80 protein-coding genes and 1 riboswitch are annotated in these 101390 nt (G+C 44.1%); of the genes, 36 read left to right on the plus strand and 44 right to left on the minus strand.

Translation table 11 applies throughout. The features are described 5' to 3' along the window. The first annotated feature begins 234 nt into the window (after positions 1 to 234). Entirely contained in the window at positions 235 to 1440 is a 1206-nt protein-coding gene (locus L1070_RS14825; RefSeq protein ID WP_083330614.1) for an aromatic amino acid transport family protein, read from the plus strand. Between the two features lie 24 nt (positions 1441 to 1464). Here L1070_RS14825 and L1070_RS14830 read toward each other — a convergent pair whose 3' ends face one another. Further along, positions 1465 to 2406 carry a flagellar motor protein MotB gene (locus L1070_RS14830; RefSeq protein ID WP_070987374.1) on the minus strand — a complete coding sequence of 314 codons (942 nt, stop codon included), beginning with the start codon at positions 2404 to 2406 and terminating at the stop codon, positions 1465 to 1467. Positions 2407 to 2411: 5 nt separating this feature from the next. Further along, complete coding sequence (gene pomA / locus L1070_RS14835; protein ID WP_237126125.1) at positions 2412 to 3179, minus strand: flagellar motor protein PomA; 768 nt, start codon at positions 3177 to 3179, stop codon at positions 2412 to 2414. Positions 3180 to 3504: 325 nt separating this feature from the next. On the opposite strand from pomA, the gene L1070_RS14840 reads away from it, so the two are divergent. From L1070_RS14840 to L1070_RS14855, 4 genes are all read left to right on the plus strand, one after another. Continuing rightward, the gene (locus tag L1070_RS14840) at positions 3505 to 3747 is read left to right on the plus strand and encodes an exodeoxyribonuclease VII small subunit (RefSeq protein ID WP_070987378.1); all 243 of its coding nucleotides are present in this window, start codon (positions 3505 to 3507) and stop codon (positions 3745 to 3747) included. A 3-nt stretch (positions 3748 to 3750) separates the two neighbouring features. Beyond that, entirely contained in the window at positions 3751 to 4638 is an 888-nt protein-coding gene (gene ispA / locus L1070_RS14845) for a (2E,6E)-farnesyl diphosphate synthase (protein WP_237126126.1), read from the plus strand. A gap of 122 nt (positions 4639 to 4760) precedes the next feature. Further along, a complete protein-coding gene (gene dxs / locus L1070_RS14850; protein WP_237126127.1) occupies positions 4761 to 6620 on the plus strand; it encodes a 1-deoxy-D-xylulose-5-phosphate synthase in 1860 nt (619 codons plus the stop codon). Positions 6621 to 6664: 44 nt separating this feature from the next. Continuing rightward, complete coding sequence (locus tag L1070_RS14855; RefSeq protein ID WP_070987384.1) at positions 6665 to 6964, plus strand: DUF962 domain-containing protein; 300 nt, start codon at positions 6665 to 6667, stop codon at positions 6962 to 6964. On the opposite strand, the gene L1070_RS14860 is transcribed toward L1070_RS14855, so the two are convergent. The 14 genes from L1070_RS14860 to L1070_RS14925 all read right to left on the minus strand — a co-directional run bounded on the left by L1070_RS14860 (position 6961) and on the right by L1070_RS14925 (position 22929). Beyond that, positions 6961 to 10053: a ligand-binding sensor domain-containing diguanylate cyclase gene (locus tag L1070_RS14860; RefSeq protein WP_237126179.1), complete on the minus strand. Its 3093-nt coding sequence runs from the start codon at positions 10051 to 10053 to the stop codon at positions 6961 to 6963. The genes L1070_RS14855 and L1070_RS14860 overlap by 4 nt on opposite strands. Positions 10054 to 10087: 34 nt before the next feature. After that, a complete protein-coding gene (locus tag L1070_RS14865; RefSeq protein ID WP_070987386.1) occupies positions 10088 to 10573 on the minus strand; it encodes a phosphatidylglycerophosphatase A in 486 nt (161 codons plus the stop codon). A gap of 8 nt (positions 10574 to 10581) precedes the next feature. Next, positions 10582 to 11544: a thiamine-phosphate kinase gene (gene thiL / locus L1070_RS14870; protein ID WP_237126128.1), complete on the minus strand. Its 963-nt coding sequence runs from the start codon at positions 11542 to 11544 to the stop codon at positions 10582 to 10584. A 42-nt stretch (positions 11545 to 11586) separates the two neighbouring features. Next, positions 11587 to 11997 carry a transcription antitermination factor NusB gene (gene nusB, locus L1070_RS14875; protein WP_070987390.1) on the minus strand — a complete coding sequence of 137 codons (411 nt, stop codon included), beginning with the start codon at positions 11995 to 11997 and terminating at the stop codon, positions 11587 to 11589. Positions 11998 to 12008: 11 nt separating this feature from the next. Further along, positions 12009 to 12473 (minus strand): 6,7-dimethyl-8-ribityllumazine synthase, encoded by a 465-nt coding sequence (gene ribE / locus L1070_RS14880; protein ID WP_070987392.1) that lies wholly within the window; start codon positions 12471 to 12473, stop codon positions 12009 to 12011. A 159-nt stretch (positions 12474 to 12632) separates the two neighbouring features. After that, the gene (ribBA, locus tag L1070_RS14885; protein WP_070987395.1) at positions 12633 to 13745 is read right to left on the minus strand and encodes a bifunctional 3,4-dihydroxy-2-butanone-4-phosphate synthase/GTP cyclohydrolase II; all 1113 of its coding nucleotides are present in this window, start codon (positions 13743 to 13745) and stop codon (positions 12633 to 12635) included. A gap of 28 nt (positions 13746 to 13773) precedes the next feature. Beyond that, entirely contained in the window at positions 13774 to 14430 is a 657-nt protein-coding gene (locus tag L1070_RS14890) for a riboflavin synthase (protein ID WP_237126129.1), read from the minus strand. 12 nt (positions 14431 to 14442) lie between these two features. Next, positions 14443 to 15549, minus strand: a complete 1107-nt coding sequence (gene ribD / locus L1070_RS14895) for a bifunctional diaminohydroxyphosphoribosylaminopyrimidine deaminase/5-amino-6-(5-phosphoribosylamino)uracil reductase RibD (RefSeq protein ID WP_070987399.1) — start codon at positions 15547 to 15549, stop codon at positions 14443 to 14445. Positions 15550 to 15551: 2 nt separating this feature from the next. Beyond that, entirely contained in the window at positions 15552 to 16001 is a 450-nt protein-coding gene (nrdR, locus tag L1070_RS14900) for a transcriptional regulator NrdR (protein ID WP_070987400.1), read from the minus strand. An 82-nt stretch (positions 16002 to 16083) separates the two neighbouring features. Then, positions 16084 to 17340, minus strand: a complete 1257-nt coding sequence (gene glyA / locus L1070_RS14905) for a serine hydroxymethyltransferase (RefSeq protein ID WP_070987402.1) — start codon at positions 17338 to 17340, stop codon at positions 16084 to 16086. Between the two features lie 241 nt (positions 17341 to 17581). Then, positions 17582 to 18865, minus strand: a complete 1284-nt coding sequence (thrC, locus tag L1070_RS14910) for a threonine synthase (protein WP_237126130.1) — start codon at positions 18863 to 18865, stop codon at positions 17582 to 17584. A gap of 1 nt (position 18866) precedes the next feature. Beyond that, positions 18867 to 19808, minus strand: a complete 942-nt coding sequence (gene thrB, locus L1070_RS14915; protein WP_237126131.1) for a homoserine kinase — start codon at positions 19806 to 19808, stop codon at positions 18867 to 18869. Between the two features lie 15 nt (positions 19809 to 19823). Next, positions 19824 to 22235, minus strand: a complete 2412-nt coding sequence (gene thrA, locus L1070_RS14920) for a bifunctional aspartate kinase/homoserine dehydrogenase I (RefSeq protein ID WP_237126132.1) — start codon at positions 22233 to 22235, stop codon at positions 19824 to 19826. A 325-nt stretch (positions 22236 to 22560) separates the two neighbouring features. Continuing rightward, positions 22561 to 22929, minus strand: coding sequence for a response regulator (locus tag L1070_RS14925; RefSeq protein ID WP_070987410.1), 369 nt, complete (start codon positions 22927 to 22929; stop codon positions 22561 to 22563). A gap of 201 nt (positions 22930 to 23130) precedes the next feature. Between L1070_RS14925 and L1070_RS14930 the strand changes: the two genes are divergently transcribed. Then, positions 23131 to 24891 carry a HAMP domain-containing sensor histidine kinase gene (locus L1070_RS14930; protein WP_237126133.1) on the plus strand — a complete coding sequence of 587 codons (1761 nt, stop codon included), beginning with the start codon at positions 23131 to 23133 and terminating at the stop codon, positions 24889 to 24891. 101 nt (positions 24892 to 24992) lie between these two features. Further along, positions 24993 to 25901 (plus strand): recombination-associated protein RdgC, encoded by a 909-nt coding sequence (gene rdgC, locus L1070_RS14935; protein WP_070987414.1) that lies wholly within the window; start codon positions 24993 to 24995, stop codon positions 25899 to 25901. A 46-nt stretch (positions 25902 to 25947) separates the two neighbouring features. On the opposite strand, the gene L1070_RS14940 is transcribed toward rdgC, so the two are convergent. Then, a complete protein-coding gene (locus tag L1070_RS14940) occupies positions 25948 to 26787 on the minus strand; it encodes an HDOD domain-containing protein (RefSeq protein ID WP_237126134.1) in 840 nt (279 codons plus the stop codon). Positions 26788 to 27009: 222 nt separating this feature from the next. Here L1070_RS14940 and L1070_RS14945 point away from each other — a divergent pair, with 222 nt between their 5' ends. Then, entirely contained in the window at positions 27010 to 28695 is a 1686-nt protein-coding gene (locus tag L1070_RS14945) for a Zn-dependent hydrolase (RefSeq protein WP_237126135.1), read from the plus strand. A gap of 173 nt (positions 28696 to 28868) precedes the next feature. Continuing rightward, positions 28869 to 31073 carry a DPP IV N-terminal domain-containing protein gene (locus tag L1070_RS14950; protein WP_237126180.1) on the plus strand — a complete coding sequence of 735 codons (2205 nt, stop codon included), beginning with the start codon at positions 28869 to 28871 and terminating at the stop codon, positions 31071 to 31073. Positions 31074 to 31113: 40 nt separating this feature from the next. Here L1070_RS14950 and L1070_RS14955 read toward each other — a convergent pair whose 3' ends face one another. The 3 genes from L1070_RS14955 to dinB all read right to left on the minus strand — a co-directional run bounded on the left by L1070_RS14955 (position 31114) and on the right by dinB (position 35540). Continuing rightward, entirely contained in the window at positions 31114 to 32646 is a 1533-nt protein-coding gene (locus L1070_RS14955) for a leucyl aminopeptidase family protein (RefSeq protein WP_237126136.1), read from the minus strand. 72 nt (positions 32647 to 32718) lie between these two features. Then, positions 32719 to 34404 carry a carbon starvation protein A gene (locus L1070_RS14960; RefSeq protein ID WP_237126137.1) on the minus strand — a complete coding sequence of 562 codons (1686 nt, stop codon included), beginning with the start codon at positions 34402 to 34404 and terminating at the stop codon, positions 32719 to 32721. 74 nt (positions 34405 to 34478) lie between these two features. Further along, on the minus strand, positions 34479 to 35540 hold the full coding sequence (gene dinB / locus L1070_RS14965) for a DNA polymerase IV (RefSeq protein ID WP_237126138.1): 1062 nt from the start codon (positions 35538 to 35540) through the stop codon (positions 34479 to 34481). A 140-nt stretch (positions 35541 to 35680) separates the two neighbouring features. On the opposite strand from dinB, the gene L1070_RS14970 reads away from it, so the two are divergent. The 3 genes from L1070_RS14970 (at position 35681) to L1070_RS14980 (ending at position 38253) form a co-directional block, all read left to right on the plus strand. After that, positions 35681 to 36733 (plus strand): aldo/keto reductase, encoded by a 1053-nt coding sequence (locus L1070_RS14970; RefSeq protein WP_237126139.1) that lies wholly within the window; start codon positions 35681 to 35683, stop codon positions 36731 to 36733. Between the two features lie 122 nt (positions 36734 to 36855). Next, entirely contained in the window at positions 36856 to 37374 is a 519-nt protein-coding gene (locus L1070_RS14975; RefSeq protein WP_237126181.1) for an NUDIX domain-containing protein, read from the plus strand. Between the two features lie 114 nt (positions 37375 to 37488). Continuing rightward, the gene (locus tag L1070_RS14980) at positions 37489 to 38253 is read left to right on the plus strand and encodes a transporter substrate-binding domain-containing protein (RefSeq protein ID WP_237126140.1); all 765 of its coding nucleotides are present in this window, start codon (positions 37489 to 37491) and stop codon (positions 38251 to 38253) included. Here the strand turns inward: L1070_RS14980 and L1070_RS14985 are convergent. Then, positions 38238 to 38951, minus strand: a complete 714-nt coding sequence (locus L1070_RS14985; RefSeq protein WP_070985622.1) for an SIMPL domain-containing protein — start codon at positions 38949 to 38951, stop codon at positions 38238 to 38240. The genes L1070_RS14980 and L1070_RS14985 overlap by 16 nt on opposite strands. 208 nt (positions 38952 to 39159) lie before the next feature. Here L1070_RS14985 and L1070_RS14990 point away from each other — a divergent pair, with 208 nt between their 5' ends. Together L1070_RS14990 and L1070_RS14995 are read left to right on the plus strand one after the other, a co-directional pair. Next, the gene (locus tag L1070_RS14990; RefSeq protein ID WP_237126141.1) at positions 39160 to 41829 is read left to right on the plus strand and encodes a bifunctional acetate--CoA ligase family protein/GNAT family N-acetyltransferase; all 2670 of its coding nucleotides are present in this window, start codon (positions 39160 to 39162) and stop codon (positions 41827 to 41829) included. Between the two features lie 2 nt (positions 41830 to 41831). After that, on the plus strand, positions 41832 to 42779 hold the full coding sequence (locus L1070_RS14995; protein ID WP_237126142.1) for an ion transporter: 948 nt from the start codon (positions 41832 to 41834) through the stop codon (positions 42777 to 42779). Positions 42780 to 42828: 49 nt separating this feature from the next. Here L1070_RS14995 and L1070_RS15000 read toward each other — a convergent pair whose 3' ends face one another. From L1070_RS15000 to zntR, 7 genes are all read right to left on the minus strand, one after another. Then, a complete protein-coding gene (locus L1070_RS15000) occupies positions 42829 to 47244 on the minus strand; it encodes an EAL domain-containing protein (RefSeq protein ID WP_237126143.1) in 4416 nt (1471 codons plus the stop codon). Between the two features lie 99 nt (positions 47245 to 47343). After that, positions 47344 to 47745, minus strand: coding sequence for a GNAT family N-acetyltransferase (locus L1070_RS15005; protein WP_237126144.1), 402 nt, complete (start codon positions 47743 to 47745; stop codon positions 47344 to 47346). A gap of 1 nt (position 47746) precedes the next feature. Then, positions 47747 to 47953 (minus strand): DUF3283 family protein, encoded by a 207-nt coding sequence (locus L1070_RS15010; RefSeq protein WP_237126145.1) that lies wholly within the window; start codon positions 47951 to 47953, stop codon positions 47747 to 47749. Between the two features lie 75 nt (positions 47954 to 48028). Next, positions 48029 to 48277 (minus strand): DUF1289 domain-containing protein, encoded by a 249-nt coding sequence (locus tag L1070_RS15015; protein ID WP_070985627.1) that lies wholly within the window; start codon positions 48275 to 48277, stop codon positions 48029 to 48031. A 118-nt stretch (positions 48278 to 48395) separates the two neighbouring features. Further along, complete coding sequence (locus L1070_RS15020) at positions 48396 to 49493, minus strand: 1-acyl-sn-glycerol-3-phosphate acyltransferase (protein ID WP_237126146.1); 1098 nt, start codon at positions 49491 to 49493, stop codon at positions 48396 to 48398. 113 nt (positions 49494 to 49606) lie between these two features. Beyond that, the gene (locus L1070_RS15025; protein WP_237126147.1) at positions 49607 to 50788 is read right to left on the minus strand and encodes an SO_0444 family Cu/Zn efflux transporter; all 1182 of its coding nucleotides are present in this window, start codon (positions 50786 to 50788) and stop codon (positions 49607 to 49609) included. Beyond that, complete coding sequence (gene zntR, locus L1070_RS15030) at positions 50772 to 51185, minus strand: Zn(2+)-responsive transcriptional regulator (protein WP_070985629.1); 414 nt, start codon at positions 51183 to 51185, stop codon at positions 50772 to 50774. Before zntR ends, L1070_RS15025 begins: the two co-directional genes overlap by 17 nt. A 73-nt stretch (positions 51186 to 51258) precedes the next feature. Between zntR and L1070_RS15035 the strand changes: the two genes are divergently transcribed. Continuing rightward, complete coding sequence (locus tag L1070_RS15035) at positions 51259 to 52206, plus strand: D-2-hydroxyacid dehydrogenase (protein WP_237126148.1); 948 nt, start codon at positions 51259 to 51261, stop codon at positions 52204 to 52206. Positions 52207 to 52360: 154 nt separating this feature from the next. Continuing rightward, complete coding sequence (locus L1070_RS15040) at positions 52361 to 52732, plus strand: DUF3192 domain-containing protein (protein WP_070985631.1); 372 nt, start codon at positions 52361 to 52363, stop codon at positions 52730 to 52732. A 24-nt stretch (positions 52733 to 52756) separates the two neighbouring features. On the opposite strand, the gene L1070_RS15045 is transcribed toward L1070_RS15040, so the two are convergent. The 3 genes from L1070_RS15045 to L1070_RS15055 all read right to left on the minus strand — a co-directional run bounded on the left by L1070_RS15045 (position 52757) and on the right by L1070_RS15055 (position 58899). Next, a complete protein-coding gene (locus L1070_RS15045; RefSeq protein ID WP_237126149.1) occupies positions 52757 to 53659 on the minus strand; it encodes a diguanylate cyclase in 903 nt (300 codons plus the stop codon). Next, positions 53660 to 57379, minus strand: coding sequence for an ATP-binding protein (locus tag L1070_RS15050; protein WP_237126150.1), 3720 nt, complete (start codon positions 57377 to 57379; stop codon positions 53660 to 53662). Between the two features lie 113 nt (positions 57380 to 57492). Continuing rightward, entirely contained in the window at positions 57493 to 58899 is a 1407-nt protein-coding gene (locus L1070_RS15055; protein ID WP_237126151.1) for a PhoH family protein, read from the minus strand. 277 nt (positions 58900 to 59176) lie between these two features. On the opposite strand from L1070_RS15055, the gene rapA reads away from it, so the two are divergent. Together rapA and rluA are read left to right on the plus strand one after the other, a co-directional pair. Next, complete coding sequence (gene rapA, locus L1070_RS15060) at positions 59177 to 62074, plus strand: RNA polymerase-associated protein RapA (RefSeq protein WP_237126152.1); 2898 nt, start codon at positions 59177 to 59179, stop codon at positions 62072 to 62074. A 130-nt stretch (positions 62075 to 62204) separates the two neighbouring features. Further along, positions 62205 to 62858: a bifunctional tRNA pseudouridine(32) synthase/23S rRNA pseudouridine(746) synthase RluA gene (gene rluA / locus L1070_RS15065; RefSeq protein WP_237126153.1), complete on the plus strand. Its 654-nt coding sequence runs from the start codon at positions 62205 to 62207 to the stop codon at positions 62856 to 62858. Here the strand turns inward: rluA and L1070_RS15070 are convergent. Then, positions 62855 to 64165, minus strand: coding sequence for an amidohydrolase (locus L1070_RS15070; RefSeq protein ID WP_237126154.1), 1311 nt, complete (start codon positions 64163 to 64165; stop codon positions 62855 to 62857). The two genes, rluA and L1070_RS15070, sit on opposite strands and share 4 nt — an antisense overlap. Positions 64166 to 64640: 475 nt before the next feature. On the opposite strand from L1070_RS15070, the gene L1070_RS15075 reads away from it, so the two are divergent. Continuing rightward, positions 64641 to 65786, plus strand: a complete 1146-nt coding sequence (locus L1070_RS15075; RefSeq protein ID WP_237126155.1) for a S8 family serine peptidase — start codon at positions 64641 to 64643, stop codon at positions 65784 to 65786. A 44-nt stretch (positions 65787 to 65830) separates the two neighbouring features. On the opposite strand, the gene L1070_RS15080 is transcribed toward L1070_RS15075, so the two are convergent. Continuing rightward, entirely contained in the window at positions 65831 to 66556 is a 726-nt protein-coding gene (locus tag L1070_RS15080; protein ID WP_237126156.1) for an XRE family transcriptional regulator, read from the minus strand. 259 nt (positions 66557 to 66815) lie between these two features. On the opposite strand from L1070_RS15080, the gene L1070_RS15085 reads away from it, so the two are divergent. The 5 genes from L1070_RS15085 to L1070_RS15105 all read left to right on the plus strand — a co-directional run bounded on the left by L1070_RS15085 (position 66816) and on the right by L1070_RS15105 (position 72326). Then, positions 66816 to 67067 carry a helix-turn-helix domain-containing protein gene (locus L1070_RS15085; protein ID WP_070985640.1) on the plus strand — a complete coding sequence of 84 codons (252 nt, stop codon included), beginning with the start codon at positions 66816 to 66818 and terminating at the stop codon, positions 67065 to 67067. 29 nt (positions 67068 to 67096) lie between these two features. Continuing rightward, positions 67097 to 67711 (plus strand): 1-acyl-sn-glycerol-3-phosphate acyltransferase, encoded by a 615-nt coding sequence (locus L1070_RS15090; RefSeq protein WP_237126157.1) that lies wholly within the window; start codon positions 67097 to 67099, stop codon positions 67709 to 67711. Positions 67712 to 67806: 95 nt separating this feature from the next. Further along, entirely contained in the window at positions 67807 to 69075 is a 1269-nt protein-coding gene (locus L1070_RS15095; protein WP_237126158.1) for an amidohydrolase family protein, read from the plus strand. 182 nt (positions 69076 to 69257) lie between these two features. Further along, on the plus strand, positions 69258 to 70445 hold the full coding sequence (locus L1070_RS15100; protein ID WP_237126159.1) for a heparan-alpha-glucosaminide N-acetyltransferase domain-containing protein: 1188 nt from the start codon (positions 69258 to 69260) through the stop codon (positions 70443 to 70445). Positions 70446 to 70634: 189 nt separating this feature from the next. Further along, positions 70635 to 72326 carry a hemolysin D gene (locus L1070_RS15105; RefSeq protein ID WP_237126160.1) on the plus strand — a complete coding sequence of 564 codons (1692 nt, stop codon included), beginning with the start codon at positions 70635 to 70637 and terminating at the stop codon, positions 72324 to 72326. Between the two features lie 81 nt (positions 72327 to 72407). On the opposite strand, the gene L1070_RS15110 is transcribed toward L1070_RS15105, so the two are convergent. After that, entirely contained in the window at positions 72408 to 74657 is a 2250-nt protein-coding gene (locus L1070_RS15110) for a cytochrome c peroxidase (protein ID WP_237126161.1), read from the minus strand. Between the two features lie 354 nt (positions 74658 to 75011). Here L1070_RS15110 and L1070_RS15115 point away from each other — a divergent pair, with 354 nt between their 5' ends. Beyond that, positions 75012 to 75368 carry a RidA family protein gene (locus L1070_RS15115; RefSeq protein ID WP_237126162.1) on the plus strand — a complete coding sequence of 119 codons (357 nt, stop codon included), beginning with the start codon at positions 75012 to 75014 and terminating at the stop codon, positions 75366 to 75368. A gap of 96 nt (positions 75369 to 75464) precedes the next feature. Here the strand turns inward: L1070_RS15115 and L1070_RS15120 are convergent, their stop codons facing one another. Next, entirely contained in the window at positions 75465 to 77123 is a 1659-nt protein-coding gene (locus L1070_RS15120) for a tetratricopeptide repeat protein (RefSeq protein WP_237126163.1), read from the minus strand. A 231-nt stretch (positions 77124 to 77354) separates the two neighbouring features. Here L1070_RS15120 and L1070_RS15125 point away from each other — a divergent pair, with 231 nt between their 5' ends. After that, the gene (locus L1070_RS15125) at positions 77355 to 78095 is read left to right on the plus strand and encodes a transporter substrate-binding domain-containing protein (RefSeq protein ID WP_237126164.1); all 741 of its coding nucleotides are present in this window, start codon (positions 77355 to 77357) and stop codon (positions 78093 to 78095) included. Between the two features lie 6 nt (positions 78096 to 78101). On the opposite strand, the gene L1070_RS15130 is transcribed toward L1070_RS15125, so the two are convergent. Beyond that, entirely contained in the window at positions 78102 to 78794 is a 693-nt protein-coding gene (locus tag L1070_RS15130) for a hypothetical protein (protein WP_237126165.1), read from the minus strand. Between the two features lie 144 nt (positions 78795 to 78938). Here L1070_RS15130 and L1070_RS15135 point away from each other — a divergent pair, with 144 nt between their 5' ends. From L1070_RS15135 to L1070_RS15155, 3 genes are all read left to right on the plus strand, one after another. Beyond that, the gene (locus L1070_RS15135) at positions 78939 to 80090 is read left to right on the plus strand and encodes an AraC family transcriptional regulator (protein WP_237126166.1); all 1152 of its coding nucleotides are present in this window, start codon (positions 78939 to 78941) and stop codon (positions 80088 to 80090) included. An 84-nt stretch (positions 80091 to 80174) separates the two neighbouring features. After that, positions 80175 to 82484 (plus strand): TonB-dependent receptor, encoded by a 2310-nt coding sequence (locus tag L1070_RS20360; RefSeq protein WP_275423289.1) that lies wholly within the window; start codon positions 80175 to 80177, stop codon positions 82482 to 82484. Positions 82485 to 82587: 103 nt separating this feature from the next. Continuing rightward, complete coding sequence (locus tag L1070_RS15155; RefSeq protein ID WP_237126183.1) at positions 82588 to 83550, plus strand: bile acid:sodium symporter; 963 nt, start codon at positions 82588 to 82590, stop codon at positions 83548 to 83550. Positions 83551 to 83621: 71 nt separating this feature from the next. On the opposite strand, the gene L1070_RS15160 is transcribed toward L1070_RS15155, so the two are convergent. After that, positions 83622 to 84071 (minus strand): Hsp20 family protein, encoded by a 450-nt coding sequence (locus tag L1070_RS15160; RefSeq protein ID WP_237126167.1) that lies wholly within the window; start codon positions 84069 to 84071, stop codon positions 83622 to 83624. Between the two features lie 416 nt (positions 84072 to 84487). On the opposite strand from L1070_RS15160, the gene L1070_RS15165 reads away from it, so the two are divergent. Next, on the plus strand, positions 84488 to 86587 hold the full coding sequence (locus L1070_RS15165; protein WP_237126168.1) for a PocR ligand-binding domain-containing protein: 2100 nt from the start codon (positions 84488 to 84490) through the stop codon (positions 86585 to 86587). Between the two features lie 32 nt (positions 86588 to 86619). Here the strand turns inward: L1070_RS15165 and L1070_RS15170 are convergent, their stop codons facing one another. The 3 genes from L1070_RS15170 to L1070_RS15180 form a co-directional block, all read right to left on the minus strand. Continuing rightward, positions 86620 to 87000 (minus strand): MmcQ/YjbR family DNA-binding protein, encoded by a 381-nt coding sequence (locus L1070_RS15170; protein ID WP_237126169.1) that lies wholly within the window; start codon positions 86998 to 87000, stop codon positions 86620 to 86622. A gap of 34 nt (positions 87001 to 87034) precedes the next feature. After that, positions 87035 to 87670, minus strand: coding sequence for a nicotinamide riboside transporter PnuC (gene pnuC, locus L1070_RS15175; RefSeq protein ID WP_070985653.1), 636 nt, complete (start codon positions 87668 to 87670; stop codon positions 87035 to 87037). A 284-nt stretch (positions 87671 to 87954) separates the two neighbouring features. After that, entirely contained in the window at positions 87955 to 88134 is a 180-nt protein-coding gene (locus L1070_RS15180; protein WP_070985654.1) for a ribosome alternative rescue factor ArfA, read from the minus strand. 266 nt (positions 88135 to 88400) lie between these two features. Here L1070_RS15180 and L1070_RS15185 point away from each other — a divergent pair, with 266 nt between their 5' ends. Further along, complete coding sequence (locus L1070_RS15185) at positions 88401 to 89348, plus strand: alpha/beta hydrolase (protein WP_237126170.1); 948 nt, start codon at positions 88401 to 88403, stop codon at positions 89346 to 89348. Positions 89349 to 89376: 28 nt separating this feature from the next. Here L1070_RS15185 and L1070_RS15190 read toward each other — a convergent pair whose 3' ends face one another. Continuing rightward, a complete protein-coding gene (locus tag L1070_RS15190; protein ID WP_237126184.1) occupies positions 89377 to 90054 on the minus strand; it encodes an alpha/beta hydrolase in 678 nt (225 codons plus the stop codon). Positions 90055 to 90362: 308 nt separating this feature from the next. On the opposite strand from L1070_RS15190, the gene L1070_RS15195 reads away from it, so the two are divergent. The 4 genes from L1070_RS15195 (at position 90363) to L1070_RS15210 (ending at position 96890) form a co-directional block, all read left to right on the plus strand. Continuing rightward, positions 90363 to 91214, plus strand: a complete 852-nt coding sequence (locus tag L1070_RS15195) for a GNAT family N-acetyltransferase (RefSeq protein WP_237126171.1) — start codon at positions 90363 to 90365, stop codon at positions 91212 to 91214. A gap of 104 nt (positions 91215 to 91318) precedes the next feature. Continuing rightward, a complete protein-coding gene (locus L1070_RS15200; RefSeq protein WP_237126172.1) occupies positions 91319 to 92662 on the plus strand; it encodes a S41 family peptidase in 1344 nt (447 codons plus the stop codon). 294 nt (positions 92663 to 92956) lie between these two features. Beyond that, positions 92957 to 95230, plus strand: a complete 2274-nt coding sequence (gene katG / locus L1070_RS15205; RefSeq protein ID WP_237126173.1) for a catalase/peroxidase HPI — start codon at positions 92957 to 92959, stop codon at positions 95228 to 95230. Between the two features lie 160 nt (positions 95231 to 95390). Then, positions 95391 to 96890 (plus strand): calcium-binding protein, encoded by a 1500-nt coding sequence (locus L1070_RS15210; protein ID WP_237126174.1) that lies wholly within the window; start codon positions 95391 to 95393, stop codon positions 96888 to 96890. Positions 96891 to 96927: 37 nt separating this feature from the next. Here L1070_RS15210 and L1070_RS15215 read toward each other — a convergent pair whose 3' ends face one another. Then, on the minus strand, positions 96928 to 97773 hold the full coding sequence (locus L1070_RS15215; protein WP_237126175.1) for a carboxylate/amino acid/amine transporter: 846 nt from the start codon (positions 97771 to 97773) through the stop codon (positions 96928 to 96930). A 73-nt stretch (positions 97774 to 97846) separates the two neighbouring features. Then, positions 97847 to 98149 carry a hypothetical protein gene (locus L1070_RS15220; RefSeq protein WP_237126176.1) on the minus strand — a complete coding sequence of 101 codons (303 nt, stop codon included), beginning with the start codon at positions 98147 to 98149 and terminating at the stop codon, positions 97847 to 97849. A 333-nt stretch (positions 98150 to 98482) separates the two neighbouring features. Next, positions 98483 to 98570: riboswitch (cyclic di-GMP riboswitch) on the plus strand. Positions 98571 to 98639: 69 nt separating this feature from the next. Between L1070_RS15220 and L1070_RS15225 the strand changes: the two genes are divergently transcribed. Then, the gene (locus L1070_RS15225) at positions 98640 to 100736 is read left to right on the plus strand and encodes a M12 family metallo-peptidase (RefSeq protein ID WP_237126177.1); all 2097 of its coding nucleotides are present in this window, start codon (positions 98640 to 98642) and stop codon (positions 100734 to 100736) included. A 116-nt stretch (positions 100737 to 100852) separates the two neighbouring features. Here L1070_RS15225 and L1070_RS15230 read toward each other — a convergent pair. Continuing rightward, a partial coding sequence (locus tag L1070_RS15230) for a hypothetical protein (protein WP_237126178.1) occupies positions 100853 to 101390 on the minus strand: 538 nt, incomplete at its 5' end.

Here is a 101390-nt window from a genome sequence, read left to right on the forward strand (position 1 = left end):
GAAGTGAAATAACAATCAGATTATTTATATAAGCGCCTTATGGGCGCTTTTTTTTGCCAATTCCCATCGTGGTAAGACCATTTTCAGCGAGCTAGTTTGCTACATTCTGTTCCTAAATTACCAGCTCGTAAAACATAGATTACAACCGTTAACATTGATTTATGGCAAAACTATTTCAATTTTTAACACAGCAGTATATCTTGCTGGACTCTCTCACACACAAAGGGGCAATTTGTGCTTAAAAATAAAACACTGGGGAGTATGCTGATCGTCGCAGGTACAACGATAGGCGCAGGTATGCTAGCGCTTCCGATTGCATCTGCTGGATTAGGATTTACAACAGCATTAGTCTTAATTGTGCTGTCTTGGTTACTGATGACCTATACCGCGTTACTAATGCTAGAACTTCACCAATACGCCAGTGCCGATGCAACGCTTAATACCCTTGCAAAGTCTATCTTAGGTAAACGCGGCCAATATGTTGCCAACTTTTCCATGGTCTTTTTATTTTATGCGCTGTGTGCAGCCTATATCGCAGGGGGCGGCGCCCAATTACAAGAAAAAATTAACAACTTGTTAGGCATGCAAGTTGCACCACAAGTCGGTTCCGTGATTTTAGCCATTATCGTAGCCACGGTCGTGACCGCAGGCACCAGCACAGTAGACAAACTCAACAAAGTCCTGTTTAGCGTTAAAATCGTGGTGTTAGCTAGCCTGTTTTTTGTGTTGACTCCCTATGTGCATGGGCAACATCTGTTAGATATGCCTATTGAACAAGGACTGGTGATCTCAGCGATTCCTGTCGTGTTTACCTCTTTTGGTTTTCATGGCTCTATCCCTTCTGTTGTAAAATATGTGGGATTAGACATTAAAACACTGCGTCGCGTTATGATGTTCGGTGCGGCACTACCACTGACTATTTATGTTTTCTGGCAGCTGCTAAGCCAAGGCGTGATGAGCCAGCAAAGCTTAATGCAAAGCGAGGGGTTAACTGGGTTTGTCAGCAATATCTCTAACATTGCCCACAATCCCCACATTACTACGTTTGTCACTATTTTTGCGGATTTAGCGCTTGCCACATCATTTTTAGGTGTGAGTTTAGGGTTGTTTGATTTCTTTGCGGATGCATTTAAAAAGGGCAATGGCAACTTGGAGCGAAGCAAAACAGCCTTAATCACCTTTTTACCGCCATTAGGGTTTGCATTATTTTACCCACAAGGGTTTATCATGGCCTTAGGTTATGCGGCTATTGCACTGGTCGTTCTTGCGGTATTTTTACCCGTAGCGATGGTATGGTCACAGCGCCGTCAAGGTGCCCATGTCGCAGGCTATCAGGTTCGAGGAGGCACATTAGGTCTTGCAATGGCCGCACTATGTGGCGTCGTAATCATTGCCGCTCAGGGCTTACAAATGACGGGAGTTATTCCTTCTCTTGGATAACAACATATCACAAGGCAACTAAAATTAGTTGCCTTGTGGATTCTGTCTGACTTCGATTGGGTCTGATTCTTTTGGCTTACCTTGTAAGATTGAAATCTCAACGCGACGGTTGCGTCGTCTGTCGGCATTGCTCTCATTAGGTACCAAAGGTCTCGTGTCAGCATGACCTACTACCACCAAACGATTCTTATCAAAGCCAGGAGCTTTAACCATTTCACTGGCCACTGCTACCGCCCTTGTGGCCGACAAATCCCAGTTGTTGCTGTACAACTCATTACTCACCTGAAAGTCGTCGGTATGCCCAGAGACTGTAATTTCTCCTGGCACATCTTTTAGTAACTCTGCAATCTCTCTTATCACCGGTGTAAACTTTGGTTGTAAAAATGCACTCCCCGATGGAAACGCGCCATTTTCTTGTATTCGTATGATTATTTGTTGGCCCAGAGATTCAAGCTCTATTGCTCCATCCATGATTTGCTTTTCCATCTGCTGAGCAATTTTTTTAACGAGTTCATTGACCTGCTCTTGCTCTGCCGCCGCGATCGCTTGTGTCATAGCCTGTTCTTGCGACGTGCTCTGCGACTCACCACCGCGTTTGTTACCGCGCTGCTCCTGACGTCCCCCAGCCGAGCTTTCTTCACCGGCTTGGAACTCTAGCATTTGTTGGGTCATCTCAACGGTTTGCTGTTGAATTGTTTCGATTGGTGTTGGTTCGGGTTTGCCTGGGGTAAACTCCATGGCGATCACACTGGTCCCCTTTGGAATATCTTTAACTTCAATTTTATTTTGTACACCAAATGCGAACTTCATTGAGCCTGCAATTTGCTTGAACTTCAATACATCCATTTCTGAAAAAGCCAGCAATAGCACGAAAAAGCACATGAGTAGCGACATTAGATCGGCAAATGTTCCCATCCACGCAGGCAAACCTGGGGGCGGACATTTACACTCTTTCTCGTCAGACATAGTCGCTATTCCTCTTTCTCATGAAGACGTTTTGACTCTGGCAAGTAGTTTTTCAGAATTCCTTCAATAACTTTAGGGTTTTGACCGTCTTGAATGCCCAAGATCGCATCTAGAATTAATCTTTGATTTAGCTCTTCTTCGTCTTTACGCAGCTCTAATTTTGATTGAATAGGAATGGCCACAACGTTGGCCAAAAATGCGCCATAAAGTGTTGTTAAAAGTGCCACCGCCATCGCAGGGCCGATGGCTTTAGGGTCATCCATATTAGATAACATGGCAACCAAACCAATGAGTGTACCTATCATCCCCATCGCCGGTGCGATATCACCGAGCTTTTTAAATAGTTGTGCACCAGATTCGTGACGGTCAGAAGTTAGCGAGATGTCTTTTTGTAATGTCGCTCTGACCACATCCGCATCGTGGCCATCCACTAACATATCGACCCCTTTGCGCATAAACGAATTGGGTATATCTGCCTCTTCTAACGCTAAGAACCCGCCTTTACGTGCTGAGTCAGCTAACTCGACCGCTTTTTCAATTAACTCCTCAGGGGTTTCTATTTTGAACATGAACGCTTTGCCAACAACTTTGCCGATGGCAAAAAACTTAGACATAGAAAAGTTTGCTAATACGATAAATAATGAACCACCAAACACGATGACGCCCGACGCAGCGTCAGCAAACATGACTATCTCACCGTCACTACTCATGAACATGGACATAATAATCAGGCCTATTGCGCCCAGGATCCCAATAACGGTTGCTAAATCCACATACCCTCCAGAGAGTCTTATCTATTCTAAATTATTGCTAAGATGTCCAATGTCAAAATACATTCAAAACATATGCCATTTTTTATTGTAAAGAGTGCAATGCTTTTACTAAGCTCTTGTTTATCGGCAAGCTACTGAATATCTTAAGTCAATTATATTAAAAAGCACCGAAATTGCGAATCACTCTTTGGTACAAAAACCGATAACTTAAGTGTCACTGTATCGCAAAATAGTCCTGCAAACTTTGACCTCGCACCACAATGGCCCTAGAATTGGGCTCTTAAATTCATTTAGTCTTAAATTGGTTAGGAAACGAGACATCATCATGGCAACAAAAAAACCAGAAAATCTGAGTTTTGAAGAAGCAATGGCCGAATTAGAGGGAATTGTTCACTCTATGGAACAAGGTTCACTCACTCTTGAACAATCACTAAAACAGTTTGAGCGTGGTATTGCTTTGGCTAACTCTTCGACCAACAAGCTGCAACAAGCCGAACAAAAAGTCTCAATTCTTATGGCCAATGATACGCACAGTGAAACCGTACCATTTCAAGGTGACGTGGAATAGACCGTGCAATTACAAGAACAACTACAAGATACCCAATCGCGTCTAGCGGCATTTATCGCCAATTACTTTGCTCAACCGCTAGATACTGATGAGACCGTTAAAGCTGCGACTTACTACAGCATTAATAATGGTGGTAAAAGGCTTAGGCCTTTTTTAGTTTACGCAACAGGTAAAATGTTTGGCGCAGCGCTGGAAGATTTAGACGTAGCCGCCGCCGCGCTGGAGTGCATTCACAGCTATTCGTTGGTACACGATGATTTACCCGCCATGGATGATGACGACCTGCGTCGAGGTAAACCGACCTGCCACATCGCCTTTGATGAAGCACAAGCGATCCTTGCAGGTGACGCGTTGCAAACCACCGCCTTCGAACTACTCAGCGAGCACCGCTTTAAAGTCGCTTGTGAGCAACAAATTAAAATGATCAATGCGCTGGCGAAAGCCGCAGGACTACAAGGTATGATCGGTGGTCAGGCGCTCGATTTAGCGGGAACAGACAACGCTATATCACTTGCAGATCTGGAGCGTATTCACCGCCTAAAGACCGGCGCCTTGCTCGGTGCGGCCATTGAGCTTGGCGCATTATGCTCGCCCAATGTCAGCGACAAGGCCCTTAGTGCGTTGCGTTTGTATGCAAAAAATATTGGGTTAGCATTTCAGGTGCAAGACGATATCCTTGATATTGAAGGGGATACTGAGTCTTTAGGTAAGCCTAAAGGTTCTGATATTGAGAACAAAAAGTCTACCTACCCTGCATTACTGGGATTGGATGGTGCCAAGCAAAAAGCCCACAGCTTAATTCAGCAAGCGCTAAGCGCTTTAGAAGAGGTAGAACAAGATACCGAAGTTCTGGCAAGCTTAGCTCACTATATTATTGAGCGGAAATATTAAAAGTCGCTCACTTAGTCTAAATTCATGACAAATTAATGGCTAATTTGCATAAAATAAATAAAATTAACCGCAGCCTTTGTATATAATTGTGCGAAGTTTGCGTAGGACAAATAATCGATACGATGAAATTGGATAGTAGCAAGTACCCCTTATTAACTTTGGTTGATGAACCAAAGCAACTGCGACAGTTACCGCAGCACAAACTTAGCACGCTCAGTGATGAGCTGAGAGATTACTTATTAAACTCAGTATCACAAAGCAGTGGTCATTTTGCTTCAGGGTTAGGCACGGTTGAGCTCACAGTGGCTTTACATTACGTCTATAACACCCCTGAGGATCGTTTGATTTGGGATGTTGGGCACCAAGCTTATCCACATAAAATTTTAACGGGTCGTCGCAGCAAAATTCACACGATCCGTCAAAAAGATGGTTTACACCCATTTCCTTATAGAGAAGAAAGTGAGTACGACACATTCAGTGTTGGCCACTCAAGTACCTCTATTTCTGCTGCGTTAGGCATGTCCATCGCTGCGCAAAAAGAAGGCAAAGGTCGAAAAACCGTTGCAGTAATAGGTGATGGCGCCATCACCGCAGGTATGGCATTTGAAGCAATGAATCATGCTGGTGATATTAAATCAGATATGCTGATAGTGCTGAATGATAATGAAATGTCTATCTCTGAAAATGTCGGCGCGCTAAACAACCATTTTGCACGAATTTTATCGGGTAGTTTCTATACCAATATTCGTGAAGGCAGTAAAAAGCTACTATCAGGCGTACCACCAGTCAAAGAGCTCGCCAGCCGCATGGAAGAGCACTTAAAAGGCATGGTTATACCGGGCACTTTCTTCGAGGAGCTAGGGCTCAATTACATCGGCCCAATTGACGGTCACGATGTTAACATGTTGGTTGATACGCTGCGCAATATGCGTAATTTGAAAGGTCCTCAGCTGCTGCATATCAAAACCCAAAAAGGTAAAGGTTATAAACCTGCTGAAGCCGATCCGATTGGCTATCATGCGGTGCCAAAATTCGATCCTAGTGTTCATAGTTTGCCAAAATCGAAACCTGGCGCGCCAACATTCTCTAAGGTTTTTGGCGAATGGCTATGTGATCAAGCCGCTGATGATAAAAGGCTAATGGCTATCACGCCTGCTATGCGTGAAGGCTCTGGTATGGTGCGCTTCTCAAAAGAGTACCCCGAGCAATATTTTGATGTTGCTATCGCTGAACAGCACGCTGTAACACTGGCTGCGGGTTTTGCCTGTGAGGGGTTAAAACCAGTTGTAGCTATCTATTCAAGTTTCTTACAACGAGCCTACGATCAATTGATCCACGATGTCGCATTACAGAACTTACCTGTGCTGTTTGCTATCGACCGTGCAGGTGTAGTTGGTGCTGATGGTGAAACACACCAAGGCGCATACGATTTAAGCTTTATGCGCTGTATCCCTAATATGGTTATCATGACGCCCAGTGATACTAACGAGTGTCGTCAGATGCTTCATACCGGCTATAACTATAACGGCCCAGCCGCAGTGCGTTACCCAAGAGGTAGCGCCGGAGACGCTAACGTGCAACAGGACATGCAAAAGCTACCCATTGGCAAAGCAAACCTGTTAAGAAGCGCTCAGAAGATTGCCATACTTAACTTTGGCACTTTGCTACACAATGCAAAACTTGCCGCTGAGCAATGCGATACCACGCTCGTTGATATGCGCTTTGTAAAGCCTCTGGATACCGAGTTATTGAGTGAACTTGCCAAAACACATGAGCACTTTGTCACCCTTGAGGACAATGCCATCGCAGGTGGCGCAGGCAGCGCTGTGAGCGAGTTTTTTGCAAGTATCGGAGTGACACCTAAAATCACTCACTTAGGTTTGCCCGATGAGTTTATCAAGCATGGGACACAGGATGAAATGCATGCACAGATGCACCTTGATGAACAAAGCATTTTGCAAAAAGTGCAAAAACTAGTATAAAAAAAGGAGCGTTGGCTCCTTTTTTTTATCTCTAGGGTTTATTCATGGACAAGCGATTTAAGTCATTTCAAGCGTTTTACCCATTCTATCTTGAACAGCATCAAAATCCATGGTGTCGAGCCTGTCACTACTTGGGTAGTACTTTGGTCATCATCACCTGCTTGGCGGCACTTTACTGGCAAAATCCCCTGTATTTACTCCTAGCCCCCTGCGCAGGATACGGATTTGCTTGGGTTGGTCACTTTGTGTTTGAACAAAACCGACCTGCGACCTTTACACATCCGTTTTATTCATTACTTGCTGATTGGCTGATGTATTGGCGATGGATAACCAGACAAGATTAGCGCATCCAAACTTTTACTTCTGCTAGACCATTACTTTGCAGTACTTCAAGTTGCGATTCGACATTACTGCTTTGCTCAAACTCAAAAGCGTCTAGTTGATCATCAAATATAATCGTTGCGGCACCATCACCACCGCGTTGTTTTACTTGGTGCAGTGCGATGTCAGCTAGGTTGACCGATGCCTCCCAACCAATCACTTGTCCTCCCAATAAAGGTAGTGGATACAATGACCACCCCATTGAGATACTCATAGACATTGACTTACCATTGGGCAGCATGAAATCAAAATCTGCGACGGCTTTGCATAGCTCCCTAGCATAGTTGTCCACATCATCACGTTTGAAGTCACGAAGAAGCAGTAAGAACTCATCACCACTCCAGCGCGCTACATAGTCTGAGCCCTGCGTTCTTGAGTTCAGTAAGGCTGCCATCTGCTGCAGACAGCTATCACCACCAATAGGCCCATAGGCGTCATTTACTTTACTGAACTTATCGATATTCAGTATCATCAACACCAGACTCTTGTTTTGCTGCTGTAACGACTGAGCATTACGCTGAAAGTGCTCGACATCTTTGGGGAGCTGATCGAATAAGAAACGACGACTACGCAGCCCTGTTAACTCATCGGTATGGCTTACCAGTTTTAATTGCGTATTAACCTGATTAAGCTTTTCATTGGCTTTTCTAAGTTCCGTAGTACGTTCGGCTACTAAATCCTCAAGCGCTTGATGCTTGCGTCTCTCCTGTGCTCTAAAAACCCAGAATATCAAATAGAATAAGAAGGCAAAGCCACAGGTGATCAACAGTCTAAAATACATGGTTTCATCAAACCGTCTAGGGATCGCTATCTCTACCTGTTTGGAAGTTGCCGCTTGCCAGTCTTGCCCTCGTCTTTTCGCCTGTAACTCAAATACATATGAGCCTGGTGATAAGTTGGTGTAAATAGCATCTTGACGGTTTGGGGTTTCACGCCAATCCCCACTTGTGATGCCATTGCTCAGCAGTCGATATCTAAATTCAATGCTTTGTGGCGCGTAAAAATCAATCGCGGTGTATTGCACTGTCAAGTCACGTTCCGAGGTATCAAGAAAAACCTTGTCTTTTAACGCATCACCAGCGATTCGACGTTCTGGTGTAAAAACAGCTTCCAATTTTAGCCGTAATTCATCAGAGCCAAATAGCTGCATGTTTTTGGGGATTTTAACCACACCTTGAGAGCTTGGATACCAGATAGCATCCGCTGTCTCCATAACCGCATCATGGCCAAACCCTGAGCAGCAACGGCTAGCTTTACCATCTAGCTGCCTGTCAAACTGGCTAATAACCTGATCAACCTTAAGGTTTGTGATTGGCCCTTTGAACTGAGCCACAGGCATACGATATACGCCTTTTTTTGTACCAACCCATACTTGACGAAGCTGCTTATCAAAATAGAGTGAGGTGATAGAGCCATATGGCAAACCATTTGATGCATCTAACTGATACCACTGGCCAGCAGCTGTGCGGTAAAACAGTCCGTCACTCCAAGATCCGATTAACGTCGCGACATCTTGAATATGAAAGATACTAGTAATATAAGCGGTTTCTAGTGATGTTTGACCACCCAGTTTTTCAATACCACGCTCGTTGTAGCGATACGCACCTTTATTCGTGCCGATAAAGCCAAACGTAGGAAAGTCCACTACAAAAGTCACGAATTGACTGCCTAGGAAGGTATTGTAATTAAATGGTGCTAACTCTGAATACTCCAATCGATACAGGCCGCGCCCCGTACCAAACCACAAACCGCCTTCATTGGAAGGGCTAATTGAAAACACCGGGTTTTGTCTTAACTCTCGATGTGGAAGGCTGCGAAGCTCCCCCCGCTCGTAGGTTAAAACTCCCCTGTCAGTGCCCATCAACAAAGCGTCTCCTTGAAACTCAAGGTCATTGACCGTAAGACGCTGTAAGCGATTCATATCAATCACTTGCTGATACTCATTGTTATCGTCTAAAACGCCTACGCCATAGCGATTTGCTACCCAGATTTGGCCATTGGGCGCGCGAGTAATGGCCGTGATCCCTTGATTGACGTCATCGCCAACCGAGTAACGCTCCACTTTTCCTGCATGTGCAAACCACAACCCCTCGTTGAGGCTTGCCAACCAAATGTTATTTTCTTTATCTTTAAAAATGTCAGAGAACCATACACTTTGCTCCGAAAGTACGGGGCGCACAGACTGCCACTCGCCTCGGCCTTCTCTAAACATCAAGTTATTAGAGGTCGATACCCAGACTCCACCTTCGCCATCACTCATAAACTTGTACACTGCGGTGTTGCCAATTTCATCATAGCGGCGCAGCACTTCGTCAATATCAAGAAAATATGCGCCCAACTCAGTTGCCAAGAACAAGCGTCCATCTATCCAAGCCAAGTCGTGGAGAATGGTTTGAGCCAGTTGTTGTGGAAGCGAAAGGCGGCTGGATAGCTCTAGCCTAAATGCATTTTCAGTAGATGAACTAGACTGTTTAATTTTCAGCAGATGGCGTTCATTGACAAGCCAGATCCCATCCGACGCCAATGCCATTTTGGTCACTGCCCCAACAATCTGATTAATCCGAACCGCAGAGAGTTTGCGAGGCTGGAACGATGGTCTATTGGCAACAGACTGGCTAGCATAAGAAATGTAATGCAATCCATTTGCCGCAACCCAAATGCTGCCCTGCTGGTCTTCCAATAAATCTCTAACTGGACCTTGTATATCCAGTGACTCCACTTCCAGTGTTTGTGGGTCTAAACGATGCACACCACGACGCGTGCCTATCCATAGCATCCCATCTCTGCCAACCAGTAGCTTATGAATTGCATTAGAGCGCAGAAAGTCGGTATTTTGTGTGGTGAGATTAGTAAATTTTTGACCATCAAAGCGACTTAAACCAAACTGAGTCGCCAGCCAAATATAGCCCTGTTTATCTTGTGTGATGCTTTTAATAGACTGAGAAGGCAGACCGTTTTGTAAGTTCCATTGCTTGACCACATAATCGTTAATTGAAGCCTGTGCAAAGTGCGCCATCAAGCCCACTGCTAAAACAAATACTAACCTTAACATTCTGTCCATAGTTGACACTATTTTCTGCCTAATATCAGCCCGTTAAAACACCAGTTTTAAACAAAGCCTGTACACAAATCAATGAAAAAATACCAGCGAGTACATCATCGACCATAATTCCAAAGCCGCCATGTAATCTTTTATCAAGCATTTTTATCGGTCCAGGTTTTACAATATCAAAAAATCGAAACAATAAAAAACCTACAATCAGAGATTGCCAGCTTAATGCAGCTCCCAGCATAGTAATATAGAAGCCTGCGACTTCATCCCAAACAATAGCTGGATGATCATGCACTTGTACATCTCTTGCTGTTTGACCACACACCCACAGGCCAAACACGCTGATGACAACGGCAAATACTACCTGCAACCACAGTGGGTAGTTTGCGGTAATAAAAATAAGTGGTAATGCCCCTAACGTACCAAAGGTACCAGGTGCAATTGGAGACAATCCCAGACCAAAGCCTAAACCAAAAAATTGATGGGGGCGTTTAAGATCAAATTTATACTGCTTAGCCAAAGCAACTCCTAGCTAAAATGTTCAAAGCCAATATCGGGAAGTGGCCATGTCTGGTTGTGATAAAGCAATTCTAACTTACCATCGTTATTAATAATTTGCCCGATGCATACTGGCTCAACGCCATACTGCTGCAGTCTAGTTTCAAGCAAATTCTTATTGTCGTCACTAACTGTATATAGCAATTCGTAGTCATCGCCGTAGGCAAGCGCTAGTTTTAGACGAACGTCATCATTATCTAAACTGTTTAACGCGTCCGATGTAGGCACTTTATCAGCGTGAATAACGGCCCCGACACCTGATTGTCGAAGAATATGAGACAAATCTGCCAATAAACCATCGGAAATATCTATCGCTGAGGTTGCAATACCTCTAAGGACTTGGCCTGCAGCCACTCTGGGCGAAGGAAAATTAAAGCGCTCAGTAGCACTTTTTAGATGTTCAGGTGCAACATCCCAACCCTGTTTACGCGCTTCAATGGCAAGGCCTGAATCGCCTAATGGACCAGTAACGTAGACCCAATCGCCATTTTTAGCACCTGAGCGGGTCAGTGCTTTACCTTTCGGTATAATCCCTTTTGCACATACCGTAATGGTTAACGGCCCTTGGGTCGTATCACCACCGATGATCTGCACATTATAATACTCAGCAATGTCGTGCATACCTTCAGTGAACTCTTCCAACCATTGCTGATCAACATCAGACAATGTTAGGCCAATCGATACCCAAGCGGGCTCCGCGCCCATAGCCGCAAGATCACTTAAATTAACCGCTAAAATGCGATGGCCCAAAGCACGTGGAGGAATATCAGCAAAGAAATGTACACCTTCTACCAAGGTATCGGTTGTCACTGCTAATTGGCAGTTTTCTGGCACACTGATCAGCGCACAGTCATCGCCAATCCCTAAATCAACGTCACGGCGAGTAATACCTCTTCCCGTGAAGTAGCGATTGATGAGTTCAAATTCCTTCATATACAAAAAAGCCGGCCAACGCCGGCTCTCCTTTATTTGGCCTTACTTGCGAATATCTTTTACGGCTTTATCTAAGACACCATTAACAAATTTATGGCTGTCTTCCGCACCAAACATTTTCGCCAGCTCAATACCTTCGTTGATAGCAACTTTATACGGTACGTCATCTCTGAACTTAAGTTCATAGGCGCTCACTCTTAGTACTGCTCTTTCAACTTCGTCTAAATCATCGAAAGGGCGTGACAAATGTGGCTTTACAATTTCATCAAGCTGCTTATGATTTACCGCTACACCGCGCGCCAAATCTTTGAAATATTCAACGTCTACTTTTGATACATCGTTCTCGATCAACATTTGTTGTTCGATATCGGCGATAGGGTTACCACTCAATTGCCAAGAATAAACGGCTTGCAAAGCCAATATGCGTGCTTTACGTCTTGCTGCTGGTTTCACAGAGGATCCTCTTAAATTTGCTCTAGCACGTTAACCATTTCTAAAGCGCCAAGTGCAGCTTCGCCACCCTTATTGCCCATTTTGGTGCCCGCACGTTCAATGGCTTGCTCAATGCTTTCAGTGGTTAGTACGCCAAATGCAACTGGAATATCGTAGTCCAGTGATACATTTGCCAGACCTTTATTTGACTCATTCGCAACTAAATCGAAATGCGGTGTACCACCACGGATGATTACACCCAATGCAATAATTGCATCGAACTGCTTTTTCATCGCAATACGCTTAGCTGCAAGAGGTAACTCAACGGCACCTGGTACGTAAACAACCGTGATATCTTCATCACTTACGCCACCTGTACGCTTCAACTCATCTACGGCACCTTCAAGTAGGCTTTTACCGATAAAGTCGTTAAAACGAGAAATAACAATGGCAAATTTCTTGCCCGGTGCATATTTGTTACCTTCAATAATGTTCATTAGATGATCCTAATCTTATAAATACCAATGCTGAAGCATGTACCGAAATTTCGGTCCAGCAATTGCCAAATTGGGCCGCATGATAGCACAATTTTAACTATCCCCAAACAACTTAAAACGGGCCTGTATTGGGCCCGCTGTCGTATCAGTGTTACGGCCTTATTTAGGCTCTACGTAATCGACCACTTCTAGATGGAAACCTGATAAGGCGTGATACTTTTTCGGCATACTCATCAGGCGCATTTTCTGAATACCTAAATCAGCCAAAATTTGCGAACCCACACCTACAGTACGAGATGTCCCTTGAAACTTGCGCACGTTTACCTGCTCACCCTGATCTTGCTGAGCAAACGCTTTAACCATAGCTTCAATTTCTGAACTTTGCTCTTGTTTACCCAGCACCACTAAAACCCCACTGTTTTCGCTGATGTATTGCATGGCACTGTGTAGGCTCCAACTTCTTTCTGCGCCACGATCTGAGAGCAGAATGTCATTAAAGGTGCTCTGTAAATGCACACGGACTAAGGTGGTATCGCCTGGCTTTACTTCACCTTTAACCAAGGCGTAATGTAGTTGATTGTCGATAGTATCTTTGTAGGTCACTAAATCAAATTCACCATATTCAGTAGGTAACTTACACTGAGCCACTTTCTCAATGGTGGTTTCATTAAGGTTTCTGTACTCGATTAAGTCAGCGATTGTGCCTATTTTTATGCCATGTTCTTTGGCGAATACTTCTAACTGTGGACGACGCGCCATTGTCCCATCAGGATTTAAGATTTCCACAATCACAGAGGCGGGCTCCAGCCCTGCTAAACGAGCTAAGTCACAGCCAGCTTCTGTATGTCCTGCACGTGTCAACACTCCACCAGGTTGAGCCATGATTGGAAAGATGTGACCCGGTTGTACGATGTCTTCAGGCAATGCACCTTTTGCAACAGCAGCCTGAACAGTACGTGCTCTATCTGCCGCGGAAATGCCAGTTGTAACCCCTTTTGCAGCTTCAATAGACAAAGTGAAGTTTGTCGAGAACTGCGCGCCGTTATTGCGTACCATCAGTGGTAAATCTAGTTGTCTACAGCGCTCTTGCGTCATCGTTAAACAAATTAAGCCACGGCCATAGGTGGCCATAAAGTTGATCGCATCTGCTGAAATATGTTCGGCGGCAATGATCAAATCACCTTCATTCTCGCGGTCTTCATCGTCCATTAAGATGACCATTTTACCGGCTTTAATGTCATCGATAATTTCTTGTGCGCTGTTTAAATTCATAATCTACCTATCTGATTCAGGTTTGGGGTTATTTTATAAAGCCCGCTTTGGCTAACAAACTGGCTGTGAGAGTAGACTCGTTAGCCTGGGGTTGCGCTCCTAGCACCAAACGTTCTAAATAACGGGCTATTTGATCGACTTCTAAATTGACCTTGCTACCCACTTTAAAGTCAGCAATGGTCGTCTCTTGTGCTGTATGAGGCACAATTGTAAGTTTAAACTGATTACCTTTAACTTCATTGACGGTTAAGCTTATTCCGTCAATTGCAACAGACCCCTTGTGAGGAATGTACTTCATCAAGTCTGCTGGCGCTTCTAGCCAATACTCTGTCGCTCGCGCGTTACTCTCTATTGCCCTCACCACCGCAATGCCATCAACATGACCTGACACTAAGTGGCCGCCTAACCGAGAAATCGGCTGCAAAGCTTTTTCTAAGTTAACCTTTTGCCCTGTTTTATAGTGGGCAAACTGAGTTAAATGAATGGTTTCGTTTGAAAGGTCAGCGCGGAATCCGTCTGTGAACTTTTCGACTACGGTTAAACATACGCCGTTAGTTGCAATGCTGTCGCCTAGGTTTACATCACTCATATCCAAGTTAGCGCTGCTAACACGAACGATTAAATCACCCTGTGCAGCTCTCAACTCACTTAGTGTACCTGTTGCTTCGATAATACCTGTAAACATATTGCCTCTTAATTAGCAGGTTTTAGCCGTAACACGAATGTCATCGCCAATTTGGGTCACATCGGTGAACTCTAATTGGTTCACATTTTCCATCATGGTTATTTCTGGTAAATTAAATAAACTCTTGCCTTGGTGCCCGATCAATTTGGGCGCTAAATATACCACATATTCGTCTATGAGTTGCTGCTGCGCAAATACGCCTGCCAGAGTTGCCCCCGACTCTAACCACACAGTGTTTATTCCGCGATTTGCCAGCTCTTTCAGTGCTGCCCGACAAGACACTTTTGTCTGCTCTGTGGGTAACTCGATTTGCTCTACAAAATGAGGCCATTGATGATTATTATCAAGGTGTGTGCGGAAAATTATTATTGGCGCTTGTATTTGAAATAATGCAAGGTCAGGTGTTAAGCGGTTTTGCGAGTCGATGATAACTCTGACAGGTTGCCGTAAGGTGTGCCCTTGTGGTAGTTCAATATCACACTCATCCGAGCGCACATTGAGCTTTGCATCGTCTACAATCACGGTATCTGCACCCGTTAAAATCGCGCAACTTTGTGCTCTAAACTGCTGTACATCACGACGCGCCAGCGGACCTGTTATCCATTTACTCTGGCCATTATTTAGTGCGGTTTTTCCATCTAAGCTGGCGGCAAGCTTGCAAGTTACATAGGGCAAACCTTGCTCCATACGCTTTAAGAACCCACGATTTAACGCCCGCGCTTCATCTTCGAGTAAACCATATGCAGTTTCGATACCCGCTTGCTGTAACATAGCAAGCCCTTTGCCCGCGACTTTAGGGTTGGGATCAACCATAGCGGCAACCACACGTTGTACGCCTGCATTAATCAACCCCTGTGCACAAGGGGGTGTGCGTCCATGGTGGCTACAAGGTTCTAACGTGACGTATGCCGTAGCTCCTTGGGCGTTATCAGCTGCTTGTCGCAATGCATAAACTTCCGCATGCGCATCACCAGCGAGCTGATGGTAACCTCGACCAACAATTTCATTGTCTTTGACAATCACACATCCAACATTAGGGTTTGGGGTGGTAGTAAAGCGACCTTTCTTAGCCAATTCAATGGCGATATTCATGTAATGATGATCCAGCTCAGTGAACATACTTAATCACCCAGCCTTGCGATTTCCTCACCGAATTCTCTTATATCTTCAAATGAACGATAAACAGAAGCAAAACGCACGTAAGCCACTTTATCGAGCTTTTTGAGTGCTTCCATAATACATTCGCCAATGAGATGGCTAGATACTTCTCGTTCTCCCGTGGCGCGAATTTTTGATTTTATCTCATGGATAACTTCATCAATCTGCTCTGTACTGACAGGGCGCTTTTCCAGTGCTCGAGCAAGTCCATTGACCAACTTATCTTCATTAAATGGCTCTCGTGAGCCATCTTGTTTGATCACTCTGGGCATAACGAGCTCTGCACCTTCAAAGGTGGTAAAACGTTCATGGCACTCGATACACTCTCGACGTCTTCGAACCTGATGGCCTGAGCTGACTAAACGAGAATCGATTACTTTGGTATCTTTGGCAGTACAAAAAGGACAGTGCATATTGGTTCACTTTAGAAATCTTACGAAAAAGGCCGCTATAGCGGCCTTTATAATAACAAAAAATGCTGTTCTGTGCGTAAAATTATGCGTAAACAGGCAATTTTGCACAAATTGCTTTTACTTTCTCTTTTACTTGCGCTTGTACAGACTCATCATTGATGTTGTCTAATACATCACAAATCCAACCAGCTAGCTCTTTTGATTCCGCTTCTTTGAAACCACGACGTGTAATAGCAGGAGAACCAATACGTAAACCTGACGTCACAAATGGAGAGCGAGGATCATTTGGTACTGAGTTTTTATTTACCGTAATGTTCGCACGCCCTAGTGCTGCATCTGCATCTTTACCTGTGATATCTTTGTCGATCAAATCAAGTAAGAACAGGTGGTTGTCAGTTTTACCTGAAACAACTTTGTAGCCACGCTCTTGTAATACAGCCACCATAGCTTGCGCGTTTTTAACAACTTGCTGCTGGTATTCTTTAAATTCAGGCTGTAATGCTTCTTTGAAAGCAACCGCTTTAGCTGCAATCACGTGACACAGAGGACCGCCTTGACCACCTGGGAATACAGCGCTGTTTAGTTTTTTATAGATAGCTTCGTCGTTACACGCAGAAATAATCAAGCCACCACGAGGACCCGCTAGTGTTTTGTGTGTTGTCGTAGTGACAACGTGCGCATGTGGTACTGGGCTCGGGTAAACACCCGCAGCAACCAAACCTGCTACGTGAGCCATATCTACAAGCAAATAAGCGCCTACTTTGTCAGCGATTTCACGGAACTTAGCCCAGTCAACAATACCTGAGTAAGCAGAGAAACCACCAATGATCATTTTAGGCTTGTGCTCAAGCGCTAACGCTTCTACTTGTGCATAGTCAATCTCGCCAGTCTCTTCGTTCAAGCCATATTGGATTGCGTTATATGTTTTACCTGAAAAATTAACGTGTGAGCCGTGTGTTAAGTGACCACCATGCGCTAGGCTCATACCTAGTACTGTATCGTGTGGCTCAAGTAATGCTTGGAATACTGCAGCATTTGCCTGTGAACCTGCATGAGGCTGCACGTTTGCGTAGTTTGAACCAAACAACTCATTGGCACGATCTATTGCCAGTTGCTCAACCACATCAACATGTTCACAACCGCCGTAGTAACGCTTACCAGGATAACCTTCCGCGTATTTGTTAGTTAACTGAGACCCCTGTGCCTCTAATACGCGTGGGCTACAGTAGTTTTCAGAGGCGATAAGCTCAATGTGCTCTTCTTGGCGTGTTGTTTCAAGCGCAATCGCTTTTGCTAATTCAGGGTCAAAATCTGCAATGTTCATGTTACGTTCTAACATGGGGTCTCCTAGGTGCACGTAAGGTTTTAAAAGCCATATTGTACGCTCTAATGCGTATCATGCCTATGATCTTGGCATGAGCATATTTAAACAGGGATTGAATTTATTTCACAGTGTTAAAGTAATGATATTTTTTTATTTTAACATTTATTTTATTTATGAACTTAAAGTGTGGAATTAACTTTTTTAATGTTTAAGTCAGGTGAGAACCTTCAAGCTCACCACCTGACTTTACTTACTGCTAAAGCAGTTTGGCAAAAATAGCCGATTTGAGCTGCTCGTAATCTGCTGTCATAGGTTGTGCTAGACATGCTTTGTCTAACGCATTCTGTAACACTTCTGGCATATCAATCTGCTGCGCCAGCACTTGTTCTACCGACTCTTTGAATTTTGCTGGATGAGCAGTTGCTAAAAATATGCCGGTGCTTTTTACGTCTTTATCTTGAGTCAAGCCTTCATAGGCTATCGCCGTATGGGGCTCGGCAATATAGCCATTTGCAGCCATTTCTCTCATCACTTCTTGTGTACGTTGCTCACTCACACAACGTGAATAAAAATCATGTTTATCAAATTCACCGCTATCTAGCATACTTTGAACACGAGGCCAGTTATTAGGTTTACTCACATCCATTGCATTGGATAATGACTCAACGGTTGCATTCGGCGACCATTCACCGGATGCAATATAACGAGGCACAGTGTCATTTTGGTTGGTTGTTGCAGAGAGTTTATCCACTGGTAAACCGATAACCGAGCCAATCATTGCCGCACATACGTTACCAAAATTACCACTGGGCACCGATACATGAACCAACGCACGCTCTTCTTTTGGTAGTTGCGCCAAAGCTTCAAAGTAATAACATACTTGAGCAAGTAAGCGGCTAATATTAATGGAGTTAGCTGAGTTTAAGCCCAGCTTTGCTTTCACTTCATCATCTAAAAACGCTTGTTTAACCAATGCTTGACAATCATCAAAGCTTCCAGTGACTGCATAACAGTGAATATTGCCACCTAAAGTGGTAAACAACTTTTGTTGAGCGAGTGAGATCTTACCCTCTGGATATAAAATAACCACATCAACGTTTGGCTTGTTATAAAATGCATGTGCCACTGCCGCGCCTGTATCACCACTGGTTGCGGTTAGAATCGTCACCCGCTCCCCTTGGTTAAACAAACCAATACACTCCGCCATAAAACGACCACCAAAGTCTTTAAACGCCAACGTAGGGCCGTGGAACAACTCTAAACAGTAATTTTTTTCATCTACCTTCACTAACTCAACGGGAAAGTTGAACGCGCGTTTAACCATGTCTGCCAAGGTATCCTTAGGCAGTTCATCGCCTATCAGGTGTGACAATATCTGTGTGCTTCGCTCAACAAAAGGTAACTCAAGCAATGCGTCTATATCATCCATAGGCTTTAAGTCTGTTGGGAAAAACACCCCTTGATTGCGACCTAGCCCCGTTTTTACCGCCTCTGTAAACGACACTTTTTGATTATCATCTTTTAAATTAACCAATTGCATTTTATTTAGCTCCTTGAGAAACGGCACGAGTACCTAAGTTATCGAGTTTACAGATGTGGCTAAAGCCATGTTCATTTATATAGTTTTGTGTAAGCCATTGTTGGCACTGCTTTGCATCATCTAGCGACTTACAAATCGCAAATAAAGTGGGCCCCGCCCCTGAAACACTGACCAATTCAGCCCCAAGCTCCGGTAGCGCTTGCTTTGCTTCAGCAAAACCTGAAATCAGAGACTGACGGTGAGGCTCAGCTAAATCATCCTGCATCAACACTAAAGCCTCATCAAAGCGACCTGCTTGCATCAATAGGCAAAAACTAGACAACCGTTGGGCGAACTCTACGGCGCTGTGCATTGACAATTGCTTAGGCAGTACACCGCGCGCTTTGGCTGTATTTAAAGCAAAGCCTGGATACGCGGCGACATAGTACCAGCGCTCGTCAACAGGTAATGATAGTGCTTTATTAGGCACGATATCCGCTGTTAACTGTAATCCACCCAAATAGCAGGGGGTGATGTTGTCATAGTGACGACCACCACTGACCTTCTCCTCAAAGTCAGCCATCAACTCAATCATCGCTTCTTGTGATAATTGCGTACCTGCGAATTGGTCCAATGCGACAAATGTTGCCGCTACTGAACATGCACTGGAACCCAGCCCCGAACCAATTGGTAAACGTTTTTCAAGCGTTAAGGCCGCAGCTGGCATTGCCGGAGCAATATGTTCCCTAAAATGAAGTAGGCATTGATATGACAAATTTTCATGAGCATCACCGGGTAGCTTATCGGCATAAAGGCCAGTGCAAGTAAAGCGGTCTTGCTCCGAATGCTCAATATGAACAACATCCCCTAACAGCGAGCCATCTACAGGTGCTAAAGCCGCCCCTAATGAATCAAAGCCAACACAAAAATTACCGACAGAGGCTGGCGCATAAATAGAGATCATTACTACTTCCTCACCCTATAAAGTTTTTAAAATATCAGCAAATACGCCTGCTGATGTCACTTCAGCACCCGCACCATAGCCACGGATCACAAATGGACGTGGTTGATAATACTGGCTCAAAATTGCTAACGCATTTTCCCCGTCACGAATATCGTAAAGCGCATGGGCTTTATCGACCGCTTCAATACCTACGCGGCAGCGACCGTTTTCGATGCTGCCCACATAACGGAGAACCTTTCCTTCATTGGCTGCGCTTTGAATTTTGTCAGCAAAACTTGCATCAAGTTCTGGCAAACGGGCCATGAACTCGTCCACAGAGGTGCCAGTTGCAAAGTCTGTAGGTACTACAGACTCAACTTCAATATCGCTAAGCTCTAACTGTAATCCAGATTCACGCGCGATGATCAGTAGCTTTCTTGCGACGTCGGTGCCCGACAAATCATCTCTTGGGTCTGGTTCTGTAAAGCCATTGCTTTTAGCTTTTGCCGTTGCCTCAGAAAGGCTCAGACCATCTTGCAATGCACCAAACATGTAAGAAAGCGATCCAGATAAAATGCCGTTGAATGATAACAGCTCATCGCCTGCACCAAATAGCAACTGTAAGTTGTCTAAAACAGGCAAACCCGCACCAACGTTTGTCTCATATAAGAATTTTCGCTGTTTGCGCTGCGAGGCCAAAGTAAGCGCCTGGTAGTAGTCATAACTACCTGTGTTTGCCTTTTTATTGGCAGCCACGACATGAAAGCCCGCATTTAAAAAATCAACGTATTGATCTGCCAGATACTGTGATGAAGAGCAATCTACTAATACAGGGTTAATCAAATGATTAGCTTTAACGAATTCTTCCACACGCTGCAAGGTAAATGCTTGCTGTTGACTTGCCAGCTCTGCCTGCCATGAATCAAACGGCACGCCATCCGCATTTAGGTATAACTGTTTAGAATTGGCAACCCCATAGAGGTTTAGTTTTATATTACGCGCTTCAAGCCAAGCCTGTTGCTTTTCAAGCTGTTTGATCAGCTCCTGACCCACTAAGCCACATCCAAGTAAAAACACATCAATTGAAGGCACATGTGTAAAAAAGTTCTCGTGACACACTTTAACGGCATCGTTACAACGTGTCCCATCTATCACCGCTGAAATAGCGCTTTCTGTCGAATCCTGCGCAATAGCAACGATATTTAGCTGCGCTTGGGCAAGTGATGCAAAGAACTTCGCTGCGAGTCCCTTGTGGGCCTTCATGTTATCCCCCACCAACGTCACAATAGCCAGCTCACGTTGGACTTGGACTGGTTCAATTAAGCCTGCCTGCGCCTCAAGCTCAAACGCTTGCTCAAGCGCATTCAATGCTAAATCTAAATCCGACTCATGTACGCAAAAACTGATACTAAACTCGCAAGATGACTGCGTAATTAAAACGATGGATACATTGTCATTGGCCAACGCACCAAATACACGTGCAGCCATGCCAACTTTGCCTTTCATGCCAGGCCCTGAGACCGTCAGCATGGCGAGGTCTTCTAAACTTGATAAGGCTTTTACCGCTTCGTCGCCGCGTCGCTCATTGCTGATTACCGACCCCGCAACATCGGGATTATGGGTATTTTTGATCTCACACGGAACAGAGAACTTAGCACAAGGAAGAATTGTTTTTGGATGCAGAACCTTAGCACCAAAATACGATAGTTCCATCGCTTCTTTATAGGATAACCAGTCGATTTTACTGGCTTTTTTAATGAAACGCGGATCAGCGTTGTATACTCCATCCACATCGGTCCAAATTTGGCAGACTTCAGCGCGTAAACACGCAGCAGCAACAGCGGCTGAATAGTCAGAGCCGTTTCGGCCAAGCGTTGTAAGTTCACCGCGAGTGTTGCTGGCTGTAAAACCCGGCATGATGTAGTACTTGCTCGGGTTTGCGTTCATCGCCGAGACAAACTTCTGCTGACTCAGCTGCAAATCTACTTCTGCATCCAAATAGCCACCGTGACTGACGATACAATCACAGGCTTCGAGGTATGCAGCCTGAGACGCACCGAGCATGGTCTGCATCAGGGCGACGCTGATGCGCTCACCAAAGCTGATAACGTAAGCTCGCACTGGGTCTGGGCAATGCTGTAACATTTTTACCCCAGCTAACTTTTCAGCAAGGCTCGACAAAGCAGGCCAATGAACCACCTCGCCGTAAAGTTTTTGTACTTGCTCAAGCAAACCCAATGCACGATTTTCAAGTCGCAACCACTGCTCACTGTAATCTTGCCCCTGCTCAGCCTGCTCAACCAGCTCCACCAGTTGATCAGTCATGCCTCCTGGGGCTGATAACACAACTAAAGCCTCTTCGCCCGCTTGATTAAGGATCAAGCTATGAACTTGCTTAAGACATTCAAAATCAGCCAGTGACGAGCCACCGAATTTTAAAACACGCATTGTTATTTTCCTCATTCCTAAAACGAAAAAAGGCCTGTGTTCGTAGTGAACACAGGCCTTTTTCAATTACGCACCGACCTATGCCACTATCCAGAATGGATGGTGGTTGTAATAATGGTCGTGGTGTTAAAATTTGTTTTCATGTTTTTTAGCTTGCCCGAAATGTAGCCACTCTGTCAACCACTTAATATGACAATTAATATGCAATTTACTCATACACAAGCACTATGGAAGGTTACTTTATGCATTTTCTGTACTTAAGCGTGTATTTTTCGGAGTGAAAATAGGGAAAGTGGTTAAAGTAAAAAAAGTGTAAATTGATGATTTAACGTATACCATAGCGATTTAAAAGCGCAATGAGCCGGTCTGTATCCACTGGCTTTTCAATGAAATCTAGCGCGCCCAATTGCATGACTCTTTGCTTCATTTCAGGTTGAATATCAGCAGATATGACCACAACAAAGGTCTCAATGCTGGCGTGTGCTCTCATCTGCTCTAACACACCGATGCCATCCAATGTTGGCATAGTAAGATCTAGACACAACAAATCTACCGTGTGTTGTTTGAGAATGTTTAACGCCTCGACACCATCTTTAGCTTGTAATACGTTCACCTCAAGCGCGCTGGACAGACAACGGATAACTTGTTTTCTAGCAACTGTCGAATCATCACAGACTAATATTGAGTAAGCCATTACTAATTTTACTATTATTTGATATACCTCGTTCTTATAACACAATATTCTGACAGCTGTAAGTATTGCAAGCTGCAATTAAACCAAACCAGAATTTAACTGTGAAAATCAGAGATATTTATTTATTTTTAAACCTTTATTAGCTAAGTTTATGATTAGCCATACTGCACAAACTCTAATTTTGGGAGCCAAAGTTCATTCATGCTGCAAAAAAGTCTATCTAAAAAGCTACTCACGAATGTGCTATCGGTTTACTTCCTACTTACGTTCGTAGTGACCTGTGGTCAGGTTGTCGCTGAATATGTGAATACCAAAGACTACATTCGTAATGAGCTGACTATGCTGCAAAAAACATTCAGTCGTAGTCTGACACGCGCAATCTGGGAATTAAACACCAAGCAAACCGTAACCACCGCTGAGGGGCTACTGGCGATCCCAATGATTGAAGGAATTATCGTCCGTGATGATAGCGGTGAAATCATCTCTCAGTTGGGCCGCTCTTTGGATATTCATGAACTGTATAGTCAGCAACTGGTTCAAGAAGAAGCCATTATAGAAGACACGCCATCGGGATTGTTTGGTTACACCTTCCCACTTATTTTTGAGTTTTCAGGCAGAGCGACGCAGGTTGGCGATGTCACACTGTTCTCATCTCGAGATGTCGTATTCAGTCGTATCATGATATCGATTTACTTTTTGATCGGTAATGCCATGATCAAAACAACTTTTCTTATCATTTTATTTTTAATTGCCTTTCGCCGCTTACTCACAGAGCCGCTTACCGATCTAACCGACCAAATTGAAGAAATTGAATTAGATGATATTGATGGCAGAAAGATTGATATTGGCACCACTGAACGCAATGAACTTAAGGTAATGGAAGAAGCGTTCAACAAACTCATTGATAAAGTTTCTGAATATCGCAAACAACTCGATCAAACACAAAAAGAGTTGTTAATAAGTAACGAAAAACTCGACCAACACAACTTGCAGCTGGAGCAGGAAGTCGCCCGTAAAACATCCAACCTCAGCCAAGCGATGATGGACCTGCAGCAGCAAAAGTATGAGCTGGAAAAACAAAAACTCACGCTCACCGAAGAAGTGGATCTGCGCAGTCAAACCGAACAAGAATTGCTCACCAAGCAAAAAGAACTTGAACGGTATGTTGATGAGCTCAACATGGCGCAAGAGCGGTTGGTTGGCTCTGAAAAAATGGCCGCACTCGGAGGACTTGTAGCAGGTATTACTCATGACATTAACACCCCAGTTGGCATTGGTGTCACGGCAACGTCTTTCTTGCAAGAACGTTTGAATAAACTCGAAGCCGCTTACAAAGACAAAACCCTCTCACCAAAAGCCTTAGAGGAATTTATTAACGAGGCAAAACAAAGCACCAGTCTTCTGACCACTAACCTCGACAGGGCATCGGAGTTGGTTGCCAGCTTTAAACAAATTGCCGTTGATCAGGCCAGTGAAGCCGTTAGAAAAATAAACTTCAAAGAGTACTTGGCCGAAGTTGTACGCTCACTGCACCCTAAGATCAAAAAAACCAAGCATGTTATCAACATTGATTGTCCGGAAGACTTGATCCTCAATTTACCCGCAGGTGCAATCAGCCAGATATTTACCAATTTGATCATGAACTCTTTGATCCATGGTTTTGATGGTGTTGATAAAGGCGAAATAGACATCACTATTACCGACGATCATGACGATGTTAAAATCGTTTATAAAGACAATGGCCGGGGCGTGACAAAAGCACAATTGGAGAAGCTTTTTGACCCATTCTTCACCACCAAACGCGATCAAGGCGGTAGTGGTTTAGGCACGCATATCACCCTGAATTTAGTCAAACAAACCCTTAATGGAGATATAGAAGTGACTAGCGAAGAAGGCAAAGGACTCACATACTACATTCAATTCCCAAAAGATATGCAAGCCCCTATGACCATGTTCAACTAAGTCAGTTTGGACTACGCGTAAAGTTTTGCGTGTAGTCCTCCCCTTTACGATAAAATTCTTGCTATCATGAGTGCCTATTTTTAAGCACGGATACTCATAATATGTGGTTTAGTAACCTGATCTGTTATCGTTTTAAGCAAGATGTCTCATACAATCAAGAAGAGTTTGAAAAGGCACTAGAACAAGACGTTTTTAGGCCTTGTGGTAGCCAAGACATGAGCACTTTTGGTTGGACTAAAGCATTTGGTAAACATGGCAATAGCTTGTCACATTTCTCACAAGACAGCATTTTGTTATGTGCTAAACGAGAAGAGAAAGTACTCCCTGCATCGGTGATAAACGACATGGTTGCTGAGAAAGTCGAACTCATCGAACGCGAAGAGAATCGCCCGGTTAAGAAAAAAGAAAAAGACGAGTTAAAAGAGAATATTCTCAGCGCACTACTACCTCAGGCATTTAAAAAATCCAGCCTTCAGTTTGCTTTCATTGACCAAAAGAGTGGTTGGGTAATAGTGAACAGTGCCAGCTTTAACAAAGCGGAAGAATTGTTAGCATTATTGAGAAAGTCGTTAGGTACTTTACCGGTTGTGCCAGCCTTTGCAAATTATGACCTAGATGTATTTTTAACTGATTGGTTAACTAAATTCGAAGCGCCCGAAGGGTTCGCAATTGGTACTGATGCAGAATTACAAGAACCCGATGACAACGGTGCTCAAGTTAAGTTAAAGCAACATGACCTATCTTCTGATGAAATAAAAAGCCATTTAGACAATGGTAAACGCGTGACAAAACTGGCATTTGACTGGCGTGAACGTGTGAAGTTTATTTTGCAAAATGATGGCTCAATTAAACGCTTAAGTTATGCCGATGCACTAAAAGAACAAAATGCGGACATTCCAAAAGAGGACATGGCCGTAAAACTTGATGCTGATTTTATTTTGGTCAGTGAAGAGATAAAAGAATTGCTTGAAGAGTTGACCCAAAGCCTTGGCGACAGCGCTGATATGTAACTTATTTGGGCGATAAGTGCGTTGCCCTTATCGCCTTGCTATTTCCCTATGCGAACATGGCTTTTACATCTTCCAGCACATGTAAATAATCATCACTATTAAATATTTCCACAGATTCAATTACGCCTTTATCCGCATAGACTTGTAATGACGCTGTTTTGTCGGAAACCTGTAGAATTCCCTCCAATATTGCACCCACACGTATAAAATCTACGTAGCAGTCCTGCTGTGGCTTGTAATTTGGATTTGACCAATTTTCCGCCGCATCAATAAATTCCTCCGTAAAACCCCATTCACGCATAATTGCCCCGCCAATTCTACCTGCCAACTTTTGAATGGCATGTGCTAAAAAGCTTGGGTTTGCGAATACCTCTGGGTGCCTTTCAGCTTCGGTCAAAATAGGCAAAACACCAATATTAAACACAAGCGAAGCCAGCGTAATCGTGTCTCTGTTTAGTGAGGTATGCTTGTGAGCTTTCAGGTAAAAATCCATGGTCGTAATCGCTTGGCAGGCAACTTTAAGGGTTTTTTGCCATGCTTTATCCATATAGGTTTTAATCAACTTGTTGTTAGAGACAAACAACTGCTCCATCGCCATCGCTGTAGCGATATTTTTAATTTGTCTGAGGCCGATACGCGTGACCGCTTGATTAAGCGTATTCACTTTCACAGACCGACCAAGAAACGCGCTGTTAGCGACTTTTATCATTCGTGCAGATAACGCCGGATCATGGGATATCACATCCGCCATTTGAATTAAATTTACATCTGGGTCGTCCGCAGCTTTACGCACACGCACGGCAGCATCAGGCAAAGTCGGCAGCACCAAGGTGTCGCTATTAATTCTATCTATAAGAATGGTAAGTAAGGCATTCTCTGTTGACATGAGCTAAATTCCAAAACTAATTAAGTAGCGCTAAAACGCCCGTGTTTTAGCTTTTAGTATTGTCGAACATCTTTATAAAGTTAAGAAATCAGTATAAAAATTTTAGCCAATAGCCATGGTGAAACAATTTTTCAAAAATGCACCGCAGCAGTGAGGCATAATTACCTTGGATCATGTAAAGTAGTTGCTCAGTTTTATTTCCAATAACAAAAAGAGAGCAGCATGAGACTTTCAAAAATTAGTCAGGCACTGATTATTGCCAGCACTTTGGCACTGGGTGCATGTTCAGAACCCACAACCAACACATCGACTGCAGCAAACACACAACAAGCAAAAGCACCAAGCTACGAGCTAGTCAACACAAATCCGTCACGTTTAGACATATACACACAGGTGACGCTTAACACCGATTTGTCACACCTAAGCGACAACCAAAAGCAAATGGTTGCGAAGTTGATTGATGCCTCTAAGCTGATGGATGACCTATTTTGGAAGCAAAGTTTTGGTATGGATAAAGATACCTTTTTAAGCCGTATCGAAGATGAGAAAGTGCGTACCTTCGCCGACATTAACTATGGCCCATGGGATAGACTCGATGGCGACAAAGTATTTCTTAGCGGCTTTGAAGAAAAAGCACTTGGTGCCGAATTCTATCCTCACGATATGAGCAAAGAAGAACTCAACAATTCTGATATCAAAGACAAACAGGGTTTATACTCAATCATCAAACGTGATGAACAAGGCAAACTATATAGCGCACCTTATTCTGAAATTTACGGTAAAGAGCTTAAGCAAGCAGCTAATCTGTTATTAGAAGCCAGCTCGCTTGCCGATGATAAAGAGTTTGCCAACTACCTGAAGTTGCGTGCTGATGCTCTACTAAATAATAGCTATCAAACATCTGACTTCGCTTGGATGGATATGAAAAACAATCCTATCGATGTGGTGATTGGTCCTATTGAAACATATGAAGATCAACTATTTGGCTACAGAGCGGGGTTTGAGTCTTATGTACTAGTAAAAGACTTAGCTTGGAGCGAGCGTTTAGCAAAATTTGCCGCATTCTTACCTGAGCTACAAACAGGCTTACCTGTCGATGAAAAATACAAGCAGGAAGTCCCAGGATCGGATGCTGATTTGAACGCCTACGATGTTATTTATTATGCTGGCCACTCAAACGCGGGTAGTAAAACTATCGCGATTAACCTGCCAAACGATGAGCAAGTGCAACTTGAAAAAGGCACTCGTCGTCTACAGCTTAAAAACGCTATGCGCGCCAAGTTTGACAAGATATTGCTACCCATTGCCGATCAGTTGATTGTGCCAGAGCAGCGTAAGCACATTACCTTTGACGCTTTCTTTGCTAACACGATGTTCCATGAAGTGGCTCACGGGTTAGGCATTAAAAACACTATCAATGGCAAAGGTACGGTACGTCAATCATTACAAGAGCACGCCAGTGCACTTGAAGAAGGTAAAGCCGATATCCTTGGTCTGTACATGGTTGAGCAATTGCTGAATAAAGGTGAGATCACAGAAGGTACTATCGAAGATTACTATATTACCTTTATGGCTGGTATCTTCCGTTCAGTACGTTTTGGTGCCTCTAGTGCACATGGTAAAGCCAACATGATCCGTTTCAATTTCTTTAAAGAACAAGGCGCATTTTCTAAAAATGAGCAAGGTTTATACAAAGTAAACATGGATAAAATGGCAACCGCGATGAAGAATCTTTCTAATTTGATTCTTACCCTACAAGGTGACGGCGATTACCAAAAAGTTGACCAGTTAATTGCCACTCACGGCGATATTAAAGCTGAGCTTAAAGCCGACCTTGAAAAGTTAGCACAAGCTAATATCCCAGTAGATGTTACCTTTAAGCAAGGTAAATCTGTACTTGGCCTATAAGCTGCCATAAAAATCACATACAAGGCGCCACTGAGCGCCTTTATTTTTTGTGGCCTTTTATTGCATATTCCAAACACTCCATCCCAATTAATTGTCATCTGCCTAGGTTGTCGCTACCATCACATCACTTTTATTCATAGTTAAGGTGCACTGTGCGAGTTACATTTTCTTCTATGGCATGTGGTTTATCTTTGGCGCTTGTGGCCAATGTCACCGCTCAACCACTTACGCTTGAGCGTATTTTCGATGACCCAAGCCTTGCGGGCAAAGCGCCCGTAAAACTAAAGTTTTCACCTGACGGTAGTCGTGTCACATATCTACAAGGTAAACAGCAAGACTACAATCGCTACGATTTATGGGAATACAACCTTAAAGACAATAAAAATCGCCTATTGGTGGACTCTCAAGCCTTGTTTTCTGGCCCTGAGACCCTCTCCGACGAAGAAAAAGCACGCCGTGAGAGACAGCGTATTTTTGGCCGTGGAATATTAGAGTATACCTGGTCTGACGATGGTAAAGCCTTGCTATTCCCACTCAATGGTGATTTGTATTACTATCAACTCGAGTCAGGTAAAAGCCGAAAGCTAACCAATACAGAAGCGTTTGAAACAGATGCTAAGTTCTCACCAAAAGGCAATTATGTATCTTTCATTCGTGAGCAAAACCTGTATGCACTGGAGCTGAAAACGGGCAAAGAAATAGCGCTGAGTAAAGACGGCGGTGGCGTCATAAAAAATGGCATGGCGGAGTTTGTCGCACAAGAAGAAATGAGCCGAATGACAGGTTACTGGTGGGCCAAAGATGAGTCAAAAATCGCTTTTACACGTATTGATGAAAGCCCTGTTCAACAAGCTATTCGCAATGAAATATATGCCGATGAAGTGAAGTTATTTAATCAGCGCTATCCGTTCACTGGTACAGCAAATGTGACCATTGAGCTGGGCGTGGTCTCTGTCAATGACCAGAAGATAGATTGGATTGACTTAGGCAAAGATAAAGATATTTATATTGCTCGGGCAAAATGGCTCAATGACAGTAAAACGCTATCTTATCAGTGGCAAAACCGTGCTCAACAGCAGCTTGAGTTGCGCTTTTATGATACGGAAAAGCAGCTGCAACGTGTTGCTTTAACAGAGCACAGCGATACATGGATTAACCTGCACTTTGATCTGCACTTCTTAAAAGACAACAAACATTTTATTTGGGCGTCTGAGCGCGACGGATTCAAACACTTATATTTGTATCGTAACAATGGTCAACTGGTACGCCAAGTTACCCATGGTGAGTGGGTGGTAGATGCACTCAAAGGTGTAGACGAAAAAACAGGTACAGTGTACTTTGCAGCGCGTAAAGACACACCGCTTGAGAGCCACCTGTACAGCACATCCATGTTTAAAGAGTCAGCTATTAAACGCATCACAAACCTCGGCACCTATCACGATGTGGTACTGGCAAAAGATACTAAAACCTTTATCGACAACAGCTCTGCGGTGAATCAGCCCAATTCAGTTGCACTACGTAAAATGAGTGGTGAGTTTGTTACTTGGTTGGAGCAAAACGCGCTCAATGAGCATCACCCGCTCACGCCATACCTAAGCGACTTGGCAAAACCCGAGTACGGTACGCTCACAGCAGAAGATGGCCAAACACTACATTACCGCTTGTTTAAACCCGCCAAGTTGGAAAAGGGCAAGCAGTACCCTGTGATTGTCAATGTATATGGTGGTCCGCATGCACAACGTGTGGTCAATAACTGGCGTAGCAAAAACCTTTATTTCCAGTACATGGCACAACAAGGTTATGTTATCTTTCAACTAGATAACCGTGGTTCATACAATCGCGGTAAACGCTTTGAAGATCCAATCTACAAAAAACTAGGCGTGGTTGAAGTTGCCGATCAAATCCGTGGCGTAGAATTTTTGCGCACCCTTGATTATGTGGACCCACAACGCATCGGCGTTTATGGTCACAGTTATGGCGGATATATGGCGCTGATGACCATGTTTAAAGCCCCCGAGTATTTCCAAGCGGGGGTATCTGGTGCGCCAGTGACCGATTGGACGCTCTACGACACCCACTATACTGAGCGCTACCTTGGACACCCAAAAGACAACGCGCAAGGCTATCAGCAAAGTGCTGTATTTGATTATGCTGATGGTTTGCAGGGGCCACTGATGATTTATCACGGCATGGCGGATGACAACGTACTGTTTACCCATGCGACAAAGCTATTCAAACAGCTACAAGACAATATGCAGCCTTTTGAAATGATGACCTACCCTGGCTCAAAACACAGCCTCAGAGGTAAAAAAGTACAAACGCACTTACATCAAACTATCACTCACTTTTTTGATAGGCACTTCAAAACCCACCAATAAACAAAAAAGGCACGCTAGGTGCCCTTTTTTACGCTTTAATTTACAAGCAGTATCTTGCGAACAAGCTACTGACGGTTGCTGCGGTTGGTTTACCGTGCTGCCAATCGCCACCTTCAACTCCACTTCCTGCGATGTCCATATGCACATAAGGTAATGGCAACTGGGAGTCACAGCCATGTTTATCCAAACCACCCACTATGGCCAAAAATGCCATGGGGAACTGATGGCCACGCGCCGTTATCGCTGAGGGGGCATTGTTGCTCGAAAGCACATCGTCAGCCAAAGTACGAGGCTTAACAAAATCATAATCTTCACGACGGCTACGTGATAACTCTGCGCCATCAGCCCATAAATCACCAAAGTCGGCAAGTTGACGAGAAACCTTCGCTTCGCGTGCAGGACCATTTTCAACGTAGGCACTATAAGGCCCCACAGCGCGTGCTGCGTGCCCCGTTAATGTTGCAACGGTGAATAAGGTTGGGTTAACTTCACTCTTCGCCATGTCTTTCATTTCGCTCAACAGGTCGCCCATCGCCAAGCGTCCTTCTGCATCAGTGTTACCAATGCGTACCTTCAAGCCTTCACGGCAGGTAATAATTTCATCTGGCACAAAGCAATCAGAGCCAATTGAATTACGTACCACTGCAAGATAAGCAATCACTTTCACACCGCTTGGCTGATAGTCCGCAACCGCTTTCATAAAGCCTGCAACAGAGGCTGCACCACCTTTATCTCGGCTCATACCTGCCATAAAGCCACCAACTTTTAAATCGGCACCACCGGTGTCATAGACTAAGCCCTTACCGACAAACATCAGCGTACGAGTTACCTCATCGCTGGGTGTATAAACCAGTTTTACTACGCGAGGGTGATGACGCTCAACTGCGTAAGATGCACGTGCTACAGTGCCTAGCATTGGGTATTGCTGCTCAATCGTGTTGATGTCCGATACCACCTCAACCGACACACTTGTGCCTTTAAACAATTCAACACAGTAATCTGCAAATCTAGGGGGCGCCATACGCTCGGGCTCTGTACCACATAAGTCACGCGCAGCATATTGGCCCGCAGCCAACGCATTCAGCTGCTTACATTGCGCTTCAGTCGCACCTAATAAACTGATTTGTTTAACAGGCTCAGTGCTTTCACCACGGTATTCACGCGCTTCTAGAGGCTGCCACAGCGCTTGGCAAGCACCTAAATATGCAACCTCTAATGCATTTTGATAACGTGCATCTTCAGGCATACCACACACCACAAGGGTTGGTGCTTGACTGCCTGAAGCTTTCGCTTCGTTAATGGCTGCTTTAGCGGCATCAAACACACGACGCACGTCATCATAGTCACGGTTTAAAGGTCCTGTTGGCGATACGATAAGGCGCTTACCAGGAAACTCTTGTGCAAGTACCAAAGTAGCCTTGTTAGCTATTCTGGCATCAACTGCCAAGTATGGCGCAAGCGCCTTATTCAGACGTTCATCGTGCAAGTTATGCACATCAGCAGCAATAACAATGACGGCATCTGCGTGTTGATTAAAAAGATCATTACATGGTAACGCGAGAGGAAAAGACATAAAAAGGCCCTTAGTTACGATAATAAGGGCCCGATTATGGGTTATTTGATAATGCTTTACCAGTAAAGTCGGTTACTGAGGGGGTGTGCTTTGTGTTTGATTACGACGATGCTTAGCCATCACCGACCATGCTTCTAGCATCACCAACACGCTGACCACCAACACGATTACATCTAGTACCACCAGCAGCCAATTACCTTGTTGATAGTACTCCTGCAACTTAATGAGTCCTGCAAAAAATGCCATCAGCAATACAAAACTCATAGGAATTAGAGTGTACTTAGCAGGGCGGCCTAGCTTGATAAGGTAAACCGAGATCACCAACAAAGTTAGACTGGCAAGGATTTGGTTGGTAGAGCCAAACAAAGGCCAAATGATCATACCGCCGCTGCCTGAGGCACCACCTGCCCCAAAGGCAAGCAACAAACAACAGCCAACCGCCAGCAAGGTTGCTACGATGCCATTCTTTAGCGCCTGTAATTGATAAATTTCACCCCATTCCTGAATAATATAACGCTGTAGACGCACCCCTGAGTCCATGGTCGTTCCCGCGAACAGTACCACCATGACGGCCAACAGGGTTGCTGCTATTTCTGTGGGGATACCCCAGCCACTGCTGATCAAGTTTGAGCCACCGGTAATAAAGGCCCCCACACTGCCCGCGCCTAAGTGACTATAGATTTCATGCCACTGCTCGGGTGACATAGCTAGCATCACGCCGCTCACAGCAACTAAGGTGATAAGCGCTAATGAACCTTCTCCAACGGCTCCTAAATAGCCCACGAAGCGACCATCTGTCTCTTTATTTAACTGCTTAGAGCTGGTGCCAGAGGATACAATGCCGTGAAAACCAGATACTGCACCACAGGCAATAGTAACGAACAACAGTGGAATAATACTGGGCGTTTGCTCAGCCATTTGTGTGTTAAAAGCCGGAGCGGTGATATCAGGCATCACCACAAACACTGCTCCATACAATAATATCAACCCCACCAGCAGCTGCATTCCGTTGATAAAGTCACGCGGTTGAAGCAGCATCCAAACCGGTAATAAAGAAGCTACCGCGGCGTAAATAAACAAGATCACAATCCAGTTTGCCTTGTCAGTCAGTCCAAACATTTCGGATGGCAGTGCCAAAGGCATACTTGAGCCCATGTAAATGGTGGCGTAGAGAATCGCGACCCCTATCACACACAAGGGAATAAGCGGCACTTGACGCTTTAACAGCTGGCCAATAACTAAGGCCACAACAATCGCCGCCCAAGCAGGAAATACAGCACTAGGGTTCGCCACAAACGAATTGGCTATTACCACGCCAAATACAGCGTTGACCATCAACAGCACCAAAAATACCACTATCATGAACAATGCGCGCGTACGCTTGCCGATAACGGTTTCTGAAAGCGCCCCCATGGATTTACCTTTATGCCGGGCACTTGCCCACAGCGCGCCCATGTCATGCACACCCGCAAAGAAAATAGTCCCAATTACAACCCACAGTACTGCTGGTACCCAGCCCCAGTACACAGCGATGGCAGGTCCAACAATGGGAGCGGCCCCTGCTACAGAAGTGAAATGGTGCCCCCATAGCACCACTTTATTGGTTGGCACAAAGTCAACGCCATCATTTAATTCATGAGCGGGTGTGACAAAGCTGTCATCCATTTTAAAGATTTTTTCCGCAATGAATTTGGAATACACAAACCATCCAAATAGCATTCCGATTACCCCAAACAGTACTATCATGATTGACTGCATTTTCAGGCTCCTGCACGTCTTATTATTATTGAGCCTTAAAAATTAACACAGTTATCACATTATGCACTTACCTTTTAGTCTGAATCGAAGAGTTTTAACTGCGGTTGGCGCACATTTTCATCCGCCAAAGAGATACTGATGCCGATAAGCCGCACAGGTTTATGTGGATAGCGTGACAACAGCTCACCTAAAAGTGTACATAGGATCTCAAGGTTTAGGCTTTCATGCTGACACTCTTTACTCACTACCTGAAAGTCAAAGAACTTTACTTTCACACCCAGTTTAGTCATGCCCCGTTGCGCCAAATGAGGTTGCGCACGCTTGGTCAGCTCAGGGAACAGAGATTCAGACAGTCGCTTAGTAAGCTCTACCAGATCGCTGGTGTCTTCATTAAAGGTAGTTTCAACGCCCACCGACTTTCTCACGCGATGTGTTTCTACTTCTCGCTCATCGATACCATGACACCTGCGCCACAATACCAAGCCAAACTTACCAAAGCGCTGATATAAAAAGTCTTCACTGCTGGCCTTTACATCACAGCCATATTGCAGCCCTAGAGCCAACAACTTTTGCTGCGTTACCTTACCAACCCCAGGTATTTTTTTCAGTGGCAATGCATCAATGAAGTCATCCACCCTATCAGGTGTGATCACAAACTGCCCGTTGGGCTTATTTTCGTCACTGGCGATTTTTGCCAGGAACTTGATAGGTGCAACCCCAGCGGAGGCTGTTAAGCGCGTTTCGCGTTCAATATCGGCGCGAATTTGCTGCGCAATTAAAGTGGCACTACCAGAGCAAGCCTTGCAATCGGTCACATCTAAATATGCCTCATCTAAAGATAAGGGTTCGACCAAACCAGTATACCGAGAAAAAATCGCTCTGATTTGCGTAGACACTTCTTTGTACACTGCCATTCTGCCAGGCACTATCACCAACTGAGGACACAGCTTTTTTGCCTGATAGTTGGACATCGCGGAGCGAACACCATACTCACGAGCAAGGTAGTTGGCTGTTGACAATACGCCTCGATGACTGTTGCCACCAATAGCCATCGGAACATTTGCAAGCTCAGGATTGTCACGCATCTCAACCGCGGCATAGAAACAATCCATATCAATATGTATGAATTTACGCATCACAAAAAACTGTATTTATATACAGTTTTATTATGTTCATAATTTTACCGCAGTTGCAACTTTTACTCACACTTTTAATACACTAAACTAAATCGCGTCGTGGCATTTATTGCCAAATAAAACTTCAACAAGGATTTAACATGCAATTCAGTCGACTAGGTAGTAGCACACTCGAAGTCTCACGAGTATGTTTAGGCAGTATGACTTGGGGGCTACAGAATAACCAGCATGATGCGGATGAACAAATAAACTATGCGCTCAGCCATGGCATCAACTTTATAGATACCGCTGAGCTATATGCCATGCCCCCCTCAGAAGATACCTATGGCGAAACCGAAAAAATCATCGGTAACTGGTTAGCCCGCCATCAAGAAAAGCGGCAGCAGGTCGTGCTTGCGAGCAAAATAGCAGGTGGAGGATTGCGCTGGATCAGAGGTGGCGCACCAATCAGCGCTAAGACCATTATCGAAGCCGTTGATGCGTCACTGCAGCGCTTAAATACAGACTACATTGATTTGTATCAGCTTCATTGGCCAAACCGTAACTCTCCACATTTTGCCAACCATTGGCCGGGAATGGTGAAGTTTTCAGACGTTGACCGTGAGCAACAGCTCAGTGAGATGCTAGAGATCCTGCAAGCACTACAGACGTGTATTGACAACGGTAAGATTCGCCATTGGGGCTTATCTGACGACACAACTTGGGGCATTAACACTTATTTGCGATTAGCCTCTGAACATAACCTTGCCAAGCCCGTTGCCATTCAAAATGAGTTTAACTTATTACATACCAAAGATTGGCCATATCTTATTGAAAATTGCATTCATGAAGATGTTGCCTACTTACCTTGGTCGCCATTGGGGGCCGGTGCATTGACTGGCAAATACATCGATGGCGCAAGGCCCGAGGGGTCACGTTGGACATATGTGCAACGCAATGGCTTATTCAGAGATACGCCACACTCCAATCAAGCAGTTAAAGCATATGTACAATTGGCTCAGCAATTTGGCATCACACCTGCGCAAATGGCACTTGCTTGGGTGAATCAAGTGGATGGCGTAACCTCAACCATCATCGGTGCCACCAGCATGGCGCAACTAAAAGAAAACCTACAAGCCTTTGAGCTGACATTAGATGATGCCCAACAAGCGGCAATTGGCGAGTTATTACAGCGTTTTCCTTCGCCCTTCTAAATCAAGTAACTCAGCCCTCCTCGCCAGAGGTTGGCTGAGTTTTACTTAATGTCATTTAAGTTTTGTTAATTTAATTGGTCACGTATAATCAGACCTATTTGCAAAATATGATTAACCGTGACATGTATAGTCTTAATCCAACCCCTGTTATCCCATTGCCCGGCACTTGCTTTACCCGCCATACCACCAGAGCCATTGTGCTAGAGGGCCAAAAAATTCTGTTACTATACACAGCAAGGTATAATGATTACTCACTACCTGGCGGTGGCGTCGATGAGCATGAGAGCATTGAGCAAGCACTATTTAGAGAGTTGCGCGAAGAAACAGGTGCCGAAAGTTTACTGAGTTACACTGAGTTTGGCCGCTATGAAGAATATCGCAGCTGGTATAAACACGATTATGATACGATTCATATCATCTCTGATTGCTATGTATGTGAGACATGCGGTCAATTTAGTCAGCCGCAAATGGAAGACTATGAGCACGCTAATGGTATGAAGCCTGTTTGGGTGAATATCGACGAAGCCATCTCTCACAACCAGAAAACGCTTGCCAATAGTGAAAAACAAGGCCAATCTTTGGTGCGTGAGTTGTTTTTATTACAACAAATAAAAGATAGGCTGATGCAAAATTCTATGTGATGGTTTCCTACAGCTTGAGGCCCAAGGTGATTTTTGGTTACTGTAAAGCACTCGGCTAACTGATGCACTTGTGTGATTAGATTATCCACAAGCTATAAAATTATCGGAGGTGACATGACAATAAAGCCCTTTTTTTGCACTCTGATAATCTTATTTGTGTCCGTTACTAGTCACGCCCAAACACTCACTTTTTATGCTGAAGACCTTCCGCCTTATCACTTTAAAAATGCCAGAGGTGAGGCATCAGGCGCTCTAATTGATTTAGCTCGCAGTGTGCTATCGCATGCGCAGCTTGAAGGCCAATTTGAAATTGTGCCTATGGCTCGAGCCTACAAAGAAATGCAAACTCAACCCAATGCCTTGATGTTATCTTTGCTGAAAACCCCTCAGCGCAGCGAACAGTTAGTGTGGATTGCACGAACCTACTTTGCTGATGCCTACTTGGTGAGCCTTGCTGACAGTCCCATAACTATTGATACCTTACAAAGCGCCAAACAATATCGCGTGAGCACTATCCGTGGCTACTCCAGTGAACGGTTTTTACGCGAGCAAGGGTTTAATGAAGAAGAAAACTTGGTATTAGTTAGTCACTATCATCAGCTTTGGCAGTTACTTTACAAACAGCGCACTGATTTGGTGCTAACCAATACGCTCACCTTAGAAAAAGAAATCGTCAGCACCGGCTTAGACCCTAGAGGTGTTGCTAAAAAACTACACCTAACTGATTTTCCATCCGAGCTTTGGCTAGCCGCTAACCCCAAATTGGACGCTGCGACCGTGCAAAAGTTGAGAGCCTCAGTTCAACACCTGAAACAAAGCGGTGGGTATCAGCAAATTCTTGCTCGCTGGAAGCTAGCAACGCCTCAATCTGACAAGTAATACTCAACGCTGGTTACCACGCGTACCGTTTTAATTTGCGGCGTATTACTATCTCTGTCACTAATGCTAAACTGCCCTTGGCGCGCCGACTTAATCTTACCAAGTTTAGAGTCGGAATCTTTCGCAAACTTAAGCGCCACTTCACGCGCTTTTTGAGTCGCCTCTTGTACCATGTGTGGTTTGATGTCATTCAATCCAGTAAACATATACTCTATACGATTTTGATAATCATCCTGAGTGATCGCAATACCTTGTTTGGCAAGCGTATTTAACTTGCCAAGTGCCTGTCTCACCTTATCAGGTTCATGACTAAAAACAGTGATGCCAGATTTGGCAATATAACGAAAGCCTCGTTCATTTTGGCCATATTCTTGCGCAAACTTGTCTACGATTGAGGGCGTCGCTTGACTCATTTCTTGCTCATCAAAACCGTGTAAAGTTAGAAATGCGCGAATTGCTGTATTTTTCTCTTCGACTCTGGCCACCAAAGCCTCTAAGTTGTTATCAGCATCTTTATAAAATACAGGCCAGATCACGGTATCCGCCATCACTTCCTGCTCGGCTAGGCCCTTAACTTGTACGGTACGCTCCATCGCTTTGATATCTTGTAAAGACCCAGTAATGAGCCAAGTACTCAATACAATGCCAATAGCCAAGACACCTGCAGCACCCAAGTGTTTGCTTAATGCTTCTTTCACGGTTTGTTACTCCAATAAATAGTTGTCAGATCAAAGTCAGGCAGAATATGTCTCGATCAATCGTCAAAAACTGATTACAGTGATAGCACAAATCATTGATTTCATCAGCCAAATTGCTAATTTTAAATTCGGGACCTGAACGACCCATGTACCGGTACGATTTGGCCTACACAAATGTCAGTAGACGAGATTTAACACAGGAAGGTAAATGAGCGTAAAACAAATAGGACAATTTTTTAATCCTCGCTCAGTGGCTGTGATTGGTGCTTCTAACACCAAAGGTCGCGCAGGCTACGTGGTGATGAGAAACCTGCTACAGGGCGGCTTTAATGGTCCCATCATGCCCGTTACGCCAAAACATAATGCCGTGCATGGTGTATTAGCTTATGCCAGCATTGCTGCGTTACCACACCCCCCTGAACTTGCAGTCATATGCACCAACAAAAACACGTTAGAGCCGCTGATTGAACAACTTGGCAATATTGGCTGCTACAATGTAGTTATCATTGCAGCAGGTTTGAGTAACACGCAAAAAGTAGCCTTAAAAAACATCGCACATAAGCATAATATTCAGTTGCTTGGTCCAAACTGTTTGGGGTTGCTTGTACCACATATTGGTCTTAATGCCAGCTTTTCACACACCGTTGCCGAGCCAGGTAAATTGGCATTCGTTTCACAATCAGCAGCGGTTTGCTCAACGATTTTGGACTGGGCCCAGAGTAAGCGAATTGGCTTTTCCTATTTTGTATCAGTAGGTGATTGCCTTGGCATTGATTTTGACGAGTTACTTGATTTTCTTGGTCGTGACGCAAAAACCAAAGCCATTTTGTTGTACATAGACAATATTGATGATGTTAGGCGCTTCATTTCAGCCGCTAGAGCCGCAGCGTTTAGCAAGCCAGTCATTGTCATCAAAACAGGCAAAACTCACGCAGGAGCCGAGGCCGCATACATTCATACTGGTGGGAGAACCTCTGATGACTCAGTTTATGATGCGATGTTTCAACGTGCAGGTATGCTCAGAGTAAGTGACCTAAGAGAGCTGTTTGCTGCAACCCAAACACTTGCCTTACACCCTAAATTACTTCAGGTAGAACAACTGACTATATTAACCAATGGCGGTGGCCCTGGGATCATGGCGGTTGATACCCTACTACAGCGCTCTGGCAAGTTAACGCAATTGGATGAGACGACTCGCGCAGCACTCAATGCCGTGATCCCACAATCGAATATGACCACAAACCCAATTGATTTGTTTGGTGACTCCTCGCCTATGCGCTACCAAAAAGCTTTGGAAATATTACTCAAAGCCCCTGAGGTAAAAAACTTACTGATCATTCACACCCCCTCAGCGCTAGCACCCAGCGAAGAGTACGCCAAAATCATTGCCAATACGTTGCAAACCATTCCTAAAATGGCCCGCCCGTTTGTGATGACTAACTTTATGGGAGAACGTGCGGCCTATGCAGCGCGAGACATTTGCGCCAACCATAGTATTGCGACCTATCGCACACCTGAGGGCGCTGTGGGCGCTTTTATGCACCTAGTCAGTTATCGGCGCAATCAAAAACACCTAACACAAACACCTGAATCTGGCAGTGACAATAGCCAAATTAATAGCAAAGCGGCGAGAAAAACCATTCAAATGCTGCTCAAAGAAGGACATTCTCAGCTCTCAACGCATTTAGCAAGCCAAGTGCTGGCCCAATACAATATTGAGTGTATCGATACACGCGTGGCGATGACGCCAACAGAAGCGAAAGAGCAAGCCATTGAGCTTGGTTTTCCCGTCGCGCTTAAGTTGCTCAGCCCTTCCATTGCATCCAAGTCGGAGGTGGGCGGAGTCGTGCTCAACTTGAACGATAGTCACGAAGTTGAGCAAAGTGCTTTTGCTATGCTATTGAGGATTAAAAAGGCCTATCCAGATGCCATTATTGAGGGCTTTTCTTTGCAAAAAATGGCACCAAGAGCTGGTGCACAAGAGCTACGTATTGCACTAAAAACTGAGCCAAACTTTGGCCCTGTTATCTTACTTGGTGAAGCCGGTACGGGTTTGGAGTTTTCGCAAGCAGCTGTGGCATTTCCCCCTCTGAATATGAATCTTGCCAAATATTTGATAGCAGCGGCTCATGACAAAGGCGTACTTAAGGAGCGAGCGCTTCCAGACAAGGTCGATAAGTATAGATTATGCGATTTACTTACGCGTATTTCACAGCTGATCATCGATCAGCCTGATATCGATAGTATTGAGTTAAACCCTATTTTGGCTAGTAATGGACAATTTTTAGTGCTGGATGCCAACGTCACGCTTGTTCCATACCAACCCAAGGTCGGTAAAAAACGGCTTGTAATAAGACCTTACCCAAAAGATCTGGTGAAAAATGTCACTCTAAAAAACGGTGAAACTGTCACCTTGAGGCCCATTCGACCTGAAGACGAGCGCACCCATCAGGAATTTGATCAGTCGCTAACAAAAGAAGATAGATATCGGCGCTTCTTTGGTGAGCTTCCGCAATTTAATCATGAGCAACTGGCTAAAATGACTCAGATAGATTACGACCGTGAAATGGCATTTATCGTTACTCAGCCCTACAAAAGCAGCTATAGGACACTTGGCGTATCGCGCATCCTGATAGAACCAGATAATAGCAGTGCAGAATTTGCTGTCGTTGTGCGCTCTCAGTCCAAAGGGCTGGGGTTGGGCCGTATTCTTATGAGCGCCATTATTGATTACGCTGCAAAACAAGGAATAAAAACCCTCAATGGGATTACCCTACCAGAGAACAGCGGTATGATTGAACTTTCGAGAAAGCTCGGTTTCACCATCACCCGTGACTTTGAAGAAGGCACACTCAACATGCAACTAAAACTAAATTAATTATGCTATCTACTTATCGTGAGAAAACAGCTGCACTATTGGAAGGCAGTGGCCACTACTACAAGGCTGGACGCTATCTGGACATCTTTTTAATTACCTTGATCATGGTTAACGTCATAGCCATTGTGCTTGAGTCAGTGCCCAGTTTAGCTAAGCAATATCAAGATTTTTTTCATGAGTTGGAGCTGGTCTCAGTGGCGATATTCTCCGTTGAATATTTGCTTCGCCTTTGGTGCAGTGTGGACAAAATAGAGTACAAAAACCTCTCATGCAGTAATGTGAAAAAGCGTATCAAATATCTATTTTCTCCTTTGGCAATCATAGATTTACTCGCTATTTTACCCACTCTGCTGATGATGTTTATTACCTTTGACTTGCGCTTCCTCAGAGTGATTAGATTACTTCGTATCTTTAAACTCACTCGTTACTCTCGAGCAATGCAGTTGTTACTTGCAGCGTTTAAAGAGGAAGGCAGTAGCCTGTTAGCCGCATTTTTTATTATGTCTGTGGTGTTGATCATGGCGTCATGTGGCATTTACTTGCTTGAACATGACATACAACCGGACAAATTTGGTTCAATTCCACAGTCTATGTGGTGGGCAATGGCCACCTTAACAACCGTCGGCTACGGTGATGTGGTGCCCGTAACCGCAGCAGGAAGGTTTTTCGGGGGCGTGATCACTTTGCTCAGCATGGGTATGGTCGCAATCCCTACAGGTTTATTGGCCTCTAGTTTTGCCGACCAATTGAGAAAACGCCGAGACGCATTTAATGAGGCGGTGTTGCACAGTCTGATTGACGGTGAGATTGACCCCAGTGAAAAACAGCATCTTGAAATGTTGCGTATAGAGCTGGGATTAAGCCATGCCGAAGCCAATCAGGCCATAAAAGTTATGACTTCTCAACGTGTACATGCGCTGTATTGCAAGCACTGCGGTAATAAGCTGTGATGGTTAAGCAGCTTTACCATCTCGTTGGTGTACCTTGGCACCAACGACGTTAAAATACAGGCTGCCAGGTTCTCTCTAGCAATGCAGCAACTTGTTCACCGGATTGAACATCGCAAAATAGTGGCCCTTGGAAATGGTCACACCCCAACATTCTCAAAAAACGCAATTGTTCCTGTGTTGATATACCATCGGCGATACATTGCATTCCCAAACTGTGGGCCAACGATAAACTGGCGTGAATAATCACTTCATGTTCGTTATCAATACCAATATCACTGACGAAACTATGATCGATTTTTAGCACATCCACTGGGAACTGCTTGAGGTAGGTTAATGACGCATAGCCCGTACCAAAGTCATCCATAAACAATCTACAACCTAGCGCTTTAAGTTGGTGCATCACATCAATCACATGACTGATATCACTCATCATTACAGACTCTGTAATTTCAAATGCAACATACCTTCCTTGCACATTGGTACGCCCAAGAATAATTTTGATCTGTTCAACCAACTGAGTACTTTGAAAGTCCTGCGCCGACAGATTGAGTGAGATATATAATTCTGAATTATGTGTATGCCACTGTTTTAGCTCAAAAAGTGCACGTTCAAGAGTTTGTAACATAATAAAGGTCGCCAGACCCGTTTGCGCAACACTGGCTATCACACCTTCGCCTTCACAGCCCATAATTTTTGGCCAGTCCACGGTGACTTCGAAGCCGTCGATGGTTTTGCTTGTACCATTAATTATCGGCTGATACAGATTAGAAAACTCACCGTTGTCTAATGCTTGGCGCAGGTCTTTCTCTAGCACGAATGTGCGCTGTACATGTTGATTCATTTCCTGTTTAAAAAAGTACACACCTGCGCCATTTTGTTGTAGCGCGTGGCTGAGCGCCAACTTGGCGTGTTGACACAAGGCAAATGCTTCATTGCCATCTTCAGGTCCACAAGCCACCCCAATACATACATCCAGCGACAGCTCATATCCCGAGATATTAATTGGCTTTTCAAAGCGCTGAATTAGATCACTTATACATCGTGTCGCTTCGGAAATTTCTCTGACTTGCTCTAGCAGGACATAAAACTCCTGACTTGCTTCAACACCTATGCTGTCTTGCTCTCTAAAGCATTGGCGTAACATGCTTACTAAATGACGCATAACATTGGCATATTGCTCTGCAGGAAGTGATTCCTGATAACGCTTGAGACGTCTAAAACGCAAGGCAAGTATGACGACGGGGCTTTGTTGTTGCATCTGTGACAAAGCATGTTGCACTCTATCAATAAACAACACTTTATTTGGCAGCTGTGTGACCACATCATAGTTTGCCAACTGATACAGCTCTTGCTCTGTGCGCTTTTGTGACGAAATATCGGTCATCACAACAACATAGTTTGCAAGTTCACCATGAGCATCAGCTACAGCGCTTACCTTAATCAGCACATAACATACCTCACCACCTGGCTGGGTCAGCTGCTCTTCAGAACTGTAGTGTTCGCCTGGTTTAAGCTGAATCATCGCACGTAAATAACGCATCCTCACCTGTCTGCTCAAACCTAGACTTAGTTTGGTGCTTGAGTCAGGCTCTGCTTCAATATCGAACGCCTGTTGTAGCGCGGTATTACACGCTTGAATTCGTAAATTTCTATCAAGAATGAATACCCAATCTCGTGTTTGTTCAAACGCGGCACCAAACAAGCGCGCCCGCTCTTCAAAAATTCGCTCTCTTGTTAAATTGGTATAGGTGCCCGTCACACGCTCTGGTACACCATCTTGCCAAGCCATCACCTTGCCGTAATCTTTGTACCACCGCCAGTGGCCTTGTTTATGTGCTAAGCGATAGGTGCAATTGAAAGTCCCTTTGTTGGTTGAAACAAATTCCAGCCATTCAATTCGAAACAGCGCTCTATCATTAGGGTGCACAATATTAAGGTACTCATCTAATGTTACGTTATCGTGTGGGTATTCAAGCTCCGTGGTCAACCTTGGTTGGTAAATTAAGTGGTTATCAAGTTGCCAATCCCACACACCGGAACCACTACTTTCCAACGCCAATTTAAGTCTCGCCTCACTGTTTTGAGTTTCTTTGTGAGCCGCGATGATCATCTGCTCGACTTTGTTCTTGCGATACATCCATAAACTAAAGGAACACAGAGCAAATAAAATGTAGGCAGCCAAAGCATATGGCGAGCGCCACATAGGATAACGCACTTTAATATTGAGCTTTGCAGGCTCAGTGTAGTCCCCCGTGTAAGGGTCTTTAGCCCATACTTTCAGCTGGTAGTTGCCAGGGTTGAGCTTAGGAAATACAACACGATTATTGCTACGCGTCAGGGTCTTTTGACCACCTGATATCTGATATTCGTATACCACTCTATCTTGATAATTAAATACCATCGCAGAGAACGCAACTTCCAAACCTATGTCATCATGATTGAGCACCAATTCATCAATCGCTTTGAGACCATTTTGCTGTAACTTTCTCGACATCAGTTCCACTGAAGTGATATTCACCCGAGACAATAACGGCTTTTTTGGCCGCACAACAGCAGGGTCAAACCAAGTAAACCCTTTTAAAGAGCCGTAGACGATTCTGCCATCTTTGAGTTGCTCTGACGCATTCCAGTTAAACTCATTGGTATATAGCCCATCATCAGTTGCAAATTGTTGCATATGAAGGTTGTCAGGGTCCAAACGCCATATGCCTTTGTGCGACGACATCCAAATAACACCCACGCTATCTTGGCGCATTTCATACATGGGGGTATCAAGCTTTAGCTTTCTTAAATCTATGGTGTGTGCAACTTCGTAGTCGTCGAGCGTCAACCCAATTAACCCCATATTGGACATAGCCAGCCACAAAATATTGTTTTTATCTATGGTGTAGGTAAGTAAGTTGTCTGGTGAGTGCTCATTGGCATTCGGTGTTGCGTAGATTTTTGATAATGCCTGAGTTTGTGGAACATATCGATACAATACACCGCCATAGAAAAATAACGGCTGATCCGGTTTATCCGACAATGGCATTCGAAATCCAAATGATAAGAACGGGTCTTTATCTTGCAAATCGCCATGGAGTTTTTTAATCTCTTTTTGCTCAATGCTGTAATGGAAAAACCCTCTCTCAGGGTGGACCAAATACATATTACCATCGGGCAGTAAAGTCACACCAAAAACATAGTCTTCCATTATGCTTTGATGTTCGTTGTTCATCACTTCTGGACGACGGATTTCTTGACTTGTCGGATTGAAGATAAACAAGCCCCGATGTGTGATAAGCCAAAACTCATCTTGATACAAATGAATTTGTAGCACAGAAAATTCAGGCATGACAGCTTCACCAAGGTAACCTTTAAGATAATTTTTGGTTTTACCTGTTTGTGGATCATATTCCGTCAAACCGTCATGTGTAGCAGCCCAGATGTTTCCGTTATACGCCTGTAGATCCCACACGTTGCTATGTGAAAACCCTTCGCCTTGAACGGTTAATGCATTGATATTGACAAATGCTTCGTTCTTTTTCGGCAAATACATTGCCCCGTCCATTTTGGTAGCGACCCATAGTGAACCTAGTTGGTCCTCAACAAAATCAATAATACTGGTATCAGTCAGGCTATAAGCACTTTGTGCAATGCGCTGATCACGACTTAGCTTTTTCGTATCCTTATCAAAAAACATTAACCCTTTGTCGGTGCCAAGCGTAATGGTGTCTGGCTTAACTGATATTTTCCAGATATTAAAGTCATTGAGCAGGGTTTCATATTGCCAACGGTTATCTTGATACTCGAACATATCGTCCAGCTGGCTGATATCCACCTGATATAGACCTTGTACAGCGCCTACTAACAAGGTTTCAGAATCAAGTAGAGCCAACGACTTAGTATAAGTTTGAAACTCGTGCTGCGGCGAGGCTATATGCTCAATTGCCAGTAATTTTTGCTTGCTAATATGATATGCAAATGCCCCTTTTGAACTGGCGATAAACAGGTAATCTCCGACAGACATTAAGTCACGAACAAAGCCACTTTCTTTGTCTATAGGCAGTTGAATTTGTACTGTGATCTCACCACTTTTTACATTCAACACCGATACGTTATCGCCACGAGCTAACCAAAGCTCATGTTTGCTTTTTGACAACATATCATTGACCCCAAACTGCACAAACTCTTGTTCATTTCTAGGGCCATTCATATATTTACGAAATGCATCTTTTTCTGGGTCGTAGGAGTAAAGTCCTGAGGCTCTGGACGTGATCCAGATGATACCTTGCGGGTCTTGATAGATTCTATCTATGATGGCTTCGTCTAAAACCCCTGCGGGCCCCTTAACCTTAAGCACCTGATAACCATCATAGCGATTTAATCCCCCTTCCGTTGACAACCACAAAAAACCTTTATTATCAAACATCAATGTATTGACATAGCTTTGTGACAAGCCCTCAGCCGGTGATAAACGTTTCACTTGCGACGCTTGAGCTAAATTGGTAAAACAAAGCAAAACGACAGAGAAAATTACAATTAGGGGCTGAAAGAAGTTTGGCATAGGAGCGATAAGATTACATTATTTGGACAAACACATTGCCACAATATCACGCTTTTGCGCAACATAACTGTTAAAATACGGTTGCAATTTCAAGGGTAAAGTACAGTTTGAAAACCCTAACCGCTGGTAAAAATCACATAAATGACGGTAAGCAAAGGTGTAGAGTGTATTGGTTTGATACGCAATCACTTGCGTGAGTAAGGCGCGAGCCACTCCTTGATTGCGAACGTCTTCGGCAACAAGCACCGAGGACAAAAACAGCTCCCCCTCTTTATCTTGTACACGACATGCCGCTATGATGTCGGGCGCTTTAACAACCCAATTCTGATCGTGCTTGGTTGCTCTACCACGCCCCTTATGCTGTTGATAAAACTTGTTAATCAAAGGTGTAGCAACTGGCTCAAGTAAAGTAATGTGCATATTAACCAGCAAGCATAATACTCAAGTAATATTCAAAGCGTTGTTTGAGTGTGGCTTGCTCCGACATAGGACGGCTATTGATTGCTTCATATACCGCTTCACGGGTGTTTTTACCACGCTTGATTTGGTAGGCCCAAAACGAGGCTTCATAGTCCAGCTGGATTTGATATTTTTCTTGTCTAGGCAAATTGCAAAGGTTGTAGCTCATAACTATCACAATCAAAGTTTAAATTTAGGTGGAGTATATCATAGGTTTTCCCCGCTCATCTGCTTTGGGAAGCGATTAAAAATCTAAAGATTGTTGGTCATCTTGTGGCGGTTTTTGTGCATCCTGATGCTTTTTATTAGCAAGGTAGCGTTTGTAGCGTTGCTGGCACAGAGCAATCACCTTTCTTTTTTGCGCATCACTGAAATTATTCCAAGCAAACCGCTCCTCTCTACTGCGATAGCAACCTTTGCAGTAACCTCGGTTATTGACCTGACAGATCCCCTTACATGGGCTTGGGATCTCAAAAATTTCAATCTGTTCCATAATGTCCACATCTCTTAGCTACTTTAAGTATAACGCGATTTGATGGACAAATAACAAACAAAAAAACCACCGCATAAGCGAGTGGCTTTTATTTATTTCCTTTACGCGAGCTATTTGGTTAAGGCACAAGCTTACGCTTAAGTGGCTCCGCATACATTGCCAGCACTTGGGTTTTTAGCTCTTCAGGTACTGATTCGAGGCGTTGCAAAAAGTCTTGCTGCTCTTTTGAGCTTACCTTTGTGTCTTCGCCTGCCGCAATATAATTGCTCGGATGAAGATAATAGTGCCCCAAAATTTGTTGATCAATACTGTGAGCTAGCTCATCGGGTGTTTCACAACCCGAGACGATAGGCTCACCAAAGGCAATATGAACATGGCCCTTATCCGAACGAATCCCCTCTAAAATACTTGCGATATCTTCACCTTGGGCTTTAACGTAAGCGCCAAACTCACGTTTGTGTACTAACTCTTTGGCTTTTGCAACAGCACAAGGCTCATACTGATAGGAGATAGACACCGGCACAATTTTTAAGGTGCGAACGTACTCATCAAACGGCAGCTTTAGCTTGCGCCCTTGCAACTGCAACATTTTAAGCAAGGCAGGATCGGTCTGATCAATACCATCTTTTGCTCGCCCTTCTTTTTGCGCAATCCAAATTGAGTGGCCTGACTGTAGAGAATCATAAATATAATTTGAAAGCTGACTAAGCGCCTTAAGCATCTCTTTTGGTGCTTTGGCCGAGCGCTTCACAATAAAGCTCTTATTTAATCGCATTAACTCGGTGATATACGGTACTTGCAACAGGTTATCACCAATAGCAATTCGCACCGTATTCATGTTGTGTTGATGCAATCCCCAGTTCATTAATGCGGGGTCTAACACGATGTCTCTGTGATTAGAAATAAACAGGTAGGCCGCGTTTCTATCTAGCTTGTCTAGACCTGAGTAAGTTACCTTCGAGGTTGTATTTTTTATTAATATCTCTAGGTAATAAGCCACTTCCTGCTGCACCTGCTCAACGCTGGTAAACTTACCCCACTTGCCGCGTAAGCGCGCGCGAACGAGTGGACGAGACAGGGTAGACCAATGACTTAACCAGCTAGGTAAATTGTACTTTGCAATGACATCAATAAAGTCATTATCCGCCAATAAACGCGCTAATGCAGCTGGTACTTCATCGTCGTTATAAGGTCTTATTTGTGCGTACGTATCCACTAAAAACTACTCATTTATTCAAGGATTAATCCGAAAAACGCAGTATTTTATCGTGCTTAACTGCAGGAAGCTAAGATTATCAAGTCTGACCACCTTTGCAAATAGCTAAGCAATTATTTTCCAGCGACCTTTTGCCACACATCCAGGCACACTAGACGTAGCATCAATGCGAGTAAAACGAGGCCAGTCAACAATGTAAACCACTGAGGCAATATTTCATGTTGCATTTGTACCATCGGTTCAACAGCAAACCCATAGCTTGCAACGAGGAAGTCAGTTAAAAAACCAAATATAATTGCCACGCCAATCACGCCACCTAAATAAGCAATCACCGCTCGTTTTCCTAACTCTTTCCCTACTACCCCTAAAGTTGCGATATTTGTGGCAGGCCCTGCCAGCATAAAGACCAAAACAGCCCCTGGAGAAACCCCTGCCATGAGTAAACCGGCAGCAATAGGCGTTGAAGCCGTTGCACAAATATACATAGGAATACTAATTAAGATCACCACCATCATGGCAATAATGCCACCGCCCCACTGACTCAAAAACGATTCTGGTACAAAGGTTTGCACCACAGCAGCAAAAAACAATCCGATCATCAGCCACACCATAGTGTCTGACAACAACTTGTTGCTGCTAAATTTAATCGCTCGCCACATTTTACCTAAAAAGGATTCTTGTGGTGTATCTTGCGTGTCACAACAGCTTTGTTTTGCAACAGTGGCTTTGGTATCACAGCAAGTGGCTGATTGAGAGGCTTGATGCTGCGTTGCGCAACAACTCGTTTGCGTACTTGCCTGCTCCTGTTCTGTGTTACAGCAACTTGACGCAGCAACCGCAGGTTCACTGTCACAACAGCCCTGTGTTGTAGGTTTATGTGTCGTCGGTGATTGCGATTTAGTATCCCCGCCAACCAACACACCCGCCACTATTGCACTACATACGGCAGCGATAGGTCGGATAATTGCCATAAAAGGCCCAAGTAAAACATACGATACAGAAATAGAATCCACACCGGTTTCAGGGGTCGAAACCAAAAATGCAGTTGTCGCACTTTTTGAGCCTCCCGCTCTGCGCAGTCCAATCGCAGCAGGGATAACACCACATGAACACAATGGCATGGGCGCACCAATTAAAGCCGCTTTGACTGTGGTCCATACACCTTCTTCGCCCAAGTGCCTTTGCAAAAAGTCTTTCGCGATAAATACATTGATCACGCCAGCTAGAAACAAGCCCAGTATTAGCCACGGAGCAGACAGCAAAAATAATTGCCAAAAATTAGTTACAAGTTCCATCAACATCCTCCAACGCGGTTAAAATTGAGCAAAAATCTGCACTTTCTTGTCCACCACAACACCTTTTAGCCAACTTAGATAAAGACTGCTCGAAGCGCTGTAATTCTGCTATTCGAGTACGCACCAGCTCTAACTTCTGTAATGTAATCGCTTTTACTTCTTCACAACTATGTTGATTCTTATCGACTTTAATTTGCAGCAGCTCGAACGTCTCTTTTAAACTAAATCCCACCTCTTTGGCACGCAAAATAAATTGCATCTGCTTGAGCTGAGCCTCATTGTAAAGGCGATACCCAGAGTCACTACGCTCGCTTGGCGACAGTAATCCATGTTGCTCATAATAACGCAGCGTATCTGTAGATACACCTAACAATCTTGCCATTTCACCAATTTTCATTTGTGCCTCCCTATTTGTGTTACAGTATAAACCTTAGAGTAAACACCAAGGTCAAGCCTTTTTGAGAAAAGTTATGAACATAGTTATCCTTGATGCACAAACCCTCGCAAATACACCGTTAGAGCCGTTAGAGCGTTGCGGTGATCTAAAAATTTATGACAACACAGAAAAACAGGACATAGTCGCACGCTGTCTTGATGCTGATGTGGTAATTAGCAATAAAGTAGTATTGGATGCCGATGCTTTATCTCAGCTACCCAAACTCAAGCTCATTTGTGTTGCTGCCACAGGCACTAACAACATCAGTCTTGATGCCGCCAAGGCGCTAAACATTGCAGTGACAAATGTTGCTGGATATTCGACGCCCAGTGTCGTTCAACATACATTTACGCTGCTGGGCAACTTGATGGGTAACGTTCATCAATATATCCAAGATTGTCATCACGGGCTGTGGCAAAAAAGTGATATGTTTTGCCGGCTGGACCACCCAATCAGTGAAATTGCAGGTAAAAAATTTACTATTATTGGGTACGGCGCATTGGGCCAGGCGGTAGCAAAAGTTGCCGAAGCCTTTGGGGCACAGGTGATTATCGCCGAACAACGTGACAGCCCAACCATCAGAGCAGGACGCGTGCCGTTTGAGCAAGCAATACAGCAGGCTGATATCATCTCAATACACTGCCCCTTAACGAATCAAACCCGCAACTTATTTGATGAGCGAGAATTTGCCACACTCAAACCAAGCTGTGTATTAATCAACACTGCGCGAGGCGGCATAGTTAACGAAGCAGCACTGGTTAAGGCACTTAGTCACAATCAGCTCGCAGGTGCGGCCGTTGATGTCCTGTCTCAAGAACCTGCACAAAGCGACAACCCACTGCTGATGTACCATGCGCGTAATTTAATTCTCACTCCACATATTGCATGGGCCAGCAAAGAGTCTATCGCACGACTTGTGCAAAATATTGCTGATAATATTCAAAGTTTTAACTGTGGTGAGCAACTCAATAGAGTAATCTAATTAACCAAATTATGATGAATTAAACCAAAATGATTAGCCTTTTTGACACAGAACTTCTCAGGCCAATCCATAACACCCTAATATATAACAACTTTTAAAGTTGGCAATTAAATTGCTTAGATGCAGGTACGTCTTTTTAAGGATCAAATAAAAAATGAAAAAATTACTTTTAATCTCTGCACTGGCCACTCCCCTACTAACAGGCTGTATTGTAGCCGTATCTGATGGTGAAGTTGACCATAATTGGGCTGGGCACAGCAACTGGCAAAAAACACAAAAAAATAACCGTGAAAAAATCTCAGAGCTAAGTATTGGTGCCGACTACCAACATGTTTTAAATACCTTCAATACGCCTGACTTCACTGAATTAGTCAAAAAGGGCGATAGCGTGTATCAGGTGCTTTATTTTGCCACTAACAGTAGACATTCCGACGGAAAAGTGACCAAAGATGAGTGTACTCCTTTGGTATTCAAAGATGCCAAGTTGATTGGTTTTGGTAGCGCGGCGATGTCAGAAATACTGTAAACCACGTTATGAGGTGAGCATGACTCACCTCATAAGCAACACCATACGCTCTTGATTGACGTGAGCTTGCATCAAAGCGTTATCAGCGTATTGCAAACATTTCGCCACCCCAAATGAAAACTCCTTCTCTACTAACACCATACCTGTGCTAATACTTACATGCGCGCAGATGGGGGAAGACTTATGAGGTAGTAGTAACTTATCTATTGCGTCATGCATCAGATGAGATAACGCTTCAACCTGCTCAATCGAGCATCCAGCCAATACAACTGCAAACCGCACCCCATCGAAGCGAGCAATAAACCCTTGCTGAGCATCTACTGTTGCTTTCAAAGAGCGGGCAACTTTGATCAAACATTCATCCCCAGCACCGTAGCCATACACATCGTTGTAAGCCTTAAAGTAGTCTATATCGACTAATACAATTCCTAGCGTCTTACCCAACGAATGGCAAGCCTGCCATTGTTGCGCTAGGTGCTCATCAAACAAACGACGATTTGGCAGCTCCGTCAGCCCATCTATTGATGCCAATTCCTCCAATAAATCGCTTTTTTGCTTTAACACTAAGTGTATTCTTACTCTGGCTCTGACAATTAAAGGACTAAAAGGCTTAGTAATATAATCCACGGCTCCCATCTGTAAGCCTTTTGCTTCATCACTATAACTATTACTTGAAGATACAATAATGACGGGGATTTTATAGGTATCCGTATGGTCTTTTAGCCTTTGAATAAATGGCACCCCTTGGGCATCGACCAAGGTAATATCTGTAATGATTAAATCGACTTTATGGGACGCAATAAAGTTAATTGCATCCTCGCAATTATCCTGCAAAGCGACGAGACAGTCTTCGCTGAGGGTATTTTCAAGTACAACTCGGTTTAGCGGGTCACTGTCAACAACCAGTACTTGTGCGTTGCTATGCATTTACTCCCCTTTATATCTCATTAATATAAACTGCCGTACCTGTTGTAAATGCACTTTTAAGGCGTCTTTAAAATCAAGGTGTTGTAATGTACCGGCTTCTTTAATATGCAACTCAAGGGATTTCGCAGCCATAGATAAATTGGTAAAGCCAATCCCACCAGCGGCACCTTTGATATTATGCGCCAGCATCTGAAGCTGGTTATCATCATTGAGTGTATCAATCCTTTGTAAATATTCTGTACACATAGCCGCAAATTTTTCAAGCATTTTGTTCAATAATTCCGCATTCCCCATCATCTGCCGTAGCCCCATTTCTTGATCAAAGAATACGCCCTCACAGTTGAGATGTATTTGTAAGGTTTCAAGCAATTTCGCCTGAGACAAGGGCTTTGTCAGATAGTCATTCATGCCTACAGACAGAGCATGATCTTTTTCTCCCAGCGATGAATTAGCCGTTAATGCAATGATTGGTTTGCCAAAATTACGTAGTTTAGTTCGTATCTCCTGTGTCGCTTGATATCCGTCAATTTCGGGCATGTGAATATCCATTAAAATCAGGTCCGGTTGCAAAAGTGTAACTGCCTCCAGTAGACTCTCAGCTGAGGCCTGTATTGCTACATTCACACTTAGCGTTTGCAGCATGTTGGCTGTAATACTGAGGTTGAGATGATTATCATCCACCACTAAACATAGGCTACCAGAGACCTTTTTATTGGGTAGCTGTAGATGCTTAGTCTCACTCCCGTGGGTGAATAAAAAGCAATATGCACTTTGCAGAAATATTGCTTCGCTCAGCGATGTTACTTGTGGACAAGGCTGTAACGGTGCTACAGCTACCGACTCTGGAATGACGATATGTTTTAGCGACTTCAAAGCCGTATGTTTTGAATTAAGAATAGTGAGTGCGTCGTCACTTGCACTGATAATCAGGCAATCGAAATGTTGTTCTTCCAGTTTGGCAAACACCTCTTGCATTTCATGCACAACATCTATGTAAGGTTTATTCATATACTCAGTTACGCGGCGACTGCTACAAAGCCATAGGGTATGCATTACTCGTTGAGGTACTTCATTACGTACTTTATCTAAGGTTAACGTAAAATAGAATTCACTACCTTGCTCAGGCTCACTAATTAACGCAATCTCTCCCCCAAGCTTCGACACTTCATGTTTTACAATTGCGAGACCTAATCCAATTCCCTCATGACGCCTAGCTGGTGACTCATCCCCCTGTGTAAACGCATCAAATAGTCGCTGTTGATCTTCTTGCTTGATGCCTACACCAGTGTCTTGAACACTAAAACGAATACTTTGCTCAGAGTTGGTGTCGCTCACTATCTTTAAGGACAATGTGATGGTGCCTGTGGGAGTATATTTGACGGCATTGTTCAACAAGTTAAGGAGCACTTGCTTTATCTTGTTTTCGTCATTTTTCAGAGTTGGCCATATGCGTTCATCGACCTTAAGATCTAGCTGTAACTGTTTTTGCTCACTTAGCGGCAAAATTAAATCCTGACAATCTTTGATTAAGGTGGCGATGCAAAACGGTGCAAAAGATAGTTCCTGATGCTGCCCTTCCACTTTAGCAAAAGATAAAATACTGTTAAGCATACTAAGTAACTGCTCTGAGGCGTGCTGAACCTGACCGAGCAAATTACTTTGTCGCTCGCTGACTCCTTGTTTTTTGACGATATCAATAACGCCTTGAATAACATTCAAAGGAGTTCTGATCTCATGGCTGATATTGGCAATAAATCGGCTTTTCGCCAATGTTGCCCGTTCAGCGTCTAATCTTGCCTGCGTTAAACTGGTGATATCTTGTAAATGCAAAACAAAATACTTTGGCTCTTTGTTTTTATCCCAGACCAAAGAAGCACTAAGTTGTAACCAGTAAAGTGGCTCCCCTTGCGACAGGCTCAACTCAAGAACATGTTTATTGTCTTGCAATAACATGCTAAGAATGTGAGAAATCGCTAGGTAGTTATCAGAATTAAACAACGAAGACAGGTGAACGTTTGGCTCGGGGTCTTCACTACTAAGGTAACGTTTTGCTGCTTTGTTTATCACCAGTACGCTTTTATCCAGCGACACCAAAATCACGCCATTGGGGGCATATTCCATCGCTGATTTAAAATTCTCTTCCGATGTTTGTAGTGCTTTCATAGCTTGTTGTTGCTCAGTGACATCTCTGGCTACTCCCAAACTACCTAGCAACCCTCGATGTATATCCAACAGCGGACTCACCGTCAGCATATAACTTTGGTGATCCAGCACTATCGTTTGTGTGATAGAGCGCCTCTCGTCACGCATTTGCTGCTCAAGTGTCAGCAATTGTGGGTATTCATTCGTCACATCAGCAAGTTCTCGCCCAACCAGTTGTGACTTTTCTATTCCCAAAAACTGCTCAAAGGCTCGATTACAGCCAATGAAAGAGCCATCGATATTATTGAAGTAAATCAGATCAGGGACACTGTCTAAAACCGTATTTAACAGTGCCGCTTGTCGCTCCTTGGCTTCCAGTGATCGTGATAGAGCGCGCTGTTGTAATTTCACCTGCTCATCAAGCATTTCGTTGTGCTCTTGCAGCTGCTCTAACAAGCTTTGTTTTTGCATCACTACTTGCTTGACCTTTGCAAACCACGGCTGCCAATCAACAGGCACTACGTAATCAAAGGTGTTCTGAGGCGCATGGTCTTGATGCGTCAAATAGCTCACAAAGTAGCTCACTGGGCGGATAAAAATCCGATTACTTAGCCAACTAAGTAATATGTAAGTCGCAATCACAAAAAGCGATAAAAAGCCAAACTCCAGCAACACTTCGAATAACACCGGTTTGAGAAACTGGGCCTCATCTTGCTCATAGACTAAATCAATTGGTGACTGAGAGCGTAAAGTGTATAACTGCACACCACCTTGCCAAGGTTCAAATTGATTGACTTGATGCTTGGGTTTCAACTGGATCAGTTCATCACTGAGCAAGTTGCGCTTGTCTTTATTGATCAAGCTAATTTGTACATGGGCTGAGGTAATATCTGTTAGCCAAGTCGCAACATCTTCACTGTCGTACACAAGCACCACATATTCGCCACGCGCACTGCCACTTTGCTTGGCAATACTAAAATAATGCCTGCCCTTGATAGTAACGCGCCCACTGGTACTAAAGTTATATAAAGAAAAATCTGGGGCCAACGCCCCATCGAGCATGGCACTTAACAAATGGCTGGTACTAGTATCTTTTCTGCGTACAAATGCAAATTGCCCTTCTTTGACATAACCTATCGCATCAAGCGGCGGCACCAATGCCAGTGCCGTGTTAAACGCCGGCCCTAACGCCAAAATCTGTTGCCAGTTTTGCGGTACTGTAACCGGCTGCTTGCCATTTTTGCGAGCGACTATCTCCCCTGCGTCATTGTCTAGTTTATGGTAATAGTTGTCACTCTTTTGGATAGCACGCAGAATTGTCTGATCATATTCATAGGCTAGGGGCTGATCTAGGCTAATAAAGATATTGTCTATCACATTGCTCGCTTCAGCGACTTTTTGTACCACCTGAGTATCTATGGCATCAAAGTAAGCTCTGTGCTCATTAAATGCTCGGTTAAGTTTGATGTGATATAAATGTAAGCATAAGAAGCTGGCCACAATAATGGAGATCAGTAGGCCAGTGAGCGCTGCCCTGCGATATTTTTTCAGTGGAATAAATTCTTGGTTATCGTCCATTGAACCGAGCGAGTAAATTATTATTAAGCTGGAACATTACCAGTAATGTGGTGTATGTCTATAAAAATAGGTCAATGCAGGTCACAAAATAGTCACCTGCATCGCATATCGTTTTATAAGTTTTCTTCTGCAAAAGAGGCTAAACGACTACGCACAACGCCGTTCAAATTCACCGTTGCACTGCCCTCAAAGTGCTTAAAGCGCTCCACTAAGTAGGTTAAACCAGATGTGACAGGGGTAAGATAGTTACTGTCGATTTGTGCTAAATTACCAGAGCAAATCAACTTAGTCCCCTCCCCACATCGGGTAATAATGGTTTTCAATTGCGAGGCCGTTAAGTTTTGACTCTCATCCAAGATAACCACTGCATTTTGAATACTGCGGCCACGCATGAAGTTCACCGACTTAAACTGAATGTTCGCCTTCTCCATGATGTAATTTCTGCTCGAAATTGGGCTTTCATCATTTTTGTGTAGCACTTCTAACGTATCAGTGATTGCGGCTAACCAAGGTGCCATTTTCTCTTCTTCCGTTCCCGGTAAAAAACCTATACTTTCGGCAATTTCGGGGGTATTACGCGTCACAATGACTTTGTCGTAAATACCTTTTTCGATAATCATTTCCAGTGCGCTGGCAAGTGCTAATAGCGTTTTACCACACCCAGCTGGCCCCGTTAGGATCACAAGCTCAATATCTGGGTCAAGCAACGCATCCAGCGCCATGCCTTGATAAATATTTTTTGGTTTTACCCCCCAAGCCATTTGATGCATGAGACGTTCACGACTTAGATCTTTTAACGTAATATGCTCGTCGTCAAAACTATCCACTCGAGCTGCAAAGTGTTCTCCATCATCAATTAAATACTCGTTACAAAATACATCAGGCAGTAAAGTTTTAGGCACGTGATGTAGGGTATAGCGCCCCTGTTGCTCTGATGTGCAATCGCCCACATTTTGCCAAAAGTCGCCTGAAATTTTTTTAAACCCAGTGCTAAGTAATTTAATGTCGTCGATTAACTGGTCGGTACGATAATCTTCAACAAACTTTAAACCCGCCCCTTTAGCCTTTAAGCGCATATTGATGTCTTTGGTCACCAAGACTACTTTTTTTTCACTGTATTGCTTTTGCAGGCGAACGGCACAATTAATAATGCGGTGATCATTTTCATTACCGGGCAAGCCAGAAATGCTGTCTGGAAACAAATGATCGTTCACAATTATTAGCTTACCACGTGCAAGTGGCCCATATTCTTTATCAGATTGGATACTGGGTAAACGGACTCCTTCTAGCATTTGTTCTGGGGAGGCGTCTCTTAGGACATCGTCTAGGCTACGAATAGCCACTCTAGCGTCACGACTTACATCGCGCTTTCTATCTTTAATATGATCTAGCTCTTCAAGTACGGTCATCGGGATGACTACGTCATGTTCTTGAAAGGAAAGATAAGCGAGGGGTTCATGGAGTAGTACGTTGGTGTCAAGCACGTACACTTTTCTGTCGAGGTCTTGATCTTTTCCCATAGCGCATTCCTGTCGTTTGCAATGATATATGCTATACCCTTTAAATTCGTTGGTGGTTATACCAATAAACATAAGGCTATAAACCAAGTTTAGTCTATTTGTCATAAAAGTCCGTTTCATGACAATCAAGCGCTCAATTTTTAAGCAGTACTGGGTACTCTGTTTCCGCGCTTTTTAGGTTTTTGAATATGCACATTCGGCAACAATAAACAAGATTGAACAACAGCAAGCGAACGGGTAACATAGCCGCCTTTTTTCTGCTTAAGACGAGACAAACATGAATTTTTCCTTAGGTCAGCGCTGGATCAGTGACACAGAATCAGATTTAGGATTAGGCACTATAGTGGCTTTGGAAGGCCGCCAAGTAACGATATTGTTCCCAGCCAGTGGAGAAAACCGCGTTTATGCCATGCAAGAAGCACCCGTCACCCGCGTTATTTTTAATCCCGGAGATGTTATTCGTCATGTTGATGAGTGGGAATTACAAGTAGAAAAAGTTGAGCTTGAGGGCGAGCTATTGTGTTATCACGGTATCCGTCTCGATACAGAAGAAAAAACCATCCTAAAAGAAACCTTTCTTGATCATTTTATCAAGTTTAACAAACCACAAGACAGGTTGTTTGCAGGTCAAGTGGACCGCTTTGACCGATACACATTGCGCTACCAAACTTGGCAACATCAGTTTAACCGCCAGCAATCACACCTTAAAGGTGTAGTGGGTCAACGCGCAAGCCTTATTCCTCACCAGCTTTACATTGCGGATGAAGTTGGTAAACGCTTTGCGCCACGTGTATTACTGTCTGACGAAGTGGGTTTAGGTAAAACGATTGAAGCGGGTATGATTCTACATCAGCAAATTTTGACCGGTCGCGCTAACCGAGTGCTCATCGTAGTACCTGAGAATCTGCAGCACCAGTGGTTGGTAGAAATGCTTCGTCGTTTCAACCTGCGCTTTTCTATTTTTGACGAGGAACGCTGTGATGAAGCGTTCGCTGACTCCCCCAATGTGTTTGAAACCGAGCAGTTAGTATTAGTCAGCCTTGAATTTATCACCAAAAAACGCCGCTGGTTTGAACAAGCAACGCTTGCTGACTGGGATTTACTGGTTATTGACGAAGCCCATCACCTAACCGTGACAAAAGAAAAGCCCAGTACCGAATATCAGCGCATCGCTGAATTAAGTCAGGATATTCCAGGCTTGATCCTGTTAACAGCAACACCGGACCAACTTGGGCATTACAGCCACTTTGCCCGTCTACAACTACTCGACCCAGATAGATTCTACGACTACGACGCGTTTGTAGCAGAAGAAAGCCAATACAAAGAAGTGGCTGATGCCGCTAACCAACTATTACAAGACGGCGCACTGGACGACAAGGGCCAACAGACCATCATTGAACTGCTTAAAGAAACTGACATTTCAGACATATTGGGTAACGCACAAGCGGGTGATGAAGCGGCTAAACAAGAGATCCTCTCTATGCTTTTAGACCGCCATGGCACAGGCCGAATTTTATTCCGTAATAGCCGTAGTGGGATTGACGGCTATCCGAGCCGTAAGCTACACAGTTACCCCGTTGCTCTACCTAAACAATATAAAACAGCCATGTCGGTACTTGGCACCATGGGCGGCATACAAAGTGCTGAAAAGTCAGCGTTGCGAGCATTATTCCCCGAAAAGATCTTTCAAGAGTTTGAAGGTGCTGGCAGCGGTTGGGCGGCATTTGACCCACGCGTAGACTGGCTCATCGATACGCTTAAATCACTGAAACATGAAAAGGTGTTGTTGATCTGTGCTGAAGCGCAAACCGCTATCAGTCTGGAACAAGTGTTGCGCGAACGCGAAGCAATCAAAGCCGCAGTGTTCCATGAGGGCATGTCAATCGTTGAACGTGACCGTGCAGCGGCATTTTTTGCGGATGAATACGACAGTGCACAAGTGTTATTGTGTTCAGAAATAGGCTCAGAAGGGCGAAACTTTCAGTTCTCGCATCACCTAGTGCTATTTGATTTACCGCTAAACCCTGATTTACTTGAGCAACGCATCGGCCGCCTAGATAGAATTGGTCAAAAATATGATGTGAATATTCATGTACCTTACTTTGAAAACACCGCACAAGAAGTGCTATTGCGTTGGTATCAAGAAGGCTTAGATGCCTTTGAAACGACCAGTACTACGGGCCAGATGTTATACAAAGAGTTTTCTGAAGAATTGCTTGAGTTAATTGGCGAGCACAACTGTGACGAAGATGTACTAGACCCGCTACTAGAGCAAGCTGCGAAGAAAAACGCAGTATTGCGCAGTCAGATGGAGCAAGGCCGTGACCGACTTTTAGAGCTACATTCAAGCGGTCAAGGTAAAGCAGAACGTTTGGTACAAGATATTGAAGCGCTTGATGACGACGTTGTTCTACCTGCATACATGATCAATGCATTTGATATTTTTGGTGTGAACCAAGAAGATAAAGGTGAAAATACCATTATCCTTAAGCCGACGGAACACATGTTAAACCCATCGTTCCCTTGCTTGAGAGATGACGGAATAACCGTGACCTTTGACCGTGCGACCGCGCTATCACAAGAAGATGCGCACTTTATCAGTTGGGATCACCCAATGGTACAGGGCACCATGGATATGATCTGTGATGATGATTTTGGTAGTGCTTCTGTGGCCTTGTTGAAAAACAAAAAGCTCCCCGTGGGCACTTTCTTCGTGGAGTTAATCTTTATCGCCGAAGCTTCCGCGCCAAAAGCTCTACAGCTGGGTCGATTCTTACCGCCAACGCCGGTTCGTATCTTACTGGACAAAGCAGGCAACAATTTAGCGGCAAATGTTGCGTTTGACGCTTTCAACAATCAACTTTCTGCTGTAGGTCGTCAAACAGCGAGTAAACTAGCAAACGCGCTACAAAGCGCAATTCATCCGCTGATCACCAAAGCCAATACCATAGCAACACAGGAGTTGGATGTGATTCAGGCTCAAGCGCAACATAAAATGCAGGAAGTCATGGCCGATGAACAGGGCCGCCTAGTGGCGCTCAAAGCCGTCAACCCGAACATTCGTGATGAGGAAATTGCGGTATTTGATAAGCAACGTACCGAGCTGACTAGTCATATCACCAAAGCTCAACTTAAGCTTGATGCGATCCGCCTAATCGTGGTGACCCACGACTAAGAAAAATGTATAGGCCAAGTGCAACGCTTGGCCTTTGCTTTATGCTTTTATCACCAAAGCTGAGACCATATTTTGCGATTATCAAAAACCCCGTTAAAATGTCGCGCTCGTTTCATTTAAGGCCAGACCTGTGTTGTTAAACTATGCGCCACCGCGCGACCCCTATTTAGAAATTTTGTATCAAGATGATCACATGCTTGTGATCAACAAACCCAGCGGCTTGTTAACCGTGCCGGGTAAGGATCCAAAGCATGCAGACAGCGCAATCAGCAGAGTCAACACGGTATTTCCAAACGCGCGCATTGTGCACCGTTTAGATATGGCAACTTCGGGAGTGCTGTGTTTGGCAATGAGTAAAGCGGCACATCGCTTTTTAAGTATCCAATTTCAAGATAGATTGACGAATAAACACTATATTGCCCGCATCCATGGTAAGTTAGCGCAGCAAAGCGGCTCGGTGGACTTGCCACTCATTTGTGATTGGCCAAATCGCCCTAAACAGATGGTGTGTCACGATACGGGCAAGCCTTCGTTGACGCACTTTGAAGTACTCAATTATGAACAGCACGCCACCCGAGTGAAATTAACCCCCATCACTGGTCGCTCACATCAATTGCGCGTACATATGCTGTCACTTGGCCATGTGATATTGGGCGATAGACTTTATGCCAAAGACGAGGCGCTGGCTGCAGCACCTCGTTTGCAGTTACATGCCGAGATGCTACAGATTTGTCATCCTGATACGGGCCAAATGATGACCTTTAACGCCCCTGCGCCATTTTAGTGCTGATTAAACAACCCTAATGCACTTGCCGTCATTGCTCTGACGCCCGTTTTTATAGTCAGCGGATAGTCTGGAGCGAATTGACTTGAGTGCAATGAAGGTAGCGTATCGCCATTTTTCTGTGCTTTTTGATAAAGCTCAGGTTCTACTCCACCCAGCCAGAAAATAGTGATTGGGATGTTTTCGTCGGTTAAGCCATATAGGCCAAAGTCTTCTCCCGCCATTACCGGCTCAGACTTCATGACATTATCCGCACCAAGCTCTTGTTTAATTGCATCCGTTACTTTGGCCGCTAAGTCAGGGTCATTGTATGTAGAGGGAATGGTTTCGTCTGTATTGACGTACACTCTCGGTGCCATGTCCTCTGGCAGCCCTGCACTCAAAGCAATCCCCTTGGTCATACGCTCTATGGTAGCGATTTGCTGCTCTCTTACTTTAGGGTCGTAGGAGCGCAGCGTCAGTTGCAGTTTCACCTCATTCGAGATGATGTTGTGTTTTGAGCCCCCATGAATTGACCCCACAGTGATAACCGAAGGTTGTAGCGGTGATATCTCGCGACTGGTAATCGTTTGCAAGGCCAGTACAATGCGCGAGGCCAAGACCACTGGATCTACCGTAGTGTGCGGATAAGCACCGTGACCACCTTTACCTTTAACGGTAATATCAACCGAATCCACATTCGCTAAGGCATAACCCGGCGCGATGGCCACTTTGCCAGCGGGTACTGAGGCACTAACGTGTAGCCCTAACACATGATCAGGTTTGGCAAACTGGCTAAACAGCCCCTCTTTGATCATAGCTTTAGCACCAGCCCCCACCTCTTCAGCGGGCTGTGCCACCATCATTAAAGTACCTTGCCAATTGGCACGCAACGCCACAAGTTGTTTGGCAGCACCTATAAAACTGGTCATATGAATGTCATGCCCACAGCCATGCATCACACCAACTTCGTTATTATTGCTATCTAATACTTTTACTTTTGACGCATATTTTTTGCCCGTATGTTCAATGATGGGCAGCGCATCGGTATCAGCTCGGATCATTACAGTGGGACCCTCACCATTTTTAAGCAAGCCAACTACACCATGCCCGCCCACCCCTTTTGTCACATCAAAGCCAAGCACCTCTAGTTCTGAGGCCAAACGCGCAGCGGTGTTTTTTTCTTGATAAGACAGCTCAGGGTTTTGGTGCAGGTGTAAATATAAGGACTCCAAATACGACATATCGGATTTAACATTGTCCGCAAGAGATAGCGCGTAGGCCTGGCTTGCAAGCAACATAGGTAAACACATGATCAGCTTTTTCATTATTATTCCCACTTCCTTAAATCAGACCTCAAATTAGCAACTAACACCTAGTTATACAATATTTAGCTATCCATGCGTAATGTGTGCTCATTTACAGTTGGTTGAAAACTGGATTAAAAGTTCTGATATTGCTGACCTATAATTTAGTAAATACCTGTTGCCAATCTTACAATTTTCACCACTCTACAAGCGCCCAAAATAAAACCAAAATGTACTAAAAAAAACAATGATTACACTCCTATACATTCAAACTTCCAGACGCTCATTTATTATAAATAAGCATATAAAATACACAGTGGATAACAAAAACCGAACAAAATCGCCTTTTTAACGATAAGAAAAATCATTTATGCACCCACAAAAGGAAATATAAATTTTTTTACCATTTCGCCTTTGACAACTGTTAAATAATGGCTAACTTTGTAACAACCTTTAAGTAAAGGTTAACAATCTAATAATTATAAATAGGAACAACATGATGAAAAAATCTCTTCTTACTTTGTCTATCGCCTTCGCCATTACCAGCACTAGCACGTTAGCTCAAGAACCAAGCTATCAAGGTGCGGCAGCCGATATGGAAATTGCTAACACCTGTATCGTGCGTTTTAACGATGGCGTATCAAAGTTTGATGTTGAAGGCAAAGCTCGCGGCATGGTTGCTAAAGCAAATGCTCAAGCAAAGCATATCTATAAAAACAGTATCAAAGGTATGGCTGTGAACATGAGCTGTGAAAAAGCTAAAGCAGCATTTTCAGGTAACACTGACATTATGCGTTTCACTCCTGATGGCGTAGTACACGCAAGCCCAGCTAAGGTACAAGGTAAGCCAGATGTAAATACCAGTGCCGCACAACAAACACCTTGGAGTGTAACGCGTGTAGGTGGTCCAGTAGATGGTAGCCAGTACACAGCTTGGGTTATCGATACTGGTATCGATCTTGACCATGCCGATCTAAATGTTGACGCAAACAGAGGCTTTTCTGCATTCACAAAAGGCAGAAACGCAGGCGTTGATGATGGCAACGGTCACGGTACTCACGTAGCAGGTACTATCGGGGCACTCGACAACGGTATTGACGTAGTAGGTGTTGCAGCTGGCGCGACTGTTATCCCAGTTAAAGTATTAGATGCGCGCGGCTCTGGTAGCTGGTCTGGCGTACTAGCGGGTATTGACCACGTTGCAGCAAACGCAAGCTCTGGCGATTGTGCAAATATGAGCCTTGGTGGTGGTTTTAACCAAGAGCTAAATGATGCAGTTGAAAATGCTGCACAGCAATCAGGCGCTTTCTTTGTTGTTGCGGCAGGTAATGAAAGCCAGCACGCTGGTAACGTTTCACCGGCTAGTGCATCACATAACCGTGTTTATACTATCTCTGCTACAGATTCAAACGACCGTTTCGCAAGCTTCTCTAACTATGGTAACCCACCGGTAGATTATGCAGCACCAGGTGTTAGCATCCTATCTACTCGTAAAGGTGGTGGCACAACAACGATGTCTGGTACGTCAATGGCATCGCCTGCAGCGTGCGCTGTTATTATGATGAGCAACGGTAACCCAAGCGTAGATGGTAAAGCGACCAACGATCCAGATGGTAACGCTGACAGCATCGTTCATTTGTAATTTCCCAGTAACAAAACGGCGCGCTTAATTTAGCGCGCCGTTTTTTAGGCTAAGTCTTTGCCAATCCAAACAACTTTACCTATGATCTCTAATTGTTCGAGTTCATGAGGTTGCACGTGTTGATCTACATATTCCTTATTATCGCTGATGAGCCGGACCGAGCCATCCAAATACTGTTGTAACCGTTTAGCGTAAAGCTCTTCGCCAAGTCGTACCACATAAATTAGCCCTTCACTTAGCTTTTTATCCGACAAGTCAACCAAAATAGTATTGTTATTGTGAATCGTCGGCTCCATAGAGTCACCTTTGGCAAACACAACAGCCAACTGGCTTTTATCCAAGCCTTTATAATCAACCCACTTTTTTCTAAAAGCTAAATGACGCTCAATACGCGCAGCCCCATTAAAAGCACCGTGACCTGTACTTACAGAGATGTGATAGCCTGGCACCAGAATAAACTCTTCTTCGAATTCATCAACACTAACAACGCGTTGGCTCAATAAAGGTGATGTATCGGATTTGCTTGACGCCTCACCAACCCCCTTTACCAACCACATAAAATCCACGCCTGCTTGTTTAGCAATTCGCTCAATAACACTCAGTTTTGGATCTTCACCTTTTAAAATTCTACGCAGCGTGCCCTCTGAAACACCTATTTTTGACGCAAAGTTACGAATACTGTCTGGCTTAATGGCTTGCTCTACACGCGCAGAGAATGACGCCCCCCCTCCCTCCTCAGTCACCGCGTTATCGCTATAATTTTCATACATATATGATTTCCCTTATTTATTAAGAGTAAAAAATACGCGTTTCTTGACACAGTTCAAATAAAAAGTGACGTAACCGCTAAAAAACCATTGAAATGCGTAATTTTTAGATCTAGAATTTAAAAAAATACGCACAACAACCTTTGGGAATTCCCTGTCAATTTCAATCTATGCGTATTTAGTGCTGCATTATACATCAATTTATGAAGCATTTCACTGGACATTAGTATTTTTGCGTAATAAATGAAGGAATTTATACATTATGCTTTCACAGATTAACATTCAAGCCAATCGTACGCCCAAAGGGGCTGATATTTTAAAGTTTGCCCGCAAATGCCGAGGCTTTACTCAAGCCGAATCAGCAGCCAGTTATGGCATTGAAGAGCGAACACTCAGGCGCTGGGAGAACAACGAATATAACCCTCGCTGGAACGACGTGATAGGATTGCTAGAAGATGTTTATTCTCTCGATGTAGCACATGTGATTTTAGGTATGATCCACACTGATGAATAAGCCCAATAACAAATAATAAAGATAATGAAATGATAAAAAAAATAGAGACCAATCGCCTGATTGACGTACCCAAGCAGCTTCCTCGTACCTCTGGGAGGTTCTTCCGTACATTTGGCACTGTCATGCTGCGCATGTTGGGCTGGCGTATCACTGGTGAGTTTCCACAGTCTGGTAAATTTGTGGCGGCGGTCGCGCCTCACACATCCAACTGGGATTTCTTCGTAGCTATTTCGGTAAAGCTCAGCCTTGGCATTGAAATCAAGTTTTTAGGAAAACACAGTATTTTTGTCGGGCCAATCGGTTGGTTGCTAAAGAAAATGGGTGGTATTGCAGTAGAACGAAGCCAAGCTCACGGTATGGTTGCACAAATTACCGACGTATTTAACCGCTCTGAAGCCTTAATTCTTGGCATTGCCCCAGAAGGCACGCGTAAGAAAACCGCCAAATGGAAAACCGGTTTTTTACATATCGCCAAATCAGCCAACGTACCCGTTGTGCCCATGGCGCTGGATTATCGCAACAAAGAATTTGTCATTATGCCCGCACAGCATATTCAAGGTGACATAGAGCAAGAACTACAACGGTTTTGCAAGCTTTTTGACAAAGAAATGGCTAAATACCCACAGCAAGTCTCTGGAGATTAATTCGACGCACAGTCAGCATATTTTGTCGCAATATATTCGCAGCGAACATTACGTTGCCTATACTGGACAAACCAAACACAAATAATAAAAATGATATGAAAAAAGCTTTATCTAGTTCTATTTACACGCTTGCTTTAGTTTGCGGGCAAGCTTTTGCAGACACCACAGTGCTTAATGCAAAAGCCTACATCGATGTGGATTCAGGTGAGCGCATCAGTAACCCTAGCTTATTGATTGAAGACAATCGCATCGTAAAAATTGCTAAACAAGGTGAGTTACCAATTCCAAGTGATGCAAAAGTTATCACGCTAAAAGATAAAACCTTGCTACCGGGGTTAATGGACATGCACGTACATTTAACCGGGGATCCGTCAGATAACTTCTTAGCTGCACAAAACTATTCAATTCCAAGAAAAACCGTTAAAGCGGTAAAAAATGCCCAAACAACACTGTTAGCTGGCTTTACAACAATACGTAATCTTGGTTCACCCGGCTATAGCGTTATTGCTGTTCGAGATGCCATCAATGCACAAGAAGTGATTGGCCCAAGAATTTACAGCGCTGGCAATGCTATTTCAATCACTGGTGGCCATTGTGATGATAACTTTAGCGCACCGGAGAAAAAGTCAGTCGCGGCGGGCGTCGCCGATGGACCTTGGGCGGTGCGCGCTAAAGTGAGAGAGAATATCAAATATGGTGCGAACACCATCAAAATATGCGCGACAGGCGGTGTGTTCTCTAAAGGTACTAAAGTTGGCGTTCAACAGTTTTCAGAACAAGAATTGCAAGCAGCTGCTGAAGAAGCGCATTTGCGCGGCTTAGTTATTGCGGCCCATGCCCACGGTACCAATGGTATTAAAGCAGCCATTCGCGCGGGGATAGATAGTATAGAGCATTGTAGTTTCATGGATGACGAAGCTATCTCCTTGGCAAAACAGCACGGTACTTATTTATCCTGTGACATTTATAACACCGAGTACACTTTAGCCTTTGGCGAAGCCAATGGGGTACCCGAAGAGAATATCAACAAAGAGAAGTTAGTTTCAAAAGCCCAGCGAGAGAGTTTTCGCCGCGCAGTAAAAGCCGGACTAAATATGGTATTTGGCTCCGATGCTGCAATTTACCCACATGGAGACAATGGTAAACAGTTCTCGCGCATGGTGCAGTTTGGGATGACCCCATTACAGGCGATTCAAGCTGCTACCGTTAATAGCGCAGCACTACTCAAGCAACCAGATTTAGGAAAGATCTCAGAGGGCTATCTTGCCGATATTATCGCCCTTGATGGCGATCCTTTGCATGATATTACAGCGCTGGAAAATGTCAGTTTTGTCATGAAAGATGGTCAAATCTATAAGCAGTAAATACCGTAGAGCCTGCTCTATAGCAGGCTCAGAAAAACCACACGCCGAACTTTCCAAAAATACAGCCGTTCATTTTTACAATTATTTTACAAAAAGTAAATTTACTCTACCCTTGTATTTATGCCGTGCCTAAACATTGGCTGATAAAAGTAAAAAAGGACTTCAACAGGGGTAGACAAAAAATGGAACAAACGACACATAACGAGCCATCATCTAGATTATCATCCATCGATTTGTTACGTGGCTTAATCATCATTTTGATGGCATTGGATCACACCAGAAACTATTGGGGTGTGACTCCATTTTCCCCTACCGATCTGGAATTTAGCAATTGGGCATGGTTTTTCACCCGCTGGATCACGCATTTTTGTGCACCGTTGTTTGTTTTTCTAACGGGTGTTAGCGCCTTTTTATATGCTCAAAAAGTACAAGATGCTAAACAACTACGGCACTTTTTATTTACCCGTGGCGTGTGGCTTATTATCCTGGAGATTGCGCTTATCACACCCAGTTGGCAAGTCAGTTACAACACCATAGTGCTACAGGTGATCTGGGTTATTGGTTGCTCAATGGTATTACTTTCGTTGCTTATCAATATGAGTACAAAGTGGATACTCCTGCTAACACTGCCCTTTTTGCTGTTACATAATGCTGTTAATGATACGGCGATAATGGGAGCGTTAGGCTCTTTTGCGTGGCTATGGCAAATGTTACATGTGCAAGGAGCTATTACCCTCAAGAGCTTAGGCATTAGTACCTTTATCGCCTACCCATTAATCCCTTGGTTTAGCATCATGGCATTGGGGTATGTGGTGGGTCAGGTGTATACTTGGTCGCCACAGACACGTATTCCATATCTGACCAATTTAGGATTAGGGCTTATCATGAGTTTTATCCTGCTCAGAGCCACAGGCATTTATGGTGATCCACAAAACTTTGTTGCACAGCAAAACACCATCACCTCAATTTTATCATTTCTAAACACACATAAATATCCACCCTCTTTGCAATATACTTTGATGACGATAGGGCCAGGCCTCATCCTGTTGGCACAATTAGAAAAACTCAACAGCAACGACAACCTATACAGCTACCTCAGCTGGCTTAAGGTATTTGGTGCTGTACCGCTGTTTTTCTACGTGATCCATGTGCCTATTATCAATGGTGCTGCACATCTCTACACTTGGTTTAAATTTGGTGAACCCATCAATATGTTTTTTGCTTTTAATAAGTTACCACCTAACTATGCGCCTAGTTTATGGTTAACCTATTGTGTCTGGCTATTATTACTTTGGGCCCTTTATTATCCTTGTAAGCACTATGCCAACCTCAAAAATCGCTCTAGCAACCCAGTGTTAAGTTATTTGTAAGTTCACATCGAGATGTGTGCAATTTTAGTCCCATAAAAAGGACAAAAATGCACTTTGAGGGACAAAGGTGAATTTTTAATTACTTTCGTAAAATATTTGTAATGTAAAATAAATTCATTTAGTGTTTCTAAGGTAAACACTCAAGTTGATGTTTACTAATAAAAAATTACGAATAACACGGGAAACACAATGAAAAAAACCAACCTTAGCCTCCTTATGGCCCTAACGATGTCAGCCAACAGTATTGCATTTACGCAACTCGGTGGGGGTGGCATTATGCCAATGGGCCATGAGTGGCTAACACGTACTGCCGCCTTGGAATTGCTAGATGCAGAGCATGTTATTAGCCCCGACCCTAACGATCCTCGACCAACTTGGCAGTATGGACTGGCAAAAAATACCGACCTCAGTAGTGCCTACAGTGAAATATCAAAGATCAGTGCAAACACCAATGACAATAGCAATTATCAACCTCGCTTTGATAATGTGTACGCTGCAATAGTGGGTGAACGTTGGGTGGATATTGCTGGATTCAATGTATCTAACGCCAGTATTGATCCCACAGGTCCAAATTGCTTCAGCGCAATCTCTCAAGAACCTGCGGATTTGCAACAAGATCACTTTATGCGCCGTTATGATGATGTTGCGGGTCAAGGTGGTGTCGACGCAGCCCGCCGTGGTCAGCAACGCTTTATTCAACACTTTATTGACGCTGCAATGGCACAGCAAAAGCGCATTAAAGTGTGGGATGGTGGCGGTTACTCCGCACGAGTTGAAGTCGATCATAACTACTTTTTATTCGGCCGCGCAGTTCATCTTTTCCAAGACTCATTTAGCCCTGAACATACCGTGAGGCTACCGCAAGATAACTTCGAAAAAGTATGGCAAGTCAAAGCTTACTTGTGCTCAGAAGGAGCCGAGCAGCATAGCCACGACACTAAGGATGTCGTGAATTTCAGCAGTGGTGATGTGATCTGGCATGAAGATACCCGCTTAGACTCCGGTTGGAGTAGCTACAAAGTCAGCAGCATGAAACCTGTGGCACTGGTTGCCCTTGAGGCCAGTAAAGATCTATGGGCTGCGTTTATTCGCACTATGGCAGTACACCCAGAACAAAGAGAACAAGCCGCTCGATTGGAAGCGCAAACATTGGTGGATAACTGGCTCTCATTTGACGAACAAGCCATGCTCAGCTGGTATGATGACCAGCAACGGCGCGATCACACCTATGTACTTGCACCGAACGAAACGGGTCCAGGTAAAACGCTTGAAGAGTGTATGCTTGAGCTAAATGTTGGCACCAGCAGCCAATCAGCGCGTGTTGCGCAACTTGATGCCGAGCGTCGCCAATGCTTGTATAACATTGAGGCACAGCCGGGTTATGAAGATCTCTACGACCCACACATGGATATGCCTTACAATTGGCGCTGGAAATCTCTCACCTGGCAAACCCCACCTAGTGACTGGCAAGCAACACAGCACGCCGCCGACAAAGGTGAAACTATCAGTTTTCAATCGGCGCTAAACGGTCAACCTGTTCACACACAAGAGGATCTCACCAATGACGCCAGATTGGTAGCCACGGCTGGCACTGCCACTGAGTTTATTAAAGTCCCCACACCCGACGGCGCGTTTTATTTACGAAGCAAGCAAAACCCAGAGCTATTCTTTAGCTACAGCGCAACCTCATCTGGCTATGCAAAATTGGTTGATTCACCACGCCAATCCGCTTATCAATTTATTTATCAAGACGGGGTTTGGAATATTAAAAACACCTACTGGCAACAGTATTTCTGGCTAGACAGTAGCGATAACAGCATACATCTCAACCGTGATGGCGAACCACATCATAGTTCAGCAAAATGGATCCTAAACCAATAGTAAGTAAACGCAAATCAAGGCAATGTCAGGCTTAGCGCCTGTCATTGCCTTTTTGCTTTAGTACCGAGCGTTACAGCAGGGTTATTTTATATCTACCTCAATTGTGGTGCCATGATTGGCTCCCTCACCCAGCGTTGATACAAAGTACCAACCGAGCTGGAGACCATCTAGTCTGAGATATTCATCACTACCGAAGCGCTGCGACGAAAAGTCATAGAAACTGCGACTTGACCAAAACTGTCCAACATATAAATCTGTGTTACCCAAGCCATGCTGAGTGCGGATCTCTATTTGACTATCTGGTTCAGTAATCTTGATGTAAAAGTGGCTGTCTCCTGCGCCCACACACACCGCCTGCTTATCAAATAATTGGCCATGATTTAGTGGTGGCATAGATTGACATGTATCGAGCAGCTCTTTTGGCTTTTTCGCACCTTCTCTAAGTGCACTTTCATAGCTTGCTGCCAGCATCACTGATTGATAGGGTTTAGAGTCGACAATAGAGACATAGTGAGTGCCCCTATTAACAGTCACTGCCAACACTTGCTCGGTACTCACGACTTTTGAGCGCACCATGGCATTACTTGGTGTCGCCCATTGTCTTGGGTTGTAGAGCAAACGTGTAGTGCTTTGTGCGCCGCGAGTACTTAAATACAACGTGGTATTGTCATGCTCTACTTGCACTTTAAAATACTGCATTTGACCACTGACACACTCGGCTTGATCAAGCTTCAATATATCTCCTGAGCTTGCCGTATCTCCTTCTCGACAGTTAGCTGGCAAATATAGCGGTACGCCCAACTCATTTTTGGCACGCAGTTGTAAACCATCTGGGTCCCCTTCATGAGGTTGCGGAAACCAAGCTTGCAAACAGGCAGCATCCTTTACACAGGGGTCTGTTAATGCTTTCATAAAGTTGACCATATCAGTGAGTTCTTGTTCATTGAGCCCAAGAGGCACGAGCACTGGCGCACCGTCAGCAATTTCAAAATCTACGATTTTGGCCGCTTCTTCGGTATTTATTTCAGCATCAACAAACAAAGATTCACAATCCGCTCGGTGTTTAAATTGCGCCTGCTGACACCACACTTTATTGTCGAAGTAATTACGCAATGTGGCGCGATAATCGTTGTAATGATCCATCACCTCTTCTAGCGTGTCATAGTTCCCCGCGTGACCGTAAGGACCTGTTACTTCAATGTTCAACAAAGTGCCCGAACGAAAGCTAAAAATATCAGCCTCGCTATTGTTACGATGCATTCGGCCTAGATCATTGGTTGTGGTATCACCCGCCCCCGTACCTGGACCAATTTGAGGAAACGCCAACCTGTGGTAATTGGATACCTTGGTTTGCGTAAAGCTATCGGTGTTATGGCAACCAATACACTGCGTGGGCGTATCCATTGGCGGTTCACCGCCATCTGATGGCGGCGGCGGCAGGTATAAATATAAATATGCGCCACGTTTTTGCGATTCGGTGATGGCTGATTTATCCCCTCGGATGTAAGCAAACCATGGGTTATCGGTAAAATTCATGGACCGCTGATATGCTGCGATGGCTTTGCTGATATTTTTAAAAGTGACCACTTCCTCACCAGATGAGGCGCTGTCACCATAGACTTTCTCAAAGTGTGCTCGCCAGTTATTTTTAAATAACTCCCCCTGGCCACTGCCATAGTCGCCAATTCTTGCGGCTAAATGTGCTCGTACCGCTTCGTTGGACTGCCCCTGCATAAAGTCAAAACCACGCATCTCGGACGCGGTAACGACAGGAAAACGCGCCTGTGCTTGCAACAGACTGTCTCCTGCGTTTGGATCAGCCTGTTCATAGGGAACATCGGGTGTACTGATCCCACGTTCTGGATTTAGCCAATCCAAAAATTCAACACGCGCATCGCGAAACAAACTACGCTTTTCAGTCCAAGCGTTAAAAATGGTAGGTGAGTTTCTTGGTACGTATAGGTTGCCAGTCAGTGTTTCTCTGCCCGGCCCCAGTACATCTTCATCTTTTGCCAGCGTACCAATTGGTAAGGCTAAACCATCTCCTCCACCTAAATAGGGGTGATGGCAGCTCGCACAAGCAACGTCTTTATTACCGCTGAGCGCTTTGCTAAAAAACAGTAGCTTTCCAAGCTTTACTTCGGGGTCATCCACGGCAGGAATATTTGCGCCGCTGGTTAAATCTCCGGTCAGTTCATGCTGCGCTATCAACTGCGCAAGTTTGGCATCTAAATCCGGTTCTGCGGATGGAAGTACGTCACTGGCAACCACCTTGCTGGCGACGATGCACAGACTGACCAGTAGAGTAATCCGTCTTCTCATTGTTATCATGTTAGTTTCCTTTGCTAGTTTGAGAATCATCTCAAAAGCGAAAACTAACCCAAAAAATTTACATTTGCAAAATACTAAACACAAATCAATGAAATTAAATTATAAAAACATAAATTTCAATAACTTAACAGAAAAATACGTAAATAACCATATAAAACATCGTGATAAATAGCTGTGGCTTACGCGTGAGTTACGAGTAAGGTTAACACATGGTTAACTTTGCAAGGTGGTAATTTACACGTTCCAACATCCAAAAATCATGACTTATAACTAAACAACCTACGTTCACTTTAATAAAATGCTACCCAGGGCAAAAATGGCTTGTGTAAACTATGGGTTTTCCAAGGAGCATTTATGACGATTACAAGACAGCATACCAACCAACGCATGAGCCGCATTGTTACACATAACAACACCGTCTATTTATGTGGGCAAGTATGTGAAGACGCCAGTAAAGACATCACCGAACAAACTCAAACCATGCTTGCTAAGGTTGATGATTTACTCGCACAAGCGAACAGCGATAAATATCACCTACTCAGCGCTACGGTATATATCAGCGATATGCAGTATTTTGCGAAAATGAACGCCGTGTGGGATGCATGGGTGCCTGAAGGTCACGCCCCCGCAAGAGCCTGTGTACAAGCCGCAATGGCTCGTCCAGAGTTATTGGTAGAAGTTTCCGTGGTCGCAGCCGTTAAAGAAAGTTAGCACCTACATACATGATGGCCTGTGTTCTGAGAGTGATTCACTATTTACTTACGAATGTGACTCACTCTTAGCAACAAAGCTGACAAGCACCCTATGCTACTTGCCTAACTCTGCTTTTAGCTTGTCAACATCTTGATGCTGTTCAAAAAATGCCAATATTGCTTGAATATGTTGTTGCTTGTCACCTTCAAATTGTTTTAGGTAATCTTTGAGTTCACTAAATTGCCAACTGATTTTTGCGTCTTTGGGTATGGCAGCTATCGCGTTCAACACCACACCAATTTCGCAGTCATCCAACAAGAATCGTATAAATTGCATCACCGAAGTTAGCTCAGGGTCATTTATATTAGCGAGTGCATGCTGCACTCGTTTCAGTGCTTGTTTACTTGATTCACACAACAATGCAAGCTCAGCACTATTGGTCAGAGCAATATCAACCTGTCTTATAAGCTCTTTGCTCTGAGATGTCTCGAATCGTTTCACCACATACTCGTATAAACTCATTGCGCGTTCATAGTGCCCTAATTCACCATAAATCATACCTTTGGTCGTATAAGCTGTCGCAATAGCTAAATGAAATATGTCACCCTGATTTAAAACACATTTATCAACAATCGAATCTAACAATGTCAGCGCCTCGTCCAGTTTGCCTAACTGTCTCAACGAATTTACTTTGTTAAGCATCGCTTTTGCAGTCTGCTCTTGAAACAGATTGTCAGGGGTATCAGAGAAACGCTCAATCAATTTGTTGTACGTATTAACCGACTCCTCAAATCTGCCCATATCGTAATACTCAACCCCCAAATTCAACATGGCTTTTGCCACATGCTCTTTAACAAGGGTTATTTGTGAGTCTTTGAATGCTGAAATAAAGTGCTGATAAACAGCAATCGCCTCTACAGCTTGCTCACCTTCACTTAAAGTTGCCCCTTTATTAAACAAAGTAATAGCCCGCAAAGTGAGGTCTTCATTTTCTTCCAATGCTTCTAACACCTTATCCCAAGCCTCGAGCGCTTTGTTGAAGTCTCCAGCTTCAATCGCCTCTAAGCCAACTTCAAACCAATCTGTTGCAGCTAACTCTGGTTGAGTAGTGTTGACACTCATTTTGGTTGTATCCATCTTATGGCTAGACTCTTTAAGAACCTGTTCACTCCTACGAACTAATTCTTGAAGTTTCTGTTCATGCTTCGTTTGAATCTTATCCAACGCTTCTTTGGCTTGTGCTTCGAGCTTTTCGGCATTATCTTTTAAATCAAAGCTCGCCTTTTCTAACTCGTTTTTTGTTTGTGCAATAAGCATTGACTTATTGTGCTTTATCCAATCTTGCATATGCGCCTCTGACGCAATGCTTGCCTGTTGCTTGGCCTCATAAATGGCTCTATTGCGTGCCGATAAACCCAAGCCTAACGCCAGCAAAGTAATGATTACACCATATAGCGCTAGATAGAATGATAAGTCAGATACCCTATCATCAAACCCTGTCAATTGTTGAGTTTGTAAGTTAGTCTGCGTCGCAATATGAAGATTGAGATGCTCTAGCTTAATTTTAAGATTGAGTTGCTCCTCTTCGATACTTTTAATGTCATTACCTTGTAACTGTTGCTGTTTCACTCGCTCGTCTAAAGACGCGAGTTTCTCGTGTATGTTCACAAGTTGATAAAACGACGCTTGCTCAGATTGCGGCGTTGGTGCGTCATGCGCTAATGCAAACAAAGGGAGACTAAAAACAGAGAAAATGAGTAAAATCGCGCGCATCTATCATCCTTATAAAAATTAGCAGGCCAACGCAGATAAAAACCGCATCAATCTAACCCAGTTGTGATGAATAATCCAGCTCAGTAACATCACATAAATATCAACAAACCAACGGGCTATGATAACTGCCACTGAAAAATAAGTAATGTTGTCGGCTATTCACCGCAAACTAAAAAATCAAAATAAAAACCGCCTATACTGAATATTATTGTTACAACTAGAAGACCTATCTTGAAAAAGCTGTATTGCCTAGTGGTGGTTTTTATATGTTTACATGGTTTGTATAGCCCAGCGTTTGGTGCTCAGAGCAAAGCGTTAAAGCCACTTACTTTATCAACGACCAACGACCCAAGAACTCCCTTGTATCAAAAAACAGTGCAAGTGCTGCGCGTTGCGTTGGCCGAGCTGGGCTTTACCTTGAACGTAATAACGTTACCAAGCAAACGCAGCTTAAGCTGGTCCAACATGGGCAAGGTAGATGGCGAGCTATTCAGAGTCAGCGATTTAGACCTTGCAACCTACCCGAATTTAATACGAGTCAACGAGGCCATCGCAGTAATTGATCAATCTGTCATAGGTAAGTCAGGTATTGTGGTAAATGGCTGGCAAAGCATGCAACACTACACCATCGCCTATGAGCGAGGCACCGCTTTTTTGGATAAAAATCAAGCGCGTTTTAAAGGTGTGATCTTAGTAGATGACTTTGATCAAGCCATCGAGCTTATCATCGCCGGTAGGGCTGATATTACGGTGACAAGTAGAGCAACTGCACAGCGCTTAATGAAAAATTCGCCCCTTTCATCCCACGAGATAAAAATCCATAACCCTCCTCTAGTTGAAGTAAAGCTACATACCTATATCAACAAACAACGCCACCCAGAACTCCCTCATCAACTTTCACAGGTGCTTAAAGCAATGAAACTTGATGGTCGCTACGACAAGCTGAGTCAATTGACAGCCACCAGTAGATAATATCCTTTAGCTTTGTGTTCGTTTTAAGAGCTTTTGCTTTACTCTTGGCAGCAAGCCATTCACACGTATCAGCCAATACATCATAAGCAACAAAATAATAAGATCTGCGTACTCAACTAGCAAAAAGTGACGAATATCCTCAGGGGCATGCTGTAATCCTTGGCCCACAAATGAACCCACCGCAATAAACATGGCAAAACACATACGCCAAACGTGACGTGACACTCGGGTGCGTTGACTGATTTGTTTAGCCATTATGTAACGTAGGTCCAACATCGCACTGATTATGGCAAGCACACCAAACATAATATAAGGCCCAGCAGAGAACCCTTGAAATCGCCCTGTTTCAGACTGGCTCACCACATACACGCAGTAAAAACTGTACAAGCCAATGGCAAGCGCAGCGTACATAAGCACATAGTGACCACTCGCCTGTCTCGACTGTGAAGCTCTAAATACAGCCACGGCGGTAAGTACCAAATAAAGTGTATACATGCCCGCAATCACCGATATCATCATAGGCTTTATAAAAGCGACCACACTCCCTGTTATCGCCATTAACACCATCGCGATAACAAACCAGCGACCCGCTTTGATGTGCCCCACACCCCCTTTTTTCATAAACAACGCCGTATATCCGGCAAGTACCGCGACTGTGCCACTGGCAATGTGGCCAAAAAGTATGATTGATTGCGCCATAACCGCTCCCAAAAAATAACCATAATTAAGATTTAGACTCATGCTATGCTCAACCTCTAAAGGTGTCGTCCAAGCCACTTAGCGAAGACTGACAAAATAAATATAAGCTTAATAATCAACAGTATATTTTTGTGGAAGTGTAGAATGGATCAACCATTTGAGATGTTGTTATCGGGAGTAACACTCGGTGTTGGTGGGTTTTCCTGCTATTTGATCGCCTATAGAATGCGCCAGCAGCCGTTTTATATTCCGCTTTTTATACTACTTCTCGCGCTGACTTTTCTCAGCGCCGGAGGAGTGGTTTTTGCGGGCTTTGAGCAACATATATTTAGCTACATCGCCATTTTGGCCCCCAGCTTTTTACTGTTAGCACCGAGCTTGTGGCTATACGCACGCGCTTTGACTGCCAGCACCCCATGGTGTTTTCAACTGTCACATTGCAAACACTTTATTCCTGCATTTATGAGCTTGTCGCTTAGCTTTGCCACCTTGTTAGCACCCAACTCACTATTGCAAGAGATGTTTTTCAGCGACCAAGATGTAACACCTGACTTTTTCTCAGTATTTATTAGCGTTGCAACTATGCTCACGATTGCCATATGGTTTTTACAAACCGTGGGTTATTTACTCAACTTGGCAAAGCTCACGCATAGCTACCACATGCAACTGAGAAATGTGTTTTGTGATCTCACCAACAAGAAATTGAAGTGGCTACGGCTTATCGTCGTAGCCATGCTGCTAAGTGCTACATGGGCTTCGTTGGCCATCATGGATGTTAATTTGGCTATTTTTGATGCCATTTGGGGCCAGCTACTGTGCTTATTGACAATATGGTGGTTGGGCTATTTTGGCTTAACGCAACAACCTGGATTTGCTGTTGTCTATAAAGAAAATCAACAGCAAGCCCAGCAAGACAATATCCAACTCCCCCGCTATCAACGCTCGGCACTTAGCTCACAACAAAGCCAAAGCATCGCCCAAAAAGTACAACAAGCGATTGAAAGTGATAAGCTTTATTTAGACTCACAATTGACTCTTTACAAGCTGGCTAAACATATCAACGAGCCTAGCCAGTATGTTTCACAAACGCTTAGTCAGGTCATGCAAACGTCATTTTTTGAATGTATAAATAACGCACGAGTTGAGGCGGCGAAAGACATGTTGCGGTCAGATCAGCACAACGTGTTAGACGTTGCCATGTCTGTTGGCTTTAATGCCCGTTCGTCATTCTATAAAGCGTTTAAAAGTCGAACTAACATGACACCAAGTCAATTTAAAAAGTCTACTAAGCAATAGCCTGAAACTTTATCGTACTCAGGTCTATACTTGACTAATAAAGTTATAATAATGGGGATGACATCAATGCTGCTAAGCAAGCGCATGCGCAACATATTTTGCAGTGTTATTGCCGCCTGTTCTCCTACCATTTATGCCAGTAACGACATCGACTTATTTTCTTTAGATCTCACCGAACTGGTGAACGTGACGGTTGAGGCACGAAAGGTTGAAGAAGACCTGCAAAACACTCCGCTGTCTGTGTCTGTAATGTCGAGAGAGTTTCTAGCACAAAGAGCACTAGATAACTTAGTCGACGCCGCCTATTTTATTCCTAATATAGACATCACCACTGTGGGAGAAAATTCAGGGTGTACCCACTGTGCTGGTATTACCATCCGCGGTGTCGGTCAAGTAGACCCCATTCCAACCACCGACCCTAGCGTTGGCCTTTATATCGATGGGGTTTATCATGCTCGCTCCGCAGGGTCCATTGTTAACTTTTTAGATATAGAACGTATTGAAGTGCTGCGAGGACCACAGGGCACGTTGTATGGTAAAAACTCGATTGGTGGGGCTATCAATATCTTGACTCGTAAGGTCAGTGACCAACAGCAAGTTCGCACCCAGATCACAGCGGGTGAGTTCAATCGTTTTGACGCTTCCTTCCTTCTCAATCAACCATTGAATGAGCAATGGGCTGCCAGAGTCGCTGTGGCCAAGTTCACCGAAGACGGTTTTGTTAAGCGACTTAATGGTGATTTGGAGGGCGGCCAAGACGAGTTGGGGGTCTTAGCTAAACTGCGTTATCAACCTTCAAAAAGGCTCAGCATTGAATTTAGCTTAGACAGACAGCTGCAAAATAATGGTAGCGCCCCATCGGTTCTTAGTAAGAAAAATGACGATGCCGATTTGATCTCACTGTATAATTTGGTCGCAACAGGCTCCCCAGCCATTGAACCACTTCCTGAACTACACACCTTTACAGACCCCTTTTTGAGTGCAGCTACCGCTGAAAACGAAAACCGCCTGAGCCAAACAGGATACCGTGGCACGATTGATTGGGATATTAACGAGCAATTACATCTAAAATCGATCACCAGTTACCGTACACTCGATGCCATTTATGGTAGAGATTTTGACAATAATCCCGTCAATATCGGTTTTACTCATGATGAACAAACTCAGCGCCAACTTAGTCAAGAGTTTAATCTCTCTGGCAATCAAAATAATGATTTTAAATGGCTGCTAGGGTTGTTCACCATAGATGAGCACATAGATTATAACTTTAGGTTTGTATTTCTAGAGGGCTTATATCAGGGTTTAGAAACTCTGCCCTCACCGCTTGATGGTTCACCTTTGAGCGCGCCTACATCCATTGGCGGCCCAAACAACCCACTTAATCTCGGCCTCGATCTTGATAACACATTTAACAATGAAGTTGACAACCAAAGCATTGCCCTATTTGCGCATAGTACCTATCAATTTGCGCCCAAGTGGCGTGTTACCACGGGTGCACGTTTAACTTGGGAGCGGAAAAAGCAGCAAGTGATAACGCGTTTAAATGTTGCTGATGTCATAGCGATTAATAGGACAGATAGCGCCCCTGATGGCGCCATTGAGAAAAGTTGGCGGGTTTTCTCACCGTTACTCGGACTTCAATATAGACCCACGAAAGATTTCATGTACTTTATTAACGCGGCACGTGGCTTTAAATCGGGAGGGTTTAATGGCGTTGCTAACTCGGTAGTATCCGCTCGCCCATTTGAGCCGGAATACCTCACTTCAATTGAATTGGGCGTCCGCTCAGAGTGGTTTGACAGTCAGTTACGCCTCAATGGCACTGCTTTTTTGCTCGAACATCGAGACATGCAATTACGCGGCGGTGAATCAGGGGAGAACTCCGGTGTTGAAATATTTATCGACAATGTAGGCAACACCCGAACCAAAGGTGTTGAACTAGAGGCCGAAGCACTGTTGTCGAAAACGGTTAACCTCAGTTTCAGTGTCTCTTATACGGACGCCAAATTTACCGATGTAGGTAATGCAACAGAAGTCACCAAAGCCAGCAAACTGATAAAAACACCCCGCTGGACAACCGCTTTGAGCCTACGTAAAGTCTGGCCCATCACTAATCAACACAACCTTACAACGCGGCTGAGTTGGGCGTATCGCAGTGACATCTACAATGATGTATTTAATAACGAACACGCCAAACAAGATGCGCTGTCGCTGCTGAATTTCTACGTTAGTTACCCTATCACCCAACAGCTAAAAGCATCATTTTTTGTCACCAATCTAACGGATGAATATCATGTGATAGGCGCTAATGACTTTACGGCTGCCTTTGGCGTAGCTGAGTATTATCTCGCCCCACCAAGGCGCTTTGGCCTATCGCTTAGTTATCAATTTTAATCTATCGGCTTTGACCTCATAAGTGGTCGGTGCAGCTTGGCATGGTATGTTGTTGTAACACAAGATACTATCTTGAAAATAATCAGAACAAATTAGCGGCCTTATCATGACAGCCATAACACAACTATTTCCCGTTTGGGCAGTCTTGCTCAGTACCATCGCACTGTTTTTTCCACACCTGTTTATCGATTTTAAATCTGCCATCATTCCCATGCTCATGGTGATCATGTTGAGTATGGGTTTAACACTCACAGGCCAAGACTTTTTACGAGTAATACAACATAAAAAAGCGGTACTGATAGCCGTATTGCTGCAATTTACCGTGATGCCTCTAATGGCGTACACCTTGGCAACCCTACTCATGTTTGATACCGATTTACTCATTGGCATGGTGCTGGTCGGTACGGTGGCTGGTGGCACGGCAAGTAATGTGATGTGCTATTTAGCCAAAGGGGATGTTGCTTTATCTATCACTATGACCGCAATCAGTACCTTGCTTGGGGTGATGTTTACCCCCTTTCTTACTGCTGCGTTGATTGGACAAGTGGTTGATATTCCTGTGTCATCGATGCTCGCCAGCCTCTTGAAAATAGTTCTGCTGCCGGTAGCAATAGGCGTACTGATGAATCGCATTTTTACCAATAAGCTCAATCATATCAAACCCCATTTACCGTTCGTGTCGATGGCTGCCATTGTGTTTATCATTGCCATCATCGTGGCGTTAAATAGCGCTAAGCTGCAAACCATCGGGTTACTTATATTTGTGGCCATTGTCGTACATAACGCGACAGGGTTGCTGCTAGGTTACTGGATACCTAAATGTCTTAAGCAAGATGAGACCGTATGCCGAACCATCGCATTCGAGGTTGGCATGCAAAACTCGGGGCTTGCTGTTGCACTGGCAATGAAATTCTTTTCCCCTGCGGCTGCTATCGCTGGCACATTATTTTCCATATGGCACAACGTGAGTGGTTCAATTTTGGCAGGCTATTGGCACAAGCGTAGCATCAAAGAATCAAGCACAGCGCCTGAACCTGACGCAGAGTCACAAATAGAGCAATCATAACAGCCAATACAAAAAGCCGCCCTGAAGGCGGCTTGATTAGGATCAACAACGTAAGAAGGAAATGTTATAAGCTATTTTTTTTCGAGTAGCTTACTCGTACCAATTTCAATTTTGCGAGGTTTTAACGCCTCGGGAACTTCACGTTCTAGGTCAATGACTAGCAGGCCATTTTCCAATTCGGCACCGAGTACTTTTACATGATCTCCGAGCTGGAACTTACGCTCAAAGTTGCGCTGTGCAATACCCTGATGGATGAAACGACGGTCATCATCTTGCTGCTTTTGTTGCTGCTTTTCGCCCTTAACCAATAAGGCATTTCCCTCAGACTGTAAAGATAATTCATGCTCAGCAAATCCAGCCACCGCCATGGTGATCTGATACTTATCTTTACCTAGCGCCTCAATATTGTAAGGAGGGAAACTAGGCTGCTTTTCATTTCGGGCAGCGGCATCCATTAGCGACGCTAAATGGTCAAAACCAATGAATGAACGGTATAGTGGAGATAGATCGACTGTTTGCATAATTTGTATCCTCATAAAGCAATAACTGAGCTGCTTACTCTTTAAAATAAACCAATAAACAGCATGTAAAACATAAAGTTAAATTTTTTGAGGACCCTGTCGGCGTCCTCATAATTCTATCTATGGACAGGACAGAACCTTTTCAAGATATTTTTTTCAACTTTATCCTTAAATCCTTATAACATTATGATTTTTATAACTTTTTAAATGCACTCACTAAAACATCGAGTATTCGAACGGGTATTTTTCGTAGTACGGTACAACGGCCCACATGCCTGATTGCGAACACACATTAATGTGTCCTTGATGACCTCAAAAAGTGTAACTTTGTAGTTAATTATGGGTGCACTTAGATAGAGGTAAATGCTAATTTACGCTACTATTTACATTAATTAGTAGAGTGCCCATACCATAAAATGCCTGATTACTTGGATCCAGCGCTGCGAATCACGCCGCAGTATTTTGTTGAAGAACTGATCGATATCCCTAAGCTCACCGAATTGTTGGAGCTTTACTCTAATGCGACCAAAATGGTTACGGCACTACTTGACTTGCATGGTAATGTGCTTATTGCCACTAACTGGCAAGATTCCTGTACCAAGTTTCATCGTAAAAATGAACAAACCTGCGCCAATTGCCTAGAAAGTGATACTGCTTTGGCGGGTGCTTTAGCTGCAGGTAATAAATACAATGTTTATCGCTGCAAAAACGGGCTAGTCGATGTTGCCACACCCGTTATTATAGAAGGCCAGCATATCGCCAACCTATTTACCGGACAGTTCTTTTTCGAACCGCCAAACCTTGAAGAGTTTCGCCAAAAAGCTAGAAATGTGGGGTTTGACGAAGAACAATATCTTGATGCAATACAGCGGGTTCCAGTTTATTCAGAATCTGAAATAGAAGCTCATTTTGCTTTTTTAGCCAAACTAGCGGAAATGGTTGCAGAAATGGGCGCAAATACCATCAAAATAAAGCAGATGAATAAAAAGGTGGTGCAAGAACACGATGTACTCGCCAGTTCATTCTCCAAGTTTATTGAGATGGCTCCCATTGGAGTAGTCAAAAACCGCATCGACAACGGTCGATTCTTACTGGCGAATGATGCCTTTAGTCGCTTGGTGGGCACAGATAAACTCAGCCTAATGTCACAAACACTGAGAGAACTCATTGCACCTGCAGACAGAGAGAGTTTTGACAAAGCCATTGTAGGGTTGCCAAAAAGCAAAGCGTTTGGAGATTTAAATGTGCACATACAAGTGGCACCCAATAGTTATGCAACGGTTCTATTACATGGCGTTTTGGTAGAAGAAACCACGGGGGTCAAGAGCATTTGGACCGTGGTGCAAGATATTACCGAGTCAATGACACTACAGGCCAACTTGATAGAAGCCATAGACAAAGCGAATATGGCTAGCAACGCTAAGAGTGACTTCTTAGCTAATATGAGCCACGAGATTAGAACCCCAATGAACGGCGTGTTAGGCTCGCTCCAATTGCTTGAGAACCAAGTCACAGAACCTCAGAACAAAAAGTTACTAGATGCTTCTTTGACATCGGCACGCTCATTACTCACCATCATCAACGACATTTTAGACTTTTCTAAGCTTGAGGCGGGTAAGTTAAAGTTAGAATCGATCGGGCTGTCTTTATCGCAAATCATAGAAACGATCATCTCAGACATAGGTCCCACCGCACACAAAAAGAACATCAAACTGTGCGCCCATATTAGTACTGATAGCAACGATCAGTGGCTAGGTGATCCCACACGTATCCGGCAAATCCTTATCAATGTAGTTTCCAATGCCATTAAATTTACCAAGCAAGGTGAGGTAACAATTTCATTGACGACTCGAGTTGACAATGGCCAGCGTCTGCCCGTTATAACCATCACGGATACCGGTATAGGCATGGATGAACAGGGCGTAAAAGCTTTGTTTGAACGTTTTGAACAAGCCGATACCTCCACAACCCGTAACTTTGGCGGCACTGGGCTTGGTATGTCCATCACTCGCAATCTATTAACGCTAATGCATGGCACTATTGATATACAAAGTCAGTTGGGCAAAGGCACAACGGTGACCATCGCGTTGCCGCTTGAAGCAGATAGCAGCACCATCTCGCAGTCAAAAAAAGTTGAACTATTCCCTGCACCTGATTTATCAGGTAAGTGTATTTTGGTCGCCGAGGATAATGATATAAACTGGCTTATCGTCTCTACGATGCTAAAGCATACCAAGGCGACTTTGGTACACGCCAAAGATGGACAAATCGCCATTGAGAAGTTTGCAACAGTAACCCCCGATATCGTACTTATGGATATCCATATGCCGAATATGGATGGTATCAACGCGTGTCATCATATCAAACAACATAGTCCTAACACGCCAGTTATCGTACTCACTGCAAGCATTATGAGTGATGATATTGCAATGTATGAACGTGTCGGCTTTGATGATTGGCTCGGTAAACCTCTTGAAATGAACCTGTTATACAAGAAGTTATCCGTGTTTCAGTAAAAGGACGAACCACCGCATTCTAATTTACTTGATTACAGATGTAGCAGTAATGATGTTTGCGCCTTTTTCGGCATTTTTTTCACCACCAACAGGTACGAATTGTCAATCATTCGCTCAATTTCACCTTGTGGAATAGAGCCGTCAAGCAACACGGTGTTCCACAGCCTTTTATTCATGTGGTAACCTGGTAAAACCGATGGGAAGATATCTCTAAGCGCTTGCGCTTCATCTGGTTCACATTTTAAGTTAATTCGCCACGTTTCATTGTGTTTGTCTCCCATGTACTTGCCAAACGAAAGCGTAGCGAACATTTTGTCTTTTACCTTATACACATCAACCCCTTCGCCAAAGGGCTGACTCACAGTCGCTTCTGGTTTGTTCATAAAATATTGATGAACCTGCAGGTGATCCATAAAACCTCCTTGTTATTTAGCATGTAGTAACATGTTAGTCGTTGCGTAAGGATTGTCTCCACTGGCTATAGTTCACAGCCGCCAACACGGTATAAAATACAAACAGCACCACGGTTGGGAAATAGCCCTTGCTTACGTAAAGATAAATTGATGCGGCATCAATCACAACCCAATATAACCAGTTCTCCAGCACTTTTTTCGCGAGAAGGTAGGTGGCAACGACGCCAAAACAAGTCGTCAGGGAGTCCAAATAGGCAAAGTCCGCATAGGTGTAATGCTCCATAACATATCCAAGGGCTATACCAACCGCACTTGTGATGGCAATCAACCGAGTATGAGAGCGTAATGACCAACTACTGATCGGTAACTGATTTTCTTCATGTAGAGTGAGTTTTGCCCCCAACATTTGGCCTTGTCGCCATTGCCACCAGCCATAAACCGCCATTGCCATATAAAAAAAGTTTAGCAACGACTCCATCAACAATGCGCCATTGAAAAACAACAAAGTATAAATTAATGTACTGATACCGCCTGCGACCCAGCACCAGGCACTTTGCTTCATCGCCAACAGCATGTAAGCGATAGACAATAATACGGCGCTGTACTCCCAAACTGACATGGCTTGAAAGCCACTGATAACATGTTGGAAAAAGCCAACTAATTCATTCATATATTTTAATGCTCAATTGTAACTAACAGACTCTCCAATGCTGACGCATCCTTACACAGGCAATTGAAATCAAGTCGCATTATGTTATCACCCTTCTGGCGAGTACGCCTTGTGAAAGCCCGTTAAATTTCAACTTATGATGTATTTTTAGGTAAACGCGGAGTTGGCTTGAGCGAGGGGAGTCGATCCTTTGCAAAATCAATCTCCCCCAATAACTGAAGGGAACTATTAGTGGTAAAAAAGTTTATATTGAGTGGCACAAAAAGCCTTATCTTAAAGCTTGCTTACGCTGCCTTAAGATAAGGCTCTTGGCCTTTATGTTTTGCGTTGCGTTTAAAGCTACCTTTGCCTTTTTTCGCCTTTTCAACTTTGACTTTAAACAGTGGGCTGGTGACTAATGCTTTGAGTGCATTATCTTTTATTTCACCTCGTTGATGGGCGTGGCAGTGTTGTTTTTTACTCATGATAATTCCTTAAAATTGACTACTAAATCGTCTAATGACGGGGCGAATTATTGGCATAAATGCCGCTGTATGCAAGTAATTTTTATGCTGTTTTTTTGACTCTATCCAACTCACATTAAAACAAACAAAAACAAGGACTTACTTAGTTCACTGCTGCTTTTCCAGCAGATTAATCTGGTTTACTGGGTATTGTTATCAAACCTTCATACCTCACTCGCTATACTGTAAGAAAATAAATTTAACTTGCCAAACGTTTGAGCTTTATTATGCCCAGCATTGTAACCGATCACGGTATTACACTGAATTATCAGGATGAAGGGCCCAAAGAGGCCCCTGCCATTATTTTAATAATGGGGTTAGGCGCACAAATGACCGTGTGGCCAGAGCCCTTTTTTTACGGACTAGTTAAAAAAGGTTTTCGTGTCGTGCGCTTTGATAATCGCGATACGGGGCTTTCTACTCAGTTAGAGCAATATGGTAGTCCTAGCCTTGTACAAACATGGTTAAAAAAGCGCTTCGCATCCACAGCCGCAGCCCCCTATACCCTTGAAGATATGTGTCAGGATACATTAGCACTGATGGGCGCTTTACGAATAAAAAAAGCGCACTTAGTCGGCGCTTCTATGGGCGGTATGATAGCGCAATCTTTGGCTGCTAAGCATAAAAAGAAAGTGTTGAGTCTGACTCTCGTGATGTCATCTTCATCCATGCCCCGCCTTTGTACACGTAACTTTTTGCTTTTTATGCGCCTGCTTCGCTTGCAACCTGTGAGAAACAATGAGGCGTCCAGTATTAATTACCTCGTGAGGTTAAACCAATTAATTGGCAGTCCTGGGTATCCACAAGACGAACACACGCTCCAAAAACAGGCTAAGTTGAGCGTAGCTCGTGCTCATACTCCAAGTGGTTTCAAACGCCAGTTAGTCGCGCTTACTTACAGCGGCAGTCGGGAGCATTTACTGCCTAAAATAAAAGCACCAACTCTGGTTATTCATGGTTTAGAAGACCCCATCTTCCCCTTGTGTGCAGGCCAAAAAACAGCGCAGAGCATACGTAAAGCTAAACTAAAAGTCGTACCAGGAATGGGCCATAATTTTCCACCCGAGTTGATGAAAAAAATGACAAAATGGGTTGCCAAGCACGTCACTAAATCCGAACGAAAGCGACTTGAGAAAAAAGCTCGCAAATGTGAGCTGCACATCATGAAAAGCTAAACCTCATTTACCTGAGGTTTACCTGAGGCTACCTTCCCATATGTGCTTTAATCCATGCTTTTACTGGGGTAACCCATTCGTTCATTGGCTTGTAAAATGCCCCATGTTCAAGGCCAGTATCGATCATAATTTCATTAAACGAACGCGTTTGTGTACTGCGTTTGGCCAAAGCTGCGCAGCTTTGAGGGCCATCTGAGCGCTCATAGACCGATAGCACGTGGCCAAACACCTTTATATCTGTGTGTTTACTAGAGACAAGCCTACCGCAGCCAGCCAATATCACGGTATTAATCTCTAAATCTGAGAGCTTATCAGAGGCAACACCCGCGATAAACGAGCCTCGAGAAAAGCCAACTAATGTAATATTCCTTGCTGAAACACCTTTTTCAACCAATGTGCGTACCTGTTGATTTAATTCATAGGCGTAAGCAAAGGGGTCAGTGTTTTTAGCTCTATGGTGTGCAATTAAAGTATAGCTTTTATCAGCAAGTGCTTGTTTAATTGCTGGAAAATCATAAACCCCCCAACCGTTTTTAGTATTTATTGGTTTTGGGTTTGTTCCCTCAACTATGTAACCATGTTGATAAAATACAAATTTGTCGTTTGTAGATACAGACTCTGGTGGAGCCGTCAAGACAGTCGCACTCCAGCTATTGAAAGATATCAGCGCTGTGAGCCAAGCGCAGCTTACCATACGAAGTTTCATCACTTTCCTTTTCCTTACCTCACGTTATTGGTAGTTAAAAAAGGGGCGCCAATGGTTGCCCCTTGCCAACTGGTAACATTCCAGTGTATTTAAAACCGATGAAGTTGCGCATCAAAACGATGAGCAACCTCTTTAATACTAGTCGCTCAATCTTAAGTCTTACTGAATTGAAAATTTTTGTACGAGTGCGTAACAATATGATTATACTAAAACAATCTCTACTCTCAACTATGCTTGTACGGATAAGTTCAAGCTTGATAGTATAAATTTTGCAACGTTCGCTTCGCATAACCGCTTTAGGAGAAAGCATGGAAAATCGGTCCCTTACAATAAAAACTATGACCCCAAGTGAGCTGGATATTGCCGTTGAGTGGGCAGCATGCGAGGGCTGGAATCCTGGGCTCAGTGACGCTCAGTGCTATTATCGAGCCGATCCTAATGGTTTCTTGATGGGCTATTTGGGTGATGAACCCATCGCATCTATCTCTGTGGTGAAATACAATGATAGTTTCGGATTTTTAGGCTTTTATATCGTTAAACCCGAGTATCGAGGCTTAGGTTTTGGCTGGCAAATATGGCAAGCTGGACTGCAATATTTGAATGGCTGTAATATCGCGCTCGATGGTGTTGTTGCTCAGCAAGATAACTATAAAAAGTCTGGTTTTAAACTTGCCTATCGTAACATCCGTTTTGCGGGCACAGGCGGTGGTACAGAACCGCTAGCCAGCAACATCGTATCGCTAAGTGATCTGCCCATCGCTACTGTACTTGACTACGAACAGGCGTTTTTCCCTGCCAAGCGTGAAAGCTTTCTCAAATGCTGGGTAACCCAAGCTAACAGCCACGCTCTCGCTATCATGAACGAAGGAAAAATCGCGGGGTATGGCGTGATCCGCCCTTGTCGACAAGGCTATAAAATAGGCCCCCTATTTGCGAATAGTAAAGCTGAGGCAGAGCAACTTTTTCAAGCCCTACGCGCTAAAATCTCCACAACAGACACAATTTATTTAGATGTTCCTGAAGTTAATGACGCCGCGGTTGCTCTGGCTAACGACCATGGTATGGCACCTGATTTTGAAACCGCCAGAATGTACACGGGCAACACACCAAAGCTATCTCTCGAAAGAACATACGGCGTAACATCATTTGAAATAGGCTAATAAAACAAGGCGCTTTGACTTTAAAACCATAAAAATATCAAAGTTGCCTTAAACCTTTTGGAAAATCATCGCGTCATACCCTTAAAAAATAACAAAGGACTATTATGCTGTACCCAACTCGGCTTGTTTCCCTCACTCTGGTTTTCATTTTTTGTATACTTACTTCGTTGACAAGCAAAGCACAAACTACACCCGTAGCGCCTTTTCAAGGGCTTCTTTCTGTTTCACAAGCACATCAAGATATTGAGCAGTGGTTTAACTGGCTACATCAGACTCATCCAGATTTATCGCACAGCGTAGAAGATGTTGATGCCTTTTATCAAAAAGTAGTGCAGATCAAAAGCGCGATTAAATCCCCAATGACCGCAATGACACTGTGGCAACACATGGCCCCACTTAACTCCATGCTCGCAGATGGTCACATTAAGGTAGGGCATGGCTCAACGTCACAGTGGCGTCAATGGATTGCGCAGGGAACAGCATTGCTTCCACTAGAAGTGCATATAAACGATGACGGCATTTATGTGGCACGAGACCTAGGCACACAAACTAGCCGCTATCAAGGCGCTAAAATAGAATCTATCAATGGCATCAGCGCCACCAGCATGTTGCAACTCTTACTCACCAATACCCATGGCGACACACTGGCTTTTCGCCAAAGCGTGCTAGAAAGTCAGTTTAATCGCTTATTTTATATGACATTTGGCCCACAAGATTCCTTTCATATCAACCTGACGCACAAAGGTAAACCACACAGTATTACGCTCAGCGCCAAGGCTGCACTACCGAAAAGCCTCGCAACGTCTACCTTTGCAGAGGAATTCAATGTCACCTATCAAGACAACACAGCCATATTACGCGTGAACACGTTTGCATGGGATGGTTTTAAACAATACCTCACCTTTATGGACGGTGTATTCACGGATATCAAAGAAAAGAACATTAATCACTTAATCATTGATATCAGCAAAAACGGAGGTGGTAACGACGATATGTGGATGGCAGGCATATTGCGTTATATCGCCGATAAGCCCTATCGGCACTTTTCAACTTACCGCTCAAAGATTTTATTAAAATATCGTGATCCGGGGCAAATTGTTGGCAATATTGAACAAGGTGAAAATACCCGCTTAATCCAACCAGACCTACAGCTGGATAACTTCTACACTGGCAAAGTGTCCCTTCTAATAGGTACGGGTACTTACTCATCATCTGTTGTGTTTGCAAACACCGTACAGGACTATAAATTTGCTCAGCTTATAGGTACCCAAACAGGTGGTCGCAGCACACAAAGCGGTGGCATCCAATTCACTACACTCACGCACAGTCAGCTGCAAATGATTTCACCACGATTTTTACTGACCCGCCCAAGTGGTGTTACTCAAATGACGCCTGTTGTGCCCGATATCTCTTTGACACAAGCAAGCTTACCCGAAAATATACTTTAACGGCTTTAAATTTCCTCACCTTACTGGAGCCTGTATGTTTGGGCTCCAGTCCAATTCAGATCTCTAACATCAATCTAAACATCAAGTTTTTCGATTAAGCCAATCGTTTTAATTCGCTCATAAACCCACCGCCCTTTCCTATACTCTTGGCAACGATTTCAAACGCGGGCGCAAAAGATATCAAACCGCTTGTGTTTATTGTGACCTGGTATTTCACCATTCTCAGGTCAATGTAGTGAGTATGCAAATTAATCGCCCCCTTGCGGAGGCAGGTAAACTTTAAGGAAACTTACCATGAATGAGCGACTTTTTAACAAGCGACTACTGGCCAGTTTGGTCGGTTTGCTACTAATTTCTGGCGGTGCATCCGCACAAAACCAAGAAAAAGCCCAGATGAGTAAGCCTCAAGGGGCTATCGGCAGTGGTGTAGCCAAAGCAGGACAAGCAAAAACAAATCAATTTTGGTGGCCCGATCAATTAAATTTAGCGCCATTACGTGATCATGATGCTCGGTCAAATCCATATGGTGAAGATTTTGATTACGCCAAAGCATTTAGCAGCTTAGATTTAGACCAAGTAAAACAAGATATAGATGCGCTGCTTACAACATCTCAAGACTGGTGGCCCGCTGACTTTGGCAACTATGGTCCGTTTTTCATCCGCATGACATGGCACAGCGCAGGTACCTATCGTACATTAGATGGCCGTGGTGGCGCAGATGGTGGGCAACAACGTTTTGACCCACTCAATAGCTGGCCAGACAATGGTAATTTAGACAAAGCTCGTCGCTTGTTATGGCCGGTAAAACAACAGTATGGTGAAGCATTGTCTTGGGCTGACCTGATGGTATTGGCTGGCAACGTTTCGCTAGAAAATATGGGTTTTAAAACCTTTGGCTTTGCCGGTGGCCGTGCTGATGATTGGGAACCAGACTTGGTATACTGGGGTCCAGAGTTGGAAATGCTGGCCAGCGATAGACACGAACGGGACGGCAAACTTCAGCGTCCACTCGGCGCAACCCATATGGGGCTTATCTACGTCAATCCAGAAGGCCCGAGAGGCGTTCCCGATCCCTTGGGTTCTGCAAAAAATATTCGTACCGCGTTCTCTCGAATGGCTATGAATGATGAAGAGACCTTAGCGCTGATAGCTGGTGGCCACACCTTTGGTAAAATGCATGGTGCACACAAACCAAAAGATTGCGTGGGTAAAGAACCTGGTGCTGCAGACATTGAGCAACAAGGCCTTGGTTGGAAAAACACCTGCGGTAAAGGACACTCAGAAGACACCGTAACCAGCGGTTTAGAAGGCGCTTGGACGCAAGCCCCCACTAAGTGGACCTCTTTGTATTTAAGTAACCTATTGAACTTTGAATGGCAGCAAACACGCAGCCCAGCTGGCGCAATTCAATGGATACCAACCGATGAGTCGCTGCATAAAGCAGTGCCAGATGCCCATATCAAAGGTAAGTTTAATCCACCAGTGATGACAACCGCTGATTTAGCACTGAAGTTCGACCCTGAATATCGCAAGATAGCGGAGCGGTTTTTAGCGGACCCTGAGCAGTACCGTTTGGCATTTGCCAAAGCATGGTACAAATTAACCCACAGAGATATGGGGCCTGCACGTAACTTTCTTGGCAAGGAAGTACCGAAAGAAACCATGATATGGCAAGACCCAATTGATGAAAAAACCGCATCAAAGCTAGACAATGATGATATTAACGAGCTGAAAAAACAGGTGTTAGATTCAGGTCTAAGTGTGTCTGAGCTCGTTCGAGTAGCTTGGGGCGCTGCAGCAAGCTATCGCGCAGCGGACAAACGCGGTGGCGTCAATGGTGCCCGTATAGCACTGGCACCACAAAAAGATTGGCAAGTTAATAACCCCGTGGAAACACAAAAAGTCATTAAAGTGCTCAGCAACATCCAATCAAATTTCAATGGCGGTATGTTCAACAGCAGTCGTGTTTCTTTGGCGGATTTGATTGTGTTAGCTGCAAATGCGGCCATTGAAAAAGCAGCTAAAGACGCGGGTTACGCAGTATCGGTACCATTTATTCCTGGTCGAGCGGATGCAACACAGGCACAAACCGATGTGAACTCATTTAGCTTGCTAGAGCTCAGTGCCGATGGTTTTAGAAACTACTTTGACAAACAAAACAGCTATAAGTCACCCACTGAAATGCTGATTGATAAAGCCGATCAACTCAACCTGAGTGTGCCACAGATGACTGTACTGATTGGTGGTATGCGCGTATTAGATGCAAATTATCAGGGGGTGAAACATGGCGTATTCACCAATCAGCCAGGCACCTTAAGTAACGACTTTTTCGTAAACTTACTCGACATGTCAACAGTTTGGAGAAAGTCATCAGAGCAAGGTATATATCAAGGTTTTGACCGTCAAACGGGTGAGCCGAAATGGAGCGCGACTTCAGTTGATTTGATCTTTGGTTCTAACTCTGAGTTACGTGCTGTGGCGGAAGTGTATGCATTCGATACGTCAAAACAAAAGTTTGTGGACGACTTTATCAAAGCGTGGACCAAGGTGATGAATTTAGACCGCTAAACGTATCCTTTGTAGGCACTGAGCAACCATACTCAGTGCCTTTTTCCACTAACCACCCGAATTTTCTCCATTTTCTTTGCACGATTCAACGCTACCTTAGCGCCAAATGAGTTCTTAAACACTCATAAAGACCAATATAATCAAATATAAGGATAAACTAATGGCGTTTAAATTAAGCTCTTTGTGCCTTGCTCTGTCGCTGGGCCTATCAAACTATGCAATGGCTTCTTGTAACGGTATAGGCGATGGAGCCAGTGCTACTTTAGAGGGCGTTTCACTAAGAATTGCAGGTTCTGCTGAGTCCGAGTCATTTTCATTTAACACTTCGCAAGACACATTAACCGTTACTAGAACCGCCAGCGGTAACACCAGCTGCGATACATTTTACCTCAGCCAAATCATGTTTATTGAAGCCAGATTGGGCGCAGGGAATGACACCTTCAATGGACAAGATGTCGCAGTCATGCAGTACGTCTATGGCGAAAATGGTAATGACACAATTACCACAGGCTCGCAACAAGATAGAGTGTATGGTGGTGCAGGTAATGACACGATTTATGGTCGTGCTGGCAATGATATGTTGCACGGACAAGACGGTAGCGATGTGATCTATGGCGGCTATGGCAATGATCACATTACGGGAGGAAACGACCATGACCAACTGTTTGGCGATCAGAATGATGACGTAATCGTTGGTGACAATGGTGGTGATTTACTCATGGGTGGCCAAGGTAGTGACCTGCTTATGGGTGGTAATGATAATGACTATCTCGGTGGAGGGTGCCGTCTTGCTAATGCCAATAATGGCTATATTTACGAACAAAGTGGCTGTAACAGCAACAGCGATGGTGGCGACACCTTATACGGCGGAAGCGGTGACGACGTGCTAAGTGGTGATAAGGGGAATGACAAACTCTACGGTGAAGACGGCGATGATTATCTAACCGGTAATAAGGGTCGCGAAGACCGACTATACGGCGGTAACGGTAAAGACGCCCTCTTTGAAGTAGGCGATGGTGATGTCGTCAATAGTAGCAAATGGCACAAAGCATGGGGCAACGGCGGCGACGATATTCTCTTCACTTACTTAGAAAACTCACGACAAGAAGGTGGTAGCGGCAATGACGTCATTATTACTTCGTCAACGGAGTTTGACGCAAAAATTCAAGGTGGTAGAAATGCCGATTACATTTGGACAGCCGATGCTTTTCCTGAGGGCAGTTGCGGCAAGGGTGATGATAAAGGGGTATTATTTTTAAATAGCTGTGAGGGCATCACTTGGGTTGATGACTATCAAGGACTGCTATCTAAAGTTGATAAGAAAAGTAACTTCGATAACCCCTACTATGACGCCGCCAATGCTGTGGTAGAAATGCCTGGTTCATACACAGGCTTAAATAATGGTTGGCGTAGTTATGGCCCTCGCCCCACCGCACTATTCGATATAGTTTCCAGTGCCGTATTTCAACGCTGGTTGGAAGATCAATCTACAAAACCCTACTCATACTACGAGTGGCGTGTTGATTACAACGTTGGCTCAGGTATTTACGGCACCTATATAAACTGTATGGAGAATAACGTTGCTTATAAATGTAAGCACATTTTGCAACAAATCCAGACCTGCTACAACCAAACAGGTAGTGTGGTAGATTGCCAATAACACTTACTAACCCGGCATCTCATGCCGGGTTCGCCCGTTAAGCGTTACTCAACCTTTTGTTCACCCAAAGCGCAGACATAATAATGGCACCACCAATAGCAAGCCGCATAATGTCCGCGTCTCGATTCCAAATAGCCACGTTGACTAAAATGCCCGCAGGGATAAGCATATTATTCATAACAGCCAATACACCGACATCCACAACTGTAGCCCCTTTGTTCCACGCAAAATAACCCAACCCTGACGCTATGACTCCCAAATAGATAAGGACACTCCACTGCACAGCCGTTGTTGGTAAACCTGTTACATCGCCAAATGCAGCAAAGCAAGAAACAGCAACGGCTAACGCACCGATAAAAAACCAAGCAAATACGCTTTGCTGGGGAATTTCCTTGTCTTGCATCAGCCGTTTATACATCACCTGCCCTGTTGCAAAACATATATTTGCGCCCTGTACCAACAGCATACCAATCAAAAACTGCCCATCTACGCCTTCATAGCGAATCGCTATCGCGCCTATCACGGCGATTAAAGCTGCCACTAAAAAGCCGATATGAAAGCGCTTCGCCAGCAGGTCATTGAACAGGGTAATATACAGTGGCGTCATAACGGTAAAGAGCAGCACCTCTGGCACACTTAAAAATAAAAACGAATGATAGTAAAAGCCGTACATCGCACCCAATTGAATAGCACCTACCAGCATCAATTTGGCGGCAAGCTTTTTGGGTATTACAGACAGCTTTAAGAAGGGAAGAAATACACAGGTCGCCAAAGTAATACGCACCAGCACACTGAACCAAGCGTCTACTTGTCCTGCCAAATATACGCCTATCAAGCTAAATGAAAAAGCCCACAACAAGGTTACCGAAATAAGATATTGCATACAGCCTGCGCTTTACCCAAAAATGCTATCGTACACAATCACGTGTCGTGATTCACCTATTGTGAAGCTTTACTCACTCATGAGCCGTTCTTTTTAAAAGTTTGTAAAGGGTATCTATGCGTTTATTGGTGCGATAACTTTCATAGCACATGTTTACGCCTATCAATATTGTGCCGTAGAGCAAGCAGTAAGAAGTGAGCTGTTCTGAGCTACTAGGCACTAGTGCGCTCCAGCCAAATGCCAAAGCACATACGCTCAACGCTTTAACACAGTGTGACAACACGTTGGGACGTAGCGACGCTAATTCAGCTTCCAATTGAACTTGCTTCTTCATTTGTGCCAACGCGATATGACTTTCTATACTTTCTTTATTCATAATCTCTCCTTAGACAACGATAAAACTCCCTGACATATATCCAATTTGCCATTCCTGAACTTAAGCCCCTTTATTGGGTACTCAAATTGAGTCAATTATACAAGTCAACTTTATAATTACCAGTCCTATCTAGAGTAAATACGTTAATTTCTTGTATCTGGGATATTCCACTTGTTTTTATAGACTTTAATCTGTACAGCCTATGCTGGCTGCACACATAGTATTATTTAACTTAACTTTTCAGAAATATAATAAATTACCTAAATTTAACACAGTTGATTGATTTGTTTTCATCTTTGCAATTATTTGTTAGAGTTCTTTGGTCGGCTTATTCGACGCTATGGGCAAACCATTCGAAAGGATGGGGCGCAAAGTCACCGGTCTAAGGGGTCAACAGCCCTATGATAGCGGGATTGCTAGCGCAGCCAAACCATTCGGCTGCCTATCTTTCCGTTCCAAATGACCAAGTTGTTATTATTTGGAGCATAAAATGAAATTATTAACAAAAAGCAAAGCTGTCATGCTTTGTGGGTGTATTGGTATGGCATTAGGCTCTACCGCCTATGCCGCTGGCAAAAACACACCACAAACAGCATTGCCAATAAAAGCCATCAACAATTTACCAAATGGCAAACTAAAAACTAGCCTCAGCAAATTACCCCCTCACGCCCAACAAAAGGCGCTTGTACAACTACAAGAACTGGCAATTCCAGCTATTGATACCTTGCTGATGCAAGCCGATAGCAGCGGTGAGCTGTTCTACATCGAAGAAGCTTTGGTTGACGGCCTAGCGAACGATTCTGAACAAGCATACACGTTGCCGCCTGTGGATGTGTTTAAACTACACAGTAACCCAAGTTCTAATAACAAAGTGTTTTTAGATTTCGATGGCGGCATTGTCAGCGGTCGCGCATGGGGAAGCGGTGCCACTTTTGATTCAGCGCCCTATGATTTAGATGGCGATCCAAGTACATTCAATGAAAATGAACGCGCGCGTATTCATGACATCTGGAACCGCATGGCGGATGATTTCGCCGCCTTTGACATTGATGTCACAACAGAAGCTCCCGTTGAGTTTGGTCCGAATGTTGGCTGGGTGTTATTTACCAAAGACACCGATCTGTCTGGCTATGCCATGCCACATCAAGGTGCCGGGGGCGTGGCCTACGTGAACGTGTGGGGCCGCAGTAATTTTACTTACTATCAACCTGCGTTTGTGTACTACAACCGCCTAGGCAGCGGCGTCGCATCTTATATGGCTGAAGCAGGCTCTCATGAGCTTGGCCACAATTTGGGATTAAGCCATGATGGCACTTCCACGCAAAGCTACTATCCAGGCCTTGGCAATGATAGCGCTCCGAGCAGTTGGGCGCCAATTATGGGCGCCAGCTACTATAAAAATGTGACCCAATGGAGTAAAGGGGAATACCCCGATGCCAACCAAAATCAGGATGATATCGCGATCATCGCAACCAAATTAGGCATGACAATCGACACCGAAGGTAGCAGTGATAACCCTGTTATTTTGCAAGTAGACAGCCAAGGTGGATTTTCTGCGACTAACCGCCAAATAGACCCCGACAACGTATCTACAGGCAACAAAGGTAGCGTGCAAGTCAGTGACAGTGACTGGTTTCAGTTCAGTGTGGGCAGTGGTCCCGCTGAATTTATTGCCATCCCTGCCTGGGATGTATTTCCTCGCAGCAACAAGCGTGGTGCTAATCTGGATATTGGCCTGAATTTATACGACAGTAGTGGCACAGTGGTCGCAACTAATAATACCCATAACGATACCAGTGCTAGTATTCAGATAGATCTCGCACAAGGGGTTTATACGCTAGAAGTGTTTGGTGCTGCGGGCCCATATGCAAGCGACTATGCAAGTCAAGGCCATTTCTATTTACAGGGTCAAGTGACTCCTGCAACCCCTGATAATACACCACCAGATCCTAATCCTATGAGTTTTGCTCAAGCTCCAACAGCGATGAGTGATTCAGAAATTACAATGCAGGCTGTTAGCGCTATTGATGACAATGGTGGTGTCGTAAGCTATCGCTTTGACTGCACACAAAATGGCAATATCTGCCAAGGCAGTGACTGGCAAAGTGATACTGTGTTTACGGCAACGGCACTACAATCACAGACTCAATATTGCTTCAGCGTACAAGCAAAAGATTTAACAGGTAACACCACGGTGCCATCTGCAAGTTTGTGTGCTACCACACATACCCCAACGCCAAAACCTTTGCCCCCTGCTCCACCAAGCAATTTATCAGTGCTTGACGCTCAAGACGGTACCGCTTTATTAAATTGGCAAGACAACAGTGACAATGAGCTGGTATTTGAAGTACAGCGAGAGTCACAACACAAAAACGGTCGCTGGCAGGCAACCCAGCTGGTGGCACCTGTTAGCAGCAATGAAACCACATACACTGATAACAGCGGTAAGGGGACATTTCGTTATCGAGTACGTGCAGTGAATGAAATAGCCAGTTCTGAGTGGACGATATGGCAGGTAGTGAGCGTGACCAGCACCACAGACGGTGGCTCAGATAAACCCTGTAAAGGCAAAAAGTGTACTAATTAGACATATCTCCCTTAGATATCACCAAAAGCAGCCACTTGGCTGCTTTTTTTGCAGGCTGTGCTGCTCACATCACATTGATAAGGCCAATAATTCTATCTCAGCGGTCTATCGACTGCTCAGTCTTGCCCTAAAACACTTTTCACGGTGTCGAACAACATATAATGATCGTCACATAAAATAGATTTTTGGCTTAAATCTAATTGCTCTCCTTTGACCCTACCGGGTAAAAAACCACCACCACATAACGCCTTATGTGGGCATTGCTGGCAATCTAGTGGCCGATAGTTTTTAAGCTTCAGGAGTTTAGCAAACATGGGTTCCTGTTCCAGTTGAGAAACTCCATCAGATATATGTAAGTCCGTTTTGCATCCGCCATCTTTGGCAGAGCGGAAATAATCAGGGTATTCAATCTGACCTTGTGTGTTCACCACAAACATATTCAGTACATCATTGCCTATCGAGTCAATATGAGCCTTACTGCCGTGTAAGACAGTCAAAATGTTAAAAAATGAACGAATATAGATGCTAGGATCATCATTGCGCATCCAGATATTGAATAGCGCTTGTAGCCACTTTCCATAGCGGTGCTGTTTAATAACACTGTCATGTAATACATCTTGTTTCACGGTGTCATGATTGATCTCTATGGGCCAC

Origin of the sequence: Pseudoalteromonas sp. MMG022, assembly GCF_021654245.1 — a bacterium.
GTDB classification, from domain to species: domain Bacteria; phylum Pseudomonadota; class Gammaproteobacteria; order Enterobacterales; family Alteromonadaceae; genus Pseudoalteromonas; species Pseudoalteromonas amylolytica.

Bases quoted from the DNA above. Each gene is read 5' to 3' on its own strand.
- L1070_RS15135 (WP_237126166.1), top strand. From the start codon at position 78,939: ATGGATCAACCATTTGAGATGTTGTTATCGGGAGTAACACTCGGTGTT.
- L1070_RS14995 (WP_237126142.1), top strand. From the start codon at position 41,832: ATGCTATCTACTTATCGTGAGAAAACAGCTGCACTATTGGAAGGCAGT.
- L1070_RS15005 (WP_237126144.1), bottom strand. From the start codon at position 47,745: ATGCACATTACTTTACTTGAGCCAGTTGCTACACCTTTGATTAACAAG.
- L1070_RS15100 (WP_237126159.1), top strand. From the start codon at position 69,258: ATGGAACAAACGACACATAACGAGCCATCATCTAGATTATCATCCATC.
- L1070_RS14940 (WP_237126134.1), bottom strand. From the start codon at position 26,787: ATGTCAACAGAGAATGCCTTACTTACCATTCTTATAGATAGAATTAAT.
- L1070_RS15045 (WP_237126149.1), bottom strand. From the start codon at position 53,659: ATGCATAGCAACGCACAAGTACTGGTTGTTGACAGTGACCCGCTAAAC.
- L1070_RS14855 (WP_070987384.1), top strand. From the start codon at position 6,665: ATGGACAAGCGATTTAAGTCATTTCAAGCGTTTTACCCATTCTATCTT.
- L1070_RS15095 (WP_237126158.1), top strand. From the start codon at position 67,807: ATGAAAAAAGCTTTATCTAGTTCTATTTACACGCTTGCTTTAGTTTGC.
- L1070_RS15190 (WP_237126184.1), bottom strand. From the start codon at position 90,054: ATGAAACTTCGTATGGTAAGCTGCGCTTGGCTCACAGCGCTGATATCT.
- L1070_RS14970 (WP_237126139.1), top strand. From the start codon at position 35,681: ATGCAATTCAGTCGACTAGGTAGTAGCACACTCGAAGTCTCACGAGTA.
- L1070_RS15195 (WP_237126171.1), top strand. From the start codon at position 90,363: ATGGAAAATCGGTCCCTTACAATAAAAACTATGACCCCAAGTGAGCTG.
- L1070_RS14990 (WP_237126141.1), top strand. From the start codon at position 39,160: ATGAGCGTAAAACAAATAGGACAATTTTTTAATCCTCGCTCAGTGGCT.
- L1070_RS15070 (WP_237126154.1), bottom strand. From the start codon at position 64,165: ATGAAAAAGCTGATCATGTGTTTACCTATGTTGCTTGCAAGCCAGGCC.
- rapA (WP_237126152.1), top strand. From the start codon at position 59,177: ATGAATTTTTCCTTAGGTCAGCGCTGGATCAGTGACACAGAATCAGAT.
- L1070_RS14945 (WP_237126135.1), top strand. From the start codon at position 27,010: ATGAGACTTTCAAAAATTAGTCAGGCACTGATTATTGCCAGCACTTTG.
- dinB (WP_237126138.1), bottom strand. From the start codon at position 35,540: ATGCGTAAATTCATACATATTGATATGGATTGTTTCTATGCCGCGGTT.
- L1070_RS15015 (WP_070985627.1), bottom strand. From the start codon at position 48,277: ATGGAACAGATTGAAATTTTTGAGATCCCAAGCCCATGTAAGGGGATC.
- L1070_RS15025 (WP_237126147.1), bottom strand. From the start codon at position 50,788: ATGGAACTTGTAACTAATTTTTGGCAATTATTTTTGCTGTCTGCTCCG.
- L1070_RS20360 (WP_275423289.1), top strand. From the start codon at position 80,175: ATGCGCAACATATTTTGCAGTGTTATTGCCGCCTGTTCTCCTACCATT.
- L1070_RS14975 (WP_237126181.1), top strand. From the start codon at position 36,856: ATGTATAGTCTTAATCCAACCCCTGTTATCCCATTGCCCGGCACTTGC.
- L1070_RS14840 (WP_070987378.1), top strand. From the start codon at position 3,505: ATGGCAACAAAAAAACCAGAAAATCTGAGTTTTGAAGAAGCAATGGCC.
- L1070_RS15115 (WP_237126162.1), top strand. From the start codon at position 75,012: ATGACGATTACAAGACAGCATACCAACCAACGCATGAGCCGCATTGTT.
- L1070_RS14930 (WP_237126133.1), top strand. From the start codon at position 23,131: ATGCTGCAAAAAAGTCTATCTAAAAAGCTACTCACGAATGTGCTATCG.
- L1070_RS14890 (WP_237126129.1), bottom strand. From the start codon at position 14,430: ATGTTTACAGGTATTATCGAAGCAACAGGTACACTAAGTGAGTTGAGA.
- L1070_RS15160 (WP_237126167.1), bottom strand. From the start codon at position 84,071: ATGCAAACAGTCGATCTATCTCCACTATACCGTTCATTCATTGGTTTT.
- L1070_RS15010 (WP_237126145.1), bottom strand. From the start codon at position 47,953: ATGAGCTACAACCTTTGCAATTTGCCTAGACAAGAAAAATATCAAATC.
- thrC (WP_237126130.1), bottom strand. From the start codon at position 18,865: ATGCAATTGGTTAATTTAAAAGATGATAATCAAAAAGTGTCGTTTACA.
- L1070_RS15075 (WP_237126155.1), top strand. From the start codon at position 64,641: ATGATGAAAAAATCTCTTCTTACTTTGTCTATCGCCTTCGCCATTACC.
- nrdR (WP_070987400.1), bottom strand. From the start codon at position 16,001: ATGCACTGTCCTTTTTGTACTGCCAAAGATACCAAAGTAATCGATTCT.
- rdgC (WP_070987414.1), top strand. From the start codon at position 24,993: ATGTGGTTTAGTAACCTGATCTGTTATCGTTTTAAGCAAGATGTCTCA.
- zntR (WP_070985629.1), bottom strand. From the start codon at position 51,185: ATGAAAATTGGTGAAATGGCAAGATTGTTAGGTGTATCTACAGATACG.
- thiL (WP_237126128.1), bottom strand. From the start codon at position 11,544: ATGAAGGAATTTGAACTCATCAATCGCTACTTCACGGGAAGAGGTATT.
- L1070_RS14860 (WP_237126179.1), bottom strand. From the start codon at position 10,053: ATGTTAAGGTTAGTATTTGTTTTAGCAGTGGGCTTGATGGCGCACTTT.
- L1070_RS15220 (WP_237126176.1), bottom strand. From the start codon at position 98,149: ATGAATAAAGAAAGTATAGAAAGTCATATCGCGTTGGCACAAATGAAG.
- L1070_RS14950 (WP_237126180.1), top strand. From the start codon at position 28,869: ATGGCATGTGGTTTATCTTTGGCGCTTGTGGCCAATGTCACCGCTCAA.
- L1070_RS15210 (WP_237126174.1), top strand. From the start codon at position 95,391: ATGGCGTTTAAATTAAGCTCTTTGTGCCTTGCTCTGTCGCTGGGCCTA.
- L1070_RS15130 (WP_237126165.1), bottom strand. From the start codon at position 78,794: ATGGCGCAATCAATCATACTTTTTGGCCACATTGCCAGTGGCACAGTC.
- pnuC (WP_070985653.1), bottom strand. From the start codon at position 87,670: ATGAATGAATTAGTTGGCTTTTTCCAACATGTTATCAGTGGCTTTCAA.
- katG (WP_237126173.1), top strand. From the start codon at position 92,957: ATGAATGAGCGACTTTTTAACAAGCGACTACTGGCCAGTTTGGTCGGT.
- L1070_RS14925 (WP_070987410.1), bottom strand. From the start codon at position 22,929: ATGGCTTACTCAATATTAGTCTGTGATGATTCGACAGTTGCTAGAAAA.
- L1070_RS15105 (WP_237126160.1), top strand. From the start codon at position 70,635: ATGAAAAAAACCAACCTTAGCCTCCTTATGGCCCTAACGATGTCAGCC.
- ribD (WP_070987399.1), bottom strand. From the start codon at position 15,549: ATGTTCACTGAGCTGGATCATCATTACATGAATATCGCCATTGAATTG.
- ribBA (WP_070987395.1), bottom strand. From the start codon at position 13,745: ATGAATTTAAACAGCGCACAAGAAATTATCGATGACATTAAAGCCGGT.
- L1070_RS15050 (WP_237126150.1), bottom strand. From the start codon at position 57,379: ATGGACGATAACCAAGAATTTATTCCACTGAAAAAATATCGCAGGGCA.
- L1070_RS14960 (WP_237126137.1), bottom strand. From the start codon at position 34,404: ATGCAGTCAATCATGATAGTACTGTTTGGGGTAATCGGAATGCTATTT.
- L1070_RS15055 (WP_237126151.1), bottom strand. From the start codon at position 58,899: ATGGGAAAAGATCAAGACCTCGACAGAAAAGTGTACGTGCTTGACACC.
- L1070_RS15170 (WP_237126169.1), bottom strand. From the start codon at position 87,000: ATGGATCACCTGCAGGTTCATCAATATTTTATGAACAAACCAGAAGCG.
- L1070_RS15180 (WP_070985654.1), bottom strand. From the start codon at position 88,134: ATGAGTAAAAAACAACACTGCCACGCCCATCAACGAGGTGAAATAAAA.
- L1070_RS15200 (WP_237126172.1), top strand. From the start codon at position 91,319: ATGCTGTACCCAACTCGGCTTGTTTCCCTCACTCTGGTTTTCATTTTT.
- L1070_RS15225 (WP_237126177.1), top strand. From the start codon at position 98,640: ATGAAATTATTAACAAAAAGCAAAGCTGTCATGCTTTGTGGGTGTATT.
- L1070_RS15110 (WP_237126161.1), bottom strand. From the start codon at position 74,657: ATGATAACAATGAGAAGACGGATTACTCTACTGGTCAGTCTGTGCATC.
- L1070_RS15035 (WP_237126148.1), top strand. From the start codon at position 51,259: ATGAACATAGTTATCCTTGATGCACAAACCCTCGCAAATACACCGTTA.
- L1070_RS15085 (WP_070985640.1), top strand. From the start codon at position 66,816: ATGCTTTCACAGATTAACATTCAAGCCAATCGTACGCCCAAAGGGGCT.
- L1070_RS15185 (WP_237126170.1), top strand. From the start codon at position 88,401: ATGCCCAGCATTGTAACCGATCACGGTATTACACTGAATTATCAGGAT.
- dxs (WP_237126127.1), top strand. From the start codon at position 4,761: ATGAAATTGGATAGTAGCAAGTACCCCTTATTAACTTTGGTTGATGAA.
- L1070_RS15080 (WP_237126156.1), bottom strand. From the start codon at position 66,556: ATGTATGAAAATTATAGCGATAACGCGGTGACTGAGGAGGGAGGGGGG.
- L1070_RS15215 (WP_237126175.1), bottom strand. From the start codon at position 97,773: ATGCAATATCTTATTTCGGTAACCTTGTTGTGGGCTTTTTCATTTAGC.
- L1070_RS14980 (WP_237126140.1), top strand. From the start codon at position 37,489: ATGACAATAAAGCCCTTTTTTTGCACTCTGATAATCTTATTTGTGTCC.
- L1070_RS15040 (WP_070985631.1), top strand. From the start codon at position 52,361: ATGAAAAAATTACTTTTAATCTCTGCACTGGCCACTCCCCTACTAACA.
- glyA (WP_070987402.1), bottom strand. From the start codon at position 17,340: ATGTTAGAACGTAACATGAACATTGCAGATTTTGACCCTGAATTAGCA.
- L1070_RS15165 (WP_237126168.1), top strand. From the start codon at position 84,488: ATGCCTGATTACTTGGATCCAGCGCTGCGAATCACGCCGCAGTATTTT.
- L1070_RS15120 (WP_237126163.1), bottom strand. From the start codon at position 77,123: ATGCGCGCGATTTTACTCATTTTCTCTGTTTTTAGTCTCCCTTTGTTT.
- L1070_RS15090 (WP_237126157.1), top strand. From the start codon at position 67,097: ATGATAAAAAAAATAGAGACCAATCGCCTGATTGACGTACCCAAGCAG.
- L1070_RS14955 (WP_237126136.1), bottom strand. From the start codon at position 32,646: ATGTCTTTTCCTCTCGCGTTACCATGTAATGATCTTTTTAATCAACAC.
- thrB (WP_237126131.1), bottom strand. From the start codon at position 19,808: ATGATCTCTATTTATGCGCCAGCCTCTGTCGGTAATTTTTGTGTTGGC.
- ribE (WP_070987392.1), bottom strand. From the start codon at position 12,473: ATGAACATTATTGAAGGTAACAAATATGCACCGGGCAAGAAATTTGCC.
- thrA (WP_237126132.1), bottom strand. From the start codon at position 22,235: ATGCGTGTTTTAAAATTCGGTGGCTCGTCACTGGCTGATTTTGAATGT.
- L1070_RS14830 (WP_070987374.1), bottom strand. From the start codon at position 2,406: ATGTCTGACGAGAAAGAGTGTAAATGTCCGCCCCCAGGTTTGCCTGCG.